Origin of the sequence: Mesorhizobium sp. 113-3-3 (assembly GCF_016756495.1) — a bacterium.
GTDB lineage: Bacteria > Pseudomonadota > Alphaproteobacteria > Rhizobiales > Rhizobiaceae > Mesorhizobium.
In genome coordinates, this window is the sequence record NZ_AP023243.1 from 6,264,680 (window position 1) to 6,380,022 (window position 115,343).

At 63.3% G+C, this 115,343-nt stretch carries 92 protein-coding genes and 1 tRNA gene (2 of these 93 running past the window's edge); 52 read left to right on the forward strand and 41 right to left on the reverse strand.

What is annotated here, in order from left to right:
• The 3 genes from JG746_RS30390 to JG746_RS30400 form a co-directional block, all read right to left on the reverse strand.
• On the reverse strand, window positions 1-919 hold the 5' portion of the coding sequence (locus JG746_RS30390) for a polyamine ABC transporter substrate-binding protein (RefSeq protein WP_202356088.1). It extends 179 nt beyond the left edge of the window; 919 of the gene's 1,098 nt are visible here — the first part of the coding sequence; its start codon is at window positions 917-919; its stop codon lies beyond the left edge, outside the window.
• Window positions 920-1,245: 326 nt separating this feature from the next.
• Window positions 1,246-2,199 carry a DMT family transporter gene (locus JG746_RS30395; RefSeq protein ID WP_202356089.1) on the reverse strand — a complete coding sequence of 318 codons (954 nt, stop codon included), beginning with the start codon at window positions 2,197-2,199 and terminating at the stop codon, window positions 1,246-1,248.
• 136 nt (window positions 2,200-2,335) lie between these two features.
• Window positions 2,336-3,784: a helix-turn-helix domain-containing protein gene (locus JG746_RS30400; RefSeq protein ID WP_202356090.1), complete on the reverse strand. Its 1,449-nt coding sequence runs from the start codon at window positions 3,782-3,784 to the stop codon at window positions 2,336-2,338.
• 237 nt (window positions 3,785-4,021) lie between these two features.
• Here JG746_RS30400 and aceA point away from each other — a divergent pair, with 237 nt between their 5' ends.
• From aceA to JG746_RS30415, 3 genes are all read left to right on the forward strand, one after another.
• The gene (aceA, locus tag JG746_RS30405) at window positions 4,022-5,311 is read left to right on the forward strand and encodes an isocitrate lyase (protein ID WP_202356091.1); all 1,290 of its coding nucleotides are present in this window, start codon (window positions 4,022-4,024) and stop codon (window positions 5,309-5,311) included.
• 57 nt (window positions 5,312-5,368) lie between these two features.
• Entirely contained in the window at window positions 5,369-5,611 is a 243-nt protein-coding gene (locus tag JG746_RS30410) for an SMc00767 family acetate metabolism repressor (protein ID WP_006202762.1), read from the forward strand.
• 280 nt (window positions 5,612-5,891) lie between these two features.
• Window positions 5,892-6,296, forward strand: coding sequence for a response regulator (locus tag JG746_RS30415; RefSeq protein ID WP_244730560.1), 405 nt, complete (start codon window positions 5,892-5,894; stop codon window positions 6,294-6,296).
• A 90-nt stretch (window positions 6,297-6,386) separates the two neighbouring features.
• Here JG746_RS30415 and JG746_RS30420 read toward each other — a convergent pair whose 3' ends face one another.
• Window positions 6,387-7,103 (reverse strand): HAD family hydrolase, encoded by a 717-nt coding sequence (locus JG746_RS30420; protein ID WP_202356093.1) that lies wholly within the window; start codon window positions 7,101-7,103, stop codon window positions 6,387-6,389.
• 142 nt (window positions 7,104-7,245) lie between these two features.
• Here JG746_RS30420 and JG746_RS30425 point away from each other — a divergent pair, with 142 nt between their 5' ends.
• From JG746_RS30425 to JG746_RS30440, 4 genes are all read left to right on the forward strand, one after another.
• Window positions 7,246-8,682, forward strand: coding sequence for a glutamine synthetase family protein (locus tag JG746_RS30425; protein WP_202356094.1), 1,437 nt, complete (start codon window positions 7,246-7,248; stop codon window positions 8,680-8,682).
• Window positions 8,683-8,721: 39 nt separating this feature from the next.
• Entirely contained in the window at window positions 8,722-9,090 is a 369-nt protein-coding gene (locus JG746_RS30430) for a four helix bundle protein (protein WP_202356095.1), read from the forward strand.
• Between the two features lie 105 nt (window positions 9,091-9,195).
• Window positions 9,196-10,482 carry an NAD(P)/FAD-dependent oxidoreductase gene (locus JG746_RS30435; RefSeq protein ID WP_202359539.1) on the forward strand — a complete coding sequence of 429 codons (1,287 nt, stop codon included), beginning with the start codon at window positions 9,196-9,198 and terminating at the stop codon, window positions 10,480-10,482.
• 357 nt (window positions 10,483-10,839) lie between these two features.
• On the forward strand, window positions 10,840-11,709 hold the full coding sequence (locus JG746_RS30440) for an SH3 domain-containing protein (protein WP_202356096.1): 870 nt from the start codon (window positions 10,840-10,842) through the stop codon (window positions 11,707-11,709).
• A 17-nt stretch (window positions 11,710-11,726) separates the two neighbouring features.
• Here the strand turns inward: JG746_RS30440 and JG746_RS30445 are convergent, their stop codons facing one another.
• Window positions 11,727-12,473, reverse strand: a complete 747-nt coding sequence (locus JG746_RS30445) for an SDR family oxidoreductase (RefSeq protein WP_202359540.1) — start codon at window positions 12,471-12,473, stop codon at window positions 11,727-11,729.
• Window positions 12,474-12,770: 297 nt separating this feature from the next.
• Here JG746_RS30445 and zwf point away from each other — a divergent pair, with 297 nt between their 5' ends.
• From zwf to edd, 3 genes are all read left to right on the forward strand, one after another.
• A complete protein-coding gene (gene zwf, locus JG746_RS30450) occupies window positions 12,771-14,240 on the forward strand; it encodes a glucose-6-phosphate dehydrogenase (protein WP_202356097.1) in 1,470 nt (489 codons plus the stop codon).
• Complete coding sequence (gene pgl / locus JG746_RS30455; protein WP_202356098.1) at window positions 14,222-14,938, forward strand: 6-phosphogluconolactonase; 717 nt, start codon at window positions 14,222-14,224, stop codon at window positions 14,936-14,938. Before zwf ends, pgl begins: the two co-directional genes overlap by 19 nt.
• A gap of 70 nt (window positions 14,939-15,008) precedes the next feature.
• Window positions 15,009-16,832, forward strand: coding sequence for a phosphogluconate dehydratase (edd, locus tag JG746_RS30460; RefSeq protein ID WP_202356099.1), 1,824 nt, complete (start codon window positions 15,009-15,011; stop codon window positions 16,830-16,832).
• A gap of 60 nt (window positions 16,833-16,892) precedes the next feature.
• Here edd and JG746_RS30465 read toward each other — a convergent pair whose 3' ends face one another.
• The 5 genes from JG746_RS30465 to JG746_RS30485 all read right to left on the reverse strand — a co-directional run bounded on the left by JG746_RS30465 (window position 16,893) and on the right by JG746_RS30485 (window position 24,899).
• Window positions 16,893-18,560 (reverse strand): vWA domain-containing protein, encoded by a 1,668-nt coding sequence (locus JG746_RS30465; RefSeq protein ID WP_202356100.1) that lies wholly within the window; start codon window positions 18,558-18,560, stop codon window positions 16,893-16,895.
• Window positions 18,561-18,646: 86 nt separating this feature from the next.
• A complete protein-coding gene (locus JG746_RS30470) occupies window positions 18,647-20,047 on the reverse strand; it encodes a TPR end-of-group domain-containing protein (protein ID WP_202356101.1) in 1,401 nt (466 codons plus the stop codon).
• Window positions 20,048-20,233: 186 nt separating this feature from the next.
• Window positions 20,234-21,232 (reverse strand): GlxA family transcriptional regulator, encoded by a 999-nt coding sequence (locus JG746_RS30475; RefSeq protein WP_446721225.1) that lies wholly within the window; start codon window positions 21,230-21,232, stop codon window positions 20,234-20,236.
• 28 nt (window positions 21,233-21,260) lie between these two features.
• The gene (gene folD, locus JG746_RS30480; RefSeq protein ID WP_202356103.1) at window positions 21,261-22,160 is read right to left on the reverse strand and encodes a bifunctional methylenetetrahydrofolate dehydrogenase/methenyltetrahydrofolate cyclohydrolase FolD; all 900 of its coding nucleotides are present in this window, start codon (window positions 22,158-22,160) and stop codon (window positions 21,261-21,263) included.
• A gap of 183 nt (window positions 22,161-22,343) precedes the next feature.
• Window positions 22,344-24,899 (reverse strand): GumC family protein, encoded by a 2,556-nt coding sequence (locus JG746_RS30485; RefSeq protein ID WP_202356104.1) that lies wholly within the window; start codon window positions 24,897-24,899, stop codon window positions 22,344-22,346.
• Between the two features lie 199 nt (window positions 24,900-25,098).
• On the opposite strand from JG746_RS30485, the gene JG746_RS30490 reads away from it, so the two are divergent.
• A complete protein-coding gene (locus tag JG746_RS30490; RefSeq protein ID WP_202356105.1) occupies window positions 25,099-26,394 on the forward strand; it encodes a lipopolysaccharide biosynthesis protein in 1,296 nt (431 codons plus the stop codon).
• Between the two features lie 2 nt (window positions 26,395-26,396).
• Here JG746_RS30490 and JG746_RS30495 read toward each other — a convergent pair whose 3' ends face one another.
• Genes JG746_RS30495 through JG746_RS30505 form a run of 3 tightly spaced genes read right to left on the reverse strand, consistent with a single transcriptional unit; the run spans window position 26,397 to window position 29,283 of the window.
• Entirely contained in the window at window positions 26,397-27,323 is a 927-nt protein-coding gene (locus tag JG746_RS30495) for a DUF6492 family protein (RefSeq protein WP_202356106.1), read from the reverse strand.
• Complete coding sequence (locus JG746_RS30500) at window positions 27,320-28,114, reverse strand: WecB/TagA/CpsF family glycosyltransferase (protein WP_202356107.1); 795 nt, start codon at window positions 28,112-28,114, stop codon at window positions 27,320-27,322. Before JG746_RS30500 ends, JG746_RS30495 begins: the two co-directional genes overlap by 4 nt.
• A complete protein-coding gene (locus tag JG746_RS30505) occupies window positions 28,111-29,283 on the reverse strand; it encodes a glycosyltransferase (protein WP_202356108.1) in 1,173 nt (390 codons plus the stop codon). The genes JG746_RS30500 and JG746_RS30505 overlap by 4 nt, the downstream gene beginning before the upstream one ends.
• Before the next feature lie 171 nt (window positions 29,284-29,454).
• Between JG746_RS30505 and JG746_RS30510 the strand changes: the two genes are divergently transcribed.
• The 3 genes from JG746_RS30510 to proC are packed head-to-tail and all read left to right on the forward strand — an operon-like array spanning window position 29,455 to window position 32,626.
• Window positions 29,455-30,453: a glycosyltransferase family 2 protein gene (locus tag JG746_RS30510; protein WP_202356109.1), complete on the forward strand. Its 999-nt coding sequence runs from the start codon at window positions 29,455-29,457 to the stop codon at window positions 30,451-30,453.
• Window positions 30,422-31,750: an O-antigen ligase family protein gene (locus JG746_RS30515; protein WP_202356110.1), complete on the forward strand. Its 1,329-nt coding sequence runs from the start codon at window positions 30,422-30,424 to the stop codon at window positions 31,748-31,750. The genes JG746_RS30510 and JG746_RS30515 overlap by 32 nt, the downstream gene beginning before the upstream one ends.
• Window positions 31,751-31,810: 60 nt before the next feature.
• Window positions 31,811-32,626, forward strand: coding sequence for a pyrroline-5-carboxylate reductase (gene proC / locus JG746_RS30520; protein WP_202356111.1), 816 nt, complete (start codon window positions 31,811-31,813; stop codon window positions 32,624-32,626).
• Window positions 32,627-32,630: 4 nt separating this feature from the next.
• On the opposite strand, the gene JG746_RS30525 is transcribed toward proC, so the two are convergent.
• Window positions 32,631-33,947 carry an NAD(P)H-dependent oxidoreductase gene (locus tag JG746_RS30525; RefSeq protein WP_202356112.1) on the reverse strand — a complete coding sequence of 439 codons (1,317 nt, stop codon included), beginning with the start codon at window positions 33,945-33,947 and terminating at the stop codon, window positions 32,631-32,633.
• Between the two features lie 344 nt (window positions 33,948-34,291).
• Between JG746_RS30525 and JG746_RS30530 the strand changes: the two genes are divergently transcribed.
• The 3 genes from JG746_RS30530 to JG746_RS30540 all read left to right on the forward strand — a co-directional run bounded on the left by JG746_RS30530 (window position 34,292) and on the right by JG746_RS30540 (window position 36,537).
• Complete coding sequence (locus JG746_RS30530; RefSeq protein WP_202356113.1) at window positions 34,292-35,698, forward strand: PTS galactitol transporter subunit IIC; 1,407 nt, start codon at window positions 34,292-34,294, stop codon at window positions 35,696-35,698.
• A gap of 69 nt (window positions 35,699-35,767) precedes the next feature.
• Entirely contained in the window at window positions 35,768-36,229 is a 462-nt protein-coding gene (locus JG746_RS30535) for a PTS sugar transporter subunit IIA (RefSeq protein WP_202356114.1), read from the forward strand.
• Between the two features lie 20 nt (window positions 36,230-36,249).
• Complete coding sequence (locus tag JG746_RS30540) at window positions 36,250-36,537, forward strand: PTS sugar transporter subunit IIB (protein WP_202356115.1); 288 nt, start codon at window positions 36,250-36,252, stop codon at window positions 36,535-36,537.
• A gap of 34 nt (window positions 36,538-36,571) precedes the next feature.
• On the opposite strand, the gene JG746_RS30545 is transcribed toward JG746_RS30540, so the two are convergent.
• The 3 genes from JG746_RS30545 to JG746_RS30555 all read right to left on the reverse strand — a co-directional run bounded on the left by JG746_RS30545 (window position 36,572) and on the right by JG746_RS30555 (window position 45,958).
• Window positions 36,572-37,966 carry a multicopper oxidase family protein gene (locus JG746_RS30545; protein WP_202356116.1) on the reverse strand — a complete coding sequence of 465 codons (1,395 nt, stop codon included), beginning with the start codon at window positions 37,964-37,966 and terminating at the stop codon, window positions 36,572-36,574.
• A gap of 130 nt (window positions 37,967-38,096) precedes the next feature.
• Entirely contained in the window at window positions 38,097-41,906 is a 3,810-nt protein-coding gene (gene metH / locus JG746_RS30550) for a methionine synthase (RefSeq protein WP_202356117.1), read from the reverse strand.
• Between the two features lie 176 nt (window positions 41,907-42,082).
• Entirely contained in the window at window positions 42,083-45,958 is a 3,876-nt protein-coding gene (locus tag JG746_RS30555) for a caspase family protein (RefSeq protein WP_202356118.1), read from the reverse strand.
• Window positions 45,959-46,130: 172 nt separating this feature from the next.
• Here JG746_RS30555 and JG746_RS30560 point away from each other — a divergent pair, with 172 nt between their 5' ends.
• Window positions 46,131-46,901 carry an SDR family NAD(P)-dependent oxidoreductase gene (locus JG746_RS30560; protein ID WP_202356119.1) on the forward strand — a complete coding sequence of 257 codons (771 nt, stop codon included), beginning with the start codon at window positions 46,131-46,133 and terminating at the stop codon, window positions 46,899-46,901.
• A gap of 13 nt (window positions 46,902-46,914) precedes the next feature.
• Here JG746_RS30560 and JG746_RS30565 read toward each other — a convergent pair whose 3' ends face one another.
• Window positions 46,915-47,733 carry an alpha/beta fold hydrolase gene (locus JG746_RS30565; protein WP_202356120.1) on the reverse strand — a complete coding sequence of 273 codons (819 nt, stop codon included), beginning with the start codon at window positions 47,731-47,733 and terminating at the stop codon, window positions 46,915-46,917.
• A 190-nt stretch (window positions 47,734-47,923) separates the two neighbouring features.
• Between JG746_RS30565 and JG746_RS30570 the strand changes: the two genes are divergently transcribed.
• The 5 genes from JG746_RS30570 to JG746_RS30590 are packed head-to-tail and all read left to right on the forward strand — an operon-like array spanning window position 47,924 to window position 52,544.
• Entirely contained in the window at window positions 47,924-49,177 is a 1,254-nt protein-coding gene (locus tag JG746_RS30570) for an ABC transporter substrate-binding protein (protein WP_202356121.1), read from the forward strand.
• A 3-nt stretch (window positions 49,178-49,180) separates the two neighbouring features.
• On the forward strand, window positions 49,181-49,918 hold the full coding sequence (locus tag JG746_RS30575; RefSeq protein ID WP_202356122.1) for an ABC transporter ATP-binding protein: 738 nt from the start codon (window positions 49,181-49,183) through the stop codon (window positions 49,916-49,918).
• Window positions 49,915-50,628, forward strand: a complete 714-nt coding sequence (locus tag JG746_RS30580; RefSeq protein WP_202356123.1) for an ABC transporter ATP-binding protein — start codon at window positions 49,915-49,917, stop codon at window positions 50,626-50,628. Before JG746_RS30575 ends, JG746_RS30580 begins: the two co-directional genes overlap by 4 nt.
• 9 nt (window positions 50,629-50,637) lie before the next feature.
• Window positions 50,638-51,513 carry a branched-chain amino acid ABC transporter permease gene (locus JG746_RS30585; protein WP_027045159.1) on the forward strand — a complete coding sequence of 292 codons (876 nt, stop codon included), beginning with the start codon at window positions 50,638-50,640 and terminating at the stop codon, window positions 51,511-51,513.
• Window positions 51,510-52,544, forward strand: a complete 1,035-nt coding sequence (locus JG746_RS30590) for a branched-chain amino acid ABC transporter permease (protein ID WP_202356124.1) — start codon at window positions 51,510-51,512, stop codon at window positions 52,542-52,544. Before JG746_RS30585 ends, JG746_RS30590 begins: the two co-directional genes overlap by 4 nt.
• 3 nt (window positions 52,545-52,547) lie before the next feature.
• On the opposite strand, the gene JG746_RS30595 is transcribed toward JG746_RS30590, so the two are convergent.
• The 9 genes from JG746_RS30595 to JG746_RS30635 form a co-directional block, all read right to left on the reverse strand.
• A complete protein-coding gene (locus JG746_RS30595; RefSeq protein ID WP_202356125.1) occupies window positions 52,548-53,864 on the reverse strand; it encodes a M20 family metallopeptidase in 1,317 nt (438 codons plus the stop codon).
• A gap of 41 nt (window positions 53,865-53,905) precedes the next feature.
• Window positions 53,906-54,808: a MurR/RpiR family transcriptional regulator gene (locus tag JG746_RS30600; RefSeq protein WP_202356126.1), complete on the reverse strand. Its 903-nt coding sequence runs from the start codon at window positions 54,806-54,808 to the stop codon at window positions 53,906-53,908.
• Between the two features lie 181 nt (window positions 54,809-54,989).
• Window positions 54,990-56,609: a DUF882 domain-containing protein gene (locus JG746_RS30605; RefSeq protein WP_202356127.1), complete on the reverse strand. Its 1,620-nt coding sequence runs from the start codon at window positions 56,607-56,609 to the stop codon at window positions 54,990-54,992.
• A gap of 198 nt (window positions 56,610-56,807) precedes the next feature.
• Window positions 56,808-57,950 carry a hypothetical protein gene (locus JG746_RS30610; protein ID WP_202356128.1) on the reverse strand — a complete coding sequence of 381 codons (1,143 nt, stop codon included), beginning with the start codon at window positions 57,948-57,950 and terminating at the stop codon, window positions 56,808-56,810.
• 183 nt (window positions 57,951-58,133) lie between these two features.
• Window positions 58,134-58,673 carry a prepilin peptidase gene (locus tag JG746_RS30615; protein WP_202356129.1) on the reverse strand — a complete coding sequence of 180 codons (540 nt, stop codon included), beginning with the start codon at window positions 58,671-58,673 and terminating at the stop codon, window positions 58,134-58,136.
• Window positions 58,674-58,681: 8 nt separating this feature from the next.
• Window positions 58,682-59,221, reverse strand: coding sequence for a tetratricopeptide repeat protein (locus JG746_RS30620; RefSeq protein ID WP_202356130.1), 540 nt, complete (start codon window positions 59,219-59,221; stop codon window positions 58,682-58,684).
• Window positions 59,222-59,275: 54 nt separating this feature from the next.
• Complete coding sequence (locus JG746_RS30625) at window positions 59,276-60,226, reverse strand: type II secretion system F family protein (RefSeq protein WP_202356131.1); 951 nt, start codon at window positions 60,224-60,226, stop codon at window positions 59,276-59,278.
• Between the two features lie 18 nt (window positions 60,227-60,244).
• Window positions 60,245-61,213, reverse strand: a complete 969-nt coding sequence (locus JG746_RS30630) for a type II secretion system F family protein (protein ID WP_202356132.1) — start codon at window positions 61,211-61,213, stop codon at window positions 60,245-60,247.
• The gene (locus JG746_RS30635; protein ID WP_202356133.1) at window positions 61,213-62,601 is read right to left on the reverse strand and encodes a CpaF family protein; all 1,389 of its coding nucleotides are present in this window, start codon (window positions 62,599-62,601) and stop codon (window positions 61,213-61,215) included. The genes JG746_RS30630 and JG746_RS30635 overlap by 1 nt, the downstream gene beginning before the upstream one ends.
• Window positions 62,602-63,132: 531 nt before the next feature.
• On the opposite strand from JG746_RS30635, the gene JG746_RS30640 reads away from it, so the two are divergent.
• The 10 genes from JG746_RS30640 to JG746_RS30685 all read left to right on the forward strand — a co-directional run bounded on the left by JG746_RS30640 (window position 63,133) and on the right by JG746_RS30685 (window position 71,293).
• Window positions 63,133-63,351, forward strand: coding sequence for a Flp family type IVb pilin (locus JG746_RS30640; protein WP_202356134.1), 219 nt, complete (start codon window positions 63,133-63,135; stop codon window positions 63,349-63,351).
• A 92-nt stretch (window positions 63,352-63,443) separates the two neighbouring features.
• Window positions 63,444-64,484: a Flp pilus assembly protein CpaB gene (cpaB, locus tag JG746_RS30645; protein ID WP_202356135.1), complete on the forward strand. Its 1,041-nt coding sequence runs from the start codon at window positions 63,444-63,446 to the stop codon at window positions 64,482-64,484.
• A 60-nt stretch (window positions 64,485-64,544) separates the two neighbouring features.
• Window positions 64,545-65,990 (forward strand): type II and III secretion system protein family protein, encoded by a 1,446-nt coding sequence (locus JG746_RS30650; RefSeq protein ID WP_202356136.1) that lies wholly within the window; start codon window positions 64,545-64,547, stop codon window positions 65,988-65,990.
• Window positions 65,991-65,994: 4 nt separating this feature from the next.
• Window positions 65,995-66,270, forward strand: a complete 276-nt coding sequence (locus JG746_RS30655) for a hypothetical protein (protein WP_244730561.1) — start codon at window positions 65,995-65,997, stop codon at window positions 66,268-66,270.
• A gap of 71 nt (window positions 66,271-66,341) precedes the next feature.
• Complete coding sequence (locus tag JG746_RS30660) at window positions 66,342-67,862, forward strand: TadE/TadG family type IV pilus assembly protein (protein ID WP_202356138.1); 1,521 nt, start codon at window positions 66,342-66,344, stop codon at window positions 67,860-67,862.
• Window positions 67,863-67,866: 4 nt separating this feature from the next.
• Complete coding sequence (locus JG746_RS30665; RefSeq protein WP_202356139.1) at window positions 67,867-68,361, forward strand: TadE/TadG family type IV pilus assembly protein; 495 nt, start codon at window positions 67,867-67,869, stop codon at window positions 68,359-68,361.
• A complete protein-coding gene (locus tag JG746_RS30670) occupies window positions 68,355-68,987 on the forward strand; it encodes a TadE/TadG family type IV pilus assembly protein (RefSeq protein WP_202356140.1) in 633 nt (210 codons plus the stop codon). The genes JG746_RS30665 and JG746_RS30670 overlap by 7 nt, the downstream gene beginning before the upstream one ends.
• On the forward strand, window positions 68,984-70,147 hold the full coding sequence (locus tag JG746_RS30675) for an AAA family ATPase (RefSeq protein WP_202356141.1): 1,164 nt from the start codon (window positions 68,984-68,986) through the stop codon (window positions 70,145-70,147). Before JG746_RS30670 ends, JG746_RS30675 begins: the two co-directional genes overlap by 4 nt.
• Entirely contained in the window at window positions 70,131-70,721 is a 591-nt protein-coding gene (locus JG746_RS30680; protein WP_202356142.1) for a L,D-transpeptidase, read from the forward strand. Before JG746_RS30675 ends, JG746_RS30680 begins: the two co-directional genes overlap by 17 nt.
• Window positions 70,718-71,293, forward strand: coding sequence for a hypothetical protein (locus tag JG746_RS30685; RefSeq protein ID WP_202356143.1), 576 nt, complete (start codon window positions 70,718-70,720; stop codon window positions 71,291-71,293). The genes JG746_RS30680 and JG746_RS30685 overlap by 4 nt, the downstream gene beginning before the upstream one ends.
• A gap of 99 nt (window positions 71,294-71,392) precedes the next feature.
• Here the strand turns inward: JG746_RS30685 and JG746_RS30690 are convergent, their stop codons facing one another.
• Entirely contained in the window at window positions 71,393-71,929 is a 537-nt protein-coding gene (locus tag JG746_RS30690; protein ID WP_202356144.1) for a hypothetical protein, read from the reverse strand.
• A gap of 456 nt (window positions 71,930-72,385) precedes the next feature.
• Here JG746_RS30690 and JG746_RS30695 point away from each other — a divergent pair, with 456 nt between their 5' ends.
• From JG746_RS30695 to JG746_RS30710, 4 genes are read left to right on the forward strand one after another with little or no spacing between them, the layout of a single operon-like run.
• On the forward strand, window positions 72,386-73,834 hold the full coding sequence (locus tag JG746_RS30695) for a TolC family protein (RefSeq protein WP_202356145.1): 1,449 nt from the start codon (window positions 72,386-72,388) through the stop codon (window positions 73,832-73,834).
• 40 nt (window positions 73,835-73,874) lie between these two features.
• The gene (locus tag JG746_RS30700; protein WP_202356146.1) at window positions 73,875-76,007 is read left to right on the forward strand and encodes a type I secretion system permease/ATPase; all 2,133 of its coding nucleotides are present in this window, start codon (window positions 73,875-73,877) and stop codon (window positions 76,005-76,007) included.
• 45 nt (window positions 76,008-76,052) lie between these two features.
• Window positions 76,053-77,342, forward strand: a complete 1,290-nt coding sequence (locus tag JG746_RS30705; RefSeq protein ID WP_202356147.1) for an HlyD family type I secretion periplasmic adaptor subunit — start codon at window positions 76,053-76,055, stop codon at window positions 77,340-77,342.
• On the forward strand, window positions 77,332-77,973 hold the full coding sequence (locus JG746_RS30710; protein ID WP_202356148.1) for a ribbon-helix-helix domain-containing protein: 642 nt from the start codon (window positions 77,332-77,334) through the stop codon (window positions 77,971-77,973). The genes JG746_RS30705 and JG746_RS30710 overlap by 11 nt, the downstream gene beginning before the upstream one ends.
• Before the next feature lie 83 nt (window positions 77,974-78,056).
• Here the strand turns inward: JG746_RS30710 and JG746_RS30715 are convergent, their stop codons facing one another.
• A complete protein-coding gene (locus JG746_RS30715; RefSeq protein WP_202356149.1) occupies window positions 78,057-79,001 on the reverse strand; it encodes a transglutaminase-like cysteine peptidase in 945 nt (314 codons plus the stop codon).
• 322 nt (window positions 79,002-79,323) lie between these two features.
• Between JG746_RS30715 and JG746_RS30720 the strand changes: the two genes are divergently transcribed.
• The 5 genes from JG746_RS30720 to JG746_RS30740 all read left to right on the forward strand — a co-directional run bounded on the left by JG746_RS30720 (window position 79,324) and on the right by JG746_RS30740 (window position 93,228).
• Entirely contained in the window at window positions 79,324-89,664 is a 10,341-nt protein-coding gene (locus JG746_RS30720) for a VCBS domain-containing protein (RefSeq protein ID WP_202356150.1), read from the forward strand.
• A gap of 26 nt (window positions 89,665-89,690) precedes the next feature.
• Window positions 89,691-90,059: a hypothetical protein gene (locus JG746_RS30725; protein WP_202356151.1), complete on the forward strand. Its 369-nt coding sequence runs from the start codon at window positions 89,691-89,693 to the stop codon at window positions 90,057-90,059.
• 324 nt (window positions 90,060-90,383) lie between these two features.
• Complete coding sequence (locus JG746_RS30730) at window positions 90,384-91,583, forward strand: ABC transporter substrate-binding protein (RefSeq protein WP_202356152.1); 1,200 nt, start codon at window positions 90,384-90,386, stop codon at window positions 91,581-91,583.
• A gap of 18 nt (window positions 91,584-91,601) precedes the next feature.
• The gene (locus JG746_RS30735) at window positions 91,602-92,312 is read left to right on the forward strand and encodes a thermonuclease family protein (protein WP_244730562.1); all 711 of its coding nucleotides are present in this window, start codon (window positions 91,602-91,604) and stop codon (window positions 92,310-92,312) included.
• 163 nt (window positions 92,313-92,475) lie between these two features.
• Window positions 92,476-93,228: a GGDEF domain-containing protein gene (locus JG746_RS30740; RefSeq protein ID WP_244730564.1), complete on the forward strand. Its 753-nt coding sequence runs from the start codon at window positions 92,476-92,478 to the stop codon at window positions 93,226-93,228.
• Window positions 93,229-93,271: 43 nt separating this feature from the next.
• Here JG746_RS30740 and JG746_RS30745 read toward each other — a convergent pair.
• Window positions 93,272-93,346: transfer RNA gene (locus JG746_RS30745), tRNA-Thr, on the reverse strand.
• Window positions 93,347-93,508: 162 nt separating this feature from the next.
• Here JG746_RS30745 and JG746_RS30750 point away from each other — a divergent pair.
• The 9 genes from JG746_RS30750 (at window position 93,509) to yacG (ending at window position 99,218) form a co-directional block, all read left to right on the forward strand.
• Window positions 93,509-93,685: a hypothetical protein gene (locus JG746_RS30750; RefSeq protein WP_199650340.1), complete on the forward strand. Its 177-nt coding sequence runs from the start codon at window positions 93,509-93,511 to the stop codon at window positions 93,683-93,685.
• A gap of 128 nt (window positions 93,686-93,813) precedes the next feature.
• Window positions 93,814-95,106, forward strand: a complete 1,293-nt coding sequence (murA, locus tag JG746_RS30755; protein ID WP_202356153.1) for a UDP-N-acetylglucosamine 1-carboxyvinyltransferase — start codon at window positions 93,814-93,816, stop codon at window positions 95,104-95,106.
• 169 nt (window positions 95,107-95,275) lie between these two features.
• Window positions 95,276-95,707 carry a DUF2948 family protein gene (locus tag JG746_RS30760; protein WP_019860404.1) on the forward strand — a complete coding sequence of 144 codons (432 nt, stop codon included), beginning with the start codon at window positions 95,276-95,278 and terminating at the stop codon, window positions 95,705-95,707.
• A 7-nt stretch (window positions 95,708-95,714) separates the two neighbouring features.
• A complete protein-coding gene (gene hisD, locus JG746_RS30765) occupies window positions 95,715-97,007 on the forward strand; it encodes a histidinol dehydrogenase (RefSeq protein ID WP_202356154.1) in 1,293 nt (430 codons plus the stop codon).
• 6 nt (window positions 97,008-97,013) lie between these two features.
• Window positions 97,014-97,499 carry a UPF0262 family protein gene (locus JG746_RS30770; protein WP_202356155.1) on the forward strand — a complete coding sequence of 162 codons (486 nt, stop codon included), beginning with the start codon at window positions 97,014-97,016 and terminating at the stop codon, window positions 97,497-97,499.
• Window positions 97,487-97,957 (forward strand): arsenate-mycothiol transferase ArsC, encoded by a 471-nt coding sequence (locus JG746_RS30775; protein ID WP_202359543.1) that lies wholly within the window; start codon window positions 97,487-97,489, stop codon window positions 97,955-97,957. The genes JG746_RS30770 and JG746_RS30775 overlap by 13 nt, the downstream gene beginning before the upstream one ends.
• Window positions 97,958-98,156: 199 nt before the next feature.
• Window positions 98,157-98,375: a translation initiation factor IF-1 gene (infA, locus tag JG746_RS30780; RefSeq protein ID WP_006200926.1), complete on the forward strand. Its 219-nt coding sequence runs from the start codon at window positions 98,157-98,159 to the stop codon at window positions 98,373-98,375.
• Between the two features lie 22 nt (window positions 98,376-98,397).
• Entirely contained in the window at window positions 98,398-99,024 is a 627-nt protein-coding gene (locus JG746_RS30785) for a Maf-like protein (protein WP_202356156.1), read from the forward strand.
• A complete protein-coding gene (yacG, locus tag JG746_RS30790) occupies window positions 99,021-99,218 on the forward strand; it encodes a DNA gyrase inhibitor YacG (RefSeq protein WP_140775268.1) in 198 nt (65 codons plus the stop codon). The genes JG746_RS30785 and yacG overlap by 4 nt, the downstream gene beginning before the upstream one ends.
• A 15-nt stretch (window positions 99,219-99,233) precedes the next feature.
• On the opposite strand, the gene melA (JG746_RS30795) is transcribed toward yacG, so the two are convergent.
• The 6 genes from melA (JG746_RS30795) to melA (JG746_RS30820) all read right to left on the reverse strand — a co-directional run bounded on the left by melA (JG746_RS30795) (window position 99,234) and on the right by melA (JG746_RS30820) (window position 108,215).
• A complete protein-coding gene (melA, locus tag JG746_RS30795) occupies window positions 99,234-100,604 on the reverse strand; it encodes an alpha-glucosidase/alpha-galactosidase (protein ID WP_202356157.1) in 1,371 nt (456 codons plus the stop codon).
• A gap of 19 nt (window positions 100,605-100,623) precedes the next feature.
• On the reverse strand, window positions 100,624-102,291 hold the full coding sequence (locus tag JG746_RS30800) for an ABC transporter ATP-binding protein (protein WP_202356158.1): 1,668 nt from the start codon (window positions 102,289-102,291) through the stop codon (window positions 100,624-100,626).
• A 10-nt stretch (window positions 102,292-102,301) separates the two neighbouring features.
• Complete coding sequence (locus tag JG746_RS30805) at window positions 102,302-103,441, reverse strand: ABC transporter permease (protein WP_202356159.1); 1,140 nt, start codon at window positions 103,439-103,441, stop codon at window positions 102,302-102,304.
• Window positions 103,442-104,449: an ABC transporter permease gene (locus JG746_RS30810; RefSeq protein ID WP_202356160.1), complete on the reverse strand. Its 1,008-nt coding sequence runs from the start codon at window positions 104,447-104,449 to the stop codon at window positions 103,442-103,444.
• A gap of 115 nt (window positions 104,450-104,564) precedes the next feature.
• On the reverse strand, window positions 104,565-106,646 hold the full coding sequence (locus JG746_RS30815) for an ABC transporter substrate-binding protein (RefSeq protein WP_202356161.1): 2,082 nt from the start codon (window positions 106,644-106,646) through the stop codon (window positions 104,565-104,567).
• 102 nt (window positions 106,647-106,748) lie between these two features.
• Window positions 106,749-108,215: an alpha-glucosidase/alpha-galactosidase gene (melA, locus tag JG746_RS30820; RefSeq protein ID WP_202356162.1), complete on the reverse strand. Its 1,467-nt coding sequence runs from the start codon at window positions 108,213-108,215 to the stop codon at window positions 106,749-106,751.
• A gap of 71 nt (window positions 108,216-108,286) precedes the next feature.
• On the opposite strand from melA (JG746_RS30820), the gene JG746_RS30825 reads away from it, so the two are divergent.
• Entirely contained in the window at window positions 108,287-109,336 is a 1,050-nt protein-coding gene (locus JG746_RS30825) for an AraC family transcriptional regulator (protein ID WP_202356163.1), read from the forward strand.
• A 21-nt stretch (window positions 109,337-109,357) separates the two neighbouring features.
• Here the strand turns inward: JG746_RS30825 and JG746_RS30830 are convergent, their stop codons facing one another.
• The 5 genes from JG746_RS30830 to JG746_RS30850 all read right to left on the reverse strand — a co-directional run.
• Complete coding sequence (locus JG746_RS30830; protein ID WP_202356164.1) at window positions 109,358-111,385, reverse strand: aldo/keto reductase; 2,028 nt, start codon at window positions 111,383-111,385, stop codon at window positions 109,358-109,360.
• 36 nt (window positions 111,386-111,421) lie between these two features.
• Complete coding sequence (locus JG746_RS30835) at window positions 111,422-112,501, reverse strand: ABC transporter ATP-binding protein (RefSeq protein WP_202356165.1); 1,080 nt, start codon at window positions 112,499-112,501, stop codon at window positions 111,422-111,424.
• 8 nt (window positions 112,502-112,509) lie between these two features.
• Window positions 112,510-113,346: a carbohydrate ABC transporter permease gene (locus tag JG746_RS30840; RefSeq protein ID WP_202356166.1), complete on the reverse strand. Its 837-nt coding sequence runs from the start codon at window positions 113,344-113,346 to the stop codon at window positions 112,510-112,512.
• A complete protein-coding gene (locus JG746_RS30845; RefSeq protein ID WP_038644534.1) occupies window positions 113,343-114,203 on the reverse strand; it encodes a carbohydrate ABC transporter permease in 861 nt (286 codons plus the stop codon). Before JG746_RS30845 ends, JG746_RS30840 begins: the two co-directional genes overlap by 4 nt.
• A gap of 91 nt (window positions 114,204-114,294) precedes the next feature.
• Window positions 114,295-115,343, reverse strand: the 3' portion of a protein-coding gene (locus tag JG746_RS30850; protein WP_202356167.1) for an ABC transporter substrate-binding protein. It continues 223 nt past the right edge of the window; the window shows 1,049 of its 1,272 coding nt (coding positions 224-1,272); its start codon lies off the right edge, out of view; its stop codon occupies window positions 114,295-114,297.

Genomic DNA, 115,343 nt, shown 5'->3' on the forward strand with positions numbered 1-115,343 from the left:
CGGCGTTCGACGATTTGGCGATCACTTCCGGCGTCATCATGTAGTTCAGGAATTCATGCGCTTCGGCGACATGCGGCGCATCGGCGGGAATCGCCATCTGGTCGAACCACATCTGCGCGCCTTCCTTCGGCACGGAATAGCCGATCTCCACCCCCTGCTTGGCGTCGTTGGCACGGTTGCGCGCCTGGAAGACGTCACCCGACCAGCCGACCGCCAGGCAGATGTCGCCATTGGCGAGCGCATTGATGTATTCGGACGAGTGGAACTTCCGGATGAAGGGGCGAACCTTCATCAAAGCTTCCTCGGCCTTGGCGATATCGTCGGGCGAGGTGCTGTTCGGGTCGAGGCCGACATATTTCAGCGCTGCCGGAATGATGTCGGCAGGCGAATCCAGCACATAGACGCCGCAATCCTTCAGCTTGGCCAAGCTTTCGGGGTTGAAGAACACGTCCCAGCTGTCGATCTTGTCGGTGCCGAGCGCTGCCTGCACCTTTTTGATGTTGTAGCCGATGCCGACCGTGCCCCACATGTAGTTGATCGAATACTCATTGCCCGGGTCGTATTTGGCGGTCCTTTGCGAAACCGTGTCCCACATGTTGGAGAGGTTCGGCAGTTTCGACTTGTCGAGCTTCTGGAACACGCCGGCCTGGATCTGGCGTGCCAGGAAATTGCCGCTCGGCACGACGACGTCATAGCCGCTGCCGCCGGCGAGCAGCTTGGTCTCGAGGATTTCGTTGGAATCGAACGTGTCGTAGACGACCTTGATGCCGGTCTTCTTGGTGAAGTCGTCGATGATCGTCGGGTCGATATAATCGGACCAGTTGAAGACATTGACGACGCGGTCCTCGGCATGCCCGGCAGGCGTGAACAATGTCAGAAATACCGAGGTCGCCGAAAGCCAGAGCGCTTTGCGGATCATGCTATTCTCCTTTGGTGAGTGTTCCATCGCCGGCTCGTCGCGACATGCGCGCGGCCGGGCATTTGTTTCAGACTATTGAGCTTTCCAGGGGACAACAAGCGCCGATTGGCGCGCCGGTTGCGGCCGCGCGATCGTCTGGATCTGGAAGGAAGCACGGCGTCGTCAGAAGCTTTCGCCGCCGCGCGGACAGGAATACAGAAATATGGTCCGGTCTCGATCTGACCGGCGGGGAGACTTGGCAAGATACGCCTGTCTTGTTGTTGCCGTGGCCCCAGCCTGCCCGGGCGGCAGCAACATTGTCAATGGCAAAGCTTCAGCGGCCGGCATCAATTCGGCGATGGCACCCCGGTGACCCCTGCCCGCCGCGGCCGTGCCTGTCGCTTGAACTCGAGCCCGATATGGACGAGCAGCGCCGTGACCACCACGGCGCCGCCGATGATGGTGCGCCCGGACGGCACCTCGGAATGGACGAGCCAGACCCATATCGGCCCAAGGATCGGCTCGAATGTGCCGAGCAGTGCCGCGATGGCCGCCGGGATCAGCCGCGCGCCGGTGGCGAAGAACGCGAGACCGATGCCGAGATTGACCACGCCGAAGGCGAAAAGAAAGCCCATGTCGGCGGCCGACACCGTGAAGGTCGATGCCTGCGAGGCGGCAAAGCCCGCGGCCAGGAGCGTGCCGAGACAGGTCGCCGGCGTCATCCGCACGCTGGCGAAGCGTCTTGTGATGACGGTGGCGATCGAGAACATCAAGGCGATCAGCAGCGCCAGCCCGTCACCTATGGGCGAGACGGCGCCATCAAGCGATTCCGACACCATGATGGCAACGCCGGCAATGACGGCGGCGATCGCCACCCAAGTCACGACACCGACCCGTTCGCGAAACAAGGCCCAGGCCAGCAGCGCCGCCAGAAGTGGTACGCCCGCCTGCATAAGCAAGATGTTTGCGACGGTGGTGTAGGCGAGCGCCACGACGAAGGCGGTCGACGCGATGGCGAAACAGAACCCCACGGCAAGGCCAGGCAAGCCCATGTCGCGAAACGATCTCAGCATGCCGCGCCAGCCGTCGCGCCAGGTCATGAACAGGAGAAGGAAGGCGGCGGCCCAGACGGAGCGCCAGAAAATGACCGTCCAGCTGTCGCCGACGGTGATGAAGCGGGCGATGGTGCCGCCGAAACTCCACATCAGCGCCGACAGGAAGACCAGAAGCATGCCGATGCGTTCCTCGCGCGGCGAGGCGGTCGATACAGCAAGGCCTGCTGATGATGCTGCGTCTGTCATGGGCGCGAGTGTCGAGCTTTTGTGGACGGGACGATGCGCAAGAGGCGACAAAGAACTGCTCCGTTCGCGTAACGCAAAGGCTTGGAGAGCGGGTGATCCAGACACCGGCGACGATTGTGGCACCTTTGCCGCCGCGCTACTGGAAGTCGAAAGCGCTCAGGCCCGTCACCATCTCGTCGAGGCCGAGCGGACGTGTCACCGGCGGTTCGGCGCGCGCCAGGCAGCCGACGCGCTCGCAAAGCCGGCAGGCGGGTCCAACCGGCGTCGCCGTCGGAGCGCCCAGTCCAGCCTTACCACCGCCCGCCGCGCCGGGCAGAGCGGCGCCATAGACGATGTCGTCGCGAAAGCCGATATCGCAACCGATGAGCAGCGCGGTGCGGCGCGGACGCTCCGAGAACGCACCTTGCGGCCCTTCCAGTGTGCGGGCGACGCACAGGAACTCGGCGCCATCGGGCATTTCCACCGCTTCGACGAAAACCTGGCCCGGCTGGGAGAAGGCGGCATGCACGGGCAGCTTGGGACAACCGCCGCCGAAGCGGCTGTGCGGAAAGCCCTGGCTGCCGGCCCTGCGAAATCGGTTCCCGGCATTGTCGACCTCCAGCATGAAGAAGGGCACGCCCGACGCGCCTTGCCGCTGCAGCATGGTCAGCCGGTTCGCCGCCTGCTCGAAGGAAACGCCGAAGCGCGAGCGCAGGACGTCGATGTCGTAGCGGGCGCGGATGGCGGCCGCATGAAAGGCCTGGTAGGGCATCATCAGCGCATGCGCGGCATAGCGGCCGAGCTCGAAGCGGGCAAGGCGGCGGGCTTCATCGGTGGTCAGCTTGAGCGCCTGGATCTCGCCGGCGACTGCGACCGTCATGCGGATCAGGCAGGCCTCCATCGCCACCTCGCGCAGCTGGTCGAACGGCGACAGCCGCTCGGACAGGAACAGGCGCTGCGAATGGCGGTCGTAGCGGCGACGCCAGTTGGGCATGGTGGCGACCGGCAGCACCTTGACCACGATGCCGTATTCGCGCTTCAGCCAGGCTTTCAGCGCACCGAACAGATCGTCGCCGGGATCGAGCACCGAGGTGAAAGCCTCGGCCTCTTCCTCAAGTGTCGAAAAATGGTTTGGCCGCCGCTCGAAGGTCTCATGCACCTCGTCGATCGGCAGGCGGGCGCCGGACAGCGCGGTGGCGCGGCCCTCGCGCGCCAGGAGTTCGTTGAGGTCCGACAGCCGCTCGGCCTGCTCGCGATAGGCGCGGAACAGTTTTATCACCGCGGCGGACGCATTGGGCGCCGCTTCGGCAAGCTCGATCAGCTCCTGGTCTCCCGGCAGTTCGCCGACCAGCAGCGGATCGGTGAACACTTCCTTCAATGCCGCGACCGACCCTCTCGCCTCGCCCTGCAACTCATGCGGGTCGACCTTGTAGACAGAAGCCAGCTTGAGGATGAGCTGCACCGTCAGCGGCCGCTGGTTGCGCTCGATCAGGTTGAGATAGGACGGCGAGATGCCGAGCCCCTCGGCCATCGCCGTCTGGGTCAGGCCCTTGGCGTTGCGGATGCGGCGGATGCGCGGCCCGGCGAAAATCTTCTGCTCAGCCATCGACTGCCCTTGACAGGAATTTACATGACATTCGCGACAATCCCGTCGCCCGCATCTTTACAATCATGACAAGTTTACAGCAGCGCTCTGTCAAACACAACACAGGTTTTCCCTTATCTCCGGCCTCATTGGTTGATTTTTCTGGCTGATTTTGCGCCGCAATGTAAATTCAGTCACATTCCAAGGCGCCAGGAGCATGGCGCGCGGACAAAGCACAGCAATCCTTCGGAGTGACTCATGACTGATTTTTACAATCTCGTTCCCTCGGCGCCGGAAGGTCGCTTCGACGGCATCGAACGTCCCTATTCGCCGGAGGATGTGAAGCGGCTGCGCGGCTCGGTGCAGATCCGCCAGAGTCTCGCCGAAATGGGTGCCAACCGGCTATGGAAGCTCATCCACGAGGAGGATTTCGTCAACGCACTCGGCGCCATGTCCGGCAATCAGGCGATGCAGCAGGTGCGCGCCGGACTGAAGGCGATCTATTTGTCGGGCTGGCAGGTCGCCGCCGATGCCAACACCGCCTCGGCGATGTATCCCGACCAGTCGCTTTATCCGGCCAATGCGGCGCCGGAACTGGTCAAGCGCATCAACCGGACGCTGCAGCGCGCCGACCAGATCGAGACCTCCGAAGGCAACGGGCTTTCGGTCGAAACCTGGTTCGCGCCGATTGTCGCCGACGCGGAAGCCGGCTTCGGCGGGCCGCTCAACGCCTTCGAGATCATGAAGGCGTTCATCGAGGCGGGCGCCGCCGGCGTGCATTACGAGGACCAGCTGGCGTCGGAAAAGAAGTGCGGCCATCTCGGCGGCAAGGTGCTGATCCCGACCGCCGCGCATATCCGCAACCTCAACGCCGCGCGGCTGGCAGCCGACGTGATGGGCACGCCGACACTCGTCGTGGCGCGCACCGACGCCGAAGCCGCGAAGCTTCTGACATCCGATATCGACGAGCGCGACCAGCCCTTCGTCGACTACGATGCCGGGCGCACGGTGGAAGGCTTCTACCAAGTCAGGAACGGTATCGAGCCCTGCATCGCGCGGGCCGTCGCCTATGCCCCTCACGCGGACCTGATCTGGTGCGAGACCTCGAAGCCGGACCTGGCGCAGGCCAAGAAATTCGCCGAGGGCGTGCGCAAGCACCATCCGGGCAAGCTGCTCGCCTACAATTGCTCGCCCTCGTTCAACTGGAAAAAGAACCTCGACGACGCCACGATCGCCAAATTCCAGAGGGAACTCGGCGCCATGGGGTACAAGTTCCAGTTCATCACGCTCGCCGGCTTCCACCAGCTCAACTACGGCATGTTCGAACTGGCGCGTGGCTACAAGGAACGGCAGATGGCGGCCTATTCCGAGTTGCAGGAGGCCGAGTTCGCGGCGGAAGCCAATGGCTACACCGCGACCAAGCACCAGCGCGAGGTCGGCACCGGCTATTTCGACGCCGTTTCGATGGCAATCACCGGCGGCAAGTCGTCTACCACCGCCATGCATGAATCGACCGAGCATGCGCAATTCAGGCCGGCCGCCGAATAGCGGATCAGAAAACACCGAGGAAACGCCCAACAGGGCTTCACACACAGGAGAAGACCAATGGCATCGATAAGCCGCGTCAAGGAACGGGCCGAAGAACAATCGACCACGATGAGCGTCGACCAGCAGGCGACGATCCGCATGCTGGCCAACGATCTGCACAGGCTCAACCAGTCGGTGATGAAGGCGGTCGAGGCGGGCGTCTCGGTGGAACTGGTTCGCTCGGCGAGGCACCATGGCGGCGACGGCAATTGGGGCGATCTGCTGATCCCGGTGATCGTCACACAACAGAGCCATGGCTGACCGGAAATCGTTGCAACCCAACCTTCACCTGCGCAGCGTATGCGCAGGTGAATTTTATTTTTATGCAACCAATTCGTGGACAGGTCAGTACAGTACTGTTGCTTGACTCCACTGTCGCAGGAGGCGTTTTCGGAAGCCTTTTATTTCACCTTGACATGGGGTGCGATCTCACGCCAATTGTCGCCCAGATTCAACTCTGCATTGAAATAGGGGCGAGCTTCTTGGCCGACTTGGGTGCCCAGTGAGTAACGAGGGCGAGACCGCAAAACATCCGAATCTGGTGACCCAGGATTCAACCACCGAGACGATACGCAATCCCTCGCAGGTGCTTGTTGTCGGGAAATCGCCGATCAATCGCGTGGTGGTATCGAAGATCGTCGAACGATCCGGGCTCAAGCCGATCTCGGAACCGCCCGATATGGCGGCGAAGACCTTGCGGACAATGGTGCCAGGCGTGATCGTGCTGGATGGCGGCGCGGACAACAAGGATTGCGACACGCTGATGTCCGGCATCGAAACGTTGCGGCGGGCTTCGGGAAAATCGTTTCCGCCCGTGATCCTGCTTTCGACCAAGACCGGAACGCCGGAGAGCCTGGGCCTGTCGAACGTGATCGACGTGGTCGTCGCCAAGCCGATCACGCCCGAGCGGCTGCAACCGGTGATCGATCGCCTGATCAGCCGCTGAAGCGCGTCAGCTGACGCATTTCAGGACCTCGTTCCATGCATGTCGACCTCCCAAAACCGCGGTCGGTTTTGAGCGACATGCAAAACGCGATCAACTTCTCCGAGTGATGTTTTGCACCAGCTCGGGCAATTGCCCGAGATCGGATATCTGGCGGAACCGCGGCTCGGCGTGCGGCGCTTCGACATGCTCGAGCACCCAGGTCAGTTCGTGCGGCACATGGACGCCCCAGCCGCCGGCCTCGATGGCCGGCACGACGTCCGATTTCAGCGAATTGCCGACCATCATGCTCTTTGCAGGGCCGTCGCCGTGGCGGCTGAAAAGACGGGAATAGGTCGCTGCATTCTTGTCGCTGACGATCTCGACCGCGTCGAACAGGTCGCCAAGGCCCGATCCGGCCAGCTTGCGCTCCTGGTCGAAGAGGTCGCCCTTGGTGATCAGCACGAGCCGGTATGCGCCGGCAAGTTTCTCCACCGTCTCGCGCACATGCGGCAAGACCTCGATCGGGTGGCCCAGCATTTCGCGGCCGGCCTCGAGGATCTCCGCTATGACCGAAGCCGGTACGCGCCCGTCGGTGACCTCGATCGCCGTTTCGATCATCGACAGGGTGAACCCCTTGATGCCGAAGCCGTAGACGGCAAGGTTGCGCCGTTCGGCCTCGAGCAATCGCGCCGAAATCTGTTGCTCCTCGCCATGATCGGCAAGCATGGCGGCAAAACGCTTCTCCGTCATGCGGAAGAACTGTTCGTTCTGCCAAAGCGTGTCGTCGGCGTCGAAGCCAATGGTCGTCAGTTCGTTGTTGTTTCGCATCGATGCCTTCCGTGTTGCGAGCCGCCCGAACCTAAGCCGGCCGGCGTGATTTTCAACCGGAACGGGGAATGCCGGCAGCGCCTCCCTTCCCTTCCACAGTGGGGCACGGCTATACTCGGAAATCCGCAACCCAATCTGGTGAATGATGCCGCCTGCAAAAAAGGAAGTCCGTCCGTCGAGCCGCGGAGGACGGGCGCGTACGCCTGCCTTCGTGAAAAACCTGCGTGGTGTGAAGAACTGGAAGGAAGTCAGCGACTGGCTGGAATGGCGCGGCATCGAGGACATTGAATGCATCACGCCCGATCAGGCGGGCGTGGCGCGCGGCAAGATGATGCCGTCGAAGAAATTCACCTCCAACACCTCGCTGGCGCTGCCTTCGGCTGTCTTCATGACGACGATTTCCGGCGGCTATCCCGAAGACGGCAACGGCTTCCACTATCCGGAAGACGACGGCGACCTCAAGCTGATGCCGGACCTGTCGACGCTGACAGTAGTGCCCTGGGAAGAAGACCCGACGGCCGCCGTCATCTGCGACCTCGTCCACCAGGACGGACGCTCGGTCGAATTCACGCCGCGCAATGTGTTGAAGCGCGTGCTTGCCGCCTATGACAAGCTCGGGCTGAAGCCGGTGGTGGCGCCCGAGATCGAATTCTACCTGGTGCGCAAGAATCCGGACCCGGACTATCCGCTTACCCCGCCCGTCGGCCGCTCGGGCCGCGCGATCGGCGGCGGCGCCGGCTATTCGATCGCCGGCGTCAACGAGTTCGACGAACTGATCGACGACATCTACCATTTCTCCGAAAGCCAGGGCCTGGAGATCGACACGCTCATCCATGAAGAGGGCGCCGGCCAGCTCGAGATCAATCTGCGCCACGGCGACCCGATCGAGCTTGCCGACCAGGTGTTCATGTTCAAGCGCACCATCCGCGAGGCGGCGCTGAAACACGAAATCTACGCCACCTTCATGGCCAAGCCGATCCAGGGCCAGCCGGGTTCGGCCATGCATATCCACCAGTCGATCATCGACAAGAAGACCGGCAAGAATATCTTCTCGGCCGAGGACGGCTCGGAGACCGAGGCGTTCTTCCATTTCATCGGCGGCATGCAAAAGCACGTGCCGAATGCGCTGGTGATGTTTGCGCCCTATGTCAATTCCTACCGCCGGCTGACACAGGCGGCCTCGGCTCCGGTCAACAACAAATGGGGCTATGACAACCGCACCACGGCGTTCCGCGTGCCGCGTTCGGATCCGGCGGCGCGGCGCGTCGAAAACCGCATTCCGTCCTCCGACGCCAATCCCTATCTCGCGCTGGCGGCTTCGCTTGCCTGCGGGCTGATCGGCATCACCAGGAAGATCAAGGCCGAGCCGCCAGTGCTGACCACCGCCAATGCCCACGAGATCGACCTGCCGCGCAGCCTGCTCGAGGCCGTCGACCTGTTCGAGGGCGACGAGGAACTCTGCGCGCTGCTGGGCAAGTCGTTCGCCGCCACCTATGCGGCGATCAAGCGGGCGGAATTCGAGACCTTCATGGAAGTGATCAGCCCGTGGGAGCGGGAGTATTTGTTGCTGAATGTTTAGGGGAATAAGGGAGTAAGGCAGTAGGGCAGTAGGGCGAGGATGGCGGCCAAGATTGAATCGTACAGAGATTTGATTGTCTGGCAGCAAGCTATGGATCTGGCGGTTTCGATCTACGAAACAACCAGAGCCTGGCCAAAGGATGAGCGCTACGGGCTGACGGCTCAGGTACGTCGTGCAGCCACCTCCGTTCCCGCCAACATTGCCGAGGGTTACGGGCGAGAAAGCCGAGCCTCTTATCAGCAATTTCTCAGGATCGTGCAGGGATCTCTCAAAGAGTTGGAGACTCATCTGCTGATCGCGCAGCGCGTCGGAATCGCCTCTCATGAGGCAGCCGAACCACTGATGAGCCGGAGTGAGAGCGTCGGAACCCTCTGGCGACTTCTCATCCGGAAATTGTCTCCTGAATAGTCCTACCTACTGCCCTACTGCCCTACTGCCCTACTGCCCTACTCCCCTACTCCCCTACTCCCCTACTCCCCTACTCCCCTACTCCCCTACTCCCCTATGAGCACCATGCCCTATCAATCCCCCATTTCCCCCGGCCGCTCGTGGTATGAAGACACGGCGGGGCCTAGACCAGAATATCCGGCGCTGGATGGCGACCGAACCTGCGACGTTGTCATCATCGGCGGCGGCTTTACCGGTCTGTCGGCCGCAACGCATCTCGCCAAGGCGGGAACCAATGTCGTTTTGATCGAAGCATACCGTTTCGGTGACGGCGCATCGGGCCGCAATGGCGGCCAGCTCGGCACCGGCCAGCGCGCCTGGGCCGAGGACCTGGAGGCCGAATACGGGCTGTCGCGCGCCAGGGCGCTGTTCGATCTTGCCGAGGAGGCGAAGGCGCATCTCATCGAATTCGCCGCCGCCAACCAGATCGATATCGACTACATGCCGGGCCAGCTCTCGGTGGCGCACAAGCCGCGCTATGTCGACGACTACAAGGCGCATGCCGAGATCATGGCCAGCCGTTTCTCCTATCCGCACATCTCGTTCATGGATGCGAAGGAGACCGCAGAGCGGCTGGGCTCGACCGCCTATTTCGGCGGCACGCGCGACACCGGCACCGGCCATATCCATCCGATGAAGCTGGTGATCGGCACGGCGCGGGTGGCGGCCCAGGCCGGCGCGCAGCTGTTCGAAGGTACGCCATCGACGGGCATCGTTTCCACTGGCGGCAAGGTCAGGGTTTCCACGCCAAGAGGCACCGTGACCGCGCAGAAATGCCTGATCGCGGTCAACGCCTATGGCGGCACGCTCGAACCGGTGAGTGCCGCGCACATCATGCCGATCGGCTCCTTCATCGGTGCGACCGTACCTTTGGGGACGGATTCGAACGTGCTGCCCGGCGGCGAGTCGGTCGATGATTCCCGCTTCGTGGTGCGTTATTTCCGCAAATCGAGGGACGGCCGGCTGCTGTTCGGCGGACGCGAGGTCTATGGCGTCAACGACCCCAAGGACATCCACATCCATATCCGCCGCCAGATCGTGGAGCTCTATCCGGCGCTGAAAGATATCGAGATCACCCATGGCTGGGGCGGCTATGTCGGCATCACTGTGCCGAGGAAGCCGTTCGTGCGCGAAGTGATGCCGAATGTGATCTCGGCCGGCGGCTATTCCGGCCACGGCGTCATGCTGTCGAACTTCTTCGGCAAGCTCTATGCAGAGACCGTTGCCGGCAATCGCGACCGGCTGAAACTGATCGAGGACTTGAAAATTCCGCCATTTCCCGGCGGCCGGCGTTTCCGCACGCCGCTGCTTTTCCTGGCGCTCAACTGGTTCGCGCTGCGCGACCGGATCTAGGGCATATCGGGGCAAAAATGCCCCCGGTTAGGGGAACTATACGGGCCAGAAAGTGAGTCGCATGACCTGTTTCGACGCGACGCGCCTCGTGCTGGATCCAATCGCCATCACGATCTGATGTAATATTGTAATATTCATTGCCCTGGCGGCACATTGCGGAAATGCCGGTAAAGGCGCAGAATCCGCTATAATGGCGTACTGATGCCACAATCAGGGGCGAAAGGTTCGCGCTTCTGGGCGACTATTCGGGGATTGCTGCGGGCTTGCCCGTGTTGATTTTTGGGACCGATGCCGATCAGACGCCGGACTTCCGGCAACGATCGAAAGAACATTGGCCCGCTTATGGAGGTGGCGAGAGTGAGAGAGCCCTTCAGTTTCGGTGTTCCGGAACGTCGGCGCTTTGCCATGCAGTTTGGATACGACATGCGGCCGTCCTTCTGGCAGGAAGTCCGTTCGAACTCGCATCTGGTGATTGCAGCGGTCGGCACCGCCGCGCTGCTCGGCGTGGCCGCGGTGGCGCTCTGGCTGGCATTGCCAACAAGCGAGCGGCAAGCAGCCGCCAGCCAGGAACAGAGCATTCCGACCATTCCGGTGAAAACGACGAAGATCGTGCCTGCCGGAACCACTGTGGCCGCGGCGACCGTGCCGCAGCCCGCCCGCAAGTCCGACCAGGTCTCACCGACGACCGTGGCGGCGGTGAAAGCCAACATACAAGCGCTTGCCGCCAATAACCCCCGTTGGACCGAGGCCCAGCCGAAGCCCGCTTCGGCGGCATCCGATCAGGCGGCCACCCCTGACCAGGCTGAACCGGCGCCGGACAAACCGGCCACCGCCGCGGCATTCGCACAATCGGCGACCGATACGGACGCTACTGCCGAACTTGCCAAGGTTGCCGCGCCGGCACCGGCGGCAGGCAGCAGTCCTGATGGAGCGAAGACCGCCGCCATCCCGCAAGTGCAGCCGCAAGCACCCGAGCAGCAGCCGGCGGCGAGCGATGACGATGGCAGCAACGCCAAGGCCAAGCATCGCAAAGTGGCGGCGGCCGGCAATGGGCGCATCCTGAGGGCAGTGACCATGCGCAGCGGCCCGAAGAAGAACGCAGCCGCCATCGGCACCGTGCCGGCAAGGACGTCGGTGCAGGTGATGAACTGCAAGCAATGGTGCCAAATCGTCTACAACGGCAAGACCGGCTGGATCTACAAGAGCTACATCAAGGCCGGCGGCTGATGCCTCTCTGATGCGCTTCAGATGCAGCGGCCGCCATCGACCTCCAGCGCCACGCCGGTGATGAAGGCGGCTTCATCCGAAGCCAGCCAGAGTGCGGCATTGGCGATGTCGAGCGGGGTCGAAAGCCGGCCGAGCGGGATCGAGGCGCGGAATGTCTCGCGAATCTGAGGCGTATCAGCGCCCATGAATTTCTCCAGCATGCCGGTTTCGCCGGCGACCGGGCAGAGGCAGTTGACGCGGATGTTCTTGGGCGCGAGCTCGACCGCCATCGACTTGGTGGCGGTGATCGCCCAACCTTTCGAGGCATTGTACCAGGTGAGGCCGGGCCGTGGCCTGAGCCCCGCGGTGGAGGCCGTGGTCAGGATGACGCCGCCGCCTTGCCGCTCCATGATCGGCACCACGGCAAGGGCCGCGTGATAGATCGCCTTCATGTTGACGGCGGTGATCAGGTCGAAAGTCTCTTCGTCGACCTTGAGCATGTCGCCGTTGCGGTGGGTGTAGCCGGCATTGTTGACCATGATGTCGATGCGGCCGAAGGCGCTTTTGGCGGCATAGACCATCTCGTCGAATTCGGAGCGCAGCGAGACATCTGTCTGCGTCCAGATCGCCGCCTCGCCGATCTCGCCGGCAACGCGCTCCGCCCCCTTGGCGTTGAGATCGGCGACAACGACCTTGGCGCCCTCTTCGGCAAAACGCTTGGCCATGCCTTCACCGAAGCCCGATGCCGCGCCGGTGATGATGGCGACCTTGTTTTCCAGACGCATGCTTTTCCCGCTCATCGATATCTTCCGGAATCAGGCGGCGGACCGCCATGGCCCATGCCGCGACAGACAATTTCTCCCTTAGCTTTCGTCACATTCACGTTCTATGCTGCACCTGCGAAAGCTTCCGGAGTCTTCGTTCACCGACAAGCCTCCGGCAAGCGCCAGTGTCAAGCGCACATGTGGACCCAATCAATATCCAGCGATTGGTCCTCGATGTGACACCATGGCACTGGAAAATTTAAATCGATTAGAATATATCAGCCGCGTACTCGCGACCGGCGTCAAAGCGGACAGACCATGACCAGCCAGATCATTCCCGTCGACCCTTTCGACTTCATCATTTTCGGCGGCACCGGCGACCTGTCGGAACGCAAGCTTCTGCCGTCGCTCTATTATCGCCAGCGCGACCATCAATTCTCCGAGCCGACGCGCATCATCGGCACATCGCGCTCGAAAATGAGCGACGAGGAATTCCGGGCCTTCGCCAGCCAGGCGATCTCCGATCACGTCAAGCCGGCCGACATCGACGCCAAGGAGCTGAAAACCTTCCTGGCGCGGCTTTCCTATGTCTCGGCCGATGCGACGAGCGGCGCCGGCTTCGACAAGTTGAAGAAGGCGATCGGCGAGAGCGAGAACATCCGCGCCTTCTACCTGGCGGTGGCGCCGGCGCTGTTCGGCGATATCTCGCACAAGCTCAAAGAACACAAGCTGATCACGCCGAACTCGCGCATCGTGCTGGAGAAGCCGATCGGTCGCGACCTTGCCTCGGCGCGGGCGCTCAACGATCTGGTCGGCGACGACTTCCACGAAAGCCAGATCTTCCGCATCGACCACTATCTCGGCAAGGAGACGGTGCAGAACCTGATGGCGCTGCGCTTTGCCAATGCGCTCTATGAGCCGCTCTGGAACTCCGCCCATATCGACCACGTACAGATCACGGTCGCCGAGACCGTCGGCCTGGAAGACCGCGTCACCTACTACGACAAGGCCGGCGCGCTGCGCGACATGGTGCAGAACCACATGCTGCAGCTGCTCTGCCTCGTCGCCATGGAGGCGCCGTCGTCGATGGACGCCGACGCCGTGCGCGACGAGAAGCTGAAAGTGCTGCGGGCGCTGAAACGCATCAACGGCAACGAAGCGCCGAAGCACACAGTGCGCGGCCAGTACCGCGCCGGCGCCTCCGCCGGCGGGCCGGTCAAAGGCTATGTCGAGGAGCTCGGCAAGGACAGCAACACCGAGACCTTCGTCGCCATCAAGGCCGAGATCGGCACCTGGCGCTGGGCGGGCGTGCCGTTCTACCTCAGGACCGGCAAGCGGCTGGCGACCCGGGTTTCGGAAATCGTCATCGAGTTCAAGCCGATCCCGCATTCGATCTTCGGCGACAGCGCCGGGCCGATCTTCGCCAACCAGCTGGTCATCCGGCTGCAGCCCGACGAAGGCGTCAAGCAGTTCATCATGATCAAGGATCCAGGTCCGGGCGGCATGCGGCTGCGCCAGATCTCGCTTGACATGAGCTTCGCGCAATCCTTCGACGGCCGCGCGCCGGACGCCTATGAACGGCTGATCATGGACGTCATCCGCGGCAACCAGACGCTGTTCATGCGCCGCGACGAGGTCGAGGCGGCGTGGAAATGGATCGACCCGATCCAGAATGCCTGGGAAGGCGCCAAGCAGGAAGCACAGGGCTATACGGCGGGCACTTGGGGGCCGTCGGCCTCGATAGCACTGATCGAACGTGACGGGCGGACATGGCACGAGAGCAATTGAACGGCGCCAGCTACAACTGGAACGCTTTCCCCGACCGGCCGCAACTGGCCGCGGCGCTGGCCGGCCGCGTGGCCGATCGCCTGGTGAAGGCGATCGCCGAGCGCGGCACGGCGGTGCTCGCCGTCTCCGGCGGCACCACGCCGGCAAAATTCTTCGCTGCCCTCTCAACGGCGCCGATCGCCTGGGACAAGGTGATCGTGACGCTGGTCGACGAGCGTTTCGTGCCGGCCTCCTCGCCGCGCTCCAATGCCGGGCTGGTGGCCGCCAATCTCTTGCAGAATGCGGCCAAAGCCGCGCGCTTCGTGCCGCTCTACCATGAGGCGTCAGGCATCGAGGATGCGGCGGCATCGGACGATGCCGCACTGCGCTCCCTGCCCTGGCCGCTCGATGTCGTGGTGCTCGGCATGGGGCCGGACGGCCACACCGCCTCGTTCTTTCCCGACGCCGACGATCTGGCCAAGCTGCTCGATCCGGCCTCGGACAGGATCATCCTGCCGGTTCACGCGGCCAGTGCGGGCGAGCCGCGGCTGACCCTGACGCTGGCGCGCATCATCGATGCAGGCTTCATCGCGCTGCACATAGAGGGAGAGGACAAGCGCACCGCCTTCGACGGCGCGGTCGCGACCGGCCCGCGAAAGCCGATCCGTGCCGTGCTCGACGCCGCTCCCAGGCCCGTAGAGGTTTTCTGGGCGCCTTGATTTTATGTTTAGTGGTCCCGGCAACGGCGGGAGGATGTTTCCGGGACCTCGCTTGAAAGGACCGACCGCCATGACCGCAAGACGCGACATCGAAGCCATCACGGAACGCATCCGCCAACGTTCGAAGGTGGGCCGCGAGCGCTATCTCGGCCGTATCGCCGAAGCGTCGAACCAGACCGCCAACCGGTCGGTGCTGTCCTGCGGCAACCTCGCGCACGGCTTTGCGGTGTGCAGCCCCTCGGAAAAGCTGGCGCTCGGCGGCGACAAGGTGCCCAATCTCGGCATCATCACCTCCTACAACGACATGCTGTCGGCGCATCAGCCCTTCGAGACCTACCCTGCCCTGATCAAGGAAGCCGCGCGCGAGGCCGGCGGCATCGCCCAGGTGGCCGGTGGCGTGCCGGCGATGTGCGACGGCGTCACGCAGGGCCAGCCCGGCATGGAGCTGTCGCTGTTTTCGCGCGACGTGATCGCCATGTCGGCGGCGATCGGCCTGTCGCATAACATGTTCGACGCCGCCGTTTTTCTCGGCGTTTGCGACAAGATCGTACCGGGACTGGTGATCGCGGCACTCACCTTCGGCCATCTGCCGGCGGTGTTCATTCCGGCCGGACCGATGACGACCGGCCTGCCCAACGACGAGAAGGCCAAGGTCCGCCAGCTCTATGCCGAGGGCAAGGCGGGGCGCGCCGAATTGCTGGAAGCCGAGTCCAAATCCTACCATGGGCCGGGCACCTGCACCTTCTACGGCACCGCGAACTCCAACCAGATGCTGATGGAAATCATGGGCCTGCACACGCCGGGCGCCTCCTTCGTCAATCCCGGCACGCCGCTGCGTGAGGCCCTGACCCGCGAAGCGACGAAACGCGCACTCGCCATCACCGCGCTCGGCAATGCCTATACGCCGGTCGGGCGGATGATCGACGAGCGTTCGATCGTCAACGGCGTCGTTGGCCTGCATGCCACCGGCGGCTCTACCAACCACACCATCCACCTGATCGCCATGGCGGCGGCAGCCGGCATCGCGCTGACCTGGCAGGACATTTCCGACCTCTCGGAAGCTGTGCCGCTCCTGGCCCGCGTCTATCCGAACGGGCTTGCCGATGTGAACCATTTCCATGCCGCCGGGGGGCTCGGCTTCCTGATCCGCGAACTGCTCGACGAGGGCGTCCTGCACGAGGACGTGCAGACGGTGTGGGGTGAAGGCTTGCGCCCCTATGCGGTTGAGGCCAAGCTCGGCGCCGATGGCTCCGTGGTGCGCGAGGCCTCGCCGCAGGCCAGCGGCGACGAAAAGGTGCTGGCGCCGTTCCACAAGGCCTTCCAGCCGACAGGCGGCCTGAAGGTGCTGGCCGGCAATCTCGGCCACGCCGTCATCAAGACGTCCGCCGTCAAGCCGGAACGGCGCATCATCGAGGCGCCGGCCAAGGTGTTCGACAGCCAGCAGGGCCTGAACGAGGCGTTCAAGGCGGGCACACTGACCGGTGATTTCATCGCCGTCATCCGCTTCCAGGGCCCCAAGGCCAACGGCATGCCGGAATTGCACAAGCTGACCACCGTGCTCGGCATCCTGCAGGACCGCGGCCAGCGCGTCGCACTGGTCACCGACGGACGCATGTCCGGCGCCTCCGGCAAGGTGCCGGCGGCGATCCATGTGACGCCGGAGGCGGTCGAGGACGGACCGATCGCCAGGATCCATGACGGCGACATCATCCGCCTCGACGCCGATGCAGGAACGCTGGAGGTGCTGGTGCCGGGAACCGAATTCGCGCTGCGCCGCACCGCCGAAGCCGATCTCATCGGCAACGAATTCGGCTTCGGCCGCGAGCTTTTCGCCGGCTTCCGGCAGCTGGTGGGCCGCGCCGACCATGGCGCCAGCGCTTTCGGGACGGCCTGAGTTTTCTGGTCAAATAAAAAGGGCGGCCTTGAGCCGCCCTTTTTGCGTGTCCTGCTGGAGCTACTCTACCTTGAGCTCGCTCCGCTCGCCGGCCTTGACCGTGAAAGGCGTTTCCTTGTCGGCCTTGTCGGTGGTGAAATTGGTCACGAGCACGTAGTCGCCCGCCGCCAGCGTGGTCTGCATCTTTTCCCCGTAGGCGTAGGTGACCTGCTTGCGCTCGCCCTGGATGTTCTTCTTGGCCTCGAAGATCTTGAAGCCGTCCGCGCCCGGCGCGTCGACAGCCAGCACGCCCGCGTTCAGCGTCACGTTGACATCGGTCATCTGCCCGACCGTCACGCTGAAAGGCTGTTCCGTGGACACGGCCTGCACATCGACGCCCATCACATAGTCGCCCGGAGGCAGATCGAACTGGCTGTCGGGGCCGTAGGCGTAGGTCACCTGATCTCGGGTGCCGTCGAGCTTCTTGGCGGCCTTGTACACTTTCCAACCCACATCGGTTTCGGCCTTCTCGCCGCCCTGGGTGTAGAAGGCGTTGGCCTTGGCCTTGCCGACGCCGACGATGATGTCCTTGTCGACGACCTGGCCGGCGGCAAGCTGCATGGTCTCGCTTGCCTCGCCGGCTCCAAGCTTCACGGTGACCTTGGTCTCGCCGGCCGGAACGACGTACTTGACCTCGCCGTAGTTGCTGTCCGAGGTGCCGCCGGGATAGGCGATGCTGATCTGCGCATTGCGGTCGACTTCGGCCCCCGGCGCCGGTCGGGCATGGATCGAGAGTTCGGCGGCGTTCAAATTGAGTGCGAGTTCGGTTGCCTTGTCCGCCGTCAGCGTGACCTTCTGCTGCGCCTTGGCGGCACCACTCGAGGCGACGACGATATAGTTGCCAGCGGGAACGTGGAATTTGACAGCGTTGTAGCCGTCGTTGACATGGTCTCCACCGACACCCTTGGCATCGTCCGGAAAGACTTCATAGTAGACGTCGATCTTCGGTACCTCGCCGCCCTCTTTCAAGAATGCCTGGGGAATGAGGTTGTAGTCGACCTCGGCCGCTTTCGGTGCAGGCGCGGGAGCCGGGGCTGGTTCGGGAGCCGGGGCCGGAGCTGGTGCCGGTGCAGCGACGGTTTCGACCAGCGCTTCCTGCAGCGCCTTCTCGTCGGAGGCCTGGATGTACTTGCCGCCGGTGTTTTCAGCCAGGCACGCGATCTGCTTGCCCTCGTCGGCCGTCAATCCAAAGCCGACGACGTCGGCGGTGAAGTCGACGCCGGATGCCTCGAGTTCCTTGCCCAGCGCGCACGGGTCGCCGCCGCAGGTCTCGAGCCCATCGGTGATGAGGACGACGGTTGCCTTGTCCTCGGTGTATTTCAGCGCTTCGGCCGCCTGCTTGACGGCCGCCGTCAACGGCGTCTTGCCGAGGAATTTCAGACTGTCGGCGGCATCCGTGATGGCGCTTGCCGAGCCCGCCTGGGGCGGCACGATCAGCTGAATGTCCTCGCAGCTGCCTTTTTCGCGGTGGCCGTAGGCCATGAAGCCGATCTCATCGTCGGCGGGAACCGATTGAAGCACGGTCCTCAGCGATTCCCTGGCGATTTCGAGCTTGGGCTTTCCGTCGATCTGCGCCCACATCGAGCCGGAAGCGTCGAGAATGATGATGACCTTGTTTGCGGCAAAGCCGAACGTCGTCATCGACAAAAGGAGGATCGCCGCAGCGATGCTCCGTGACAATCCCACCATCAAAATCTCCTGAGTAGCCGCCCCGCCTGCGACCCAAAACTATTTGAGCGCGTGTCGGGACACAAGCCCGGACGCAGCCATGTGGCTCAGGCGCCAACCGGCGGGGCCGGCCTGAAGCCCTCATGCTCGACGATGGCGCGATATCGGGCATCGGCCCGCAACCCCTTGAAGGCTGGCTCGATGCGGATGCCCAGCATATCGTCCTCCTTGCGCCGCATCGCCTCTTCGAGGTAGCGGATCGCCTCGTCGTTGCGCCCCAGCATCGCCGCCGTGCACGCCACCTTGTAGGCGGGCTCCAGGTTCCTTTCATACTGGCGGATCTGCTCGCCATACATGGCCGACAACAGTCCCTCGCCGCCGGCCTCGCGCAAGCCTTTCTCGGCGGCGTCGGCAATGGCCAGGCGTGCGCTGTTGTTGGCGATCCCGGCGGCGCGCCGGTATTCGCGCAGGAAATCGGTGAAGCGGCCCTGATCGAGATAGATGGTGGCCAGATATTCGGGCGGAGACCGTAAATTCGGTTCGGCCTTGGCCAGCTGCTGCAGGATCATCACGGCATCATCGACCCGGCCGGCATAAAACAGGATGAGCGCCTTGTTGGCGATGATGGCGCGCGATTCCGGGTTCAGCGCCTGGGCCTTGCCGATCTCGGACAAGGGGGTGGCGGTCTCGCCTGTCACCATAAGGGTCAGAGCGTACCAATGGTGGGTCTGCGCGGCATTCGGATCGAGCCGGATGGCACGCTCGAACAACTCCCTCGATCGCTGGAAATCCTTCGTCCAGTAGAAGGTGGTGAAGGCAAGGGCGGCATAGGCGCCGGCATTGTCGGGGTCGAGCGCGATCGCTCGTTCGGCGGCGGCGACGGCGCGTGGATAGGCCTCGTTGGCCGGCATCAGCGTGAACTGGCTGATCGTGTTGTAGGCCTCGGCCAGTTTGACATAGGCATCGGCATAATTCGGGTCGAGCGTCGTCACCTCGGTCAGCAGCTGGATCGCATGGGTGAAGCCATCGGCCTGTCGGGTGCCGAGATGATAGACGGCGTCGAGGTAGAGATCCTGGACCCGGGAATCCGGGCGGTAGATGATCCGTGCCGGGGATGGATCGACATGTTGCATGGCCAGCGTGCCGGCGACCGCGAGCAACACCAATCCAGCCGCACCAAAAGCGAGCAGCGAGATTTGGGGCCATTTCGAAAATCCGGCAGAAGCGGCTGGGGCCGTCATCTGCGCAATCGCAGCCAAGGGCGGCGCGACCGGTTCCTCGACCAGGTGCTCGGCGTCATCGGATGCGATCGGCTCACCGCCACGCAGCCACGTTTCGAACTCGTCCGTATAGGCAAACACCAGGCTCCTGGCGCCGCCGGAAATGCGGTGCACAGGCAGCCCGCGCTGTTGCTCCCAGCGCCGCACCGTGCGCTCGTCACGTCCGAAGAACGCGGCAATTTCCTTCCAGTCGCGAAGGCGACGGTCGCGCTTGCTCGTCAAGGCCATTGTCCCCTAATGCCCGTATCTGCCCGCATTCGCCTGATGCCCTCCAACACCAGGCTGGACTAGCATCGCCATCGACATCAGTGCTTCGATGCCGCCGACGGCCCTGCCGGCGGACAGCATTGCTTGGCCTATCGCGGGTTTCAACCCGGCGAAAAGGTGGGGGCGTTTGCGCTGCTTCCAAGCGGCTCAGTAGGTGGTGCGGCGCTCTTCCGAGGGAGGCCTGCCGAACTGCAGCCGATAGCTCTGGGCGAAATAGGAATGCGAAGTGAAGCCGGTCGCGATCGCCACGTCGAGGATCGGCATATTGGTCTGGCGCAGCAATTCGCGCGCCCGCTCCAGCCGCAGCCGCATGTAGTAGCGGCCCGGCGTGACATTGAGGTGGCGCAGGAACAGGCGCTCCACCTGGCGCACCGAAAGACCGGCCGACTTGGCGAGTTGCACCGCCGAGAGCGGTTCGTCGAGATGATCGGCCATCAGTTCGACGATGCGCCTCAGCTTCTCCGACTTGCCGGTCAGGTCGCGTTCCGGCCCGACGCGCTGGCGGTCTCCGGCCGAGCGAATGCGCTCATGCTGGAACTGGTTGGCGACGCCATTGGCAAGGTTCGAGCCAAAATCGCCGCGCACGATCTCCAGCATCAGGTCGATCGAGGTGGTGCCGCCGGCGCAGGTGTAGCGCTTGCGGTCGATCTCGAAGACATTTCCGGTGCAGTTGATGTCGGGGAAGCGCTCCATGAAGCCGGCACGATTTTCCCAATGGATGGTGCAGCGGTAACCGTCGAGCTGGCCGGCCTCGGCCAGCAGATAGGACCCGACCGACAGCGCGCCAAGCGCGTTGCCGCGGCGGCCCCAGCTGCGCAGGGCCGCCAGAACCTTGCTCTTGCCGGGAAATTCGGTCGTCAGGCCGACCGAGACGAAGAGAATGTCGACAGGCGGCAGGTCGGCGACGCTGTAGTCGATCTTGAGCGGCAGGCCATTGGACGCCATCACCGGATCGCCATCGGCCGACACCGTCGTCCAGCCATAGAAATCGCGGCCGAGCAGGCGGTTCGCCGAACGGAACGTGTCGATCGCGGCGGCCAGCGAGAACATGGAAAACTTGTCGACCAGCAGAAAGGCGAACTGCCGGCCACCTTGAACGGGATCAGTCACGACCGGCCGTTCCGGGGAAATGGTGGGGTTCGGCAAAACTGGCGCTTTCAGGGTCAACCCGGGCTCAGAAGGAGGGCCGCTTCAATCCGGCCGCAAGGTAGGCAGAAGCTAACGTATTGGCCATCAGCATGGCAATGGTCATCGGCCCGACACCGCCGGGCACCGGCGTGATGGCGCCGGCTGCCTTGGCCGCCTCGGCATAGGCGACATCGCCGACGAGGCGCGACTTGCCCTCGCCCTTCTCGGGCGCCGGAATGCGGTTGATGCCGACGTCAATGACGGTGGCGCCGGGCTTCACCCAATCCCCCTTGATCATTTCCGGCCGGCCGACAGCGGCGACAAGAATGTCGGCGGTGCGGGCAAGCGCCGGCAGGTCCTTGGTGCGGCTGTGGGCGATGGTGACGGTGCAGTTGGCGGCCAGCAGCAGATTGGCCATCGGCTTGCCGACGATGTTGGAGCGGCCGACGACGACGGCGTTGAGGCCGGACAGGTCCTTGCCGCGCACGCGCTCGATCAGGAGCATCGAGCCGGCTGGCGTGCAGGGAACGAAGGCGGTGTCGAGTTCGCCCGTGCCGAGCTTGCCGACATTGATGAAATGGAAGCCGTCGACATCCTTCTCCGGCGCGATCGTCTGGATGATCTTGCCGGCATCGATATGGGCAGGCAGCGGCAGCTGCACCAGGATGCCGTTGATGGCGGGGTCAGCGTTGAGGTCGCCGATGATCTTGAGCAGCGCCTCTTGGGAAGTTTCGGCCGGCAGCGTGTGCTGGAGCGAATGAAAGCCGCATTCCTTGGCCGTGCGCGACTTGGACGCGACATAGACCTGGCTCGCCGGATCCTCGCCGACGATGACCACGGCGAGACCGGGCTTGGCCTTGCCCTTGGCGACCAGCTCGGCGGTCAGCGCCTTGACCTTCCGCACCACATCCTCGGCAACGCTCTTTCCGTCAATCACTTCGGCCATGAACCATCCTCAACCCTGTTTCGCCCGACGCCGCTTTCGAGACCGCAATGTCCTGGCGCCGGCAACATGCAGCGCGGCATTGTCACGAAAATTCCGGCACGCAATCCCGTCAAAGCGCCGTCCCATGCCGTTTACGCGAAAACCAGGATGGTTTTGTTCGGCCTCGTCGACGTATCTTGTGGCTCAGAAGTAGCGGCGGCGGGCGCGGCTCTCGGTGAGTTCGCGCACCGCCTCGCGGAAATCGCGCAGGCTGGCGCGGATTTCCTCGATCGGCGCCTGTTCGGCGGTTTCCTCAACCTGCGAAGGCTCGGCCGGCGGCTGGGTTGAATAGGCCGGTGACTGCGGCGGCGCGGGCTGCGGCGGGTACGGCATATGCCCGGCATAGGGCGCGGTGCCCTGGGCGTAGGGGCTGCCTGCCGGCGGCGCCTGCCAAGGCGGCGGATAGCCCGCCTGCTGTGCAGAGGGATAGGATGGCGGCGGCGGATAGAGCGGCTGCAGCGGCATTATCGGCGACCGCGACGGCGGCCCCATCGGCTGGGAATAGGTGGCATCGAAGCCTGGCGGGAAATGCGGCCGCGCATAGTCCGACGACCGCGGCATGAAGGAGGACTCCGGGTTCGGGAAACCGGAGGGCGCGACAGCATCCGCCGGCCGCACATTGCCGCCGAAGGCTGTGAATTCACTGTTATCGTCCGCCTCGGTGGATGGCTTGCGGGATACGGCGTTGCGCAGTCTCGCCATCAGCCCGGCGATGCGCCCAGGCCGTTCGGCGGGGGCAGCTTCGGCCTGTACCAAGGGCGGCGGCGGTACAGGCGGCGGGGGTGGCGCCGGCGGCACCGGCGCTGCCGGAATTGGTGGCGCGGGCGGCGGCGCTGCCCGGAATGCCTGCTCTTCCACAGGCGCCTTGCGGTCGCGGCGCGAACGCGATGTCGCTGTCTCACGCAAGCTTTCATAGGCGCCACGCATGGCGCCGAGGCCAATTCCGGAGGCAAAGCCCAGGAACAGGCCGGCAAGCGCCATCACGACCCGCGATGGACCGTTCGGCTCAAGCGGAACGGAGGGCGGCGAGATGACGGTCATATTGGCGGTATTGATACCCTTCTGCTCGCCAATTTCCTTGGCGCGCAGCAGATATTGTTCATAGACCGAGCGCTTGGCCGCGGCGTCGCGCTCCAGTTCGCGCATCGAAACGAGGTCGCTGTTGACGTCGCCGCTACGGACCTTCATCTGCGCCAGTTGCGACGCCAAGTCCTGTTGGACCTGGATCGAGCGTTTCAGGTCAACCTGCAGCGACGAGGCGATGCGGCTGAGTTCCGCGGCAATGCGATCGCGCGCCCCGGCAATCTGCGCGTTGAGCGCCTGGAGTTCGGGATGACGCGGACCCAGCCGGACCGCCGCTCGATCCGCCTCCTGCTTGAGCGTGGCATATTGGGCGCGCAGATCGCTCATCGTGTTGGAATTGATTTCTTCCGGCAACGTACCGCCGAGCACCGAATTGACATTGATCGAGCGGGCAGAGGCAGCGCGGGCGTTCAGCTCCGCAGTGCGGGCACGAGCAACGGACAGTTGCTCGTTGACCTTGAGCATTTGATCATCGCTGATCAGGTGGCCCTGCGCGTCGACAAGGTCGTGCGTGGCCCTGAAATCCTCGACCTTGCGCTCGGCCGTCTCGACGCTTTTGCGCATCTCCTCAAGTTTCGCCGTCAATTCGTTGTTGGCCCGGCCGGCGGTGAGGGATTGAAATTCACCCGAGGTCTGCAGAAAGACATCCGTCATCGTTTCCGCGATCAGCGCCGATTTCTGGGCGTTCTGCGTGGTGACGCCGATCACGATCGTGGAGGTCTTGCCCGCGCGCTCTACCGAAAGGCTTTCGGCCAGATTGCCGACGGCAAGCGACAGGCGACGCGGTTCATCGCCACCGCCCGGTCCGTCGTGGCGCAACAGGATCGAGCGGATCAGTGACATGACACCCAGACCGCCCGTGCCTTGGCCATTGAACTCCGGGTCGTCGGCAAGATTGAGCTTGTTGACGACCTTGCCCAGCACCGTGCCCGAGGTCAGCAATCTGATCTGGTTTTCGACATTGACGAGTGTCGCGTCGGGAACAACCGCCATCTGGGTGAGATCACGGTCCGAGAGTTTCAGGTCGCGCGGATCGACGACCAATTCGGTCATCGATTCATACTTCTTCGGCGTCGACAGCGCGATCGCGATGCCGAGCCCAGCACCGATCAGTGTGGTCGTGATGATCAGCAATTTCGACCTGGCAATGCCGCGCACCACCTGCATCGGATCGATCAGCGGCTTCCACTGCTGATCGTCTGCGCGATCGCCGGAGGATGCATCCGCTCCGCCCTGACGGCGGGATCCAGAGGTGTCATCCGGGCGAGTGCTGAGGGAAGATTCTTCAAAAGACTGCCTTGAGTACGGCTTGGCCGGCGGCAGATCGCCGGTGTCGGCGTCCGCCTGTGAGCGCCAGGTGTCGTCCCGTGCAGCCGCTTCCGGCGGCTCGTCCGGCGATAACCGCCCTGCCCCGGCGGCGGACTGCGTTGGGTTCGCCCGCGCCTCACGCTGCGAGCGGGCAAGGCGGTGGCGCGTGGCGGCATCCTCGCGCCATGCCGAATCCGCGCGATCGCCTATCGAGACCAGGGATGCGTCATCCTCACCGCGCATGGCCTGGCCGAGCGCCAGCAAGGAACGCTCGCGCCTCCAGTCCTCACGGTTTTCCCTGTCGACCATGTTCTTGGAGCTTCACTCTTTGGCCGCTGGGCAGCGGCGGTCGGCTATTCGTTAAACCACGCTAAACAAGCATAGGAAACAAAAGGTTAATTTTGGCCGGCCAGTGGGTAAGCTTTTCATAACCTCAAGCGCTGGAATTTCAGCGCATCCGGGCCCCAGAACGGCACGTTAAGCTTTCCCGCCTATGGCTTCCCCAGATATGACCGAAGCTCGCGGCATACCGCAAAGGCGTAGTTTCGCCCGGATCGGCACTTTCGTGGCCGAGCGACGGGGGCTGGTGCGCGACTATTTTTCGGCGATCAGCGGCGCCGGCGGGCGATTGGTGTTTTCGCTGGCCTATTTCATCGCGCTCGCCAACACTTTGTCCATCTCCGAATTCGGCATGTTCGCCACCGCATCGGCGGCCGGCGTGATGCTGTCGCGGATCCTGGCCTTCGGTTTCATCTCGGCACTCTATCGTACCGCCACCATCCGCCCCAATCTGATCGGCACCTTCACCGCCGGCTTCCTGCTGCTCGGCATCGTCTCGCTGCCGCTCCTGGCCGCAGCCTCGTTCGGCGTCTACCTGATCTTCTTCGCCGGCACCGTGCCGCTGTCGGTGTTTTCGGCAATCGTGTTCGCCGAAGCGCTGTTGTGGCGGCCGGTGGAGGTAGCGCTGATCGTCAACAACGGGCTGAGCAAGTTCGGCCGCGCCGCCATACTGGCAATCCTTGCAACGGCGCTGCGGGCGCTTGGCGCGGTGCTGTTCATGGTCTCGGCGCAGCACAGCATCTGGGCATGGTCGTGGTTCTATATCGGCGCCAACGCCGTCTCGCTGGTTGTGGCTTTCGGCTGGTTCTATCCGCGCCAAAGACTGCGGCTGCGCATCGAACTGTATCTGCGGCGGCTTGCCGATTCCATCTACGTCGCCGGCGCCGAAGTGCTGTTCTACCTGCAGTCGGAATTCGACAAGCTGCTGGTGCTGGCGATCGGCGGCCCGCATCTGGCCGGCATCTATGCCATCATCATGCGGCTGGTCGACCTGACCGCGATCCCGATCCGCACCTTCTCGATGATGCTGGTGCAGCGCATGATGCGCGCGCCGGACCTCTTGTCGCGGCTGGCGGTCAAGAGCGGCATCGAGGGCGGTGTCTTCCTGGTTTCGACGCTGGCGCTGCTGGCGCTCGGCATCGTGCTGCATTTCTTCCCCAACGCGCTCGGCAGAAACGTCTCCGAGGCCGCGCCGCTGGTGGCGTTGGCGATCTGCGTTCCGGGGCTGCGCAATCTGGTCGAATACCAGGCGGAGCTTCTGTTCGCGCGCGGCCAGACAGCGGTGCGGGCGCTCAATCTCGGCCTGCTCGCCGCGCTGAAGGCGCTGCTTTTGACCTATGTGCTGACCACCATCGCCGATACGTCGACGCTGGTGCTGTCGCTCAACATCGTCTTCCTGCTGCTCTATCTCGCCTCGATGCTGCTGACCTATTCGGCGCTGCGCAGGCCCGCGAAGGCGATCTAAATTCAGCCAGCCAATCCGATCAGGCGGCGGATGCGGCCGATATCGGTGCCGATGAAGGATTGCATGCCGATCGCCACCTGCTCCGGCGCCATGCCGGCAACGAAGCGGCGGAACTCATCGTCCGACAACGCCTCGCCCGTCCAGTGGACGCGGCAGAATTCCTCCGAACCGTGGAAGTGCCCGCCGCCGTCCAGCAGATCGTCGACATAGCGGCCATAGATCATGCATTCGGAGAATTTGCGTGCCGAGCCGACGACTTCGACCCAGTCGCGGCCATGGGCCTTCTCGATCTGGCCGCACATGGCAAGCACGGTGTCGCGGCGCCAGGCGATCAGGGTCGAGATATAGTCGTGAGCCGACGTCCGCGACGAGTCGATGCCGAGCGCGGAACCCGCATTGCGCGACCAGATGCGATGCTCGTCGTGACCGCCATCGGCAAGCACGCCGTCGCGGCGGAACAGCCGCACTTTGCCGTCACGCCAGAAAACCGAGCAGTCGAACGCCTTCAGGAACGCGACGTCGGAATCGCAGAAGACCAGAACGTCTTCCCTGGCATGCGCCGCGATGGCGATGCGGCGCAATTGCTGCACGTGCCAGCCGCGCAGCGGCTGCGTTTTCAGGCTGAGCCAGACGCGCCGGCGAAACAGGCTGAGCGGGTCGTCGAAAGCGCGCAGCCAGCGCGGCAGCAGGTCTCGCTCGTCGACAACAGTGCGCCGGCTGGTCTCCAACTGACGGAAGAGCGCGACATCGCGGTGTTCGACCAGGATGTAGTGGTGCGCGGCCCCGGAAACATGCCGGTCAAGCGTCTCGCACAACAAGCGGCAGCGCTCGAAATCCGGCGCGTAGCTCGCCGTCACCACGGCCGCCGTCGGCGTCTTCGGCAGCAAGCCGGGGCCGGCAAGGGTGTCTGGAACGAACCTTTTGTTCAACGGCGCTCTCCGGCCGTTTGCGCGCCACGCGACCATCTCTGCTTGACGACCCGCCACAGGAACACTGGATTGCCGACCACGTAGCGGCGCCAGAGCCGGGCCGGCTCGACTGCCAGCCTGAACAGCCATTCCAGGCGCAGGCGGCGCATCCATAGCGGCGCGCGCGGCACCGAGCCGCTCAGGAAGTCGAGCAGCGCGCCGACCGCGACCGGCATCGTGCAGTGGCGTTCGTCGATATGGCGTGCGATCCACAGTTCCTGGCGCGGAACGCCCATGGCGACCAGCAGCATGTCGGGCCGCAACGCCGCGATCCGGCCGATGATCTCCGGCTCCTGCGCGGCGGAGAAATAGCCGTCATGAATGACCACGAAATTGTGCTGCACGGCAAGGGCCGCCAGCTTGACCGACGCGGCCTCGGCGTTGACGCGCGTCGCGCCGAGCAACCCCACGGTCAGCGGCCGCGTCGAGGCCTGCAGGAAGGCCGGCACGAAATCGGTGCCGTTGAGATTGTCCGGAAACGGCGCGCCATAGAGAAGCTTTGCCGCGAGATCGACGCCGATGCCGTCCGGCAGGATGAGGAAATCGTCGAGCGCCTCGGCGAAGTCGGGGTCCGAACAGGCGATGTTAGCATTGTGGGCGTTGAGGAAGCTGACCTTGGTGAAGCGCCGCTCGGCGATCAGCCGGTTCAACAGGGCGACGGCATCGTCCCAGCGGATGGCAAGCACCGAAATGCCGAGGATCGTCTTCAACCTGTCGAGCCCGAAGGCGGCGCGGGCGGTGTGCATGTTCATGCAAACACCTCCTGCCTGACGGCCCCGAGTTTTTCCAAGCCATGCCGGATGGCGACATCCAGTGCCTTGACCTGCTGGCGATGGAAGGCGCCGCCATCGACGTCCCTGATATCGGTCGCCGCAGCCTCCAGGGCCCTGGCGAAACCGGCCGGATCGTCGGAGACGACGCAATTGTCGGGGCGATGCTCGATGCCGCGCAGCGAGCGGCTGGTGGCGACCGAAGGCAGGCCGAGCTCGAAGGTCTCGATGGTCTTCAACTGCACGCCGCTGCCGGCGGTGCTGATCAGCGGAATGACGGCAGCACCCGACACGAAGGACGTGGCATCAGGGACACGGCCGACAAACGCGACGCCCGGATGTGTCGAGGTGATACCGGACGGTATGTGGCCGGCAATGCGGATGCGGAAATCGGGACGCAGATGCGGCACCACCTTTCCCAGAAACCAGTCGAGGCCGATGCGGTTCGGCTGCCAGGTCCAGGTGCCGATCAACGCGGCGTCGCAGTCGATCCGGCGCGGGCCATTCCGACCTGGCGCTTTGGCGCCGGTCACCAGGGGCAACGCCGCCGAGCGGTCATCGGAGGCGACGCCGAGTGCCGCGCGGTCTTCCTCGGCGAGCGTGAAGACAAAGCGCGCGCGGCGGCAGAGACGCTCTTCCACGATCTTTAGCAGCCTTGCCTCACGGCTGAACAGCAGGCGCTGGAACAGACTACCGGCGGCAGCCGCGTTCTCCCGCGCCGAAAGATGCTCGACATTGTGGGCGACGAAGATCGAAGGCTTGTCTTTGAAGAGCTTTTCGAAGGCGCCGGCGAACTGCACGGAATTCAACACATAGCCATCGAACGGACCGGCTCGTTCGAGAGCGGCCTGGACATCGCGGTCGGACACCGCGCGCAGCTTGACCGACGCGAAGGTAAGGCCCGACAGCATTGCCTTGCCGACCCAGGCGAGCTTTTGCAGGGCAGAAGCGCTTTCGGTGCGCACGTCGATCGCACCCAGCACCACGGTGTCTTCCGGGTCGGCCGCGGCCTTCCCGGGCCAGGTGAAGCCTATGACCGTGACGCGCGCGCCAGCGCGCCGCAAAGCAGCGATGATCGCGGCATTGGCGATCTCGTAGCCCGAGGCGAGAGCGCCATCGGGCACGATCGATGTGGCGAACAGCAGATGCATCTCACCTATCCTGTGGTGTAGCCGGTAGCAAAGCGCGGTGAACCCTTGATTAAGCGAGCACGGTCAGTGCCCGAAAGCCCCTGCCTGGCGGGCCTCTCCGCGCAAGGTGATTAACGAAACCTTATCATCGTGGTGCTACCAGAGCGCGACTCACCATGTGGCTGGACACGGATGATCCCTTTGCCATCGGATGGTTCGGTATCGATCGCTGGACGGTCTCCCCGGCTTAACGTCGAGGCTGTCGAAGCGGTCGTCACCTTGCCGACCTTCAAGCGGCCCGAACAGGTGCTGGAAACGCTGGCGTCGCTGCGCGCCCAGCGGACCGGCAGGCGCTTTGCCGTCATCGTCATGGAGAACGAAGCCGAGGCGCGGGAAGGCGCCAAGGCGGTGCTGCCGCTGTTGGAGCACGGCGAGATGCCGGGGATGGTCATCATCGCGCATGAGCGCGGCAATTGCAGCGCCTACAATGCCGGCTGGCAGGCGGCGGTTCTGCACTTTCCCAACTTCAGGCATCTGCTGGTCATCGACGATGACGAGATCGCCGATCCGCACTGGCTGGAACGCATGTGCACGGCTGCCGAGACGCTCGGCGCCGATATTGTCGGCGGCCCGCAGGTGCCCGTCTTCGCAGACGCTGCCCATGTGAGATGGGCCGAGCATCCGGTGTTCGCGCCGCCCTACCGGGAAACCGGGCGCGTGCCGGCGCTCTATTCGTCCGGCAATCTTCTGGTCGGGCGCAACGTGCTGGTCGCCATGGGACCGCCCTTCCTCGACCTGAAGTTCAATTTCATGGGCGGCGGCGATTCCGACTTTCTCAGCCGGTCGGCGCAAAGAGGCTTTGTGCTCGGCTGGTGCGCGGAGGCCAAGGTTCGCGAGACCGTCCCGGCGCGGCGCGTCGCGGCCGACTGGATCCGCGCCCGCAGCCTGCGCAACGGCGTCATCTCGACACTGGTCGAGAAGAAGAAGCGCGCCGGCACGCCGCTGGCCGGCGCCAAGGTGTTCGCGAAGAGCCTGGCGCTGCTTGCCGCCGCGCCGTTTCGCGGCCTGATCCGGCTGGCACGGACCGGATCGCCGGCGATCGCCATCTACCCCGTCCATGTGGCGCTCGGCCGCGTGTTGGCCGAATTCGGATATGCCAATGAGCAGTATCGCCAGCCCGAGAAAAACTGAGCGCGCCCCGCTCAGCGACGCGTTCACGCGCGACGGCGTGGCGACGGCTGTCGCCGCACTGCTGTTCACCGTCATCATGGTGTCCTTCCGCCCGTTCCAGCCGGCCGGTGCCGAACTTACCGGCGACGGCGGCGACATCGTCAACCAGCTCGGCTTCGGTTCACTCGGCGCCATTTCGATCTTCTCGCTGCTGGCCTTTGCCGATCCGCGCATCGTGCGCTCGCTGCTCAGCCCGTCCTGGGTGCTGATGTTGGGCTTCTTTTTCCTGTCGGTCGTGCTGGCGACAGACCCGCCCTCGGCGATGCGCGCCGCGTCCTTCACCATGATCGGCATCCTGACCATGGCAACGATCCTGGCGCTGCCGCGCGATGCCGAGTCCTTTTCGAAAGTGATCATCTTCACCGCCGTGGTGGTGATGGGACTTTCCTATGTCGGCCTGATCGTCTTCCCGCACGAAGCGCTGCACACGGCCGATTCCCAGGAGCCCGAGCATGCCGGCCTTTGGCGCGGCGTGTTCACCCACAAGAACATCGCCGGCCCGATCATGGCCTGCTTCAGTTTCGCCGGCCTCTATCTCTACCGGCGCGGGCAACGCTGGTGGGGCGCGGGCATCTTCTGCGCGGCGATGATCTTCATGCTGCACACCGGCTCCAAGACCACTGCCGGCCTGGTGCCGTTCTCGATCCTGATCGTGATGTTTCCGAGCCTGATGGGCATGCGGCTCGGCACGCCGATCCTGTTTGCGCTGGCGATCATCGCCACCGCAGTCGGCACGCTGGGCATCGTCTTCCTGCCGCCGGTGAAGCATCTGGCGGCGATCTATTTCCCCGACCTGACCTATACCGGGCGCACGACGCTGTGGGAGTTCGCCGGCTCGATGCTGGCGAAGAAGCCATGGACCGGCTACGGCTATGAGAGTTTCTGGGGCACGCCGCTGCTGCTCAACCAGGACCAGCCCTTCGATAGGCCGTGGGACATCCGGACCATCGTGCACGGCCATGACGGCTATCTCGACATCGCCGTGCTGATGGGCATCCCTGCCCTTTGCGTGGCGGTCTACACTTTCCTGATCGCGCCGCTGCGCGACTACATGCGCATTCCGCTGCGCAAGGAAAACATCTATCTCGGCGACTTCTTCATGATGGTGGTGCTGTTCACCGCGCTCAATGCTTTCCTCGAAAGCTTCTTCTTCCATCGCGGCGACCCGGTCTGGCTGTTCTTCGTGCTCGGCGTGCTTGGCCTGAGGCAGGTGTCGCTGCGGCCGATCGCGGTGCGCAGTCTTTCCCGGCCAGCCTGACAGGGGCTTCCCCAGAGAACCGCGAGCGTCTATGTCAAAGCCTCCTTCGGAGGGCTTTCGATGACGATCAGGCTTGTTCTCGCCGGCTGCGGCAATATGGGTTACGCCATGCTCTCGGGCTGGCTGAAATCCGGCAAGCTTGCGCCGTCGGCGGTCTTCGTGGTCGAGCCCAATGCGGAGCTGCGCCAGCGCGCTGCAACGCTTGGCTGCGCCACATCAGCGGATGCCAGTGAGATTCCAGCCGATGCGGTGCCCGATCTCGTCGTCATCGCGGTAAAACCCCAGGTGATCCGCGACGTCACCGCCGACTACAAGCGTTTCGGCGACGGCCGTACCACCTTCGTCAGCATTGCCGCCGGCACGCCGGTCGCCACCTTCGAGGACATCCTCGGCAACCGCGCGCCTGTCGTGCGCTGCATGCCCAACACCCCGGCTTCCATCGGCAAGGGCATGATGGTGGTGTTTTCCAACCCGCTCGTCTCCGATGACACCAAGCGCTTTGTCGCCGACCTGCTGTCGGCGAGCGGCGAAGTGGCCACCATCGACGATGAAGGCCTGATGGATGCGGTGACGGCCGTATCGGGATCGGGGCCAGCCTACATCTTCCATTTCATCGAAGCGCTGACCGTGGCCGCCGAAAAGGCGGGACTGCCTACGGCAACCGCCAGGCTGCTCGCCATGCAGACCGTCTATGGCGCCGCCTCGCTCGCCGTCGAAAGCCAGGAAGACCCCGGCGTGCTGCGCCAGCAGGTGACCAGCCCGAACGGCACGACGGCTGCAGCTCTTGGCGTTCTGATGGGCGAGGATCGGTTGACCAATTTGCTGACTCAGGCGGTTGAGGCGGCGCGACTGCGGTCGATCGAGCTGGGGAAGTAAGCCCTCAGTTCGCTCCGTACAGCATCTCGTCCTGCAGCCGGCGCAAGGCGAACAGCCTCGTCGTCCGGTCGGGCGCGGCATTGTCGGCGGTCAGCAACTCGCCCTTCCTGACCTGTTTCAGCACCTTGCCGCCCTCGAGCAGGCCGACCGGTACGGCGTGCTGGGCGCGGGCTTCGCCGACGGTCATCGTCCAGGAGCGATAGCAGGTCTCGCCGATCGCATCGAAGCTCTCGCCGGCTGCCAGGTCGCGCTTGGCGACCGCGCAGACTTCGGCGACCGGCCTTGGCAGCGGCACCATGTCGGGCTTGCCGGACAGCATGATGCGGGCGGCGGTCAGCGGCACTTCCAGTGACGTCAGATGATAGGGCCGGAACAGGCTGTAATAGGGACCGTGGCCGATATGCAGATCGTCCATGCGCTCGATGATGCGCGGATGCGTGGCCTCGACGATGACGAAGACGCCGGGCGCCACGCCCTTGCCGATGGTGTAGTCGACGACGCCTTTTTTCAACAACAGCCCGCCATCCTCGCGCGGGATCAGCACCTTGACGAGATCGTCGCGGTCGGCCTTCGGGCCGTGCATGCCCGGCACGTCGGGCACCAGGCCGGTGGCGTTGGCGATGGCGCACATCTCGACCATGGTTTTCGAGCCGTCGACGAACTCGACCAGCATGCGCGGGTTCATGTTGCGGCGGATCGCTTCCTCGCGATAGTCGTCGGGCATGGCGTCGTGGTTGAGCGGATTGTTCTTGCCCTTGCCGGCCGAGACGATGGTCAGGCCGAGTGCGGTGGCGAACTCGATCAGCTCCATGCAGCTCGACGGCTCGTCGCCGGCGCCGACCGAATAGACGACGCCGAGCCGATCGGCCTGCTGCTTGAGATAGCAGCCGATGGTGACGTCGGCCTCGACATTCATCATCACCAGATGCTTGCCGTGCTCCATCGCCATCAGGTCGAAATCCGCGGCGACGCCCGGCTTGCCGGTGGCATCGATGACGACGTCGATCAGCGGATTGGTGACCAGCATCTCGTTGGAGGTGATGGCGATCTTTCCCGCCTCGATGGCTGCGGTGACTTTGGATGCCGCGTCTGCCTCGACCGCCATCGCCTCGTCGCCATAGGCTATGCGGATGGCGTCACGCGCGGTGTGCGGGCGGCGGGTGGAGACGGCGCAGACCGAAATGCCCGGCATCAGCATGCCTTGCGTGACAAGGTCGGTGCCCATTTCGCCCGAACCGATGACGCCGATGCGCACCGGACGACCCTCGGCGGCACGGCTGGCGAGATCGCGGGCAAGCCCGGTCAAGGCGACATTGGTCATGGGTGAGATGTCCACAGCTTCTTCGTTTGCGGCCGGATTAGCAGGGACAGGTCGCGTGTGCCAATGAAACCGCGCGCGAGCGGCGATTCCCGGCGAAAATGACCGGGGAAAGGCATCTGCGCCCTGGCCGATTGGCCCAAAGGGTTGCCAATTGACATTGTTGTGAACAGCCCCAATAAAACATTCGTTTGCTAACAAAGGCAAATGTTCACTGGACGAACGCTCGGAGGGGTATTCGTCTCACGGCAATCTGGGGAGTGCCTTTGCGCCGAGCTGGCGGCAAAGGCGTTGAATGAGATCAAGGAGCATCGCGAGGCATAGGCTCGGGGCTCCAGGGAGGAAGAATGGATACTGTTCTCGCTGGCCTCAAGGGGGCCATCGACACGCTCGGCGCGACAATCCTGCTGCCGATCGTCATTTTCATCATAGCCGTGGTCTTGGGCGCCAAGGTCAACAAGGCCTTTCGTGCCGCCGTCACCATCGGCGTCGCCTTCATCGGTATCAATCTCGTGCTTGGCCTGATGTTCACATCGATCGGTGACGTCGCCAAAGCCATCGTCACCAACACCGGCATCCATCGCGACATCATCGATGTCGGCTGGCCCTCGGCGGCGGCGATCGCCTTCGGCTCGTCGGTCGGCCTGTGGGTCATTCCGGTCGGCATCCTGGTCAACATCGTGCTCTTGCTCACGCGCATGACGCGCACGCTCAATGTCGACGTCTGGAATTTCTGGCACTTCGCCTTTGTCGGCTCGCTCGTCGTCGCCGCCACCAACAATCTGGGCTACGGCATTGCCATTGCCGCCCTCGTCGCGGCACTGTCGCTGCTGTTCGCCGACTGGTCGGCGCGCGCGGTGCAGCAGTTCTACGGCGTGCCCGGCATTTCGGTGCCGCATCTCGCCTCGGCGCAGATCCTGCCGATCGCCATCATCCTGAACTGGATCATGGACCGCATTCCCGGCATCAACCGCATCAACATCAACACCGAAACCATCGAGCGCCGCTTCGGCGTGTTCGGTGAGCCTGTCGTGCTTGGCCTGATCATCGGCCTCGTGCTCGGCGCCATCGCCTTCTACAATGCGGGCGATCTCGGCACGGTGCTGGCCAAGGTGCTGGGCACCGGCATGACGCTGGCGGCGGTGATGCTGCTCCTGCCGCGTATGGTGAAGATCCTGATGGAAGGCCTGCTTCCGGTTTCCGACGCGGCGCAGGAATTCGTGCGCAAGCGCACCGGCGACCGCGAGCTGCTCGTCGGCCTCGATTCGGCGATCCTGATCGGCCATCCCGCGGCGATCTCGTCGTCGCTGATCCTGGTGCCGATCGCCATCATCCTGTCGGTGATCCTGCCGGGCAACCGCGTCATCCTGTTCGCCGACCTGGCGGTCATCCCGTTCATCGTCGCCATGACCGCGCCGCTGGTCAAAGGCAATGTGTTCCGCATGGTGGTGATCGGCACGGTGACGCTGGCGATCGGCTTCTATGTCGCCAATGCGCTGGCGCCGCTGTTCACAAGTGCGGCCGTCGCCTCGGGCTTCAAGCTGCCGGCGGATGCACTTCAGATCACCTCGGTGGTCGACGGCTTCCTGTGGGTTCCCTATGTCATCATCGAGGCGATCCAGGGGCTGGGGCTGGTCGGTATCATCGTGATCGCCGTGGTCATCGCGGCGCTGTTCGTCCTCTATCGCCGCAATCCGCTCGGCTGGGAGCGGGCGGCGGGCGCCGAGGACGAGCCGGCCGAAGGCACCGCCTAACCGCCATCGCCTTCAATTCGAAACGATCGTGCGCCCTCTGCGGGCGTACGATCCACAACGGAGCAAGACATGTCCGACGGCCTCTTGCAGCTTCTGGATCCCGAAGCGATCGTGCTCGGATCCGATGCCTCGACCAATGAGGAGATCATCCGCGTCCTGGCCGGCCGGCTGGAAGCACTGGGCTATGTCAAAAGCTCCTATGCCGATGCGGTCGTGCGCCGCGAAATGACCATTCCGACGGGGCTGCCGCTGGAGCGCGCCGACAATGTCGCGGTGCCGCACACCGATCCCGAACATGTGCTGAAGCCCGGCATCGCCATGGGCACGCTCAAGAAACCAGTGACCTTCGCCAACATGGAAGACCCCGACGAGAAGCTGCCGGTGGGCTTCGTCTTCCTGCTTGCCATCAATGACAAGGACAAGCAGATTGAAGCGCTGCAGTCCGTCATGGCCACCATCCAGAATCCCGACGCATTGGACGGCTTGAGGTCGGCCAGGACGCTTGACGACGTGCGCGCCGTGCTCGGCTGAAACCCAAGGAGAAGCAAGAGATGTCCAGACAGAAAACAATTCTCTTTGCCTGCGGCACCGGCATCGCGACGTCGACCGCGGTCAACGTGGCCGTCACCGAGGCGATGAAGAAGCGCGGCCTCACTTTCAACGCCCAGCAGGCGAAGGCCACCGAAGTGCCGGGGCTGGCCGACAGCGTCGACTTCATCGTCGCCACCACGCCGATCTCGGCTTCGGTAACCAAACCAGTCATCAAGGGCCTCGCCTTCCTCACCGGCGTCGGAAAGGACAAGGTGCTCGACGAGATAGAGGCGCAGCTGCGCAAGTAGTCGCGGGCGACGCAGCCTGGCGACCAGGCTGACCTCAAACCACTCTGACGTAGCTCGTCATGCCCGACTTCTGGTGCTCGATGATGTGGCAGTGCAGCAGCCAGTCGCCGGGATTGTCGGCGACGAAGCCGAGGCTCACCTTCTCGTTGGGCTGGATGAGATAGGTGTCCGATATCAGCGGCTCAACCTGCCGCGTCGAGGACGACAGCACCTTGAAGCTCATACCGTGCAGATGCATCGGATGCGATTGCGGTGTCAGGTTCTCCATGTCGATGACATAGCTCTTGCCGAGCTTCAGTTCGGCCAGCGGCGCGGTCGGATCTGATGTATCGCCTGGCCACGGCACCTTGTTGATGGCCCAGAAACTGTAGCCCAGCGAACCGCAGATGCCGTCGCTCGGTACGTTTTCCGCCGTGGCGCTGAGCGCCAGGGAAATATGATGGGCGGCTGTAAGATCGACCTCCGCCACCGGATTGACCTCCAGCGGAGCAACTTCGCGAACATCCCGCTTGAGCGAACTGCCCGTCGCGCGCAGGGTCGCCAGGATCTTGGGCTTGGTGCCCCTGACATCCCGCAGGCTCACCAGTGCGCCTTCCTGGTCGGGCATGCGGATGGCGAGTTCCATCCGCTGCCCCGGCCCAAGCAGCAGGGCATCGGGTGAAAAACGCTGGGGCACGGGATTGCCATCCAGCGCCATCACGATCGCCTCGGCGCCGTCGACGCGAAAGGCATAGATGCGCGTGACGTCGGTGATGGCGACGCGCAGCCGCACCAGCCCTCCGGCCGGGGCGTCATAATGCGGCTGATCAAGCCAATTGGCGGTGCGCACCGTGCCGTATGTGCCGGTTTTCGCGGCATCGCGCGGCCGGAACTGGTCGATGAACTGGCCGTCGTCGCCGAGACGCCAGTCGCGCAGATTGAGGACGAATTCGGCGTCGAATTTCGGATCGTTCGGATTTTCCACCACGATCACGCCGGTCAGGCCGTGGCCCATCTGCTCCAGCGTGTTGCAATGCGGGTGGTACCAGAAGGTGCCGGCATCGGGCGGGGTGAAGGCGTAGTCGAAATGATCGCCGGTGTAGACATAGGGCTGCACCAGGAAGGGCACGCCATCCATCTTGTTGGGCACGCGAATGCCGTGCCAGTGGATGGTCGTGGGATCATCCATGGCGTTGACCAGACGCGCCGCGAAGGGTTCGCCCTTCTTCATCCTCAGCACCGGCGGCATTCCGGCGTTGCCATAGGTCAGCACATTGTTGGTCGGGCCGATGTCCATCAGCCTCGCCTGGACCTTGGCCGTCTGCAGCACTACCGGCTCCGGGCTGGCGGCCGCCAAGCTGGCAATCCTGCCGATGGCCGAAAGCCCAACTCCGGTTGCGCCAGCGACGGCGGCCGTTTTCAAGAGCCCGCGGCGTGTCCATCCGGTCATTCGGCGCTCCAACTGCAAAGCCTGGGATTTATCGTCGCCTTGGATCACAGGCGAGCCGCCAGTGCAAATGCCGATATTGGCACACCGCGTCTCGCCATGACGGCAGGATGAGACGACAGAGCCTCCCGCCCTACTCCGCCGCTTCGGCATACTGCGCGGGCACATAGTTGAGGATAGGCCCGAGCCAGCGCTCCACTTCCGCGAACGGCATGTCCTTGCGGCGTGCATAGTCCTCAACCTGATCGCGCTCGACCTTGGCGACGCCGAAGTAATAGCTTTCGGGATGCGCGAGATAGATGCCGGACACGGACGAGCCCGGCCACATCGCGTAGCTTTCGGTCAGGCTGACGCCGGCATTGCGCTCGCCGTCGAGCAGCCGGAACAGCGTTGCCTTCTCGGTATGGTCTGGCTGCGCCGGATAGCCCGGCGCCGGGCGAATGCCGCGATAGGGTTCGCCGATCAGGTCGTCCGGCGCCAACTTCTCGTCGGCAGCATAGCCCCAGAATTCCTTGCGCACCTTCTCGTGCATACGCTCGGCGAAAGCTTCGGCAAAGCGGTCGGCCAGCGCCTTGACCATGATCGAGGAGTAGTCGTCATTGGCCCGCTCGAAACGCTCTGATATCGCAACTTCCTCGATGCCGGCGGTGACGATGAAGCCGCCGACATAATCGGGCTTGCCGCTCTCGGTCGGTGCCACGAAATCCGAGAGCGCGACATTGGCCTTGCCGTCGCGCTTGGTCAGTTGCTGGCGCAGCGTGAAGAAGGTCGCCAATTCCTTCGTGCGCCCCTCGTCGGTGAACAGCCTGATGTCGTCACCGACGGCATTGGCCGGCCAGAAACCGATGACGCCACGCGGCGCGAACCATTTCTCGGCGACGATCTTCTCCAGCATCGCCTGCCCGTCCTCGAACAACTGGCGCGCTGCCGGCCCCTGCGCCTGGTCTTCCAGGATCTTGGGATAACGCCCCTTCAACTCCCAGGTCTGGAAGAACGGCGTCCAGTCGATATAGCGTGAGAGCTCGGTCAGATCCCAGTTCTCGAACACCTTTACGCCCGTGAAAGATGGCTTCGGCGGCTGGTAGGCGGACCAGTCGACCTTGTGCGCATTGGCCCTTGCCTTGGCCAGTGGCAGCCGCTGCTTGTCGGCCTCGGAGCGGGCATGCGCGTCAGCAACCTTCTTGTACTCGGTGCGCACCGTCTCGACGTAATCCGCCTTGCTGTCGTTGGACAGCAGCGCCGAAACCACGCCGACAGCTCGGCTGGCATCGGTGACATAGATAGTCTGCCCCCTGGCGTAGCGCGGGTGGATCTTCACCGCCGTGTGCACGCGGCTGGTCGTTGCGCCGCCGATCAGCAGCGGGATGTCGAAACCCTCGCGCTCCATCTCGGCGGCCATATGCACCATCTCGTCCAGCGACGGCGTGATCAGGCCGGAGAGACCAATGATGTCGACATTTTGCTCGCGCGCCGTCTGCAGGATTTTTGCCGCCGGCACCATGACACCGAGATCGATGATCTCGTAATTGTTGCAGGCGAGAACCACACCGACGATGTTCTTGCCGATGTCGTGGACGTCGCCCTTCACCGTCGCCATCAGGATTTTTCCGGCCGTCTGGCGCTCACCATTGTCGATGCCGTTGGCGGCGTTGGCCAGCTTCTCGGCTTCCATATGCGGCAGCAGCCCGGCCACCGCCTGCTTCATCACCCGCGCCGACTTCACCACTTGCGGCAGGAACATTTTTCCCGCGCCGAACAGGTCGCCGACGACATTCATGCCGGCCATCAGCGGGCCTTCGATGACATGCAGCGGGCGCTCCGAGGCGAGCCGAGCTTCCTCGGTGTCGGCGTCGATGAATTCGGTGATGCCGTTGACCAGCGCATGCGAAATCCGCTGCTCGACTGTCCATTCGCGCCAGGCGAGATCGCGCTCCTGCGCTTCCTTACCCGCCGTGCCCTTGAAGCGTTCGGCGATCTCCAGCATGCGTTCCGTCGCGGTGCCGCCGGCCTTGGGCATGCGGTTGAGCACGACATCCTCGCAGGCCTCGCGCAACTCCGGCTCGATCGTGTCGTAGACGGCAAGCTGGCCGGCATTGACGATGCCCATATCCATGCCGCGCTGGATGGCGTGGTAGAGGAACACCGCGTGCATCGCCTCACGCACCGGCTCGTTGCCGCGAAACGAGAAGGACAGGTTCGACACGCCGCCGGAAATGTGGGCATGCGGCAGCGTCGAAGTGATCTCACCGGTGGCCTCGATGAAATCGACGCCGTAATTGTCGTGCTCCTCGATGCCGGTGGCGACCGCGAAGACATTGGGATCGAAGACGATATCCTCGGGAGGGAAGCCGGCCTGTTCGGTCAGGAGCTTGTAGGCGCGGGTGCAGATCTCGACCTTGGGCGCCTTGGTATCGGCCTGGCCGGCTTCGTCGAAGGCCATCACGACCACGGCAGCGCCATAGGCTCGCACCAACCTGGCATGATGCAGGAATGCTTCCTCGCCTTCCTTCAAGGAGATCGAATTGACCAGCGGCTTGCCCTGCACGCATTTGAGCCCAGCCTCGATGATCTCCCATTTCGAACTATCGACCATGACCGGGACGCGGGCGATGTCCGGCTCGGCGGCGATCAGGTTGAGGTATTCGACCATGGCCTTCTTCGAGTCGATCAGGCCCTCATCCATGTTAATGTCGATGATCTGGGCGCCATTGGCGACCTGATCGCGCGCCACGTCGAGCGCGGGAACATAGTCGCCGGTCGTGATCAGCTTCCTGAACTTGGCCGAGCCGGTGACGTTGGTGCGCTCACCGACATTGACGAAGGGGATCTCGTCGGTCAGCGTGAATGGCTCCAGTCCGGACAGGCGCATCTTGCGCTCGATCTCGGGGATGGCGCGGGGCGGATATTTTTTCACGGCCTCGGCGATGGCGCTGATGTGGTCGGGCGTCGAGCCACAGCAGCCGCCAACGACATTGACCAGCCCCTCGCGCGCAAAGTCTTCGATCTGCGCGGCCATGAATTCCGGGCTCTCGTCATACCTGCCGAACTCATTCGGCAGGCCGGCATTCGGATAGGCGCAGACGAAGGTATCGGCGGCACCGGAAATCTCGGCCAGATGTGCGCGCATGGCATTGGCGCCGAGCGCGCAGTTGAGACCGATGGTGAAGGGGCTGGCATGGCGCACCGAATGCCAGAAGGCGGTCGGCGTCTGGCCCGACAGCGTGCGCCCGGAAAGGTCGGTGATGGTACCCGAAATCATCACCGGCAGATGCACGCCCTTCTCAATGAAGATCTCGTTGCAAGCGAAGATCGCCGCCTTGGCGTTCAGCGTGTCGAAGATGGTTTCTATCAGGATGATGTCGGCGCCACCGTCGATCAGGCCGCGCAGCTGCTCGCCATAGGCCAGCCGCAACTCATCGAAGGTCACCGCGCGATAGCCGGGATTGTTGACATCAGGCGACATCGAGGCGGTGCGGTTGGTTGGTCCGAGCGCGCCGGCGACGAAGCGGCGCTTGCCGTCTTCCTTCTCAGCCCGCTTCGCCGCCCGGCGTACCAGCCGCGCGCCGTCGCGGTTCAGCGCATAAACGGCATCCTCCATGCCGTAATCGGCCTGGGCGATCGAGGTCGACGAGAAGGTGTTGGTCTCGAGAATATCCGCACCGGCAACGGCATATTGATAGTGGATCTCCTCGATCGCTTTCGGCTGTGTCAGGATCAGCAGGTCGTTGTTGCCCTGCTGGTGGCAGGCGCAGCCGGCAAAGGCCTCACCGCGGAAATGATCTTCGTCGAAGCCAAGCCCCTGGATCTGCGTGCCCATGGCGCCGTCGAGAATGAGAATGCGTTCGCGTGCCACCGCGGTCAGTGCCGCGAGCACTTCCGAGCCGTCGGGTTTTGCCACGACGGGGCCGAACAGGTCATCCAGCGAGGCGGAATGCTGCGACATTTTCTATCCTTTTGGCGACCATTCTGCCCATGTCACATAAGGATATCTTTATGTCAATATACGCTTCTCGCTAGACGGAGTCACGCGCCATTGCAGGTGCCAGAGCAACAAACGTCAAAAGCGACCGTTGCCGGGGCGTCCATTGCCCATCCAACTGGACACGCGGCACTCCTGTGTCAGTTCAGATCAGCCAGCAAGGCTTGCGCCTCGGCGAGGTTCTTCTCGGAGCCTGCGGTGAGGTCGTCCATCTTGCGCTCCCTGAAGATGACCAGCGCCTCCTGGCAAGCGGCGATCGCTTCCTCGGCCAGCGCCTTGTCCTTGCGGGCAGCGCCCAGGTCGGTCAGCACGTCGCACAGGCTGTCCTCGGTGAAGGCGACAGCCGGAACCGAATTGATCTTCTTCTGCATGGCGATGGCCTCGCGCAGGATCGGCACCGCTTCCTCGAAACGGGCGACGTTGTTTTCCGAACGGCCGGCCAGCGTCAAGGCATAGCCGACCTCGTTCTGCAGGCTCGCCCAACGGTCGGGGTCACGAGCGCGGCCGACCTCGTCGGCCAGCTCCCGGTTGACGGCGATCGCCTCGTCGAACACTTCAGGCGACGGCGCCTTCGCGCCGATCATACCAAGCACATTGGCGAGGTTGCCCTGCGTGGTCGCCCAGCGCTCGGGATCGCGGGCGCGGCTGCGCACCGCCTGGATGCTGCGGTAGATGCCGGCCGAGCGCTTCAGCAAGGCGACGTCGTTGCGCCAATAGCCCAGCGACGACAGCGCGCTCGCCAGGTTGGACTGGTTGCGCGTCCAGCCATCGGCATCCTTGTCGCGGGTCGTCACTGTCAGCGCCGCCTCATAGGCCTGCACCGATTTCGCCATGATGTCCGGATCGGACGCGGCACTTGCCTGCATCATGCGGGCATTGCCGAGATCGCTTTCGACCGAGGCCCACGGCGTGCGGTCCAGCAGGGTGGCGTAGACGGCAAGGGCAGCCTCATGCGCGGTCGCTGCCTTCTGGTAGAGCGACGGATCGTTGCTCGCGCCAGCGAGGTAGTAATAGGCGCTGCCGAGATCGTTCTGCAGTTGGGCGTGATCCTGCGGTACGGCGGCAAGATCGTAGAACGGCAACGCCGCTTCAAGCGCCGTCACCGCCTGCTTGAATTCGTCGCCGTCCTGCACCCGGTCGCCCAGCACCAAAAGGACATGGCCGAGCCCCCATTGCGTTGCTGCCCAGGCGTCGGGATCGCTGTCGCGGGTCTGCACCTCGAGCGCTACGCGATAGGCCGTCACCGAGCGTTCGAGCGCTTCGGTCGGCCCATCGGCCTTGCCCAACATGGAGAGTGCTGCACCCAGCCGGTATTGTGTCTTTGCCCAGTCTTTCGGCGCGCCGTCCTTGGTCCGCACTGTGAGCGCGGCGTCATAGGCGGCGACCGCCTGTTCGAGCACCGATTTGTCGCCGGCGCGATCGCCCCAGGTCGACAGCGTGCTGCCGAGACTGTGCTCGATCGAGGCAAACTCGGTGGGCGCGGCCGTAGCCGTGTAGACTTCGGATGCGCTGCGATAAGCGGTTGCCGACTTTTGCAGATAGTCTGTTCCCGTGTCGCGCTCGCCGAGCGAAGCATAGGCGGAGCCCAGATTCTGTTGCAGCGAGGCCCAGTCGAGCGGCAGTTTTTCACGCGGATATTCCGAGAGTGCGGCCTCATAGGCGGACACCGCCTTGAGCAGTGTCGCCGTGTCGCCCTGCTTCACGCCGAGGCGCTGCAAGGCATTGCCGAGCGTCAGCTGGCCGTTGGCCCAGCTCGCCGGCGCATGCTCGCGCGTCCACACGGTGAGTGCCGCTTCGGCCGCTTCGCGCGCGTGCTGCAGCGTCGGGATGTCGCCATTGATCTCGCCGATCGTCTCCAGCGCCGAGCTCATATTGTTCTGGATCGTCGCCCATTGCGCCGGCGCGCGTTCCCGGGTCATTTCCTCCGTCGCCGACTGGTAGGCGGCGACCGCCTGCTCAAGTGTTGCGACGTCCTTCTCGCGCGCGCCGAGACGAAACAGCGCCGCACCGAGATTAACCTCGCTCAAGGCCCAATCGAGCGGCACGCGCTCGCGGCTATACTCAGTCAACGCGGCGCGATGCGCCTTGATCGCAGCGCGGAAACTGCCGCTGCTCGTTTCGCGCTCGCCGAGCTCCGACAGCACGATGCCGAGGTTGTTCTCAGTCGCCGCCCATTCGAGCGGCACCTTCTTCGCCCCCTGCACCTCGAGCGCCGCCCGGAATGTGGCGACCGCCTTGTCGAGCAGCGCGGTGCCACTCTCGCGCTGGCCGAGCCGCCAGTAGACCGTACCGAGATTGCCTGAGGTGGACGCCCAATCGTCCGGATAGGTTTCCCGCGTATAGACCGTCAGCGCCTGCTCGAAGGCCGCGGCCGCCTTGTCGAGGTTTTCGCGCCCGGCCTCGCGCTCGCCCAGCGTGGAGAGACTGGTAGCAAGATTGTTCTGAGTGGCCGCCCACTTTCGTGGCGTCTTTTCACGCGACACATAGGTCAGGCTCTTTTCATAGGCCGCGACGGCCTGGACTAGAAATGCGTTGTCGCCGGAAAACGTGCCCTGATTGGAAAGCGCCTCGGCTTCCGCCCCCTTGTAGAACCACGCATCCTCGTCGCTCCATCTCTCGGCTTCGTCATAGGCCTTGGCGTAGTCCTGCGCGGCCTTGAGATAGTCGAAAGACAGCTCGTAGGTCTTTGCGCTGCTGGCGAAGACTTCCGCGAATTCGAGCCGACGCGCCTTGAGATCGGCTTCAGCCTTGTCGACCGTATTGGACAATTCGCCGACGCGGGCCTTGGCTTGTTCGTGGAATTTCTGCGCGGCATCGAGCGCACCTTCCTGCACCGCCTGGTCGGCCAGTTTCGACAGGCGCACGATCTCCGGGTCCTGACTCTTCAGCGCGGCCTGCTCGGCCAGAACCTGCTTCAGCCGCTCGGCCTGGCCGCGCAGCAATTTGTCGAGTTCGGCCGGGTCCTTCGGCGTGTCGGCGCCGAGCGTCTTCAGCATGGCATAGAGCGCATCCATCGGCACGCCGCCGTCGCGCGAAATGGTTTCGATCTGGCGGCGTTCCGGGTCGGGCAGCACCGAAATGGTGAGCAGCAGCCGGCGGCGCTCGCTGAGGATTTCGCCCTCATCGCCCTTCGGCGCTTCGGCCGGCGTACCGAAATACAGCAGCCGGCGCAGGCTCTCATTGACCCATGGCCGCTGCTGGCCGTTGGTCTTGAGATAGACCTCCTCGCCGATCATGCGCAGCACGGTGCCGAATTCCTCGCCGCCCATCGTGTCGATGTGGCGCAGGATCGCCGCCGCATAGGGGCTGTTGCCGTCGGCCGGCCCGTCGAGCGCCACCTTGCCGGGTTCGGCGGCAAAGCCGATGACCTGGCCGAGGCTGTCGTCGGCCGAGCCGTTGACCGGCGCATTGCTCTTCAGCGCCACGACGCTGCGCGTTTCGCCGAGACCGCCGGCGCCGATCGGCTTGCCCTCGTCATCCGGCGCCAGCTTCAGCAGCGTGCCCGGCGGGAACGGATCGTTGCGGCAGGCGTCGAGCAGCACGATGGTGACCGGCACCCTGGCCTTGAGTTCGGCAACGATCGACGACAGCGGCACCAGCTTCTCGCCGGCGTCGTCGAGCGCCGAGACATCGGCATCGACGGGGATCAGAAAGTTTTCGCCGCCGGCCTCGATGCCGTGGCCGGAATAGTAGATGACGGCGACGTCGGCGCCTTCGGCATCGTCGACGAAGCCTTCGAGATCGCGCCGCAATTTGCGCGCATCGCGGTTGGTGGCCACGGATGTTTCGAAGCCGAGCTTGTCGAACATTTCCTCGATGGCGCGGGCGTCATTTTCCGGATTGGGCAGTTTGCCGACATGCTTGTAGTCGGACTGGCCGATGACGAGTGCCACGCCTTTCAGCGCCTTGGGCTCCTCGGCATGAGCCGGGACCAGCGCGCACAGGCACAGAATCAGCGCCGCGGCGAACGCCGCGCAAATGCGCACCCTTTCGACTGCTACTCGCCCAAGCTGCATCGCCAACCCCGGAACCCGCAAGGCGCGATCTTACCTCGCGAGATGGCATCATGATGGCCGGCGCATGGCAAGGCCTGGGGTGAACGGTGTTCTTGTCGTGAGGCGCGGATGCTGGCTGGTTTTCACGCCGTGAGCGGGTAGTCTTCAGCAAAGGGCTTCAGAGGAGGTTGCGATGAGTGATTTCACGCCAAAATTTGATTTGGCTGGCAAGGTGGTGCTGGTCACCGGCGCTTCGCGCGGTATTGGCCGCGCCTGCGCGCTGGCCAGCGCCGGCTCCGGCGCCGACATGATCGTCGGCGTGCGCAACAAGGCCGACGGTGCTGCGCTTGTCGCCGAGATCGAACGCATCGGCCGGCGGGCGCTCGCCGTGCAGATGGATGCGACCGATCTTGCCACGGTGCGCAAAGGTGTCGCCGACGCGCATGCCGCCTTCGGCCGCATCGACGTTCTGGTCAACAATGTCGGGCTCGGGCCGGAAAACCTGGCGGAGAACGTCACCGAGGAGGATTTCGACCTCACCGTGAACGTCAACCTCAAGGGCACGTTCTTCACCACCCAGGCGGTCGGAAAGCTGATGATCGCGCAAAAAGGCGGGCGCATCATCAACATCAGCTCGCAGGCCGGCACGGTGACGCTGAAGGGCGAGGCGATCTATTGCATGACCAAGGCGGCGATCAACCATCTGACGCGCTGCCTGGCCGCCGAGTGGGCGCAGCACAGGATCGCCGTCAACAGCGTGGCGCCGACCTTCATCTGGACCGATGGCACACGCCCCTCGCTCGCCGAACCGGATTTCCACGCGCATGTGCTCGGCCATATCCCGCTCGGCCGCATCGGCGACCCGATCGATGTGGCGGGAACCGTGGTGTTCCTCGCCTCACCCGCAGCGTCGCTGATTACGGGAGCGAATATTTTGGTCGATGGTGGCTGGTCGGTGGCGTAGGCTTGCGCCGGCCCTAAGCCTTGTCGACGCTGGCCAGAAACCGCGCGAAGATCGGGTCGAAACGGTCGGGCGAATCCCAGAACGGCGCATGGCCTGAATTGTCGAGCAGATGCGTCTTGCCTTCCCACAGGTTGGAAAATTTCACGGCCGAGACGAAGTCGGTGTTGACGAAGGGTTCGTCGATGCCGTTCAGCACGGCGATCGGCGGCGTCTTGCCGGCGACGATCTCGCGCTGGTTGCGGCCGGTGCCGGCCGAAAATTTCTCGAACATCAGGCGCCGCGCCCGCCCGTCGGTGCGCGCAACCGTGTCGATGAGAAACGGCTCGAACGGCTCCCCGCAGGTGCTGCGCGCATAAGCCTCGACATCGGCTGCAGTGAAGGTCTCCTGCCCGGCAAGGTGCATGTGCGGGCTCGGCTTGAAGCCGTTGCCGACTTCCTCGGGCGCCACTGGCGGGGTGCCTGTAATCATCAGGCCGAGCAGGCCTGGAAAGCGGTCGATCATCTCCAATCCGATATGGCCACCAAGCGACCAGCCGAAGACGATGGCCTTGTCGATACCGAGCAGGCCCAGCACTTCGGTCATCGCATCGGCATAGCCCTCCATGCTGTAGGAGCGGTCCGGATCGATCGCATCGCCTGATGCCCCATGCCCCGGCAGATCGGCGGCGATGATGCGGTAGCGCTCGCCCAACGGGCTCTCGAGCTGGTTGCGGAAAACAGCACTCGATGACGAATTGCCGTGGATCAGCAGGACGGCGGTGCCTTTGCCGCCGGTCTCGCGAAGGGCGACCCTGCCGTGGCTGGTTTCAAGGATCTTCTGCGTGATCGTCATGGTCCGCTCCGTCTGGAATTGCCTTGTTTAAGTGCAGGTGCGCAGCAAAGCGCCACGGCTTCCATACCTTTTCGGGAATCGTGTTCCCGATCAGGATGCGTTGAAAAATCCTTTTCAAATAAGAACAATTATGCGTAGATTGTCAATTATCCAACTCCCGATGAACGGGAGGAAAACAGGGAACAGCACGATGAAATCCAAATCCGCCGCCACCAGAATCCGCCATATGCTGATGAGCACCGCGCTGATCGGCATGTTTGCCGTATCCGCCGTTCCCGCCTTTGCCGATGTCGTCAAGATCGGCCTGCTGGCGCCGATCACCGGGCCCGCCGCGGCGGACGGCCAGGAATTCCAGCGCGGCGTGCAGATGGCGATCGATGAGGCAAACGCCGCCGGCGGCGTCGCCGGCAACACGTTCGAACTGGTGGTCGGCGACGTCAAGGATCAGTCCGCCGGCAACGTCACCAGCGCCGTCGAGCGGCTGCTTGGCGATCAGGGCGTGCAGTTCATGCTCACCGGCTACGCCAGCCTGACGAATTTCGAGATCGACAACATGGCCGAAGCCGAGATGCCTTATATGCTGGCTGCCACCTCGCAGCAGACCAGGGACATCATCGCGCCGCACCCGGACAAATACATGTGCTGCTGGTCGCTGACGCCGTCCTTCGACGCCTACAACACCGACGTCACCCTGTTCGTCGAGAAGCTCGCGGCCGACGGCAAGATCACCTTGCCGTCCAAGAAGGTCGCCATCATCTCCTCCGACAACGCCTATTCCAAGACCATCTCCGAAGGCATGAAGAAGACCTTCAAGGAGAAGGGCTGGACCATCACCGTCGATGAGATCGTCCCCTTCGGCGAAGTGACCGACTGGCGCTCGATCCTGGCCAAGGTGCGCGAGAATGTGCCTGATGTCGTCATCAACACCGACTATCTGCCGGGCAATTCGGCATCCTTCCTCAACCAGTTCCTCGAGCAGCCGACCAAGAGCCTGGTCTTCCTGCAATACGCGCCGAGTGTCCCGGAATTCGTCGAACTGACCGGCAAGAAATCGAACGGCGTCATCTACAATCTTCTGGGGGGCGCGCTGACCACGCCGAAGAACCCGCGCGCCGACGAGGTGGCGGCCAAGTTCAAAACGAAATTTGGCGTCGAGAGCGGCACCTATGGCGTCGCGCTCTACGAAATGACCAATGTCTATTTCGACGCGGTCAAGAAGGTCGGCGGCGCATCCGACCACGCGGCGATCATGAAGGCGCTGTCGGAAACCGACAAGCAGGTCGCCGAAGGCCGGCTGAAGTTCGATCCCGCCACGCACCTTGCCACGCAGGGCGACGACTATATCCCGATCACCTTCTTCCAGATCTGGGACGGCCAGCGCACGCTGATCTCGCCGGAGAAATATGCCACCGGCGCCTTCAAGCTCCAGCCCTGGATGCAGTGAGGAATGGCCCTGCTTGAACTGGACGACGTCTCGAAGGCCTTCGGTTCGCTGAAGGCCGTCGACGGCGTGTCGTTCAAGGTCGAGGCCGGCGAGATCTTTGGCATCGCCGGCCCGAACGGCAGCGGCAAGAGCACGCTGTTCAACATCATCACCGGCATCCCGTTCGGACCAGACCGGGGCCGCATCCGCCTCGACGGGAGCGCAATCAACGGCAAGTCAGGGCATGCCATCGCGCGGCTCGGCCTTGCCCGCACCTTTCAGCGCGAGACCAGCTTCGACGGGCTGACCGTATTCGAGAACGCCTTGATCGGCGCCAGCTACGGCAAGCAGGAGAAAGCGGCCGCAGTCGCCCGCGATGTCGCCGCCGAGGCGCTGGAATTCGTCGGCCTGGGGTCCGTGTCCTTCGGACGGCTGGCCGGCGAACTGTCCGTCTTCGAGCGCAAGTGCCTGATGCTTGCCACCGCGATAGCCATGCAGCCGCGCATGCTGCTGCTCGACGAACCGGCCTCAAGCCTGACCAAACCCGAGATCGAGACATCGATCGGGCTGATCCGCCGCACCGCTGAGCGCGGCATCACCATCCTTCTGATCGAGCATGTGCTGACCTTCCTGATGAGCCTGTCGCAGCACCTTCTGGTGCTCAACAATGGCCGCGTGCTCGCCGCCGGCGAACCGGCTGATGTGATCGCCGACCCGCGCGTCATCGAAGCCTATCTCGGGACTAGGAGGGCGGTGGCGTGAATCCCATCCTCACCGTCGAAGGCGTCACCGCCGGTTACGGCCGCGTCACCGTGCTGCACGACATTTCCCTGGAGGCCGGCCGCTTCGGCAATGTCGGCCTGTTCGGCCCCAATGGCCATGGCAAGACGACGCTGCTGCGGGCGATCTCCGGGCTGCTGCAACCAAAGAGCGGCCGCATCCTGTTCGATGGGCAAGACATTTCCGGCCGCAGCGCCCGCGCCATCGTCGGCACCGGGCTGATCCATGTGCCACAAGGCAACCGGCTGTTTCCCGATCTCTCCATCGCCGACTGCATGGCGCTCGGCGCCTATTCGCCGCGTGCCCGCCCGCATGAGGCGGAGAACCGCGAGAAGGTGATCAAGCTGTTCCCGAAGCTGGCGGAACGCTGGCGCCAGCGCGTGCGCACCCTGTCGGGCGGCGAGCGCCAGATGGTGTCGATCGGCACGGCATTGATGAGCCACCCGCGCTTGCTGATCCTCGACGAGCCGACGCTGGGGCTGGCGCCCAAGATCAAGGATGAGCTGTGCGCCTCGGTCATGGACATTTCGCGCGGCGGCGTGCCGCTCATCGTCGTCGAGCAGGACATCGAATTCCTGCTCGAACTGACGCAGCAGCTCTACCTCGTTAATCACGGCGCGGTGGCGACCGAGATCAAGCCGGGCGAAAGCCTCGACCACGGCGAGATCATGTCGATGTATTTTGGCCACTAGGATTCTGAGATGAGCGCATTGGCGGAAATCCTGTTCGGCGGCCTTTTCCAGGGCTCGCTCTACGCCATGATGGCGGTCGGGCTGGCCCTGGTCTGGACGACGATCGGCGTGTTCAATTTCAGCCATGGTGTGTTCATGATGCTGGGCGCCTACATCGCCTGGCAACTGGTCGAGCTCGGCCTGCCGGCAGCGGTCGCCTTTCCGATCGCCGTCGTGGTCATGGCCGGCGTCGGCTGGATCCTGCAGGCGAGCGTCGTGCGGCCGCTGATCGGCCGCCCCAACATCGTGCTGGTCGTCGTCATCACCACGCTTGCCGCCGGATCGCTGATCGAGAACGGCGCCCTGACCATCTGGGGGCCGCGCTCGAAGCAGATCCCGGCGCTGATCGACGGCAACGCCACAATAGGCGGCGTCGGCGTCTCGCTGCACCAGATCGCCATCATCGTCATCACGCCGCTGATCCTGGCCGCGCTGTGGATGTTCCTCAACCGCACCCGGCTTGGGCTGGCGTTGCGTGCCGTGGCGCAGAACGAGGATGCCAGCCATCTGGTCGGCCTCAACGTCACCGCGCTATATGGGCTGGCCTTCGCCATCGCCGCTTCGCTGGCGGGACTCGCCGGCATCTTCATGGGCGGCTATCGCTTCATGTCACCTGTCATGGGCAGCGACCCGCTGCTCAAGGCGCTGATCGTCGTCGTCTTCGGCGGCATATCGAGCATATCGGGACCGATCTTCGCCGCCTATCTGATCGGCTTCTTCGAGGCTGCCTGCAGCTACTATTTCGGCCTCTACTGGACGCCGGCGCTGCTGTTCGGCGTGCTGATCCTGACCCTGATGGTGCGCCCCGAGGGCATTTTCGCCAGCCGCTCACGAGGCCTCGCATGACCGACACGACCTCGACGATGCCACCAATCCGTACAGCGGCGGCAATTCCGATCGCGCCCGGCCGCACACCCTGGAAACATGAGGCCGTCGGCTTCGTGCTCGGCTTCGCGCTGCTGGCGCTGTTGCCGTTGGTCTTCGGCGACACCTATGCCCGCCACATCCTGATCATGGCCTTCATCTATGCTATCGTCGCCTCGAACTGGGACCTCAGCCTCGGCTATGGCGGCGTCTTCAATTTCGGCCATCTGGCGCTGTTCGGCATCGGCGTCTATGCCTACAGCCTGCTGACCAAGCTGGCCGGGCTCGACCCCTGGATCGCGCTGTTTGCCAGCGGCGTCATCGCCACGCTGGCGGCGATCCTGGTGACCATCCCGATCCTGCGGCTGAAGGGCATCTACATCATCCTGGTGACGTTCGGCTTCGCGCAGCTGGTGATGCAGGTGATCCTCAGCCAGTCCGACATCACCGGCGGCACGCAGGGCATCGTGCGCATCCCCGGCCTCTACTGGTTCGACCACAACATGGTCCGCGACGCCAAATTCGCTTATTTCTACATCGCGCTGGCGCTGCTGGTGGCAAGCACTTTGTTCCTGCGCGTGTTCGTGCGCTCGCGCGCCGGCGCCAGCATCGTGGCGTTGCGCGACAATGAGGAATACGCCATCAGCCGCGGCGTCTCGATCGTGCGCCAGCGCATGCTGACGCTGGCGGCCAGCGCCTTCTTCACCGGTGTTGCCGGCGCCTTCTACGCCGCCTACCAGCGCAATGCCTCGATCGACGTCTTCGGCATGAGTCTGGCGACCATCATCCTGTCGATGGTGCTGCTGGGCGGCACCAGCACCATCTACGGCGCCATCATCGCCTCTTTCGTGCTGACGATCTTCGCCGAGTGGATGGCCGATTTCGGCGCATGGCGGCCGATGATCACGGCGGTGCTGATCATCGGCGTGATGCTGGCCTATCCCAGCGGGCTGGCCGGCATGATCAAGGCCGCATGGGGCGCTGTCGCCGGCCGCCTGAGGCGTCCGGCCTGACCCTCAGCGCACGCCGCACCAGTCGATCACCGAAGCGGCGATGACCTTGGCGGTCTCGACGACAGACTCGACCTCGACATATTCGTTGGCGCCATGGAAACCGTCGCCCGACGGGCCGAAGATGACGCCATCGACGCCAGCACCCGCATAGTGCGCGGCATCGCAAACGGCAACGAAGCCGCGCGCCTGCGGCGCCTTGCCGATGGCGGCCTTGCGCTTCATCAGCGACGTCACCAGCGGGTGGTCGACCGGGGTGTTCATCGGCGGGAAATGCAGTCCGCCGAGTTCCCACTGAATGGTCGGCGGGTTGTCGCGCAGCCAGGCATCGGTCTGGGCGAAATGATGGACGAACGCCTCGAAATCGCGGCGATAGTCGACCGAGTTCTCATCCGGCAGGAACTTCATGTCGAGGTCGAGCACGGCGACATCGGGGATGATGGCCGGATTGGTCATCACCGTCGGCAGGCCATGCTCGCCCAGACCGGTGCCGCCATGCACGACGCCGATGTTGATGGTGTTCATGCCGAGCGGCAGCAGCGGATGGGATTTCGCCCGCGTCCGGTCGAGCTCATACTGGCGCACGGCCCCAATGAAGCGGGCGGCGAGCTCGATCGCGTTGACGCCCGGCTTCAACCGGTCCTTGTCGTGGCGCTGCGGATAAATCTCGTTGTAGCGCAGCGCCGAATGCGCGTTGCGGCCGCGGATCGTCACCCGCGCCCATTCAAGCCCACCCTCGACCGGCAGGACATCGCCCCAGGTCGGCTCGGCGACGAGCACCGCCTTGGCGAGCTTGCCCTTCTTCACCGCGTCTATGGCGCCGAAGCCGCCGGCTTCCTCGTCGACGACGGAGTGGATCGCCAGCCGGCCCTGCAGCGTGATGCCGGCCTTTTTGATCGCGCGCGCGGCGGCGACGCAAGCCGCGACGCCGCCCTTCATGTCGACGGCACCCCGGCCATAGAGCCGGCCATTGGTAATCTCGCCACCGAACGGATCGACCGACCAGTCCTTCATCTCGCCGACCGGCACGACATCAATATGCCCGCACAGGATCAGGCTGCGGTCCTCGTCCCCGGCCCATTCGCCGACCAGATTGGGCCGGCCAGGCAAGGCGTCCCACTGTTCGGTGCGAAAGCCATCCTGCTTGAGGATCGGTTCGAGCAGCGCCTGGACATCCGCTTCGCGGTTGATCGCCGGATTGGGCTCGAATTTGGGATTGACCGAAGGGATGCGGACCATTTCGCGGGTCAGCCCGATCAGCCAGTCGCGGTCGGCCTCGATCCCGGCCTGCACGGCGTCGATGATGGTCTTGATATCAGGCATGATTGTTCCTTCCTCGCATCGCCGCATCGGGCGTATCGACGTTATTTCCGTGGGGTTTTGGGTTTGGCGCTCTCGCTGTCCGGCGACAGGGCGGCATCGAGGGTGACGGCATTGGCGCTGCGGATCTTCTCGATGTCCTCGATGCGCTTGCGCACGCCGGCGCCATGGCCTTCCAGCGCATGGGCAAACACCGTCTCCATCTGGGCGACGGCGGTGGCCAGCGTGTCGAAAGGCGAATTGGCGTCGATCGCCGCGACCATGGTCAGGTCGGCGATCTCTGATATCGGCGACAGCCACACATCGGTGAACAACAGGATGGAGACGCCGCGTTCATGCGCCTGTTGGGCAAAGCGCACCACGTCCGACTGGTAGCGCCGATAGTCGAAGACGACGAGGAGGTCACGCTTGCCAAGGTCGATCAAGAGGTCGAAATCGGCCGGGCTCAGCGAACCAATGTCGCGCACGCCGGAGCGGAATTGCAGGAGGTAACCGGCAAGCATGGAGGCGATGTGCCGGCTGAAACGGCCGCCCAGCAGCACCACCTGCCCCTTGGTTTCGAGCAGCAGATTGACCGCCCGCGTATAGGCCTGCAGCGGCACCGCGGTGCGCGTGCGCTCCAGGCTGTCGGAAACCGAGTGGAAATAGGCGAGTGCGGTGCCTTCGCTGGAGCCGCCCGGCCGCTTGGCCTCCATCATCAGCAGCGGCGAATGCAGCCTGGATTCCACCTCGGTAAGCAGCCGCGCCTGGAAATCGGCAAAGCCGACATAGCCGAGCTTGGTCATCAGCCGCGTCACGCTCGGATCGCTGACCCCGGCGCGTCGCGCCAGCCGGGTCGCCGTGCCAAGCCCCGACATCGGATAATCGGCAAGCAGGACCTGGACGATCTTTTCTTCCGCCGAGGTGAAGGCCAAGGTGGTGTTGGCCAGTTCTTCGCGGATCGACATGGTCATCGCCTCTCGCTGACGGAAAGACGATTATCTTACAATTTCACTTTCAATTGTCAAATTTGGAAAATGTCTTACAGACCCGCATGAGCGGTCCCAGTATGGATTGCGCAACGACGTGACGGCACAGGCCATCCGCATTGCGCGACACCATAGCGGATCGAACGGGAGCGTTCGCCCCCTATTTGAAACTGGCGATGGGCAGGAATTTCACGGCGGAGCCGGTGAAGCGGCGGTGATCAGACGTCTGTCCCCGCGGCTGGAAACCGTCGAGATAGACCTTCTCCGGCGCCGTGCGGATGAAATTGGCTGCGACGACAGGCGCCGCTGCCGAGCCGGTTCCCCCAGAAATGCCGCGACCGGAGACGGGCACGATCACGGCGGTGGCCTCGGGATCGAGGCGCGGCTGGACGCGGTCGGCCTTGGGGCTCGTCCTGACGCGGTCCTCGGGTTTCGCTGCAGGGACGGCAACCTGCCGAGCGGCCAGCCCATCAAGGCCGGTATCGGGATGATGCATGGCCAGCAAGGCGGCGACGGCATCGGCGGATTTGGCTGCTTCCGGCTGGCGCGCCGGGCTCGTCTGGCTTTGCGGTCGCCATGTCGGCAAGGGGATGTTGAGCGCCACCATGTCGGGCGCGGCACTCGCGGTAGCGGTGTCCGTCTTGCCCATTTCGGCATTGGCCACCACCGGCTTGGCCGCGGAAAGTTCGGCCTGCGCCGACACGCTGGCCATCGCCAACGGCGCGGCTTGCGGTGTCGGAATGCTGGCCGTGGCTGCGGCGCGCGGGGCGAAGGCCGGCAACGGCACTGTTTCGGGCGCCATGGCCATGACGATCGCTTCGGGCGTCTTGCCGTTCTCCTCGGCGAGCGGTTCTTCGGCCGCATCGGCGGAAGCCACCTGGATGTCCGCGCGCTGGGCTGCCTCCGGCGGCACGATGGCGATGCCCTGCCCTGGCGCCTTGGGCTCGACCGACTTGGCCGGTTTGCGCGGCGCCGGGACCGCTTCCGCGACATCATCCGCCTCGTCCGTGCCGCGGCCCAGAAGGGTCGCCAGCAGGCCACGCGACTTGCGCTGGTCGCCGCCGGCGCTTGCCAGCTCGATGTTGGGCGTGCCGGCGGCCTTGCGCGATTTGTAGGCGGCAAGCGCCTGGTCATAGCCGGGCAGCGGCCTGCCGTCGCTCGGCACATGCAGCGTGTTGCCATTCGGGAAGACCCTGGCGAGTTCCTGGCGGCTGATGCCTGGCCAATGCCGCACATTGCCGACATCCATGTGAATGAAAGGCGAGCCGGAGGTCGGATAATAGCCGACGCCGCCGCCCTGCATTCTGAGGCCGATGTCGCGCAGCTTCTTCAGCGGCACGTCAGGCAGGAAGAAATCCATGGCGCGGCCGACCATGTGCTGGCTTTCGCGCGCCACGCCCTTCGAGCGGCTGCGCAGCATGGCGTTGGTCGCCGGCGAACGATAGGCGCTGACCACATGGATATAGCCGCTCGAGCCGCTGGCGCGATAAGCCTGCCAGACGAGGTCGAACAGGCGCGGATCCATCCTGGTCGGCTCGTTGCGGCGCCAGTCGCGCAGCATGAAATTGATCTTCTTCAATCCCGCCTGATCGTAGCGCCCGTTGCGCTTGAAGACGATCTCGGCCTTCTCGCCCGTGTGGAGATGCTGGATCTTCAAGGCGCGCGTCTCGGCGAACGCACTGGTGACGCACAGGCAAAGCAACGCCAAGGCAATGGCCGGCAACCATGTCCAACGATGGGAGGCGCCGGGCGCGGTCTGTTGGCTTTCAATCACGGTCATGCCTTGCACATTGTTGCAGTTTCGGGCGATTTGACGTCTTCGCCGGATGCGGAGCCTTCTTTTCGAACCCCTCGACCGGACAAGCAGGCTTGACCGGCAGACGGGCATCCATCCCCGCCCTATCGATGAACAGCATCTTGGTTAACGAATCGTGTTCGAATGGGCCTTCCCTGCCTCGAACGGATTCAACCGGTCGCCTCATCGGAACAGATATTTCGAGACTTCCGGATTGCCGCGCCGCCACATCACATTGTCCAGGAAGTAGTGGTGCACGTTGATGAATATCCAGGCGATGAAAAGGAAAAGCGACGAGCCGAGCACCGCCTTGTTGTAGGGAACCATGGCCGTCAGCGCCATCGGCACCAGCCAGAAACCGAGCGCTCCGAGAATTCCGCCGAAGACGACGAAAGCCAGCACACGCAGCCTGTACACCGGTCCAAGCGGGGACAGGACCTTCGGTCGCAACCGCTCGACGGCATCCGCGCGGTCGCGCTCGACATTGGTCTGGTAGCGCCAGACCACGGCCAGATACTGCAGCGAATGCATCGCCGGCACGACGAGCAGCCAGAGCGGGTTCAGCGTCACGAACAGGATCCAGGCGTAAAGCGACACGACATAGGCGACGACGCCGTTATAGGGCAACGCGCCACCATGCTTGCGCCAGCGATTGATGAACATCACGGCGGTTGCAGCCGAGGAGGCGGCCGCGATCGACATGGCGACGGTGATGAGCCATGGCGGAACCGCGAAGGTGTAGTAGTCCAAACCCCAGAACTGCCTTTGGGTGATCACGACGTTGGTCTGGAGCCAGGCGAACAGCCAGACGGCGTAGCCGTTGAACAGCAACACCTTCTTGTCCTGATCGCTGAAGAATTTGCGCTTCAGCACGGCATCCACCATCAGCATGCCGTAGCCCTGCTTGACGTAATGCCAGCCTACGAAAAAGCCCATGGCGTTGGTCGCATAGCCGAGCAGCCGGGCGTTGCCCGTCAGCGCGCCATAGGCAAAGAAGGCGATCATGGCGAGCGGAACGACAATGCCAGCCAGGATATAGCGGATCTGGAGTTTTCGGCTGTAGCCGTCGCCGCGCACCTTGCGCGCGAAATTGCGATAGAAGATCTGGTACGAATGACCGAAATGCGGCTGGTTTATGAGGTGCGAGAGCACGAACATCGTCAGCGTCACGGTGGCTTCATACCGTAGCGGCAGGACATACAGGATCGGCAGGATGAGAAGCGCGCTTCCGCCAAGCATGAAGAAGTCGATGAACGGGCCAAAGAGATATTTTTGCGGAGTGGCTGCTGCCGAAGCCGAGGCAGCCGCCGAAAGGTGAAGTGCCATGGTGCCTTCTCCCTGTGATCGTTTATCTAGCCATCGCCAACGATCAATCCGACAGGCAGCCTAACCGCCAATCGATAGTCCTATTATCATATCCAAGCCTGCGATTCGCGCATAGCCGCGTGTAGTCTATCAAGCAAGAACTACATCGCTATAGCCCCGCGTCGCCGACGATGCGGCAGGACTCTAGTTCAGCTGATTCAGGATTCCGGAGCTGGTTGCGACCATCAAGGCGGAGTATATCTGCATGGCCATTGCGCAGATGGCAGCGGCCGATATTGGCACGCCAAATGGCACGACGCCCTTGCGGTCCATGTGCTGCACATAGTGGCGAAATATTCCCGCCGGCAGCAAAAAGGGATTCTTGACCAGCGCGGCCGTGGCGATTGCAAAGACCAACAGCAGCACGGAAAAGACGGCAAGGTTGCTTCCGCCGATCAGAAAGGGCGTGACGCTCAACAGCTTCACATCGCCGGCGCCAATCTTGCGCAAAAGCCAGAATGGAAAGAGCGCAACGAACAGAATGAGGCCACCAAGCGCACTGATGCCCATCTCCAGCCACGAACCGGTCTGCAGGGAGTGCAACTGCAGCGCGCCAAGCCCCAGGCAGAGCAGTAGCAACACGTTACGGTTGGTGATCTTCTGCACGGTGAAATCCGTCCAGGCTATTTTTGCAAGGAGCAAGATGGCGACGGCTTTAAACAAGAGCGAAACGGTGAGCAGCATCGGACAGGCTACCGTTCTATATTCTGCACGCTCGACGACAGCAGCTTCAGATTGTTGGCGACGGTCGGATCGTTGGGCGCCAGTTCATAGGCCTTGAGGAAGTTGCGGCGTGCGTCCTGCAGCTTGCCGCGCAGCAGGTAGGAGTAGCCGACATTGTTGTAATATTCCGGCGACGCGCCAACCAGCTTGAAGGCCCGCGCATAAGCCCGGTCGGCAAGGTCGAAGCGGCGGATGCGGTCGCATGATGCGGCCAGCCCCATCCAGGCGCCGCCATCATTGGGCGCCAGCTGCGTCGCCTTGAAGAACAGCGCGCCGGCATTGCCATAGTTTTCCGCGCGGAACTGGTTCTTGGCTTCGGCGACGGCCTGGTCGGAGGCGTAATATTCGACGTCGCTGACGGTCTTCAATCCGTCGAAGGCATCGCCAAAAGAGGTGACGTCGCCTTTTGACGGCTCGTTGGTGCGAACGACACCGTCGGTGGCATCCGTCTGGCAGCCGGCAAGCAAAACCGTCAACAGGCAGAACGCCGCCGCGATAGCCCTCTTCATACAGATTCCCCCAAGGGTCTCAGACCTCATATTAGAATCAGATCATACACGCAATTAGAAGATAATGCCCTTCATACGGATGATCACCGGCAACATGATAACCATCATAACCACAGGGAAGATACAAAGCCCCAACGGAATCATCATCTTTACCGGTAGAGAATTGGCGCGCTCCTCGGCGCTCAGAATTCTCTGGCCACGCATCTCGGCGCTATAAACACGCAAGGCATCGGTGAGGCTGGTGCCGAGTTCTTCCGATTGACGGAACAGGACAGCCAATGCCCGCGCCTCGTCAAGTCCGATGCGATCCGAGAGTTCGCGCAGCGCTTCCCGCAACGGTTTGCCAGCCCGCAACTGCAAGTTCATGATCGACAGCTGTATTCCCAGCCACTTGTGGGTGGCGGCCATTTCATGGCTGACGCGTTCGACTGCCCCCTCCAGGCTCATGCCGGCATCGGCACAGGTGATCATCATGTCCATGAAGTCGGGGAAAGCCCGACGATAGATCTGTTTCTGGCTGTTCTCGAAACGGTCGAGCAGAATGGAGGGAATTACAATACAGGCGAGGCCGAACAGGGCAGATCCGGCAAGGGTGATGAAACCCGGCAGGTTCGGCGGCAGAACACGCGACAGGAGTGCATACATTGCCAGAAAACCGATGCAGACTGCAGCGAGGCGGGACAGCGTATAAATCAGCGGTGCGCTTGATTGATAAAAGCCGGCGCGAAACAGCTTCGCTTCCAGGGCGTTTGGGGCTTCCCGTTCCTTCTCGATCGACTTGAAGTAGGCATCGACCGGCCGTTGCGCCGCAAGCTTGGCGAGCTGGTCTTGTCCGAGCATCGATCGGCGGTCTGTACTTCCTTCACCCATCAGGCTCTGCGCGACGAGCTTTCGTGTCTGCAGCGCCGGCAAGAAGACCAGAGCTCCGAACAGGAAGAAGGACACCGCCGTCACAAAGACGGCAATGGACACCAAGAAGCCCAGGTCCTGAATGTTCGAAAACAATTTCTTCCGCGCTCCCAGTCAAAAATCGAAAGTAACCATCCGGTACATGATGAAGTCGCCAAGCAGCGCCCATACGCCAAAGCCCAGAAACACAGGCATAACCATCGGGTCGTGCCACACCTTGCCATAATAGGAGGGCGCAATGACCTGCAGGATCAGGAACATCACGACCGGAAACAAGGAGATGATCCACGCGGAGACGCGACCTTCGGCCGAAAGCGCCCTGATTTTCATCCGCAATTTCTGCCGTTCACGCAGAACCGAGGAAAGATTGGACAGAATTTCGGTCAAATTGCCGCCCGTCTTGGCCTGGATCGACAGCGATACCGACAGCAACTGAAGGCCCTCGAAGCCGACACGCTGTGAAAGCTTTCGCACGGCCTGCTCGATGCTGAGGCCAAAGGTGATCTCATCGGAAACGATGCCGAACTCGGTGCCGAGGGGATCGGCCATCTCGCGCGCGACCAGAGCGATCGCGACCGAAGCCGGGTGTCCGGCGCGCAGCGAACGAACGATCATATCGAGCGCATCCGGCAGCTGTCTGGCAAATTTCCGGATCCGTCTGTTGCGGGCGCGCCGGAGGACAAGAAGCGGCAGGACAAGTCCTACGACCAGAAAGGTAAGGAGCGACGCCAAAGTAGAAAAATTGAAGAGTGCCAGCAGCAACGCCATCGCCAGCCCGGCAAGCAGGAATGTCGCGGCGAAGGTCAACGGATTTCCAGTAATGCCGGATTGAGTATAGAGCCTGTTCAACCAGACCATTCCAAAAAGAAAGTCGCCAGTGTCAGTGAGGCCACGCTCCCGCAGCAATCCCTGCAACGTTTGCTCGGCCGGAACCTCGCCAGCGAGCCGCTTCAATCGGCGATTGACTGCCATGGATCGAGAGCGGCGGCCGGCAAAGGAAAGATAGAGAGCTTCGCCTGCCAGAATGACTGAGGCTGCCGCCAGCATGTAGATGAAGTACAGCAGAGCTTGACCGGTCGGCATCAGAGGGCAACCTGCGGATTGAAGGCGTCCTTGGCAAAATGATGGCCAAGCGTCGCGGCCTCCGGAGCGAAGCGCGGACGGACGCCGGTTGCGCGAAAATCTCCGATGACTTTGCCTTCGGCTGTGACCTCGCGGCGGACGAAATGATAGATTTCCTGGAGTTGCACGATATTGCCCTCCATGCCGGTCAGTTCCGATATGGAGGTGACACGCCGGCCGCCGTCCGAAAGACGCTGCGTCTGGACGATGATATCGATGGCGGAGGCAATCTGCGCCCGGATCGAGTCGTGCGTCATCGGCATGCCGGCCATGCCGACCATCTGTTCGAGCCGCGAGATCGCATCGCGCGGCGTGTTGGCATGGATGGTGGTCATCGAGCCTTCGTGGCCAGTGTTCATCGCCTGCAGCATGTCGAAGGCTTCCTCGCCGCGCACCTCGCCGACGATGATGCGGTCCGGCCGCATGCGCAGCGCGTTCTTGACCAGTTCGCGCTGGCGAATCTCGCCCCTGCCCTCGACATTGGGCGGGCGCGTCTCCAGCCGGCCGACATGCGGCTGCTGCAATTGCAGTTCGGCCGCATCCTCGATGGTGATCAGTCGTTCCTTCGAGGGTATGTAGCTCGACAATGCATTGAGCAAGGTGGTCTTTCCGCTGCCGGTGCCGCCTGAAACCACGATCGATTTGCGCGCCTGCACGGCGATGCGCAGCAGTTCGATCATCGGCGGCCGAATCGAATTGAATGCCATCAGACGTTCGAGCGAATAGGGATTCTTGGAGAATTTGCGGATCGAGACCAGCGGGCCATCCACCGAGACAGGCCGCACCGCGATGTTGACACGCGAGCCGTCATCCAGGCGGGCATCGACCATGGGCGACGATTCGTCGACACGCCTGCCGATGGCCGAAACGATCTTGTTGATGACGCGCAGCAGATGCGCCTCGTCGCGAAAACGAATCGCTGTCTCTTCGATCATGCCACGCCGCTCTATGAAGACGCGCCTGTGGGTGTTGATCATGATGTCGGTAATCGAATCGTCCTTGAGCAGCGGTTCGATCGGCCCGAGACCCAGCATCTCGTCGGCGGTGTCGCTGGTCAGTTGGTCGAGTTCGCGCGCGTTGAGCGGAACGGCGCGGCCGCGCACGAACTCGCGTACGATCGGCCGGATCTCATTGAGGATTTCGGTCTTGGACGCGTTTTCAAGGGCTGTCAGGTTGAAGCGGTCGATCAAATGGCGGTGCAGCTCGACCTTGAGAGTCAGGAAATCGTCGCCATGGGACTCGATGTCGGCTGCCGGAGAAAGGGCTGGCGCAACGGGCAGCACCGTGAGTGGCTCAGGTTTTGAGACCGCGGGCTGCTCGCCCGCCCCTTTGATAAACCGCCCCAGCATAATCCCCTATGCTCCCCTTCGACGCATATTAGACGAAACTAATCATTAACCACCTAAGGCACAAGCGCCCGAACGCCCGCGCGCACGCAATACTTTCAACATAGTTAAAGACAGGCGCCGGAAAATATCGTTTTTATTCGCACTCAGACATGAGAGCGTTTTAAGCTGTGGATCATTCCGCAACCCTTGCGTGCTCCGGAGGCATGGAGCTTGCCGGAAATCCGTACTAACCCCTTAGATATAAAGGATTATGCTATCTCACTAAAGTAGCTATAACTTAATTAGCTTGACGACATAAATGTGAACGAATGGTTAAGAGCGCTTGAAAAACTAGACGAATCAAGCTCTTGCTGGAATTTAACGTCGCCCTGAACTCCACAGTTCATGTATTGGAAAGTTAAGGAACTGTTAATCCCGTTTGACACCGCAAATTCTCGAGACCTAGGATCGAGGTGACGGGGGATGCTTGGGTATGGGGTACATCCTTGGCTCTGTCTCGTCGGGTTCAAACCTCCAAAGGGAGAAATTGACATGAAGAAGCTCATGACGATGACCCGGCAGTTCCGCGACGATGAAAACGGCGCTGCCATGGTCGAATATTCCATCCTTATCGGCATTATCGCCGTTGCATCGATCCTGACGGTCCTCGCCATCGGCGGGTGGGTGAACGGTCGCTTCTCGGCGCTCTGCACCGCGCTCGATGGCCACCCGACCGGCACTTGCAACGCTGCCACCGGTGTCGGCAGCTGATCGCCTGACCACGTTCAGGCCCGGATCGTTCGAGCCGGGCCTGAACCCGATCGCAGCGGGCGAATCCCGCATTGGGGCTTGGGGCTTGGGACATGCGCGCCAATACACTTATCATGATCGTACTCGCCGGGGTGTTCGGCGTCCTGGCTGTTGTCCTGGTCAATATCTGGCTTGCGGGCCAGCGAAGCGCCATGGCGCAAACGGGGGTCGTGCAAGGCAGCATGGTCGTGGTTGCGGCAATGCCGCTGAAGTTCGGTGACGCTCTGAGCGCAGATAAACTGCGCGAAGTCGCATGGCCGGCGGGCGCGGTTCCAGCCGGGGCATTCAAGTCAACAAAAGACGTGTTAGCTGGCGACGGTGCCAAGCAGGCATTGCAAACGATCGGCGTCAATGAGCCGATTCTTGCTACCAAAATCACCGGCCCCGGCCAGCGCGCCACGCTTTCAGCGGTTCTCGGCGAAGGCATGAAGGCCGTGTCCATCCGCGTCAATGACGTGCTCGGTGTGGCCGGCTTCGTCTTCCCGGGCGACCGAGTAGATGTGCTGCTGACGCGCACGGTGCGCGACACTGACGGCGCGGACAAGAGTTTTGTCGATGTATTGCTGCAGAGCATGAAGGTGCTCGCCATCGACCAGGTGGCCGACGAGAGCAAGGATAACCCGACTGTGGTCAAGTCGGTGACGCTCGAGGCCAGCACCAAGGATGCGCAAAAACTGACACTGGCGGCAGGCGCCGGCCAATTGTCGTTGGCGCTGCGCCAGGCTGCTGCCAGCAAGGGGGAGACGACCGAGCGGGTGACGCTTTCCGACCTGACCGGCGAAACGCCGGAGGACGTCGCCAAAAGGCAGGCCGAGCTCGACAGGAAGGCAGCCGCCGAAGCTGAGGCCGCAGCCGAGCGCAAGCGCGCCGAAGACAGGATTGCTGGACTGACCCAGGCGGTAGAGCGCGTGGGAAACCGCCTTGATGAGTTGGGCAAGGCCAAGCCGGCTCCGGCGGTAGCCTCGGCCCCGGAAGCCAGGGAAGTCGTCAAGGAAGTGGTGAAATATGTGCAGCCTGAACCGCCGAAGAACGTGACCGTGGGCGTATTCCGGGGTGTGAAGCTCGAGACGTATGACGTGCCGCGACAACCGTGATATAAGGCGCAGCTAATAATAAGGTGGGGGCTGCCATCGGCAGCAATCGGGGAGACGGGGATGCACGGGTTTTGGGTTAGGGTGGCGACGGCCGCTTTGTCCTGTGTGGCGGCGCTGCTGCTATCGAGCCTTGCGGCCGACGCAGCCGACCGCTTCATCGACGTGTCGAACCCCAGCGTCCATCGTATCTTCCTGCCGGTGTCGCAATCGGTGACGGTGCAGGTGAGCGCCAATCTGGGCGATATCGTCGTCGGCGACGAGAAGATCGCCGATGCCCAGCCGATGACCGACCGCACGCTCTATGTCATCGGCAAGGGCGCCGGCACCACCACGGTCAATCTGTTTTCCCCGGACAAGCGCTCGCTCGGCGTCATCCAGATCGAGGTCGGCCTCGACGTCAGCGACATGGCGCAGGCGATCCGCCAGGTGGCGCCAAAGGCGCGCATCGAAATCGGTTCGATCAACGGCAGGGTCAGGCTTGGCGGCCACGTCAGGGATGGCGCCACGCTGGCGGCCATCATGGAAGTCGCGCAGCAATATGGCCCCGATGCCATCATCAACTCAGTCACCGTCGATGATAGCCAGCAGGTCAATTTGGCTGTGCGTATATTGGAGGCGAAGCGCAACGCAGGCCGGGATCTTGGCGTATCGATCAAGAGCACCAACAGGAGCGGCACGACCAAAGTCGGAACCGGCGACGCCGCTGTCGACGCGGATGGAACGGTGCTCGGAGCGGGAGACCTTGTCAGTGGTATTCTTTCGAAGGCTAACCCCTTCGCGGCACTGATCACCCGGGTTATCGACAGCAACATCAAGGTTGACCTCATCATAGAGGCGCTCGAGGCAAAGGGCGTGGTGCGCACGCTGGCAGAGCCCAACCTCACCACGCTTTCAGGCGAGCCTGCCAGCTTTAATGCTGGCGGCGAAGTTCCGATCCGCAGCGTCGACGCCAATGGCCAGGTCCAAATCCAGTACAAGCAATTCGGCGTCAACCTTCTGTTCACGCCGGTGGTGCTGGAAGACAACAAGATCCACATGAAGCTTGCTCCGGAAGTCAGCGACCTGACCAGCTTCACCACCGCCGGCGACCCGATCTTCACCAACCGTAAACTGTCGACCGTGGTTGAGCTGCGCGACGGCCAAAGCTTCGCGGTGGGCGGACTGTTGTCGAGCAAAACCACCAAACTGCAGAACCAGGTGCCGTGGCTCGGCCAGGTGCCGGTCATCGGATCGCTGTTCCGCAATTCGAGCAACCAGAAGGAAGAGACCGAACTGGTCGTGATCGTCACGCCGCATATCGTGCGGCCGGTGAAACCCGGTGAACAGCTGGCGACACCCTTCGACAAGACGCGGCCGGCCAATGACCCGGAACTCTTCGTGCTCGGTCAGCTCGAGGTGAACAAGGACATGATCCGAAAATACGAAACGGGCGACGGCGTCACCGGCCCCTATGGCCACATGCTGGACTTCAAATCGAAGGACAAGATGCTCTATGTCAAGAAATAGCGCCTTGATCCTCGTTCTGTGCGCCGCTTCGCTGTCGGGCTGCGCCGCGGACTATCTGAACCACTACGACTCGGTGACCTTGGCCGCCGGCGACACGCAGAAGTTCAATTCGATGCTGCAGACGGTCGACCCGCTCAATCCGGCTTCGAGGAACACGCATATCGAGGGCGACGGCACGCGCGCTGCCGCCGTTGCCCAGAGCTACAAATTTCCACCGCCACCTCCGCCACCGCCAGCGATCACGGTCAATGTCGGGGGGGCGGGCGTGACAAAGCAGTGAGCTGAACGGAAGGATGCGGAGGACGCCGGGCATGCGAGGGGCCTTGGCGCGAGAAAGCAGAGAGTAAGGTCATGTTGGGGACCATTCGTGCCTTCTGGAACGATCAACGCGGCATAGCGATGATCCTCGTGGCTATCATGCTACCGGTGCTTATCGGCTTCGCTCTGTTGGCCATCGATATGAGCCGGGCCAACGGACTGCATAACGATCTGCAGAAAGGCGTCGATGCCTACGCGCTTGCGGCAGCCGCTGAGCTCGACGGCAACAGCGATGCGATCACACGGGCCGACCGCGCGATCGACAATCTTCTTACCAATGGAACCAAGTTTTCAACCTCGGGCGATCACACGCTGGCGCGCGCCGATCTGACGATCAAATATCTGACGGGTATACCTGCCAGCGACAGCATAACATTGAGTGCCGCAGGCGTTGACGGGAATGGCGTCAATTGGGCCAGTACCGATCCCAAAGCCGTAAAATTCGCCGAGGTGACGGTAAACGCCTCCGGCGTGGCGGCTGGCGCGGGTGCCTTTGCGACGATCTTCCCCGCGAGCTTCATCGGCGGCACCGACACGATGGACATTCAGCCACAGGCTGTTGCGGGGTTCACCAACGCATTGTGCCAGTTCACCCCGATGTTCATCTGCAATCCCTTTACCAACAGTTCGACTTCTCTAAGCGATTTGCAGACCGCCTTGTCAGGCACCAAGAAGCCGATGATCTGGCTCAAAGAGCAGCAAGGTGGCAACAGCGCCCAGTACGGCCCGGGCAATTATGGTTTCCTATCTTCGCCGGAAGGCGACAAAAATACCGGCGCGATTACTAAAATGTTCGCGGTGACCAATCCGCCGGCCTGCTACGGCCAGAGCGGGGTGACGACCCGTCCGGGCAACATTCCCCCGGTCAACGACGGCATCAACACCCGCTTCGATATCTTCTCAAATGGCGGTCCCTACAAAACCGATCCGACCATCAATCCGCCGGCGCCGAACGTTCGTAAAGGGATGGTTGCTTCAAACGCTGGCAAGAAAAATTGCAGCTATGGTGCACCCAATAGCGGCCAGGCCAAGAACTACAAGGCATTGCCCAGAGACGATTGCTTCTACGCCAATGGAGGTTGCTCGCACGCGGGGGCCCTCGGTGACGGCACCTGGAATTTCTATCGAGCCCCCACGGATCCAAAATTTGCGACGGATCCTGGCTATTGGAACGTCAATCATCCGAGTGCCACCACCGCTGCCGTGACAGCCGCCTGCGGCGCAGCACCAAGCCGGTACTGCGTCTACAAATTCGAAATCAACAATCCCGGCTTGAACAGCGGTTCGGAGGCGACAGCACCCCAGTGCAACACGACGACGCAGACTGCGGACAGGCGACTGCTCTACGTGGCAGTCATCGACTGCACCGCCAACAACGTTCATGGCGGCGGACAGACCTTGCCGGTCCAGGCGTTTGCCAGCGTGTTCGTCACCGAACCCGCTGGGGGGGCGCCCAACGCCGACATCTACGGCGAGATGGAGGATATCAGCACGGTGGTTGGATTGGGCACTCTGAAGAAGCTTCAGCGCAACGAAGCTCAATTGTATCGATAGAGCCATGCTGACCGCGCTTAGACACACGATCAGGAAATTTCATCGCGACGACAAAGGCGCCGCCCTGGTCGAGGTGGCGATCGCGGCTCCCTTGGTGCTGCTGCTGTCGGCGGGCGTGTTTGAATTTTCCAACATCATCAATACGCGGCTGCTGCTTGCTGCTGGCGTGGAGGACGGGGCTCGCTATATGGCGCGCTGCAGCGACAGCAACTGGAACAATTGCGTTACGTTGGGGACAAATCTCGCCGTGAACGGTGCCGTCACCGGCGGCAGCGCCAGGGTCACTGGATGGACCACGCCAGAAGTCCAAGTCACCGTCGCCCATACGCAGGCGGTCGACGGCAGTGGGAACCAGCTCTACCTGAGCAACACGGGCAACGTGGATGTCGTCAAGGTCAGCACCACGTTGCCCTACAGCGGCGGCGTGTTTTTGGGTTTTCTGGGTTTTGGAACGATCGACATCACCGTATCGCATCAGGAGCGCGTTTTCGGATGGTGACTGAGAAAAGCAGATTCGGGGCGGAGCAGTCGGGCGCGACGATGGTCGAGATGGCCATCGCTCTGCCTGTGCTGCTTGTACTTGTGCTCGGATTCGTGGACTTCGGCTACGCCTACTACCAATGGAACGCGGGCAACAAGGCAGTGCAGGCCGGCGCAAGACTGGCGCAGATTTCCACACCCATCGCCATCGGACTTCCGCTGGAAGCACAAACGCCCAGCGATTCCACCCAGGTCGGAGCCGCGGTGCCGGCCGGCACCTATGATTACACCTGCACTGCGAGCGCAGCAGGCGTCGCCTGCTGCAGTATCGGCGCAGGCACGTGCCTGGCCGCGAATGCGAGCCAGGCCTCGTTCGATGCGATCTATAACGGCACCGCCCACCGTGCCGGAATGCAAAACTTCCTGCCGATGCTGGAAAAGTCCCAAGTGCGGATCGAATACGCCGCGTCGGGCCTCGGCTACTGGACGCGCCCTAATGGCCCGGTGCCGACCATCACGGTCAGCATTACCAACCATCCCTTCCAGTTCTTCTTCCTGGGCGGACTGCTCGGGTTCGGAAACATCACCATGCCCTCCATGCTGAGCACGGTCACGGGCGAAGATCTGAAGAGTACCTATCCATGAACGCCATCAACACCAAGGTTACACCAACCAAGCGAAAGCAGGTGGCGCTGTTCTCGTCGGATCCGAATTTCAAGCGCGACGTGGCGACACGGCTCGATGCGCTGGCGATCTATGACGTCAGGGTTTCCGAGACGGATGATTTTCTCAAAGGGCCGCCGGCCGATACGCGCCCGGGCATCGTCATCCTCGATCTCGGCGGTGGCGAGCTGCTCGGCAGGCCAGGCATCGTCGAGGCGCGCGCGCTGTGGGCGGCGGTGCCGCTGATTGCGGTTTCCGATGAGCTGACGTCGGAACAGACACGCGTGCTGGTGCGCATGAATGCCTCGGACTGGCTGCACAAGCCGCTCGACGGCAAGGAACTGCTCAACGCGGTGACCTTTCACGATACCGGCAACCAGGGCACCAAGAGCCGGATCGTCACCTTCATCAGCGCCAGCGGCGGTGCGGGCGCCACGACGCTGGCGCTGTCGGCGGCCGAATTCCTCGCGTCGAAATCGGCTGAGCGCGCGGCTTCGACCTGCCTGGTCGATCTCGATTTCCAGAGCGCCAATTGCGGCGCCTATCTCAATCTGTTCAACCAGTTCGATCTCGCGGGCATCATCAGCCAGCCGGAAAGGCTCGACGTCGAGCTGATGGATGTCATCAAGCTTACGCGCCCGTCCGGTCTCACCCTCTATGCGTTCGAGCGGCCGCAACTGCCCTTCGAGCCGCACGGCAGCGACTTCGTCTTCCGGCTGCTGGATCTCGTCGCCTACCGCTTCGACGACATCGTCATCGACCTGCCCAACATCGAAACGCCCTGGCACAATTCGGTGCTATCGACCAGCGACGAGATCTTCATCGTATTCGAACTCAACGTCGCTTCGCTGCGGCAAGGCAAGCGGCTCTACAAGAAGATCCGCGAGCTGCGCGGCAATGCGGTCAGCATCACGCTGGTCGCCAACAAGCACAAGCGCAAATGGTTCGGGAACCATTTTTCGCGCAGTGAGCTCGAGAAGATATTCAAGGCGCCGCACATCAAATCGGTGGCGCTGGACAACGCCCTTCTAACCGATGCCTTGAACCGGGCGATCCTGCCCGCCGAAGTGGATGGCCGGGCGCGCTTCAACAAGGATCTGAAGAAGATGTTCAAAGAGCGGCTCGATGACGCTGCCCGGTAGAGATGGCACCGGTGCGAGGCTGGCCGGCGCCTGCGTGCTCGGCCTGGTACTGACGCTGTCAGCCCAGGACTTCGCCCAGGCACGGTCGGGGCTTTCGGATCGGCCGCCACTGCCGGCAATGGGTCCCAGCCTGCGCAAGGCGGTTGCCTTCGCGACCACCGAGCAGCCGGGAACGATCGTCATCCGCAAGAGCGAGAAGGCGCTTTACCTGGTGACCCGCCAGGGCCAGGCGCTGCGCTACCAGATCAGCGTCGGGCGTGACGGATTTGGCTGGACCGGGGTGGTGAAGGTCGGCGCCAAGACGGAATGGCCGCAATGGCGCCCGCCCCGGGAAATGCGGGCCCGCCAGCCGGAACTGCCGGAACAGGTGCCGTCGGGTCCCTATAATCCGTTGGGCGCGCGGGCGCTGTATCTGCTGCGGGACGGCCGCGACACGCTCTATCGCATCCATGGCACCAACGATCCCTCCGGCGTGGGATTCGACGGCACGTCGGGCTGCTTTCGCCTTACCAACACGGATGTGATCGATCTCTTCAAGCGCGTGCCAATTGGCACCAAGGTGGTGGTTCAATGACGACGATCAGTGACCCGCATGTACCGGCCGTAGCCGCCGAGCCGATGGAGCCGAAACTGCTCGACAGGGATGCCAGCCGCTCGCGGCTGGCTGTCGTGGTCGGTGTCGGGCTGACGCTGTTTGCCGTGCTGAACGCGACCGCCGCCATCTACCTCTATCGAGGCATCAATGACCTGCGAACCGTGGAGGGGCGTCTCGAGGAACTCGGTGCGTTCGAGCAGCGGATCGTTGCCCGGCTCGACACGGTCAACAACGGTTTTCAAAGCCGGTTTGAAAAGCTGGACAGCCAATTGCAGGGCAGTTTCAACGAAATCAACGGCAACATAGCCCGGTTGGAACAAAACTCTCCCTTGGCGCGTGAGGACAGCGGCACAAGCGCGGCGGAACCCGTCGTCGTCACCAGCACCGTGGCGGACGCATCTTCCGACAACAGCGATGTCGCGGGCGAGCCCGCGGCTGTCGAGACGCCACGGCCACTCAAGCGCAGGAGCGCCGCGCCCACCGGCCCGAACCCCGCCTACCAGCGAACGCAAACGCCGGATGGCAAGGTCTATTATCGCAAGATCGATTGAGGCGGCCCGGATTCCGGTGAAGCCGGCCCGAGCCACACGCCCTCGAAGCTGCTGGCGTCCAGGGATATTGGCGCTCTCTCGAAATGACGTGTGCGCCGGCTAAAGATCCCGTCCCAAAGTCATGAGACGCAGAGCCAGGGACTCTGCGCGCAGCCGCGTCTCGCGAAGGAACGCGACATGACAGTATGCGCAGGCCGCGAAGCCCAGGACGAGCACCAGGCTGTTTTGCCCGGTAAGATCGATCTTCAGGGCGAATTGCAGGCCGTTGTACATCGGAAATCCCGCGACCGTGCTCGCCGTCTCCGAATGACTGCTGGAAGCGATCATCAGTCCGGCGAAAAGCAAGGCGACGTGGTTGGCCAGGAAGAAGGCGGCCGCCGGCCGCACACGGCAAGCGCTCCAACACACCAGTGCCGCGGCAACCAGGATGACGGCGTCCAGGGCCATCGAACTGTAGAGATACAGGTCGACCTGCTGCCAGAACATCGCCGACAAGGGGCGCAGTTCAAGCCAGATCCTCCACATTGCGGGGCTGGCGGGATAGCTCCCGAGCAGCATGGTCGCCATTCGCTCGCAGGCCAGGACCATCAGGATGAAAGCCGGAAAAGCGAAGAGTAGTATCGGCCTGCGCTTCATTTTGACCTCGACAATCTGGTATCAGCATAGATTGCAGAGATTGAGCGAGGCTTAACGCAAGGGCGCCACTTATGTCCGTGCTTGGGAGTTCATCCGGGCAGCCCTCAATTCAGTATCGGCCCTTCATGCCGCGGCCGCATGATCTTTGCCGGACGCCTTCAAATTTTCACGGCTGCCTGCCGGCCCATGTGGGCCTCAGACGATTCTGGCTGGATTGTGCCGTAGGTGCGCCTGGACTTTTCCACACCAGGCGGCGTTTGGCTGAAGCCGCAGCCAACCCATTTTGTGCCATTTTTGCTACATTTCTCAACCTTATGGCTCAAAAAACTAATTTAGGCTGCCCTAAATTAATAATCGCTCACATATTTCTTGAAATTGTTGGATAGTCGCCTGAGACAGGCTCAGGCTTGGATCAGCGCCCGCAAAGGGCGCGGGGGAAATGTTGGGGCGGGTTAGATGAATACGACAAGCATCTCGACTATGGGCAAGCGCCTTGGTCTTTTGATGGCGGCTACGATGCTGAGCTGCGCAAGTGCGAGTGCACTTACGCTCAAGGAAGCGATGGCGGTTGCCGTCGAATCCAATCCTGAAATCGGCCAGGCCATAGAAAATCGCGAAGCAATCGAGTTCGAATTGCGCCAGGCGAAAGGGCTTTATCTCCCCAGTGTCGACCTGGAGGCGTCAGCAGGGGCTCGCCGCCTCGACAACTCGTCGCGACGCGCACTCGGCATAGAGCACGACGCGCTTTATCCGGCGGAAACCGATCTGACGGTTTCGCAAACGCTCTATGACAACGGCGCAAGGCGGGCCGAATTGAACCGCCAGGCCTCGCGCGTCGACGGCGCGTCGTTTCGTGTGCTGGAGCGGTCTGAATTCATCGGGCTCTCGGTTGTCCAGGACTATCTCGAATACATGCTTCAGGCTTCGATCGTGGTTGAGGCGAAGAAAAACCTGGGCTTCCACCAGGCAATCCTGCACGACATCCAGGAAGGCATTGCCGGCGGCGGGTTGAACGAGGCCGACCGGCAACAGGCCGAAGAGCGCCTGTTCGCGGCCAAAGCCCGCATGCAGGAAGCCTCGGAGGAACTGGAGGCCTCGAGGATCCGGTTCTTCAAGACAGTCGGGAAGCCGCTGACCAATGCATCGAGGCCGGCCGATGTTTCCGGCGCGCTGCCGAGGTCGCTGGACGATGCGATCGGCCTGGCGCGGGAGAGCAATCCGCGCGTCCATATGGCCAACAGCGATATCGCCGCCGCCGCCTCGCTGGTGGACGCGGCCCGTGCGAAATACGGCCCCTCGATCGTCGCCGAAGGCGTCGCCCGGGCCGGGTATGACATCGACGGCGACAATGGCGACACATCCGACCTGCAGGCGCGCCTGGTGCTGCGGTGGAACCTGTACCGGGGCGGCATCGACAAGGCCAATGAGCAGGAACAGATCCGTCGCACCAGCGAGCAGCGGCTTGCGCAGCACCAGGTGCTGCGGGAAATCGAAGAAGCCGTTCGCACGTCGTGGGATCGCCGCTTCCGGCAAGCCGATCTGGCAAAGACGCTGAGACTGCAGGCCGCTTCCAACGAGAAGCTGGTCGCGTCCTATCGCGAGCAATTCAAGGTCGGGCAGCGCTCGCTGCTCGATGTGCTGGATGCGCAGAATACGCGGTTCAACACGGCGACACTGGCCGACACCGCATCCTACGCCTCTCTCTTTGCCCAATATCGGCTTCTCGCGGCCACCGGGCAGTTGCTGAAAACGATGGACATCCGCCCGCCAAAGCAGGCTGCGGCCTACGCTCGGACCGAGTTCGACGCACCGGAAACGGCCGACACGGAAACCTATGCGCGCACGCCGTCGGAACAGAAGAACGACCTGCCATTCGATATCCTGGCACCGGTCAGGAAAAAGTAGGCGGATGTAAGGACCGATCGAAAGTCCCTAAGGGCGGATCGTGAACCAGCAACCCAACATCCTCTCCCCGAAGGAGGCGTTCAAGGCCTGCTTCTCGGCCGTTGCCGGATATCTCGGCAGGCCGAGCGCGCAAACGGTGCTGTTCGCCGGCGTGCCGCTGTCGGACACGCGCATCGACATCGACGCCATCAGGCATATTGCCGAGCGCATCGGCCTTGAAATCACCGAATTCAGCCATCGCGAGTTTCTTCGGGGACGCATCGACCTCCCGGCAATCGTGTTTCGCGTCAGTCAATTGCCGGTTGCCCTGCTGGCCGAAACCGAGGACGGCGCATTCACCACCGCTCCCCAGGAAGACGGCCGCGTAACCATCACGAAATCCGAACTGGCCGCCAGCACCATCAGTGGCGGCGTTTCCTTCTCGATAACATATGCCAACGCCGCCGAAGGGATGAACGTCGGTTCGGCGCCGAAGATCGAGCGGCGGCATTGGCTGACGGGAACGATGGGCCCGTTCTGGCGCACCTATTCGAAGGTTATCCTGGCGGCGATCTTCATCAACATGCTGGCCATCGCCTCGCCGATCTTCACCATGAACGTCTATGACAGGATCTTGCCAAACAAGGCGATATCGACGCTGTGGGTGCTGTCGATCGGCATCGGCGCGGTCATCCTGTTCGACCTGCTCCTGAAAACCGCCAGAGCGTCCCTCATCGACTATGCCGGGCGCAAGGCGGATCTGCGCATTTCCTATTTGCTGTTCGAGAAAGTGCTGAACTCGTCGCTGTCGGCACGGCCAGGCTCGACGGGCGAATACGCAAATCGGGTGACGCAGTATGAGTTCGTGCGCGAATTCTTCACGTCGAACACCATCAGCGTGTTTATCGACACCGCCTTCGTGTTCGTCTTTCTCCTGGTCATCTATGCGATCGGCGGATGGCTGGTCATCATACCGGCGCTCGCCTTCGTGGCTTCCGTGGTCGTCGGGCTGATCACGCAGCGGCGCATCGGCAAGCGTGTCGCGGCCTCCATGAACGAGGCCTCGCAACGGCAGGCCCTGCTGGTCGAATCCATCTCAACGCTGGAAACGATCAAGTCGCTGCGCGCCGAGGCGTATCTGTTGCGAAAATGGGGAGAGCATTCCAAGAATGCGTCCAATACATCCGAGAAGATCAAGCAGCTTTCGGCGGCCGCCGGCAATATAACGCAGGCCATCCAGCAGCTGGTCACCGTCGCTCTGATCGTGGCCGGCGCTTATGCCTTCTCGGAAGGACACGTCTCCACCGGAGCTATCATCGGCACGGTCATGCTGGCCAGCCGGGCCGTGTCTCCACTCGGCCAGATCGCCATCACCTTGTCCAGGCTTCGCCAGGCCATGCTCTCGTTGCGCATGGTGAACTCGATCATGGCGCAGCCGGAGGATCGCCCGGATACGGTGGGTTTCGTCAACCGGCCCATTCGCAGCGGCGCCATGGCGTTCAGGAATGTCGGCTTTGTCTATCCGGGCTCCGAGAACGAGGTCCTGACCGGCCTGAATTTCTCGGTGAAACCAGGTGAGCGCATCGGCATCATCGGCCGAATAGGTTCGGGGAAGACAACGATGGGCCGGCTGATCGGCAGGCTGTTCCTGCCGACATCGGGCGAGTTGCTGCTGGACGGGATCGACATCCGCCAATACCACCCTTCGGAGGTTCGCGCCGCGGTCGGGATCGTCGCGCAGGCCAACGATCTGTTTTCGGGCACCATCAAGGAGAACCTCCTGATGGCATGTCCGGAGGCGACCGATGAGCAGATCGTCGAAGCGGCCAAGGCTGCCGGCGTCGACGATTTCGTCTCCCGCCACCCGCGTGGCTACGACATGAATGTCGGCGAGCGCGGCACCAATCTCTCGGGCGGCCAGAGGCAGACGATGGCGATTGCCCGCCTGTTGCTGACCAGACCGAAAATCGTCTTCCTGGACGAGCCTTCGGGTTCGATGGACCTGGCGTCCGAGCGGCAACTGATCAAGCAGCTCAAAGTGGCTTTCGACCGGAACACGACGCTGATCGTTTCGACGCACCGCTTCAGCATGCTCGAACTGGCCGACCGCCTTATCGTCATCGAGCAAGGCAGGATCGTTGCCGATGGACCAAAGGATCAAGTGATACAGGCGCTGCAGAAAACAAGCGCCTGAGAAACAGACTTATTGAACGCATTCAATGCGTTGGGGTTGTAGGACATGCTTGCAAGGGAAGACCGGCCGCCGCTTTTCGCGTCGGCGTCCTTGTTCATCATAGGGGCACTCTTTGTGTCTTCCGTCGCCTGGGCGTCCTTTGCCGAGGTCGACGAAATCGCGCGCGGCGACGGCAAGGTCATACCGGCTTCCAAGACCCAGATCATCCAGGCCAGCGAGCCGGGCGTCGTTCAGGAAATTGCCGTGAAGATCGGGCAGATCGTCAAGAAGAACGACCTCATCATCCGCCTCGACAACACCATGAACACGTCCAGCCTCGGCGAGCAGCAGGCCAAGGCACGGGCCCTCGAGACGCGCATTGCGCGGCTGAAATTCGAGCAGACCGGCAATATCGACGGTCCATTTCCCTGTCCGCCCGAAATCCAGAAGGTTGCGCCGGAAATCTGCGACAACGAGCAGAAGCTGCTCGTTGCGCGCCGTGACAACTTCCAGGTCAAGCTGTCGGTCCTCAAATCGCGTCTCGATCAGCGCCTGAACGAACTGGACGAAGCCAACGCCAATCTCGATCGCCTCACCAAAAACCTCGAAGTCAGCGACCGGGAAACGGCGCTGGTCGAATCCATGGTCAAGAAGGGGCTGATGGCCAGGACCGAGCAGATCCGCGTCGAGCGGGAGCAGACCGAACTGCATGGGCAGTTGAACCTCGCCGGCGAAACCATCAAGAAAGCCAAGGGGGCCATCACCGAAGCCCAGCTTCAAGTCAACGAGCTCGGCCTGCAGCTGCAACAGGAAGCGCTGAGCGACCTGACGCAGGCACTGGCCGATCTTTCGGTGGTCGATGAGACCATACGCGGCGCCACCGACAAGGTGGCGCGCACGGACATCCGTTCGCCTGTCGACGGTATCGTCAACACGCTCGACATCAACACGGTCGGCGCCTTCGTGCAGCCAGGCGCGGTCGTGGCCGGCATCGTGCCCACATCCGAGACGCTGCTGGTCGAAGCGCGGGTTTCACCGCGCGACGTCGCCTTCATCCGGCCGGACCAGGACGCGCTGATCAAGATAACCGCCTATGATTTCTCGATCTTCGGCGGCATCGAGGGCAAGGTCTCCAACATCACCGCCGACAGCCTGGTCGACCAGAAGACGGGCGAGCCCTACTACCAGGTACGCGTCGCAACCGAGAGGTCGACGCTGACACGGGACGGCAAGACCTATTCGATCATCCCCGGCATGATCTGTTCGGTCGACATCAAGACCGGACGCAAAACCATCCTCACCTATCTGTTGAAGCCGATCAACAAGGCACGGGAGGAGGCAATGAGTGAACGATAGCGTCACCTCTCCCGCCGCCGATCGCGAGCGGCTGCTGCCACCCATGGCGACAGAGGATTTCGGGCTGGAATTCCGGGTTGTGGCGCGTGGCGGCACGCGACGCGGCATTCGTCTGGAGCGGGCGTTCTGGACCACGCTGAAGCAGATGGCCGAAAGCCGCAAATGCACGATCGGCATGCTGATCGACGAGATCGCCGAAAGCCACGCCCACACAGGAAACCTGACATCGGCAATCCGGGTGGCCTGCATGCGCGGACTGGCCGACGAAAACCAGACCTTGCGAAGGCTTGCATCGATCAAGACGATCAATGCCATTCTGGTCGCCTGTCCGTCACCGGCCTTTGCGCTCTCGTCGTCGAAAAGGATCCTGACCTTCAACGCGCCGTTCCAACAGCTGGTCAGGCGGCAATTGCCGGTCGCCCCAAGCGAAGATGCGCGCCACGACCTGAAGCTTGCCCTGGATCTCAATGTCGCCGACATTTTCGCGCGGCTCGACGCCAATGGCGAAACGCCGGTCGCCACCGGTTTCGTCATCGGCGCCGGCGACCGCCGCTACCGGGGGCAGTTGAACGCGGTGCGGGCGCCGGTGCTCGAGCCGGAGCTGCTGATGGCATTCGTTTTCGGCGGCTGATTCATTCGCCCGAAAGCGACCGCTGCGAGACGACAAGAGAGCGAAGGCGTCCCGAACCGGCCGCTTCGCCTGTCTCGGGAATGCTATGGCTGCAGGCCCTCGCCGGGCGCGACCGTCGCAAGTCCGCCCTTGATATCGGCGACCTGGGCCGCACCGGGTCTGGTGCCGTGGATCCACGCGCGGTCGGTGCTGAACGAATACAATGGCACGTAGTCGGGAAGATCGCTGTCGCGCGAGACGACGTTGCTCAGGCTGTCCAGAATGAAGACACCGCTGCCGGTGCTGACGGACAACACGGCATGAAAGAAACCGCGCTTGCGGTCCTGCAGGACGACGAGCGACATGCTCTGCGCCGGAATGCCGGCACGCAGCAGCGCCGCCATCTTGAGAATGGCGAAATCCTCGCAGTCGCCCGCCCGATGCTCGAGAATTTCGGAAGGCTTGGCCCAGTAGTCGAGCTTGCCGTAAACCACGCTGTCCTTCCTGTAGGCGATCGCGTGATTTACACTTGAGTTGATGAAGGACAGCTTGTCGACAAACCGCTTGTCCTTGGCGGCATTGACGATCGCGGTGAAGATGCTGTTCTTGCCGTCGCACGCAGTGCCCGCGGAACAGTCGACGATCGCCTTGTAAACCGGCGCCCAACGCGCGGAAACCGGAAAATTGTGCATGGACAGCGCGACCGATCCGAACACGCCGGGGATAATCGACGCCGTCTGGACGGGATCGATCCCGGCATTGCCTTGCGCCATCGAAGAGCCGGTTTCCTGATCGACGGCAGCAGGACCGTAGCTGTCGAGAACCATGCCGATCCTGTAGGCCGAGGCCGGCTGCCAGGGCCGCGGCCGCAACAGCGAAATGCCACCGAGGGCAGGAGGCGTTTCGACCTTCGCCAGCAGCGGATCGACACGCTCGGCGCCCGTTGGGAAAGTGCTCGCGGACGATGGCTGCGGCAGGCCCATAATGCCGATTGCCAGCAGCAGCGCTTTGAGCCCGGTTGCCCCCAGGGCAGATTTTTCTTTTGTCATAACGCCCACCTTTGACTGTGGACGCTACCAATCTCGTCTCAAATTATTGGAAAGGAAGGTGGATAAGGTTCCTGTACTTCATGCCGTCTGTTTTGTGTAAAATTTTATACAAGTTTATACTTCTGTTTACCAAGCGATCACAGCCTGGGGCCGCCAAAAGGACCGCAGACCGGCCAATGTATATGGGGTTATATGTTTCGAGTTTACCACGCATAAAAAATGCCGAAGCCCGCATATCAGAATATATGAAACAGATTGCGGGACGGTTGCAAAGTAGAAGTGGTCCCTGTCTCTTTCCGGGAAATGCCGGAGGGGTTTGGCTATGACCACCAGTAACGATTTGGACACCGTCTCTCATTCATGGGACGAGCACTCTGAACATAACGGCCTGCAGGCGCAGATTCAGGTCGCGGAGGCCTCTGCACAAAAGCCGGCCCCGGCGGCCGCCGAACCGGTTCCCGTCGATGTCGGCAGCGGCACGCCCGTCAAACCGGAAGCGCCCGCGGAGGCGAAGGCACCGGCGGCAACGGCACCGCATGAATATGTGGCCGACGCCAGCAATGTGGTGAAACTTCCCGCCAATGTCTCGATCGACAACATCAAGGTCGACGGCCATAACCTCGTGCTCGAGCAGGCGGACGGTTCTGTGATCGTCATCAAGGATGGCGCCCTCAACGTGCCGACCTTCATCATCGGCGATGTCGAAGTGCCGCGCGTTGCCTTGATCGCGGCGTTGGAAGCAAGCCATGTCGATGTCGCTTTTGGCGCCGATGGATCGATCTCGGCAGGCCCCGGCGGTTCACCCGCGAGTGCCGGCGGAGACTTCTCGGTTCCCCCCGGCGGCATCGGCGACGGGTTCGGCCTGTCGGCGCTTTTGCCGCCGACGGATCTGGCGTTCGGCCAGCCGGAACATCGCGAACTGTTCCCGTCCCTGATCGACAGGCCGGTTTCGGTTGTGGCCACGTCATTGCTCACGCCGGACCAGGCGGCCAGTGAAACCGGCCTCAACGGCGGCCCGTCGCAGTCGCCGGGCAGCGACGCGCCGAGCAACGCGGAAACCTCCGGCGTCGGATCGATCACTGTCGACGCGCCGGATGGAATCGGGTCAATCGTCATCAACGGCGTCGCCGTCACCGCCGCCGGCCAGCAGATTCCAGGGCAGTTCGGCTACATCACGATCCTTTCCTTCGATCCCAACACCGGCCACATCGACTACGATTATACGGTCACCCAGTCGGTCACTCATCCGGATCAGACAACCGGATTTGATCCCAACGACACGGTTCCCGACAATTTCAGCGTCACGGTTACGGATGTTGACGGCGATTCGGCCAGCACCACCTTTGCCGTCGCTATCGTCGACGACGTGCCGACGGCGGTTGCCGATACGGACAGCATCACGGAAGGCGGCACGGTAAACGGCAACGTGATTGCCGGGCTTGGCAGCGACGGCAATCCGGCTGGCGCCGACACCAAGGGCGCCGACGGCGCCTCGGTGAGTGGCGTCACGGGCGCCGGGGCAACGACGGTGGTGGGCGGCGATTTCCATGTCGTTGGCCAGTACGGCACGCTGACGCTGAGCCCGGACGGGACCTACAGCTACGTTGCCAATGCCAACATCAACAACGCTTCGCCGGTGACGGACACGTTCACCTACACGCTGAAGGACGGCGACGGCGACACCTCGCAGACGACGCTGAAGATCACCATCAGCGACGGGATTGACCCATCGGTGCTGACCAACGCGGTCATCACGGTGGACGAGGCAGGGCTCGGCACCGTCAATGCGACCGGCAGCGCTGCCGCGACCAATGTCGAGGACGGCAGTGGAACGGTATCGTTCCATGCCGGTTCAGACAATATTACCGGGGTCGCGTTCACGTCGGTTGCCGGCATCACGGCTGATGTCAACGGAGTTGCCGGCGCCGATATCGTCTGGACACTGGTTGGCCCGACGCAGATCACCGGTTCGATCAACGGCGTCGATGCCATCCATATCGACCTGGTCGCGTCGTCGCTGCCGATCCTGGCGGGCACAGACGGGTCCGCCACCGTCAATGTGACGCTGCTCGACAACTTCCCGCATCCTGACGCGGGTGGGCAGAACGTCATCAACCTGACCGGCATCAATGTGGTCGCCACCGATACGGATGGCAGCCAGGCGAGCGCAACGGTACAGATCAACGTCGTCGACGATGTGCCGACGGCCCACGATGACGGCCCCTACGCGGTCGTCGAGGACGGCGTCAGCACGGTCTCGGGCGATGTGCTTGCCAATGACGCCTCGGGCGCCGATGCCCCCAAGGGCTTCGTGGCCTGGTCGGGAAGCGACGCGGCGACGATCGCCACGCTCAACACCTACGGCTCGCTGACGCAAGGCGCCAACGGCAGCTGGAGCTACGTGCTCGACAACTCCAAGGCGGCAACCCAGGCGCTGACCTCGGGCAGCCATCTGAGCTACGACCTGCATTACACGATGACGGACGCCGACGGTGACACCTCGCCGGCAACGCTGACCATCACCATCACCGGCACCGACGACACCGCAACCGTGACGACGGCACACGCCCAGGGACCGGACAACACGGTCTATGAGGCAGGCCTCAACCCGAACGGTTCGGACGCGGCCTCCAGCAGCGAGACCAGCACCGGTTCCTTCGCCATCTCGGCGACCGACGGCATCCAGAACATCGTCATCGGTGGCACCACCTACACCATGGCCGAGATCCAGGGCTTCAACGGCACCCAGACCATCAACACCGGCGAAGGCGTGCTCACGCTCACCGGCTACACCGGCGACGCCCATTCGGGCACGGTGGCCTACAGCTACACGCTGAGCGCAACCATCGACAATGACAGCAAGGTGCCGACCGGCAACGACAGCGTCAACGGTTCCGGCTTCAACGACAGCGTCGCGCTCACCGTCAACGGCGTCGGCGGCACCACCGCCAGCGACAATCTCATCGTCCATGTCGTCGACGACGTGCCGACGGCCCACGATGACGGCCCCTACGCGGTCGTCGAGGACGGCGTCAGCACGGTCTCGGGCGATGTGCTTGCCAATGACGCCTCCGGCGCCGATGCCCCCAAGGGCTTCGTGGCCTGGTCGGGAAGCGACGCGGCGACGATCGCCACGCTCAACACCTACGGCTCGCTGACGCAAGGCGCCAACGGCAGCTGGAGCTACGTGCTCGACAACTCCAAGGCGGCAACCCAGGCGCTGACCTCGGGCAGCCATCTGAGCTACGACCTGCATTACACGATGACGGACGCCGACGGTGACACCTCGCCGGCAACGCTGACCATCACCATCACCGGCACCGACGACACCGCAACCGTGACGACGGCACACGCCCAGGGACCGGACAACACGGTCTATGAGGCAGGCCTCAACCCGAACGGTTCGGACGCGGCCTCCAGCAGCGAGACCAGCACCGGTTCCTTCGCCATCTCGGCGACCGACGGCATCCAGAACATCGTCATCGGTGGCACCACCTACACCATGGCCGAGATCCAGGGCTTCAACGGCACCCAGACCATCAACACCGGCGAAGGCGTGCTCACGCTCACCGGCTACACCGGCGACGCCCATTCGGGCACGGTGGCCTACAGCTACACGCTGAGCGCAACCATCGACAATGACAGCAAGGTGCCGACCGGCAACGACAGCGTCAACGGTTCCGGCTTCAACGACAGCGTCGCGCTCACCGTCAACGGCGTCGGCGGCACCACCGCCAGCGACAATCTCATCGTCCATGTCGTCGACGACGTGCCGACGGCCCACGATGACGGCCCCTACGCGGTCGTCGAGGACGGCGTCAGCACGGTCTCGGGCGATGTGCTTGCCAATGACGCCTCCGGCGCCGATGCCCCCAAGGGCTTCGTGGCCTGGTCGGGAAGCGACGCGGCGACGATCGCCACGCTCAACACCTACGGCTCGCTGACGCAAGGCGCCAACGGCAGCTGGAGCTACGTGCTCGACAACTCCAAGGCGGCAACCCAGGCGCTGACCTCGGGCAGCCATCTGAGCTACGACCTGCATTACACGATGACGGACGCCGACGGTGACACCTCGCCGGCAACGCTGACCATCACCATCACCGGCACCGACGACACCGCAACCGTGACGACGGCACACGCCCAGGGACCGGACAACACGGTCTATGAGGCAGGCCTCAACCCGAACGGTTCGGACGCGGCCTCCAGCAGCGAGACCAGCACCGGTTCCTTCGCCATCTCGGCGACCGACGGCATCCAGAACATCGTCATCGGTGGCACCACCTACACCATGGCCGAGATCCAGGGCTTCAACGGCACCCAGACCATCAACACCGGCGAAGGCGTGCTCACGCTCACCGGCTACACCGGCGACGCCCATTCGGGCACGGTGGCCTACAGCTACACGCTGAGCGCAACCATCGACAATGACAGCAAGGTGCCGACCGGCAACGACAGCGTCAACGGTTCCGGCTTCAACGACAGCGTCGCGCTCACCGTCAACGGCGTCGGCGGCACCACCGCCAGCGACAATCTCATCGTCCATGTCGTCGACGACGTGCCGACGGCCCACGATGACGGCCCCTACGCGGTCGTCGAGGACGGCGTCAGCACGGTCTCGGGCGATGTGCTTGCCAATGACGCCTCCGGCGCCGATGCCCCCAAGGGCTTCGTGGCCTGGTCGGGAAGCGACGCGGCGACGATCGCCACGCTCAACACCTATGGCACGCTGACGCAAGGCGCCAACGGCAGCTGGAGCTACGTGCTCGACAACTCCAAGGCGGCAACCCAGGCGCTGACCTCGGCCAGCCATCTCAGCTACGACCTGCATTACACGATGACGGACGCCGACGGCGACACCTCGCCGGCCACGCTGACCATCACCATCACCGGCACCGACGACACCGCGACGGTGACGACGGCACAGGCTCAAGGCCCCGACAACACGGTCTTCGAGGCCGGCCTCAACCCGAACGGTTCGGACGCCGCCTCCAGCAGCGAGACGAGCACCGGCTCCTTCGCCATCTCGGCAACCGACGGCATCAAGGACATCGTCATCGGTGGCACCACCTTCAGCATGGCCCAGATCCAGGGCTTCAACGGCACCCAGACCGTCAACACCGGCGAAGGCGTGCTCACGCTCACCGGCTACACCGGCGACGCCCATTCGGGCACGGTGGCCTACAGCTACACGCTGAGCGCAACCATCGACAATGACAGCAAGGTGCCGACCGGCAACGACAGCGTCAACGGTTCCGGCTTCAACGACAGCGTCGCGCTCACCGTCAACGGCGTCGGCGGCACCACCGCCAGCGACAATCTCATCGTCCATGTCGTCGACGACGTGCCGACGGCCCACGATGACGGCCCCTACGCGGTCGTCGAGGACGGCGTCAGCACGGTCTCGGGCGATGTGCTTGCCAATGACGCCTCCGGCGCCGATGCCCCCAAGGGCTTCGTGGCCTGGTCGGGAAGCGACGCGGCGACGATCGCCACGCTCAACACCTATGGCACGCTGACGCAAGGCGCCAACGGCAGCTGGAGCTACGTGCTCGACAACTCCAAGGCGGCAACCCAGGCGCTGACCTCGGCCAGCCATCTCAGCTACGACCTGCATTACACGATGACGGACGCCGACGGCGACACCTCGCCGGCCACGCTGACCATCACCATCACCGGCACCGACGACACCGCGACGGTGACGACGGCACAGGCTCAAGGCCCCGACAACACGGTCTTCGAGGCCGGCCTCAACCCGAACGGTTCGGACGCCGCCTCCAGCAGCGAGACGAGCACCGGCTCCTTCGCCATCTCGGCAACCGACGGCATCAAGGACATCGTCATCGGTGGCACCACCTTCAGCATGGCCCAGATCCAGGGCTTCAACGGCACCCAGACCGTCAACACCGGCGAAGGCGTGCTCACGCTCACCGGCTACACCGGCGACGCCCATTCGGGCACGGTGGCCTACAGCTACACGCTGAGCGCAACCATCGACAATGACAGCAAGGTGCCGACCGGCAACGACAGCGTCAACGGTTCCGGCTTCAACGACAGCGTCGCGCTCACCGTCAACGGCGTCGGCGGCACCACCGCCAGCGACAATCTCATCGTCCATGTCGTCGACGACGTGCCGACGGCCCACGATGACGGCCCCTACGCGGTCGTCGAGGACGGCGTCAGCACGGTCTCGGGCGATGTGCTTGCCAATGACGCCTCCGGCGCCGATGCCCCCAAGGGCTTCGTGGCCTGGTCGGGAAGCGACGCGGCGACGATCGCCACGCTCAACACCTATGGCACGCTGACGCAAGGCGCCAACGGCAGCTGGAGCTACGTGCTCGACAACTCCAAGGCGGCAACCCAGGCGCTGACCTCGGCCAGCCATCTCAGCTACGACCTGCATTACACGATGACGGACGCCGACGGCGACACCTCGCCGGCCACGCTGACCATCACCATCACCGGCACCGACGACACCGCGACGGTGACGACGGCACAGGCTCAAGGCCCCGACAACACGGTCTTCGAGGCCGGCCTCAACCCGAACGGTTCGGACGCCGCCTCCAGCAGCGAGACGAGCACCGGCTCCTTCGCCATCTCGGCAACCGACGGCATCAAGGACATCGTCATCGGTGGCACCACCTTCAGCATGGCCCAGATCCAGGGCTTCAACGGCACCCAGACCGTCAACACCGGCGAAGGCGTGCTCACGCTCACCGGCTACACCGGCGACGCCCATTCGGGCACGGTGGCCTACAGCTACACGCTGAGCGCAACCATCGACAATGACAGCAAGGTGCCGACCGGCAACGACAGCGTCAACGGTTCCGGCTTCAACGACAGCGTCGCGCTCACCGTCAACGGCATCGGCGGCACCACCGCCAGCGACACTCTCCTCGTGCATGTCGTCGACGATGTGCCGACGGCCCATGCCGACACCGGCAACGTCAATGAAGGCGCGCTCTTGACCGTGGCGGCCGCGGCGGGCGTGCTGATCAATGACGTGGCCGGCGCCGACGGCGCCACCATCGACGGCGTGCGTGCCGCCGGCGGCAACACCACAACAGCCGTATCGGGCGGTGTCGGCACCGACATTGCCGGCCTGCACGGCACGCTGCACCTCAATGCCGACGGCTCCTACACCTATCAGTCGACGGCCAACAACATCGCCGCCAACACCACCGACGTGTTCGTCTACACCATCAAGGACGGCGACGGCGACCTATCGACGACGACACTGACCATCAACCTGACCGATGTAACCATCACAGCACCGGCCGACAGCGACGTGACGGTCAATGAAGCCGCACTGGACCTGGTAAAGGCTGGTGCCGATCTGGCGGCCGGTACAGTAACCGGCTCGCTGCCGGCCCTGATCACCGAGACCGACGCGACCAACCAGCTCAACGCCTCGGGCGGCGTCGGCACGCTTCACTACCAGCTGGTCAGTGGCGGCAACGCGGCAACCGCTGGTACCTACGGCACCATCCAGGTCAATGACGACGGCACCTATGTCTATACGCTGACCAAGCCGTTCGACACCTCACCAGACGCCAACAATGGCACCAACATCGAGAGCGCAGAGAACTTTACCTACAAGGTCACCGACGGCAACGGCAACACCAGCACCGGAACCATCACCGTCAACATCGTCGACGATGTGCCCACGGCAAACGCCAATTCGGGCAACGTCAACGAAGGCGCGCTGCTGACCGTGACGGCCGCGGCCGGCGTGCTGGTCAATGACGTGGCCGGCGCCGATGGTTTCGCCGCCAGTGGCGGCGTGGTCGGCGTACGAGCCGCGGCCGGTGACACCACCACGGCGGTGACGACCGGCGCGGGCACCGACATTGCCGGCCTGCACGGCACGCTGCACCTCAATGCCGACGGCTCCTACACCTATCAATCGACGGCCAACAACATCGCCGCCAACACCACCGACGTGTTCGTCTACACCATCAAGGACGGCGACGGCGACTTGTCGACGACGACGCTGACCATCAACCTCACCGACGCAGGCCTCGTCGCTCCCGCCGACAATGACGTGACCGTCAACGAAGCCGCCCTCGACACCACGACATCGGGTGCCGACCTCGCGCACGGCACGGTCACCGGCTCGCTGCCCAGTTCGACCGCCGAGACCGATGCCTCAAACCAGCTCAACGCCTCGGGTGGCGTCGGCGCGCTGACCTATACCGCCCAGACCATCGTCGGCACCTACGGCACGATCCACATCAACACCGATGGCAGCTATGTCTACACGCTGACGAGCAACTATCTGAATGCGACGGCGAACAATGGCGTCCAGACCATTTCCGGCCTGGAGAACTTCACCTACACGGTGACCGACAGCGTCGGCAACACCGCCACCGGTTCCATCACCGTCAACATCATCGACGACGTTCCGACGCTCGGGGCCTTCACCGCTGCCACGATCCCGAACGAGATCGGATCCGTCGCCGGTCCGTTCTCACTGGTCCCGGGCGCAGACGGTATCGACCATTTCAGCATTACGGGGCCTGCGATCACGGGGATCACTTACAGCACGACAGTCGCAGCCGACGGCACGACGGTCCTGCACGGAAAGTCGGGGGTGACGGAGGTCTTCTCCCTCACCGTGAAGCCGGACGGAACGTATCAGTTCGATCTCGTCACGCCGCAGGCATCGACCGTGGTCACTTCAAGCCTGGCCAACCTGGCCTCAGGCAACAACAACTGGACGGAATTGGCAGACGGCAGCATCGAGTTTTCTTCGCCGGGCAGTGTCAATTCGTCCACGCAAGGCTTCGGCGTCGGCAACAATTTCCTGAACAGTGGTGAAACCTTCACCATGGAGTTCCATACCGCCGGAACCGGAGTGGGTGTCGACAACACACCCGCGAGCAATCCAAACTTCGTCGACGCCGTCAATTTCACCGTGAATTCGGCCAATGCAGGCGATGCGGTCACGTGGACGGCCACCGACACGGTGCACAACGTCACACAATCTGGAACGGCTTTCGTCGACGCCTCGGGAACACATCTGCTGATCGACCCGACGATCTCGTTCAACCAGCTTGTCGTCACAGGAGCCACCTCCGGCGAGTCCATGCGACTGACCGCGGCGGCGGTGACGCAGACCATCCTGCCGTCAGACCTGAACCTGCAATTCCAGGTTACGGCCACGGACAAGGATGGAGACACCACCGGCGCGCAGTCTCTGAATGTTCACGTGGTGGCAGGGGACTCATCGGGCAACTTCACCCTTACGGGCACGGCCGGCAACGATGTGATAGCCTCGAGCACACATACAGACACGATGACAGGCGGAGCCGGCGCCGACATTTTCATCATCGGGACCGGCGAATCGACCCCAGTCATAGGCGGAGCCGGCAATGCCGGCACGATCTCCGGCTATGACATCATCACCGACTTCGTGGCCGGGACCGACAAACTGACCCTGCCCGGCACGCTGGTGGCCGCCACTGCCGGCCTCGTCGACGGCGCGGGAGATTCCGTCCTGACAATCGGTGGAGACACGGTCGAGTCCCATTCGGTCACGAACGGCATCGCCAGTTTCTTCGGCACCGATGCCGGCACCTCGCCCCTGGCGATCACCACGACATCGGGCGTGGCCGCGGCGGTCCAGTATCTCATGGGCACCGACATCGGCAATGCAGGCGCAACGCTCGCATTCACGGCAACGATCTCCGGGGTCAATCACACCTATGTCTATACCCAGACAACCACCAATGCCGGCGTGGGAGCGCTGGTCGATCTTCAGGGGGTCACGGTCGCGAACCTCAACACCTTGATCGGTGGATCTGTCGATCCCGTCATCCTCGATCTGAACCACAATGGCTTCACCTTCTCCGATGTCAGCCATGGCGTTCAGTTCGACATGAACGGCGACGGCACCAAGGAGCAACTGGCCTGGAACACGTCGAAGGACGGCATGCTGGCGGTCGATCTCAACCATGACGGCAAGATCGACGACGGCACCGAACTGTTCACGCCGAACTTCGGTGGCGGGCATTTCGCCAGCGGGGCGGCCGCACTGGCTTCGCTCGACAGCAACCATGACGGCGTCATCGATCACAACGACGCGGCGTACAGCAGCCTGCTGATCTGGAAGGACGGCAATGCCAATGGCACCAGCGACGCCGGAGAACTGTCGAGCCTTGCCGACAACGGGGTTGCCTCCATCAGCACGGCAGCGCACCCGGCTGTCGGCGAAATCGACGGGCAGGCCGTGACCGGCAACGGCACCTTCCAGATGGCCGACGGCACGACCGGCAACTACGTGGAGGTGGAACTCGATACATCGCTGGTTGCCCCGGCGCAGCCGTCGGTGGCCTCCGATGGTACCAGGACATTCGCCATCGGCTCGCTCGAAGTCGCCGATCTGATCGCCGACTTCCACGACGGCGCCAATGGCGACAAGATCGATCTCTCCGCGCTGCTGAAAGGCCTGGCCGGCGTCACCGATCTCGAAGCCGGCGGCTTTGTGGAGATCTCGCAGTCTTCCGCCAATGCGGCGAATGCCGAAGTCAAGGTCGACACAAATGGCGGTGGCGACAACTACCATACGGTCGCCGTGCTGGAGAACTATACGTTCCACAGCGCTGCCGAAGCGGTGAAAATACTTTACGATGACAGCCACGGCACCAAGACGGACGTGGCCTAAGGGGCGAAAGGGACGAGGTGACGAGCATGAACAGAGTTTTGCGTGTGGCTTTCGGGGCCGGGCTGCTGTCGATTGTTGCGACGGGGCTTGAAGCCGCCGACATCATCGAAGGTCCGACGGGCGACTATTGCCGCGTCGTGGGCACGTCCAACCTGGTGCTGAACGACGACATCGTCGATCTCAAGCAGCAGGTGGTGAAGCTGATGGACGAATCCGTTGCCGTCGCCAACAGTTCGGAATGGATCAATTCATCCCGGCCCGCCTTCGTCTGGGCTTCGGAAGCCAAGGTCGCCTGCGGCATGGCCTATGGCTATCTGAAGACGAACTACAAGGACGAAGACACGCTCAACAAATGCGAGTGTTTCCACGACCGCATGGTCGAGTACATGCACTGACCGGATGGGCCACGCCTGTTGGCCATCATGACACCAGACGGATCAATTTCATGGGCGATCGCCGCAACGATCGCTCTGCCCAGTCTTGATCTGTCCGCCGCGCGGGCTGGCGCCAACTGGCTGGGCCTTCCGATTGCCGGCACCGCGTGTTCACGCCCGGGCCACGACATGACATGCTGCCAACTATCGCACCGCCAGGCGCGTCAAGGCGCCTGCTCCCGGCTTTCGAGGCTAAAGAACAGCAAGACGGCGCGCCAACTCCGCCGTAACATGAATTGAGGACCAGACCGGGAAATATCCGGCGGCAGACGGGGTGGAGCAATCATGGAAGCTGTCCGGCAGGGCCGCAGTCCGCAGATCTGGGCAGTCGCCCTGGCGCTCGCCATGCCGTTGTCGGGATGCCAGTCGAAGGGCGGCGTTTCCGAAGTGCTCGATCCCGCGGCGGTCGCCGCGCCCGCAGGGCAGAATGGCGCCGCCAACGCCGGTCCGGCTCAGGCGAGCCAGTCGCTCGGCACCGGTTCGGCCAAAGTCACGATGCTGCTGCCACTGTCCGCCTCCGGGACGTCAGGGGAAACCGGCCGGAAGATGCTCGACGGCGCCAAGCTGGCGATGGCGGATATCGGCAATGGATTGCTGACGCTGACGATAGAGGACACGAAAGGCGACAGCGCTCAGGCCGGCAAACTGGCCGTGCAGGCCATCACGACGGGATCCAAGGTCGTCATCGGTCCGACCGAACTGTCGGCGGCCCAGCATATCGCCACGCTGTCCGGCTCGAAACGGCCACCGGTTCTGGCGCTTGCCGACAATTTCGCCGGTAGCGCCGGGGTTTATGCCGTGCGCCTCAGCGAAGCCGACAGCGCCGCGGCGGGCGCTGCGGGGCTCGCCGCGAAAGGTCGCAAGAAGTTCGTCTTGCTTGTGGCGGAAGGCTCGAACGCCAGCGCCGTGGAGAAGCGGGTGGCGAACGGCCTCAGCATCTATGGCGCGACGCTCGCGGTCACCCTGCCCTATTCGGCCGGCGACGGTGGCGCCAGGGCGGTCGACCAGATGGGCTCGCTCGTCGACGCTCCCGACGCGGTCATTGTCGCCAGCGGCGACTCCAGCCCCGCGCCCGTGCTTGCCGCCCTCAAATCAAAGGGCATTCCGGGGAAGGCGGTTTCAGTCGTCGGAACCGACCGTTGGCTGGAGCGCCCGATGGATCCATTGTTCGAGGGGGCATACATCGCCACGCTCGATCAAAGCGAAACCGGACCGATCGCCGACCGCTTCAGGACGACATACAACTACCCTGCCGACGTCAATGTGGCCTATGCCTATGATATGGTTGCCCTGACGGCAGGGATTGCCAGCGCGGTCGGACCCGACGGCTTCAGCAAACAGACCCTCGAAAATCCGAACGGGTTTCGCGGATCGACGGGTTTGTTCCGGTTTCGGGCTGACGGATCCAGTCAAAGGTCGATGCCATTCTATCGGATAGAAAAGGGTGCGCTCAAACTGTTTGCCAAATCGACGTCGGGTTTCTGACCGGCCGCCGGCAGGACCTTGCGCGAACGCCGCGCCGGCTTGATGGGCTGGCATGCCCGCCTCGCGATCGGGGGCCTCGAGCTCGTGCTCGGAATTGCCTTGATCCTGCAGGCGGGAGCCTGGCTTTCTCTCGAGCGGCCCGCCCGCGCGCCATCCCCGGAAATAGCCGGCGAGCAAGCCACCCCGGCGGCCGCGGCTGGCGGACAATTGCGGGAACCGGCGCGGCGGATTGCCGAGAGCCTTATCGCTCCGCCGCCGGTTGACGTGACGGAAATCGAGCGGGTCGAAGCCCGCCCGCCGCTCGGAAACCTCGGCCTCGCCGTCCGCCCCAAGACACCAATGCCGCAAGACTGGCGCGAAACCCTGCTCTACCGCCCGATCGCAACGTCGTCGGCGATTTTCGAATCGATGGGATGGAAGGTGGTCATCAGCGGGGCTCAGGACATCGGCGCGGCCCAGACCTGTTCGTTCCGCGACGAGGTCTGGCCCTGCGGCCAGCGCGCCCGCGCGGCCTTCAATGCCTGGCTGCGGGGGCGCGCGCTGAACTGCTTCCTGCCGCCGGAAACCGAGCGTTTTGCCATCGCCGCCCCATGCCGGCTGGGCAAACAGGATGTCGGCGCCTGGCTCGTCGCCAATGGCTGGGCGATGGCGCTGCCGGGCGGCGTCTACGGCAAGGCGGAAGCAGTTGCCAGGAATGCCGGGATGGGTATCTTCGGGCCGCCGCAGTAGGCAGGCCGCAGATGACCGCCAAAAGGCAGGGTTTCCGCAAACGGGCTTCGTCCAGGGCATGACGAAGACGCCATCCGGCATTTTCCATAAAATTGTACGGTTCGGCGAAACCGAAATTACGGCAGGCAGGCCTTATACAAGCCGACCTGACAGGAGATTGCCAATGACCCGACCAATGGCGACCACCACTGCCCAGCCCTGGAAGCAGGTCGCATGGCTGACATTGCTGGGGACCGCCGGGAGCCTCGGCCTTTCCCTCGGCCTCAACTACCTGCTGCTGTTCAGCGACGCGCTGACGCCGTTCGCCCGCAGCATGATCACCGCGGGACTGCTGCCGGTGATCATCGGCCTGCCGCTGTTCGCGCTGATCGGCTGGAACCGCGTCGAAATCCACCGCTACCGCCAGGAACTCAACAAGTCCGGAACGTATGACAGGCTGACGGGCTGCCTGAACGGGCCGGTCTTCACGTCGATGGTCGAACGGCGGGCAGCCAGGCGGCCGGGGCCAGGACCGCGCTCGGGCGCCTTCCTGATCATTCATCCGCAACACCTTCGGTCCATCAACATGCGCTTTGGCCTTGAATGGGGCGACGAGGCCTTGCGGCTCATCGTCTCGACCATACAATCGTCGGTGCGCGAGGAGGACCTGATCGGGCGCATCGGGGCCTCGATGTTCGGGGTTTTCCTCTCGGGCGCGACCGAAGCGGAGGCCAAGGAGATCGGCGAGCGCATCCGCACGCGCATCGCGCAAGTCTACTTCGCGCCAAAAGGCACCGAGGATGTCCTCACCATCAAGGTCGGCGGCGTGATGCTGGAGAACGAGATGGAATTCTCGGACATGTTCCGCTCCGCCGAAGAACACCTGTCCGACGCGCAGGACGAAGCCGCCTTCGAACTGACGCATCTCCACAGCTGACAGCCGGGCGCCAAAGCAGGCCAGTTCGGGGAATCAGGAAATCTGGTGCTGCGAGAGAGGATTGAACTCTCGACCTCTCCCTTACCAAGGGAGTGCTCTACCACTGAGCTACCGCAGCCGCTGATGGCGGGGCTTCTGCCATATCGAACCGGCAAGCGCAAGGCCAAGAACAACGCTTCTGTGAAAGGCTTTGCCGGATAGCTTTCCATGACATGGCGGCGCCACAATGTTGGCTATCCCTGAACGGCAGGTTTGGCCGGTCGCCGGCCGGGATAGGACGATGAGCGACAAGACGATTTCACCGAAAAAAGGCGGCACGGACCGCAAGGACCGGCTCGCCGAGCAGTTGCGCGCCAATCTGCAGAAGCGCAAGGCGCAGTCGCGCTCGCGCCGCACGGGTGAGGCCGACCAGAGGCCGGACGGGCTCGGTTCAGCCAAGGAAATACGGAAAGATTAACTCAAATCAGCCACTCTTGGCCCGGATGCTTGGAAATCCTATTTCTTGAACCAAGCCGGCCGATGGTCTAGACGGGCCGATACTCAAACGATTGAACCGGCCTTTTTGGCCGAGAGGGACGTTCTCCAATGGATCGCATCAGAATTGTCGGGGGCAACAAGCTCTCCGGAAGCATTCCGATTTCGGGCGCGAAAAACGCCGCCTTGCCGCTGATGATCGCCTCGCTGTTGACCGACGACACGCTGACGCTGGAAAACGTGCCGCATCTGGCCGATGTCGAGCAGTTGATCCGCATCCTCGGCAATCACGGCGTCGACTATTCGGTCAACGGCCGCCGCGAGAAGCAGAATGAGGGCTATTCGCGCACCATCAACTTCTCCGCCCGCAACATCGTCGACACGACGGCGCCTTACGAGCTGGTGTCGAAGATGCGCGCTTCGTTTTGGGTGATCGGGCCGCTGCTGGCCCGCATGGGCGAGGCCAAGGTGTCGCTGCCCGGCGGTTGCGCCATCGGCACGCGCCCGGTCGACCTCTTCCTCGAGGGCCTGCAGGCGCTGGGCGCCGATCTCGACGTCGACACCGGCTATGTCATCGCCAAGACCAAGAATGGCCGCCTGATCGGCAACCGCTATGTGTTCCCCAAGGTCTCGGTCGGTGCCACCCATGTGCTGATGATGGCCGCCTCGCTGGCCAAGGGCGAAACGGTGCTGGAAAACGCCGCCTGCGAGCCCGAAATCGTTAACCTCGCCGAATGCCTCAACGCCATGGGCGCGAAAATTTCCGGCGCCGGCACCCCGACCATCACCATCGACGGCGTCGAATCGCTGTCGGGCGCGCGCGTGCGCGTCATCCCCGACCGCATCGAGACCGGCACCTATGCCATGGCCGTCGTCATGACCGGCGGCGATGTCGTGCTCGAAGGCGCGCGGCCGGAGCTGCTGCAGACCGCGCTCGACGTGATTTCGCAGACGGGCGCCGAGATCACCCAGACCAATTCCGGTATCCGCGTGAAGCGCAACGGCGCCGGCATTTCGCCGGTCGACGTGACGACAGCGCCCTTCCCGGCCTTCCCGACCGATCTGCAGGCGCAGTTCATGGGCCTGATGACCATGGCCAAGGGCAAATCGCGCATCACCGAGACGATCTTCGAGAACCGCTTCATGCACGTCCAGGAACTGGCCCGGCTCGGCGCCCACATCACGCTTTCGGGCCAGACGGCGATCGTCGACGGCGTGGCGAAGCTGAAAGGCGCGCCGGTCATGGCCACCGATCTTCGCGCTTCCGTCTCACTGGTCATCGCCGGCCTCGCCGCCGAAGGCGAGACCACGGTCAACCGCGTCTATCATCTCGACCGCGGCTTCGAGCGGCTGGAAGAAAAACTGTCCAACTGCGGCGCGGTGATCGAACGGATTTCCGCCTGACGATCGAACGGCCGCAGCTTCGGAAGGAAACTGGCCCGTACGACCTTCATTGCCTTGCCGGCACCGCAAACCCGAGGCAATTGCCTCGGGCGCAAGTCGTGTCCCGGTTGCACCGGCGGGAAAGACCGCCTAACAGAGGGCTGAAACCAACCTTAGGTACGAATTCCGCATGGCCCTCAAGCTTATCGCGCTCGACGACCAGGATCTGAGCATCGTTTCGGCCCATGTCCAGGATGCCGTGATGAAGGTGTCGGACCTCGAATTCCTGCCTGCGGCCAAGCGTTTCGTGCTGACCATGAACCGTTTCGTCTGGGAGGCGAAGTCGGGCCTGTTTCGCCAGCACAATGAGCGGCGCCAGGCCGTGCTGCATTTCGACCGGGTGCTGGGCGCCAAGACCAACGGCATTGCCCGCGACAAACCGGCCGAGGTGCTGTCCCTGCTGGCGATCAGCTTCATCGAGATCAGCAAGCCTGCCGGAATCGTCGAACTGATCTTTTCGGGCGGCGGCACCATCATGCTCGATGTCGAATGCATCGAGGCCCGCCTTGCCGACATAGGCGGCGCGTGGGAAGCCACGTCGCGACCCATCCACAAGGCTTGAGCGTCCCATGGCCATCACGCTTCGCCAGTCCGACGCCGATTTCGAGCAGCGCTTTGCCGCTTTCCTGACAACCAAGCGGGAAGTGTCCGAGGACGTCGACGCAGCGGTCCGCCAGATCATCGCGCGTGTGCGCGCCGAAGGTGACGCGGCGCTGATCGACTACACGCAGCGGTTCGACCGGGCCGATCTGACAAGCATCGGCATTGCCGTGTCGAAGCAGGACATTGCAGCCGCCTACGAGACGGCCGACCCAAAGGCGATCGAAGCGCTCGAATTCGCGCGCGATCGCATCCGCTCCCACCACAAGCGGCAGCGGCCGAAGGACGATCGCTACACGGATGCCGCCGGCGTCGAGCTCGGCTGGCGCTGGACGGCGATTGGAGCCGTCGGGCTCTACGTGCCGGGTGGCACGGCGAGCTATCCAAGCTCGGTGCTGATGAACGCCGTGCCGGCCAAGGTGGCCGGCGTCGAGCGCGTCGTCATGGTCGTGCCGGCACCGGGCGGCATTATCAATCCGCTGGTGCTGGTGGCGGCCGACATATCAGGCGTGACCGAGATCTACCGCGTCGGCGGCGCGCACGCGATCGCCGCCCTTGCCTATGGCACCGAGACCATAAAGCCGGTTGCCAAGATCGTCGGACCGGGCAATGCCTATGTCGCGGCGGCCAAGCGCCAGGTGTTCGGCACGGTCGGCATCGACATGATCGCCGGCCCCTCGGAAGTGCTTGTCGTGGCCGACGGCAGCAACAATGCGGACTGGATCGCCGCCGATCTGCTCGCCCAGGCCGAACACGACGTGTCGGCGCAATCGATCCTGATCACCGACGATCCGGCCTTCGGCCAGGCGGTCGAACAGGCGGTCGAACGGCAATTGCTGAGCCTGCCGCGCGGCGAGACGGCCGCGGCCAGCTGGCGCGATTTCGGCGCGGTGATCGAGGTTGCGACCATCGAGGCGGCGCTGCCGCTGGTCGACCGCATCGCCGCCGAACATGTCGAACTGGCCATCGACGATGCCGAAGGTTTCCTGTCGCGGATGCGCAATGCCGGCGCCGTCTTTCTCGGCCGCCACACGCCGGAAGCCATTGGCGACTATGTCGGCGGCTCCAACCACGTGTTGCCGACGGCACGCTCGGCGCGCTTCTCGTCAGGCCTGTCGGTGCTCGATTTCGTCAAGCGCACCTCGATCCTGAAACTCGGGCCGGAGCAATTGCGCCTGCTGGCGCCGGCGGCGATCACGCTCGCCAAGGCGGAAGGGCTCGATGCGCATGGCCGCTCCGTCGCTATCCGGCTGAACATGTAGGCCGGGATGACGGGCTCCGATCAAACCCGCGCAAAACTGATCGATGTCGAACTCGATGAATCGATCGGCCGTTCGACGCCCGATATCGAGCATGAGCGGGCGGTGGCGATCTTCGATTTGATCGAGGAGAACAGCTTTCAGCCCGTCAACGACGCCGGCGCCGGTCCCTACCGGCTGAAACTGTCGTTGGCCGAGCAGCGCCTGGTCTTCGCCGTGACGCGCGAGGACGGCACCGCGGTGGTCACCCACATCCTTTCGCTGACGCCGCTCAGGCGCATCGTCAAGGATTACTACATGATCTGCGAGAGCTATTACGACGCCATCCGCTCCTCGACGCCAAGCCATATCGAGGCCATAGACATGGGCCGGCGCGGTTTGCACAATGAAGGTTCGCAGACGCTGATGGACCGGCTCTCCGGCAAGATCGACATCGACTTCGACACGGCGCGCCGGCTGTTCACGCTGGTCTGCGTGCTGCACTGGCGGGGCTAGCCCTGGTACCCGGCGCCCTGCCCCGCTCGATCCTGTTCGTGTGCGGCATGAATGCCGTGCGCTCGCCGATGGCCGAGCAGCTGGCGCGCCGGATGCTGCCGGCCACCATTTTCGTCGCCTCGGCCGGCGTGCGCGCCGGCGAGCGGGACCCCTTCGTCGATGCCGTGCTGGCGGAGGAGGGCCTGTCGCTGGGCGAGCGTCACCCCAGGACGCTGGACGACCTCGAGGACGACTATTTCGACCTGATCGTCACGCTGGCGCCGGAGGCGCATCATGCCGCGCTGGAGCTCACCCGCTCGCTCGCCGTCGAGGTCGAATACTGGCCGACACAGGACCCGACCAATGCCGCCGGCACGCGCGAGCAGATCATGGCGGCCTATCGCGACGTGCGCGAGCGGCTGAAGTTGCGCATAAGCCGTCGTTTTTTGGCTTCAGAAGCAGAAAAAGCGACGGATTAAGCGTGTTCACAAGCGGACGATTATCATATAGGTTCCGCCGAAATTCCGGCTAGAGTCGGATGATTTCAGGTCTGTTCGACCTGAAATCTGAATCCGGCTCTAAACCAAGAAGTAGAGCATGATGTCGTCCGAAAGCCGCTCCACACTTTTCGGCATCATGCTCTAAGCGCTGGAACTGCCATCCAAGCAAAGGTATCGAATGCCGAAGGAAGAAGTCCTCGAGTTTCCGGGTGTCGTGACGGAATTGTTGCCGAACGCGATGTTCCGGGTGAAGCTCGAAAACGAACACGAGATCATCGCCCATACGGCCGGCCGCATGCGCAAGAACCGCATCCGCGTGCTGACCGGCGACAAGGTTCTGGTCGAGATGACGCCATACGACCTGACCAAGGGCCGCATCACCTACCGCTTCAAGTAAGATCGAGCCCGACTGGTCCGCGATGAGCATTTTGCAGAAGCTGGTGCTTGCCTCGGGTTCGCCGCGCCGCATCGAACTGTTGCAGCAGGCCGGCATCGAGCCGGACCGCATCCTGCCGGCTGATATCGACGAAACGCCGCTGCGTGCCGAGCATCCGCGCTCGCTGGCCAAGCGGCTGTCGAAGGAAAAGGCCGAGAAGGCGTTCGCGTCGCTGAAGACCGAGACGGATTATGCGCCAGGCTTCGTGCTGGCCGCCGACACCGTGGTCGCGGTCGGCCGGCGCATCCTGCCCAAAGCCGAGACGCTTGACGATGCCGCCAACTGCCTCGGGCTGCTGTCCGGCCGCTCGCACCGGGTCTATTCCGGCATCTGCCTGATCACGCCGGGCGGCAAGCTGCGCCAGCGGCTGGTCGAGACGCGGGTGCGTTTCAAGCGGCTGCCGCGCGAGGAAATCGAAGCCTATGTCGCCTCGGGCGAATGGCGCGGCAAGGCCGGCGGCTATGCCGTCCAGGGCCTCGCCGGCTCGTTCGTCGTCAAGCTCGTCGGCTCCTACACCAACATTGTCGGCCTGCCGCTCTATGAGACGGTGGCGTTGCTGTCGGGCGAGGGCTTCAAGATCCATCAGAATTGGCTGACCGCACGGCCATGAATTCCGACTCCAAAGTCACGCCGCTGCGCCCAAAGCGCCCCTGCCCCGAATGCGGCAAACCGTCGGCGCGCGACACGTTTCCGTTCTGCTCGACGCGCTGCAAGGACATCGACCTCAACCGCTGGCTGAAGGGCGCCTACGTCATCAAGGCCCGCGACGACGAGGAAGAACCCGACGCCGACGAGCCCAAGTAAGACTGAGATCGCCCGTCAGGCGGCCTCGGTCTTGCGGCTCACGCGCGCCCAGGCCGGCAGCCAGTCGCCGTGAGCGGCCAGGAGATCATCGACCAGTGACCAGATCTGGTCGAGGTCGAGTTCGGCCGCCGTGTGCGGATCCATCATTGCCGCATGGTAGATGTGCTCGCGGTTCTCGCTCATCAGCGCCCGCACCGTCAGTTCCTGGACATTGATGTTGGTGCGGATCAGCGCCGTCAATTGCGGCGGCAGGTCGCCTATATAGGTCGGCTGGATGCCGGAGGCATCCACCAGGCAGGGCACTTCGGCAGCGCAGTCGCGGGGCAGCGAGGTGATGCAGCCATTGTTGCGGACATTGCCGTAGATCACCGACGGCTCGCCGGTCCAGACCGAATTCATGATCGAAGAGGCATACTCCCTGGACTCCTCGACCTCGATGCGCTGGGCCGAGCGGTAGGCCTGGGCCTGGTCTTTCCAGCGCTCGATCTGCTCGATGCAGCGCTTGGGGTATTCGTCGAGCGGGATGCCGTATTTCTCGATCAGATCGGGGCGGCCCTCCTTGATGAAATAGGGCGTGTATTCGGCGAAATGCTCCGAGCTCTCGGTGACGAAATAGCCGAGCCTGGTCAACATCTCGTAGCGCACCTTGTTGGGGCAGCGCGGATTCCAGCCCGGCTTGGGCGCGCGGCCTTCGCGATAGGCACGCACGAGGTCGGGATAGAGGTCGCGGTAGGAGCCGTCGGGCTGGCGGTGCTCGAATTTCAGGTAGAAGGCCATGTGGTTGATGCCGGCCGACCGGTAGCGGATCTCGTCATAAGGCAGGGAGAGGTCGTGGGCGAGTTCCATCGCCGTGCCCTGCACCGAGTGACAGAGCCCGACCTGCTTGATGGTGGGATATTTCTCCGAAATCGCCCAGGTGTTGATCGCCATCGGATTGACGTATTGCAGCATGATCGCTTCGGGGCAGACGGCGAGCATGTCCTCGCAGATCTTCCACAGATGCGGCACGGTCCTCAGGCCGCGCATGATGCCGCCGACGCCGAGCGTGTCGGCGATCGTCTGGCGCAGGCCGTATTTCTTCGGCACTTCGAAATCGGTGACGGTGCAGGGCTCATAGCCGCCGATCTGGAAGGCGGCGACGACGAAATCGGCCCCGGCAAGTGCCTTGCGCTGGTCGGAATAGGTCTCGGCCTTTGCCTCCACGCCGAGCGTCGCGATCAGCTTGTTGACGACGATGGCGCTCTCTTCCAGCCGCTGCGGATTGATGTCCATGAGCGCGATCGTCGCGCCCGAGAGTGCCGGCCGCTGCAGCACGTCGCCGACGATGTTCTTCATGAACACGGTCGAGCCGGCGCCGATGAAAGTGATCCTGGGATGTCTTGCCACGTTAGCCTCCGGCATATGTTCAAGCCACTTCGAAAGCGGCTCGGACGAGCCGTTCGGTGTAGGCGGTCTTGGGATTGGTGAGGACCTCGTCGACGGGTCCCTGCTCGACGATCTTGCCGTGCTGCATGACGATGACGCGATGGCACAGCGCGCGCACCACTTTGAGATCGTGCGAGATAAAGAGGTAGCTGAGGCCGCGCTCGTCCTGCAGCTTGCGTAGCAAGTCGATGATCTGCGCCTGGACGGAGAGGTCGAGTGCGGATGTCGGCTCGTCGAGCAGGATGAATTCGGGCTCGAGCGCGATGGCGCGGGCGATCGCGACGCGCTGGCGCTGGCCGCCGGAGAACTCATGGGGAAAGCGCGACAGGATATCGCCCGGCATGCCGGCGCTGATCAGCGCCTCGCGCACCCGGTCGACCCGCTCGGCCCGCGTCGCCCCCAAGCTGTTTACGATCAGCCCTTCCTCGATGATCTGGCCGATCGTCATGCGCGGATTGAGCGAGGAGAACGGATCCTGGAAGACGATCTGCATGCGCGAGCGAAACGGCCGCATCTCGTTGCGCGACAGGCCGTGGATCGGCTGACCGTCGAAACGGATTTCGCCGCGCTTGGCGTCGGCCAGCTTGAGCAGGGCGAGACCGAAGGTGGTCTTGCCGGAACCGGACTCGCCGACCAGCCCCAGCGTCTCGTGGCGGCAAAGCCTGAGGCCGAGATCGTCGACGGCGACCAGTTCGCGCCAGTCCGGCTTCAGGAAACTGCCGTGGCGCAGCATGAAGCAGACGCGCACGTCATTCGCCTCGAGGATGGCGCCGCTGCCCCCAGGAAGCGGTTGCGGACGCCCGCGCGGCTCCGAGGCGAGCAGGCGCTGCGTGTAGGGATGCTGCGGGTTTGCAAACAGCCGCTCGGTGACGTTGTGCTCGCACATCGCGCCGTGCTGCATGACATAGACGTAGTCGGAGAATTTGCGCACCACGGTGAGATCGTGGGTGATCAGGATCACCGCCATCCGCAACTCTTTCTGCAGATTGCGGATCAGGTTGAGAATCTGCGCCTGGACCGTGACGTCGAGCGCGGTGGTCGGCTCGTCGGCGATCAACACGTCAGGATTGTTGGCCAGCGCCATGGCGATCATCACGCGCTGGCGCTGCCCGCCCGAAAGCTGGTGCGGATATTGCTTGAGCCGCGCTTCCGGCTCGGGGATCTGGACGTGCCGCAGCAATTCGAGCGCGCGCGCCCAGGCTTGCCGGCGGCCCACCTTGCGGTGCACCCGGATCGCCTCGACGATCTGGCTGCCGACCGTATAGATCGGGTTGAGCGAACTCATCGGCTCCTGGAAGATCATCGAGATGCGGTTGCCGCGCAGCTTGCGACGTTCGCTCTCGGGGAATTTCAGGATGTTCTGGCCGTCGTAACAGATGCTCGATCTCGGCGACACGGTGGCGCGCCGCGACAGCAGTCCCATGACGGCGCGCGCCGTCACCGACTTGCCTGAACCGGACTCGCCGACGATGGCAATCGTCTCGCCGCGATAGAGCTGGAATGAGACATCCTTGACGGCGTCGACGACGCCATGTTCGACCTTGAAGGCGACCTCGATGTTGCGGGCATCGATGATCGGCTGGTCCTGGCGCCCGTCATGGTCATGACGAACGACGGGCGCAAAGGGCTGGGCGAGTACGACGGTCATCCCGGCCACCTCAATACGGATCGACGGCGTCGCGCAGCCCGTCGCCCAACGCGTTGAAAGCAAAGACGGTGGCGAGCACGAAACCGACCGGCGACAGGATCCAGGGATAGGTGCCGATGACGGAATAGGTCGCGGTATCCTGCAGCATCAGGCCCCACGAGATCAGCGGCGGCTTGACCGCAAAGCCGAGGAAGCCGAGGAAGCATTCGAGCAGCACCACCGTCGGGATGGCCAAGGTGACGGCGACGATCACGTGGCTCATCACGTTGGGCAAGATGTGCTGCAGGATGATGCGCCGGTCGGTGGCGCCGACCGCCATGGCGGCGCGCACATACTCGATGCGCGCCAGCGCCAGCGTCTTGCCGCGCACCTCGCGCGACATCTGCGCCCAGCCCAGGGCCGACATGACGATGATGACAAAGGCGAGGAAGACGTTGGTCGGCGCGGTGACCGGGATCAGCGTCGTGAGCGCCAGATAGAGCGGCAGCTGCGGGAAGGCGAGCACCAGTTCGACGAAACGCTGCATCCAGACGTCGAACCGGCCGCCGAAATAGCCGGAAACCATGCCGACGGTGGTGCCAATGACGGTTATGATGAAGACGACGGTCAGCGCGATCATCAGGGAGACGCGCGAGCCGTGGATGGCGCGCGACAGCACATCACGGCCGAACTTGTCGGTGCCCAGGAAATGCACCGGCTGGCCGTCCGTCGAGGCGAAGAAATGCCGGTCCGCCGGGATCAGCCCGAAGAGCTTGTAGGGCGCGCCCTCGACAAAGAAGCCAAGCAGCCTCGGATGGTCGTAGTCGGGGCCGACGACGGGCTGGAAGGTGACCGGATCGAGGTCGGCCGAATCGGCCAATGCATAGACCCGCGGCCGAGCGGTGAAGTTGCCGTCCTTGTCGTGGAAGGAAGGCAGCTGCGGCGGGGCGAAGCCGACATCGGTCGCCTTCGGGTCCATCGGCGCCAGGAATTCGGCGAACACGGCCATGACCAGGAGCAGCACGACGAGCCAAAGCCCGGCCATTCCGGTCCAGGAGCGCTTCAGCCGGCGCCAGACGAGCGCGAGATAGCTCTCATTGCCGCGCGCCGGTTTGGCGACGATGGGTGTGTCGGCCGGCAGCGGTGGGGGTGACGGATCGCGGGCCAGCATCTAGCTCTCTCCGTATTGGCGGATGCGCGGGTCGAGCAGGACGAGCAGCATGTCGGCGATGATGTTGCCGACGATCAGTGTCGCCGCCAGCACCATCATGAAGGTTGCGGTGACATAGACATCGCCGACCGCCATCGAGCCGACAACCGCCGGGCCGACGGTCGGCAGCGCGAAGATGATCGCCGTCTCGATCTCGCCGGTGAGCATGTAAGGCAGCACCACGCCTTGGTACATGACGAGCGGATGCAGCGCATTTGGCACGGCGTGACGCATGACGACGGCGCTGCCGGTCAGGCCCTTGGCTCTCGCGGTCTCGACATATTGCGCGTTGAGCGTATCCAGCAGATTGCCGCGCATGACGCGCATATTGTAGGCGAGCCCGCCGAAAGTGGCGATCGCCACCACCGGCCAGACATGCTTGACGAGGTCGGCGAACTTCGCCCACGACCATGGCGCACCGCCATATTGCGGCGAGAAGAACGAGCCGATTTCCGAGACGTTGAACTGGAAGACCAGCAGATAGACGATGATCAGCGCCATCAGGAAACGCGGCACGGTCATGCCGAGGAAGGAGATGGCCGACAGTGTCGAGTCGATCCAGGTGTACTGCCTTGTCGCCGCCCATATGCCGAAGGTGATGCCCAGCACCGAAGCGAGCAAATGGCAGACCAGCGCCAGGAGCAGCGTCCGCGGCAAGCGCTCGCCGACCACATCGGCCACCGGCTTGTTGTAATAGAGGCTGTAGCCGAAATCGCCGCGGGTGACGATGCCGCCGATCCAGTTGAGATACTGGACGGGCAGCGGCTTATCGAGGCCGTGTTCGACGCGGTAGGCCTGGGCCTGCGCATCGGCCTCGGCGAAGGAGGCGCCGCCCTGGTTGATCAACTGCGAGCGGATGTAGTCGGCATAGTCACCAGGCGGCGCCTGGATGATGGCGAAGGTGACGAGGCTCAGGATCGCGAGGACCGGTATCGCCGACGCTATGCGCATAGCCAAGAATCGCAGCATGGACGGTCGGCTTCCTCATTTCGCCCGACGCCCCGTTGAGGGCCGTTCGGAGGGTTGGTCTGTCCCGGCCGCGCCAGCGGCGCGGCCGGGTCTCTCTTGGTCAGGGGAGGTAAACTTACATCGGGCCCTTGTCTCCGGGTTTGCCGGGAAGCTCTTGCGGGAACAATTCGTATTTCGCCTGCTTGTCGGCCGCGACGAAGACCCGTTCGCGCACGATCGAATCCTCGGCCCAGTTGAACATGAAGATCGGCGTGCCCTGCGGAATGTTCGAGAAGCGCTTGTTGACGATCAGCGCGCCGGGATATTCCGTCAGGCCGACATTGTAGACATGTTCGGTGGAGATCTTCTGGAACTCCTTCATCAGGCTGGCGCGTTTGTCGTTGTCCTCCGACGCGACGAACTTGTTGACGATATCGACCAGGTCCTTTTCGAAAGGCATCAGGTCGACCTCGCCGCTTTCAGGCGCGCGGTGGTTCCAGCTGGTCTTCGGGCCGACGGGCGCGAGCTGCTCGGTGTTCTGCACGACCGAGGTCAGTTCCTGGTCGTTGCGCCGGATCAGCCAGTCGAAGCGGCCCGAATATTGCGAGGCATCGCGCTGGGTGCCGTTGAGGCCCTTGAGCACGACCCGAAGCCCGAGCTTCTCCATCTGGGCGACGACGCCTTCGGCAAGGCTCTTGTCGGTGCCGTAGTCGTTGTTGACCAGCATGACGATCTCGACGTTCTTGCCGCCGGCGGTGCCGGCCGGGAAGTTCACGAAGCCGTCGCCGTCGGTATCCTTGAGGCCGGCCTTTGCGAGTTCAGCCTTGGCGCCCGCGAGGTCGAACGGATAGTAGACGGTCGACTTGCGGTCATAGAAGCTGGTGCCCGAGGAGAAACCGCCGGGATAGATGGCGGTGAACGGCCCCTTGACCAGGGAGTCGCCCAGCGCCTTGCGGTCCAGCGCCATGGTGACGGCCTTGCGGAAATCCTCGTTGCGGTTCAGTTCGCGGACGGCCTGGCTGCGCTCGTCCGGATTGCCCCAGCCATTGGCGGAGAAATTCATGCGCAGATTGTAGCCGATGAGGCGTGGACCGAAGGCGAGCCGTGCCGGCGCGTTCGCTTCAGCGGCGCGCTTCAGCGAGGCGACGAAGTTTTCCGGCTGCTCGAGGTTGGAGAAGTCACCGGAGCCGGCAACCGCCTGGACGTCGCGGTCGGCCCAGGTCGACAGCTTGTACTGCAGCTCGTTGAGGTAAGGCAGCTGATTGCCCTTCTCGTCGACCTTCCAATAGTAGGGATTGCGGCGCATCACGATGATGTCGTCCGGCCGGTATTCGACCGGTACCCAGGCGCCCATCACCGGCATGTTCATATATTCCGGCGGGAAGGCGTTCTTGAACTGGTCGTAGGTGTTCTTCGAGTATTTGGGATGCTGCGGTTTCAATATGTGCGCCGGGCCGGGGCAGAACGTGCCGTAGGCCATGGCGTAGAGATACTGTTTCGGGAAGGCGTCCTTGAAGGTCCACTCGACGGTGTAGTCGTCGATCTTCTTCAGCGTCGTGCCGACGCCGAAGGTTTCCGGTGTGGCGCCATTGAGCGGCGAGACGTTCGGGTCGACCACCTCGTCATCCCAGTAGAACATGACGTCGTCGGCGTTGAAGGCCACGCCATCGGACCATTTTGCGCCTTCGACAAGATGCATGGTCAGCTTGTGACCGTCCTTCGACCAGTCCCAGCTTTTGGCGAGGTTCGGCAGCGGCTCGGTGTCCTTGGCCTCGACCTGGAACAGCGGCGCCGTGCGCGTCAGGCATTCGGAGAGGCCGATATCGATGCCGCCCCAGCCTTGCGTCTGGCCGGCGCCATAATTCCAGCCCTCGGGACGGCCGCCGATGACATGGCGCATGGTGTCGCCATAGACGCCGACACCGTCAGGCATGTTGGCCGTCTTGAAGACCAGCGGCTCCTTCGGCAACCTGTCCTTCACCGGCGGCAGCTTGCCGGTCTTGACGTATTTTTCAGTCACCCAATCCGGCTCGTGATATTCGGGCAGGGCCTTGAACTCCAGGATGGAGTCACGCGCCACGTATTTGATCTTGCCCTCGGCCGGAAAGGTCGCCGGCACCGGCGGGACTGTCGGCTCTGAAGCGAAAGCGTTGAGTGCCGGAACAGAGACGCTCAGCGCCAGTCCGGCGGCAATGCCAATGCTGCGTAGGTTTCTCATAATCTCCTCCCTCATGTTCAGACGTTTTCTGCTGCTCGTCTTCTGCCCGGAATGCTGACTGCGGTGGACCTGCCTCCCGTGGATCCGCCGCACCCGGGCTTTTCAACCGGCTTGTTTCAGCGCGGCTTTCTCGGCGCGCAATTCCTCGATCGAACGCACGTTTCGCCGTGCGGCGCCCGCCCATTCGCGGGTCTTGACCGCGGATTTCGACAGCCGCTCCCTGGCGGCAGGAACCGCATGCGCATATTGCGGCAGCCATTGAGCCTGGGCGACGACCATTTCGTCCACCATCTGCCAGACTTCCTCCGGCGTCGACACCGCACCGACCAGCGGGTCATGCAGCACGGCCAGTTTCAAGAGATCGATGTCGCCCGATACCGCGGCATGGACCGACATGCGCTGGACGTTGATCGAGGCCATGCAGGTGGCCGCGCAGGCTTCCGGCAGCGTGATGCCGGCAGCCATGTTGATGCCGAAACGGTCGACAAAGCCGGGCGATTCGATGATGGCGTCCTGCGGCAAATTGGTGATCACGCCATTGTTCCTGACGTTGAAGTGGCCGCGATAGACGCGGTTGGTCTCCAGCGCCTCGAGAATATGACTGGCATGTTCGTTGGAGCGATTGGCCGGATCGATCGGTTTCGACGCCGCGTCGAGGAATTGCGGATATTCCGTCTCGAACCAGTTGCGGGTTTCGGTGGAGTAGCGGAGATAGCCGCCGGTCTCGCCATGGATCCAGTCAGACATATCGATCCAGCGGGTGATCTCGTCTGGCCGCTTGCGGTACCAGGGCAGATATTCGGAGAGATGACCGTTGCTCTCGGTCGAATAGACGCCGAAGCGCTTCAAGACATCGATGCGCAGCTTTTCCTGCTGGGAATAGACCGGATGCGCCTCGAAGGCCGCAACCAGTTCATCCTTGCCGATCTTGCGGCCGTTCAGCCGCAGATCGATGAACCAGGTCTGGTGGTTGATGCCGGAACAGACATAATCGAGCTCGTGCCTGGACTTCGCACCCAGCACCTCGGCGATCTGCTCGGCGCCGTGCTGGACGCCGTGGCAGAGGCCGACCGTGTCGACCTTGCCATACTCGATCGCCGCCCAGGTGTTCATGGCCATAGGGTTGGCGTAGTTGAGGAATTTGGCCCCCGTCGCGGCGACCTCGCGTATGTCCTTGCAGAAGTCGAGGATCACCGGGATGTTGCGCTGGCCATAGAGGATGCCGCCGGCGCAGATCGTATCGCCGACGCACTGGTCGATGCCATATTTCAGCGGAATACGGATGTCGTCGGCGTAGGCCTCCAGGCCGCCGACCCGCACGCAGCTGATGATATAGCGCGCGCCTTCGAGCGCCTTGCGGCGATCGGTTGTCGCCGTCACCCGGGTTGGCAACCCGTTCGCCTCGACGACCTTGTCGAGGATAGCCTTGATCATCCCGAGATTGTGCTCGCTGAGGTCGGTCAGCGCGAATTCGATATCCCTGAATTCGGGTACGCACAGGATGTCGGTGAACAGTTTCTTGGTGAATCCGACGCTGCCGGCGCCGATGATAGCGATTTTGAAACTCATCAGCTGCACCTCATCCTATTCCAATGACAGGTCGGGAATGACAGGGATGGGTTGCAGCCGCATGCCGTGGCATGTGTGCACGACAAGCCGGATTCCGGCCTGCCACCTCCCTGTCCGCTCCTCGCCTGCGGATCTCTCTCGCTTTTCGAGGGGGAGTATGCCCTTATTCACGAGCGCGACCAGAGAAGGATTATGCTTTCAAGGGTAATTTTGTGCTACGAGATTTGATCGCCAACGGACAGTCGATGCGCACGATCTCGCTGCCGCGCGGCCGGCAGCGCCTGCATGCCATGCCGACAAGCACCGGCTACGAGGTGCGCGAGGACGAGATCTATGACTGGGACGGGCGCAGGCGCGGCCAGACGCCGTTCACCGTGCTCCAGCACACCATCAGCGGCACCGGCCGGCTGCGCTACGAGAACCGCAACTACCGCCTGCAAGAGAATGACACGCTGCTGGTGCTGGTGCCGCACAACCACCGCTACTGGCTGGCGAGCGACGAGCGCTGGGAATATTTCTGGATCTCGATGAACGGCGAGGAGGCGCTGCGCATCCACAAGTCGATCCTCAGCATCTCCGGTCCGGTGTTCCGGCTGCAGCCGGCGACAATCGATCATCTTGCCGATTGCAGCCTGCGCCTCATCAAGGGGGCGGCCTCACCGGGTGCCGCGTCCGCTATCGCCTACGAGGCGGCGATGGCGCTCTACGACGATGTCTTCGGCTCGCATGCCTTTGCAGAGAAACTCAGCGCCATGCAGCCGGTCATCGATCATATCAACGCCAATCTCGACAAGCCGCTGCCGGTTGCGGACCTCGTCCAGATCAGTGGCCTCAGCCGGGCCCATTTCTCGCGCTGCTTCGCGGAGAGCGAAGGTCTGCCGCCCGCCGAGTTCGTGCTGCAGCAGCGCCTGCAGCGGGCGGCGAAGCTGTTGACCAAGGCGGACTTCCTGCCGGTGAAGGAAGTCGCCATCCTGTGCGGCTTCGAGGATGCGAACTATTTTTCGAAGGTCTTTCGCCGCCTCTACGGCACCACGCCCAGCCAGTTCCGTACCACCGGCATGTATGCCAGTCTGCGAACCCCGACCAGGGGCGGCGTCAGGGTGTCTGATAACGAGACCTGACGCCGCTTCGGGCCTGCATTGTCAGGCCGCGTGCAGGCTGCCGCCATCCAGCCACTCGAGATCATCAGGCGAAAGCGCGATGTCCAGCGCCCGCAGGCTGTCTTCCAACTCGCCCAGCGTGCGCGGCCCGATCAGCGGAACCGACGGGAAAGGCTGGTTGAGCACATAGGCCAGGGCAACGTGGATCGGGCTCTTGCGGAGTCGAGCGGCGAGATCGATGGCGCGGTCGCGGCGGCCGAAATTGCGCTCCGAATACCAGACCCGAACCAGTTCCTCGCTGTCGCGCCGGTCGCGCCCGGCGCGGTCGGTGAAGAAGCCGCGTCCCTGGCTCGACCAGGCGAAATTCGGCATCTGCCTGGATGTCAGCCAGGCCTTCCAGTCGTCGGTGGACGAAGCCACACAACCCGCCCAGATCGGCTCCAGCATTTCTGCCAGCGAAAAATTGTTGGAGAGCGCGCCGGGCTTCTGCTTGCCGGTGCGCTCGGCATAGGCAATCGCCTCGTCCATGCGCTGCATCGTCCAGTTCGAGCCGCCGAACGGGCCGCGGATGCGGCCTGCCTTCACCTCACGGTCCATGGCATCGACGAACTCGCCGACCGGCACGTCCGGATTGTCGCGGTGCATGAAATAGACGTCGACATGGTCCGTCTGCAGGCGGTCGAGCGATTGGGCAAGCTGCTTGCCGATCACGTCGGGATAGCAGAGCGGCGAATGCGCGCCCTTGGCGATGATCACAGACTGCTCGCGCACGCCGCGGTTCTGCAACCACTGGCCAAGCAGCGTCTCGGTGTAGCCGCCACCGTAGACATAGCCGGTGTCGAACAGATTGCCGCCGGCCTCGAAGAAGGCATCGAGCAGGATCGAGCCCGAGGAGAAGGTGCGGAAATCCTCGAAGCCGAGCGCCACCACCGATGCCGGCTTCGCCAGGCCCGGAATGGCGCGCTTGCCGATCGCCGTTCCGCCAGACCGCAGAGGCCGGCCGGAGATGGTGCCGGTGCGCAGCGGGGCCTTTTCGATCTCATATTCCAGCCCGACGGCAGCGCGCCATCCGTCAAGCACGCGCAAGGTGCCGAGACTGTCGGCCCAATCCATGCCCGGCCAGGCGAATTCCTGCCGTCCGGCGAGGATCGCCTCGCCGGCGCCGTCGACCTCGAATGAATAGACATGGCGTTTTTCGTCGACGCTGATTGTCTCGCGCGAACCGTCGGCGCCGATCACATCGATCCGGCCGAGGCCGACATCGCGATTTCCCCCGGCGAACCAGAAGTCCGGCACTTCGATGCGGCCCTTGGTGCCGAGGACGCGCAACACATTGTCCTGGTTCAGCGAGATGCTGCAGGAGACTTCGGCGACGATGCCGCCGGCAAAGTGCAACAGCGCCGAGGCCCATTCGTCGACGCCGGACTGGCCAAGGTGGGCTGTACCAACCACCTTGTCGGGCTCGGCAAAGGGGAGGCCCGCCGCCGCCCCGGCAATCAGCCGCACCATCGAGACGGTATAGCCGCCGACGTCCAGTATGCCGCCGCCGGCGGAATCGTTGGCGTAGAGCCGGTGCTGCGGCATGAAGCCCGGCATGGCAAAGCCGAAGCTCGACTTGATCATCCGGACCTCGCCGATGACGCCGGACTTGATCAATTCCACCAGCTTCAACGTCTGCGGGTGCAGCCGGTACATGAAGGCTTCGCCGAGAAAGGTGCCGGCCTTGCGCGCGGCATGGAACATGGCGTCGGCCTCGAAGGCGGTCAGCGCCAGCGGCTTTTCGCACAGCACATGCTTGCCCGCTTCCGCCGCCCGGATCGCCCATTGCGCATGGCCGGGATGCGGGATCGCGATGTAGACGGCATCGATGTCGGAATCGGCAAGCAGCGCTTCATAGCCGTGGACAATACGGGCGCCGGGAAATTTCTCGGCGAGGCCCGGCTTGGCGGGATCGCGTGCGCCGATGGCGACCAGTTTTCCGGTGCGCGAAGCGGCCACGCCGCCGGCGAAGGCCTGGGCGATGCTGCCCGGGCCGAGAATGCCCCAGCGAATGGGCGTGGTTGCGGTCATTGTCATTCTCCTTGAAGGCTGGGAGGGGGCGGCCGGTCAGCGCAGCCGTAGCCCATTTTCGTCGAACAGGTAGGATTTGCGGATGGAAACGGTGACCTCGGCGGTGGTGGGGACCTTCGCCGCGTCGCGCTGGATCACCACGTCTTCGCCATGGGCCGTTCGGGCGTAGAGAAAGCTCGTGCCGCCCAGGTGCTCGACCACGTCGATGGCAACGACAAGGTCGGTGTCACCCTCCCCGGCGCCGCCGAAATGCTCGGGCCGCACGCCGACGATGACCTTGCTGCCCGCATCGGGCGCAGCGCCTGTCAAAGGCTGGGTGATACGGGTCTTCTCCTCGCCCGCCAGCTCGACCACGACCCCACGCGCATCGTGCCCGACAACATGTGCCTTGATGAAGTTCATCTTCGGCGAGCCGACAAAGCCGGCCACGAACAGATTGTCGGGATCGTCATAGAGATCGAGCGGCCGGCCGATCTGCTCGATATGGCCGGCGCGCAGCACGACGATGCGGTCGGCGAGCGTCATCGCCTCGGTCTGGTCGTGCGTGACGTAGACCATCGTCGCGCCGAGTTCCTTGTGCAGGCGCGAGATCTCGACCCGCATCTGGACGCGCAGTTCGGCATCGAGATTGGAGAGCGGCTCGTCGAACAGGAACACTTGCGGCTCGCGCACGATGGCGCGGCCGATGGCGACGCGCTGGCGCTGGCCGCCGGAGAGTTTCTTCGGGCGCCGGTCCATCAATTCGCTGATGCGCAGGATCTCGGCCGCACGCTTCACCCGCCGGTCGGTGTCGGCCTTGGGGTTGCCGGTCATGCGCAGGCCGAAAGACAGATTCTGCTCCACGCTCATATGCGGATAGAGCGCATAGGACTGGAAGACCATGGCGATGCCGCGGTCGGCGGGCTCGACATCGTTGACCAGCTTGCCGCCGATGGCAATCTGGCCGCCGCTGATGTCCTCAAGCCCGGCGATCATCCTGAGCAGGGTCGACTTGCCGCAGCCGGACGGACCGACGAAGACGACGAACTCGCCGTCCTTGATGTCGATGTTGGCGCCATGGACGACCTCGAAGGCGCCGAAGCGCTTGACCACATTGCTCAGCGTAACGGTTGCCATGCTGCCTCTTATTTGACTGCGCCGGCGGCGATGCCGGCGATGAAATGGCGCTGCAGGAGGACGAAGACGATGAGCATCGGCACGGTCAGCATCACGGCCCCCGCCATGATACCGCCCCACGACACTTTGGTGAGGCCGATCAGCGTGCCGAGCGCCACCGGCGCCGTCATCGAACCGGGTTGGCTGTTGATCAAAAGCGGCCAGAGGTAGTTGTTCCAGGAGGAGAGGAACAGGATGATGGCGAGTGCGGCCAGCATCGGCCGCGCCAGCGGCAGCGCGACGAAGAGGAAGATGCGCCACTCTTTCACGCCTTCGACACGGGCGGCGTCGAACAGATCGTCCGGCATCATCGAAAAACTCTGCCGCATGAACAGCACGCCAAGCGAATTGAACAACGGCGGCACGATCAGCGCCACCCAGGTGTTGGCGAGCTGGAAGTCGCGCGCCACCATGATGAATTGCGGGATCAGCACCACCGCATAGGGCAGCGTGATGGTGCCGAAGATGATGCCGACAACCACGCCTTTGCCGAAGAACTGGTAGCGCGCCAGCGCCCAGCCAGCCATCGACGTCAACAGCACCGACAGGAAGGTGTAGGTCACCGCTACCGAGACGGAGATGCCGATGGCGCCGACGAAGTTGGTGTCGCGCTGCAGATTGTTGAAATTGTCGACGAAATTGCCGTGCGGCAAAAGCTCGATGCCGGGGCTGAAGATGCCGTTGTCGGGCATGGTCGAGAACACCACCATCATCCACAGCGGGAACAGCCAGATCAGCGCCAGCGGGGTGAGGAAAAGATGCAGCGCAATGCTGCGCCTCAGGCGGGCGGAAGAGAGCGAGCTCATTGCTTTTCCCTCGTCAGCCACAGTTGCACCAGCGTGATCGCGATCGCCAGCGCCGCCATGGTGTAGGCGACGGCCGAGGCATAGCCGAAATTGAGCGACCGGAACCCCTGGCGATAAAGTAGCAGGCCGAGCGTCTCGGTGCCGCCACCCGGCCCGCCGCGCTCGGTGATCAGGAAGGGCTCGGTGAACAATTGCATGGTGCCGATGATCGACAGCACCAGGCAGAAGACGATGACCGGCTTCAAGAGCGGCAAGGTGATGTGGAAGAACTGCTTGAGCTTGCTGACCCGGTCGAGCGTCGCCGCCTCGTAGACATCCTCGGGGATGGATTGCATGCCGGCCAGCAGGATGATGGCGTTGTAGCCGGCCCAGCGCCAGGTGACCGCGATCATGATCAGCGCCATGGCCGGCGTGACATTGGAGAACCAGTCGATCTTGGGCAGGCCGATGCTGTTCAGGAGCTTGTTGACGATGCCGAAATCGAGGCTGAACATCAGCCGGAACACCGCCGAATAGGCGACCTCGCCGACGACGACGGGAGCAAAGAAGGCGAAGCGGTAGAGCCCCCTCGCCTTCAGAAGCGGCGAATTCAAAAGCACGGCCATAACCATGGCCAGCGCGATCATCACCGGCACCTGGATGACGAGGATGAGCAGCGTATTCTTCAGCGCGTTAAAAAACGCCGGATCGCCGATCAGCCGGCCCCAGTTGAAGCCCGGCGCGAAGCGCCAGGGCACGGTGCGCGTCGCCTGGAAGGAGATCATGAACGAAGAGATGATCGGCCACACCCAGAAGACGGAAAAGATCAGGAGATAGGGCGCCAGGAAACGATAGGCCGTGGCGTTGCGGTTGCGCATCTTCCTCCTCCCTCATATCCGGTGTTTCAGACAAGCTCGCAGGCGCAGGGCCCGGGCGGCAAGAGCCGTCCCGGACCCCGTCCCTGGGAGGTTACGATTTGACCGGCAATCCGGTCGCCGCGGCAATCTGTTTTGCGGCGTCGTCGAGCGCTGCCTTGGCGTCGGGATAGCCGCCGCCCAGATATTTGGTCTGCACCGCGCGAACGATGATTTCGGCATCGCTCTGGAACTGTGTGCCGCGGCTGGGGACGACCTTGGGCAAGGTGCCCAGAATATCCTTCCACACCGCCTGGCCACCCCAGTAGGGCAGGCCTTGCGAGACGTATGGATCGTTCAGCGCCGAGACCAGCGAGGGGACGAGGCCGAACTCCTTCAGCATGGTGATCTGGCCTTCATTGGTTCCAAGCGTGTATTTCAGGTACTCGTAGGCCGCTTCCTTGTTCTGCGAGGCTGAGGTGATGGCCAGCGACGACCCGCCGAGATTGGCGGCACGCGGACCGTCTGATGTAAGGCTCGGCATCAGGTAGACGCCCCATTTGCCGTTCTCGCCTGCCGATTCGGTGCGGATGGTGCCTTCATACCAGCCGCCATAGACCTGGGTGGCGACGGTGCCCGCCGTGTTGTTGGTGATCTTGGTGCCCCAGTCGGCGGACGAGACGATGCCGGCGTCCTTCATCTCCTTGACCTTGGTCATGGCGTCGACGCATTTGGGCTCGCTGACCGTGATCGACTGGCCGTCCTCGGCGAAATAGGCGCAGCCCTGCTCGTTGGAGATCATGCGGAAGAATTCGGTGTCGCCGTTGAAATCGGCGTTGGTCATCGAGACGCCCGGATTGGCGGCCTGGATCTTCTTGCCGGCGGCGATGAAATCGTCCCAGGTCTTGATCGATGCCGGATCGACGCCGGCCTTTTCGTAGAAGTCGCGGCGATAGAAGGCGGCGACCGGGCCGGAATCCCACGGCATGGCATAGGCCTTGTCGCCGACCTCGAGTTCGGTGCGCTTGAAATCGGGGAATTTCTTCTGGTCTTCCGCCGTGTAGCCCAGCGTGTGCAGGTCGACGAAGCAGTCGGGGAACTGGCTCCAGTAATTCTCCGCCTCGCCATTCTCGATGGTGACGATGTCGGGCAGGCCGACGCCGC

Excerpts from the sequence above, each read along its gene's own strand:
- JG746_RS30395 (WP_202356089.1), bottom strand. The coding sequence starts at position 2,199 with ATGACAGACGCAGCATCATCAGCAGGCCTTGCTGTATCGACCGCCTCG.
- JG746_RS30400 (WP_202356090.1), bottom strand. The coding sequence starts at position 3,784 with ATGGCTGAGCAGAAGATTTTCGCCGGGCCGCGCATCCGCCGCATCCGC.
- aceA (WP_202356091.1), top strand. The coding sequence starts at position 4,022 with ATGACTGATTTTTACAATCTCGTTCCCTCGGCGCCGGAAGGTCGCTTC.
- JG746_RS30410 (WP_006202762.1), top strand. The coding sequence starts at position 5,369 with ATGGCATCGATAAGCCGCGTCAAGGAACGGGCCGAAGAACAATCGACC.
- JG746_RS30420 (WP_202356093.1), bottom strand. The coding sequence starts at position 7,103 with ATGCGAAACAACAACGAACTGACGACCATTGGCTTCGACGCCGACGAC.
- JG746_RS30425 (WP_202356094.1), top strand. The coding sequence starts at position 7,246 with ATGATGCCGCCTGCAAAAAAGGAAGTCCGTCCGTCGAGCCGCGGAGGA.
- JG746_RS30430 (WP_202356095.1), top strand. The coding sequence starts at position 8,722 with ATGGCGGCCAAGATTGAATCGTACAGAGATTTGATTGTCTGGCAGCAA.
- JG746_RS30435 (WP_202359539.1), top strand. The coding sequence starts at position 9,196 with ATGCCCTATCAATCCCCCATTTCCCCCGGCCGCTCGTGGTATGAAGAC.
- JG746_RS30445 (WP_202359540.1), bottom strand. The coding sequence starts at position 12,473 with ATGCGTCTGGAAAACAAGGTCGCCATCATCACCGGCGCGGCATCGGGC.
- zwf (WP_202356097.1), top strand. The coding sequence starts at position 12,771 with ATGACCAGCCAGATCATTCCCGTCGACCCTTTCGACTTCATCATTTTC.
- pgl (WP_202356098.1), top strand. The coding sequence starts at position 14,222 with ATGGCACGAGAGCAATTGAACGGCGCCAGCTACAACTGGAACGCTTTC.
- edd (WP_202356099.1), top strand. The coding sequence starts at position 15,009 with ATGACCGCAAGACGCGACATCGAAGCCATCACGGAACGCATCCGCCAA.
- JG746_RS30465 (WP_202356100.1), bottom strand. The coding sequence starts at position 18,560 with ATGGTGGGATTGTCACGGAGCATCGCTGCGGCGATCCTCCTTTTGTCG.
- JG746_RS30470 (WP_202356101.1), bottom strand. The coding sequence starts at position 20,047 with ATGGCCTTGACGAGCAAGCGCGACCGTCGCCTTCGCGACTGGAAGGAA.
- folD (WP_202356103.1), bottom strand. The coding sequence starts at position 22,160 with ATGGCCGAAGTGATTGACGGAAAGAGCGTTGCCGAGGATGTGGTGCGG.
- JG746_RS30485 (WP_202356104.1), bottom strand. The coding sequence starts at position 24,899 with ATGGTCGACAGGGAAAACCGTGAGGACTGGAGGCGCGAGCGTTCCTTG.
- JG746_RS30490 (WP_202356105.1), top strand. The coding sequence starts at position 25,099 with ATGACCGAAGCTCGCGGCATACCGCAAAGGCGTAGTTTCGCCCGGATC.
- JG746_RS30500 (WP_202356107.1), bottom strand. The coding sequence starts at position 28,114 with ATGAACATGCACACCGCCCGCGCCGCCTTCGGGCTCGACAGGTTGAAG.
- JG746_RS30505 (WP_202356108.1), bottom strand. The coding sequence starts at position 29,283 with ATGCATCTGCTGTTCGCCACATCGATCGTGCCCGATGGCGCTCTCGCC.
- JG746_RS30510 (WP_202356109.1), top strand. The coding sequence starts at position 29,455 with ATGATCCCTTTGCCATCGGATGGTTCGGTATCGATCGCTGGACGGTCT.
- JG746_RS30515 (WP_202356110.1), top strand. The coding sequence starts at position 30,422 with ATGAGCAGTATCGCCAGCCCGAGAAAAACTGAGCGCGCCCCGCTCAGC.
- proC (WP_202356111.1), top strand. The coding sequence starts at position 31,811 with ATGACGATCAGGCTTGTTCTCGCCGGCTGCGGCAATATGGGTTACGCC.
- JG746_RS30525 (WP_202356112.1), bottom strand. The coding sequence starts at position 33,947 with ATGACCAATGTCGCCTTGACCGGGCTTGCCCGCGATCTCGCCAGCCGT.
- JG746_RS30530 (WP_202356113.1), top strand. The coding sequence starts at position 34,292 with ATGGATACTGTTCTCGCTGGCCTCAAGGGGGCCATCGACACGCTCGGC.
- JG746_RS30535 (WP_202356114.1), top strand. The coding sequence starts at position 35,768 with ATGTCCGACGGCCTCTTGCAGCTTCTGGATCCCGAAGCGATCGTGCTC.
- JG746_RS30540 (WP_202356115.1), top strand. The coding sequence starts at position 36,250 with ATGTCCAGACAGAAAACAATTCTCTTTGCCTGCGGCACCGGCATCGCG.
- JG746_RS30545 (WP_202356116.1), bottom strand. The coding sequence starts at position 37,966 with ATGACCGGATGGACACGCCGCGGGCTCTTGAAAACGGCCGCCGTCGCT.
- metH (WP_202356117.1), bottom strand. The coding sequence starts at position 41,906 with ATGTCGCAGCATTCCGCCTCGCTGGATGACCTGTTCGGCCCCGTCGTG.
- JG746_RS30555 (WP_202356118.1), bottom strand. The coding sequence starts at position 45,958 with ATGCAGCTTGGGCGAGTAGCAGTCGAAAGGGTGCGCATTTGCGCGGCG.
- JG746_RS30560 (WP_202356119.1), top strand. The coding sequence starts at position 46,131 with ATGAGTGATTTCACGCCAAAATTTGATTTGGCTGGCAAGGTGGTGCTG.
- JG746_RS30565 (WP_202356120.1), bottom strand. The coding sequence starts at position 47,733 with ATGACGATCACGCAGAAGATCCTTGAAACCAGCCACGGCAGGGTCGCC.
- JG746_RS30570 (WP_202356121.1), top strand. The coding sequence starts at position 47,924 with ATGAAATCCAAATCCGCCGCCACCAGAATCCGCCATATGCTGATGAGC.
- JG746_RS30575 (WP_202356122.1), top strand. The coding sequence starts at position 49,181 with ATGGCCCTGCTTGAACTGGACGACGTCTCGAAGGCCTTCGGTTCGCTG.
- JG746_RS30585 (WP_027045159.1), top strand. The coding sequence starts at position 50,638 with ATGAGCGCATTGGCGGAAATCCTGTTCGGCGGCCTTTTCCAGGGCTCG.
- JG746_RS30590 (WP_202356124.1), top strand. The coding sequence starts at position 51,510 with ATGACCGACACGACCTCGACGATGCCACCAATCCGTACAGCGGCGGCA.
- JG746_RS30595 (WP_202356125.1), bottom strand. The coding sequence starts at position 53,864 with ATGCCTGATATCAAGACCATCATCGACGCCGTGCAGGCCGGGATCGAG.
- JG746_RS30600 (WP_202356126.1), bottom strand. The coding sequence starts at position 54,808 with ATGTCGATCCGCGAAGAACTGGCCAACACCACCTTGGCCTTCACCTCG.
- JG746_RS30605 (WP_202356127.1), bottom strand. The coding sequence starts at position 56,609 with ATGACCGTGATTGAAAGCCAACAGACCGCGCCCGGCGCCTCCCATCGT.
- JG746_RS30610 (WP_202356128.1), bottom strand. The coding sequence starts at position 57,950 with ATGGCACTTCACCTTTCGGCGGCTGCCTCGGCTTCGGCAGCAGCCACT.
- JG746_RS30615 (WP_202356129.1), bottom strand. The coding sequence starts at position 58,673 with ATGCTGCTCACCGTTTCGCTCTTGTTTAAAGCCGTCGCCATCTTGCTC.
- JG746_RS30620 (WP_202356130.1), bottom strand. The coding sequence starts at position 59,221 with ATGAAGAGGGCTATCGCGGCGGCGTTCTGCCTGTTGACGGTTTTGCTT.
- JG746_RS30630 (WP_202356132.1), bottom strand. The coding sequence starts at position 61,213 with ATGCCGACCGGTCAAGCTCTGCTGTACTTCATCTACATGCTGGCGGCA.
- JG746_RS30635 (WP_202356133.1), bottom strand. The coding sequence starts at position 62,601 with ATGCTGGGGCGGTTTATCAAAGGGGCGGGCGAGCAGCCCGCGGTCTCA.
- JG746_RS30640 (WP_202356134.1), top strand. The coding sequence starts at position 63,133 with ATGAAGAAGCTCATGACGATGACCCGGCAGTTCCGCGACGATGAAAAC.
- cpaB (WP_202356135.1), top strand. The coding sequence starts at position 63,444 with ATGCGCGCCAATACACTTATCATGATCGTACTCGCCGGGGTGTTCGGC.
- JG746_RS30650 (WP_202356136.1), top strand. The coding sequence starts at position 64,545 with ATGCACGGGTTTTGGGTTAGGGTGGCGACGGCCGCTTTGTCCTGTGTG.
- JG746_RS30660 (WP_202356138.1), top strand. The coding sequence starts at position 66,342 with ATGTTGGGGACCATTCGTGCCTTCTGGAACGATCAACGCGGCATAGCG.
- JG746_RS30665 (WP_202356139.1), top strand. The coding sequence starts at position 67,867 with ATGCTGACCGCGCTTAGACACACGATCAGGAAATTTCATCGCGACGAC.
- JG746_RS30670 (WP_202356140.1), top strand. The coding sequence starts at position 68,355 with ATGGTGACTGAGAAAAGCAGATTCGGGGCGGAGCAGTCGGGCGCGACG.
- JG746_RS30675 (WP_202356141.1), top strand. The coding sequence starts at position 68,984 with ATGAACGCCATCAACACCAAGGTTACACCAACCAAGCGAAAGCAGGTG.
- JG746_RS30680 (WP_202356142.1), top strand. The coding sequence starts at position 70,131 with ATGACGCTGCCCGGTAGAGATGGCACCGGTGCGAGGCTGGCCGGCGCC.
- JG746_RS30685 (WP_202356143.1), top strand. The coding sequence starts at position 70,718 with ATGACGACGATCAGTGACCCGCATGTACCGGCCGTAGCCGCCGAGCCG.
- JG746_RS30690 (WP_202356144.1), bottom strand. The coding sequence starts at position 71,929 with ATGAAGCGCAGGCCGATACTACTCTTCGCTTTTCCGGCTTTCATCCTG.
- JG746_RS30695 (WP_202356145.1), top strand. The coding sequence starts at position 72,386 with ATGAATACGACAAGCATCTCGACTATGGGCAAGCGCCTTGGTCTTTTG.
- JG746_RS30705 (WP_202356147.1), top strand. The coding sequence starts at position 76,053 with ATGCTTGCAAGGGAAGACCGGCCGCCGCTTTTCGCGTCGGCGTCCTTG.
- JG746_RS30715 (WP_202356149.1), bottom strand. The coding sequence starts at position 79,001 with ATGACAAAAGAAAAATCTGCCCTGGGGGCAACCGGGCTCAAAGCGCTG.
- JG746_RS30720 (WP_202356150.1), top strand. The coding sequence starts at position 79,324 with ATGACCACCAGTAACGATTTGGACACCGTCTCTCATTCATGGGACGAG.
- JG746_RS30725 (WP_202356151.1), top strand. The coding sequence starts at position 89,691 with ATGAACAGAGTTTTGCGTGTGGCTTTCGGGGCCGGGCTGCTGTCGATT.
- JG746_RS30730 (WP_202356152.1), top strand. The coding sequence starts at position 90,384 with ATGGAAGCTGTCCGGCAGGGCCGCAGTCCGCAGATCTGGGCAGTCGCC.
- JG746_RS30740 (WP_244730564.1), top strand. The coding sequence starts at position 92,476 with ATGACCCGACCAATGGCGACCACCACTGCCCAGCCCTGGAAGCAGGTC.
- JG746_RS30750 (WP_199650340.1), top strand. The coding sequence starts at position 93,509 with ATGAGCGACAAGACGATTTCACCGAAAAAAGGCGGCACGGACCGCAAG.
- murA (WP_202356153.1), top strand. The coding sequence starts at position 93,814 with ATGGATCGCATCAGAATTGTCGGGGGCAACAAGCTCTCCGGAAGCATT.
- JG746_RS30760 (WP_019860404.1), top strand. The coding sequence starts at position 95,276 with ATGGCCCTCAAGCTTATCGCGCTCGACGACCAGGATCTGAGCATCGTT.
- hisD (WP_202356154.1), top strand. The coding sequence starts at position 95,715 with ATGGCCATCACGCTTCGCCAGTCCGACGCCGATTTCGAGCAGCGCTTT.
- JG746_RS30770 (WP_202356155.1), top strand. The coding sequence starts at position 97,014 with ATGACGGGCTCCGATCAAACCCGCGCAAAACTGATCGATGTCGAACTC.
- infA (WP_006200926.1), top strand. The coding sequence starts at position 98,157 with ATGCCGAAGGAAGAAGTCCTCGAGTTTCCGGGTGTCGTGACGGAATTG.
- JG746_RS30785 (WP_202356156.1), top strand. The coding sequence starts at position 98,398 with ATGAGCATTTTGCAGAAGCTGGTGCTTGCCTCGGGTTCGCCGCGCCGC.
- yacG (WP_140775268.1), top strand. The coding sequence starts at position 99,021 with ATGAATTCCGACTCCAAAGTCACGCCGCTGCGCCCAAAGCGCCCCTGC.
- JG746_RS30800 (WP_202356158.1), bottom strand. The coding sequence starts at position 102,291 with ATGACCGTCGTACTCGCCCAGCCCTTTGCGCCCGTCGTTCGTCATGAC.
- JG746_RS30805 (WP_202356159.1), bottom strand. The coding sequence starts at position 103,441 with ATGCTGGCCCGCGATCCGTCACCCCCACCGCTGCCGGCCGACACACCC.
- JG746_RS30810 (WP_202356160.1), bottom strand. The coding sequence starts at position 104,449 with ATGCTGCGATTCTTGGCTATGCGCATAGCGTCGGCGATACCGGTCCTC.
- JG746_RS30815 (WP_202356161.1), bottom strand. The coding sequence starts at position 106,646 with ATGAGAAACCTACGCAGCATTGGCATTGCCGCCGGACTGGCGCTGAGC.
- melA (WP_202356162.1), bottom strand. The coding sequence starts at position 108,215 with ATGAGTTTCAAAATCGCTATCATCGGCGCCGGCAGCGTCGGATTCACC.
- JG746_RS30825 (WP_202356163.1), top strand. The coding sequence starts at position 108,287 with ATGTGTGCACGACAAGCCGGATTCCGGCCTGCCACCTCCCTGTCCGCT.
- JG746_RS30830 (WP_202356164.1), bottom strand. The coding sequence starts at position 111,385 with ATGACCGCAACCACGCCCATTCGCTGGGGCATTCTCGGCCCGGGCAGC.
- JG746_RS30835 (WP_202356165.1), bottom strand. The coding sequence starts at position 112,501 with ATGGCAACCGTTACGCTGAGCAATGTGGTCAAGCGCTTCGGCGCCTTC.
- JG746_RS30840 (WP_202356166.1), bottom strand. The coding sequence starts at position 113,346 with ATGAGCTCGCTCTCTTCCGCCCGCCTGAGGCGCAGCATTGCGCTGCAT.
- JG746_RS30845 (WP_038644534.1), bottom strand. The coding sequence starts at position 114,203 with ATGCGCAACCGCAACGCCACGGCCTATCGTTTCCTGGCGCCCTATCTC.